85 protein-coding genes, 1 tRNA gene and 2 pseudogenes are annotated in these 98,701 nt (G+C 59.8%); 54 read left to right on the plus strand and 34 right to left on the minus strand.

The annotated features are described in order from the left end of the window. The first annotated feature begins 553 nt into the window (after window positions 1-553). Entirely contained in the window at window positions 554-2,008 is a 1,455-nt protein-coding gene (gene dacB, locus AC19YT_RS14085) for a D-alanyl-D-alanine carboxypeptidase/D-alanyl-D-alanine endopeptidase (protein ID WP_500610470.1), read from the plus strand. Window positions 2,009-2,013: 5 nt separating this feature from the next. Here the strand turns inward: dacB and AC19YT_RS14090 are convergent, their stop codons facing one another. Beyond that, window positions 2,014-2,889 (minus strand): helix-turn-helix domain-containing protein, encoded by an 876-nt coding sequence (locus AC19YT_RS14090; protein WP_500610471.1) that lies wholly within the window; start codon window positions 2,887-2,889, stop codon window positions 2,014-2,016. A gap of 145 nt (window positions 2,890-3,034) precedes the next feature. Here AC19YT_RS14090 and AC19YT_RS14095 point away from each other — a divergent pair, with 145 nt between their 5' ends. Beyond that, window positions 3,035-3,931: a DMT family transporter gene (locus AC19YT_RS14095; RefSeq protein WP_095107902.1), complete on the plus strand. Its 897-nt coding sequence runs from the start codon at window positions 3,035-3,037 to the stop codon at window positions 3,929-3,931. Between the two features lie 76 nt (window positions 3,932-4,007). Beyond that, complete coding sequence (locus tag AC19YT_RS14100) at window positions 4,008-10,271, plus strand: hypothetical protein (protein ID WP_500610472.1); 6,264 nt, start codon at window positions 4,008-4,010, stop codon at window positions 10,269-10,271. Between the two features lie 44 nt (window positions 10,272-10,315). Here the strand turns inward: AC19YT_RS14100 and AC19YT_RS14105 are convergent, their stop codons facing one another. Then, window positions 10,316-11,290 (minus strand): 2-hydroxyacid dehydrogenase, encoded by a 975-nt coding sequence (locus AC19YT_RS14105; protein WP_095107904.1) that lies wholly within the window; start codon window positions 11,288-11,290, stop codon window positions 10,316-10,318. 230 nt (window positions 11,291-11,520) lie between these two features. On the opposite strand from AC19YT_RS14105, the gene AC19YT_RS14110 reads away from it, so the two are divergent. Continuing rightward, complete coding sequence (locus AC19YT_RS14110) at window positions 11,521-12,033, plus strand: disulfide bond formation protein B (RefSeq protein WP_095107905.1); 513 nt, start codon at window positions 11,521-11,523, stop codon at window positions 12,031-12,033. Between the two features lie 187 nt (window positions 12,034-12,220). Beyond that, window positions 12,221-12,784: a hypothetical protein gene (locus AC19YT_RS14115; protein WP_500610473.1), complete on the plus strand. Its 564-nt coding sequence runs from the start codon at window positions 12,221-12,223 to the stop codon at window positions 12,782-12,784. A 568-nt stretch (window positions 12,785-13,352) separates the two neighbouring features. Here the strand turns inward: AC19YT_RS14115 and AC19YT_RS14120 are convergent. Further along, window positions 13,353-13,567, minus strand: a pseudogene (locus AC19YT_RS14120) (hypothetical protein). A gap of 27 nt (window positions 13,568-13,594) precedes the next feature. Here AC19YT_RS14120 and cyoA point away from each other — a divergent pair. From cyoA to AC19YT_RS14150, 6 genes are all read left to right on the plus strand, one after another. Continuing rightward, window positions 13,595-14,548: a ubiquinol oxidase subunit II gene (gene cyoA / locus AC19YT_RS14125; protein ID WP_095107907.1), complete on the plus strand. Its 954-nt coding sequence runs from the start codon at window positions 13,595-13,597 to the stop codon at window positions 14,546-14,548. A 3-nt stretch (window positions 14,549-14,551) separates the two neighbouring features. Next, window positions 14,552-16,570 (plus strand): cytochrome o ubiquinol oxidase subunit I, encoded by a 2,019-nt coding sequence (gene cyoB / locus AC19YT_RS14130; RefSeq protein ID WP_500610474.1) that lies wholly within the window; start codon window positions 14,552-14,554, stop codon window positions 16,568-16,570. A 3-nt stretch (window positions 16,571-16,573) separates the two neighbouring features. Continuing rightward, window positions 16,574-17,200 carry a cytochrome o ubiquinol oxidase subunit III gene (locus AC19YT_RS14135; protein WP_095107909.1) on the plus strand — a complete coding sequence of 209 codons (627 nt, stop codon included), beginning with the start codon at window positions 16,574-16,576 and terminating at the stop codon, window positions 17,198-17,200. Continuing rightward, entirely contained in the window at window positions 17,200-17,535 is a 336-nt protein-coding gene (gene cyoD, locus AC19YT_RS14140) for a cytochrome o ubiquinol oxidase subunit IV (RefSeq protein WP_095107910.1), read from the plus strand. The genes AC19YT_RS14135 and cyoD overlap by 1 nt, the downstream gene beginning before the upstream one ends. 11 nt (window positions 17,536-17,546) lie before the next feature. Beyond that, window positions 17,547-18,434 (plus strand): heme o synthase, encoded by an 888-nt coding sequence (gene cyoE / locus AC19YT_RS14145; protein ID WP_095107911.1) that lies wholly within the window; start codon window positions 17,547-17,549, stop codon window positions 18,432-18,434. Window positions 18,435-18,608: 174 nt separating this feature from the next. Then, the gene (locus AC19YT_RS14150; RefSeq protein ID WP_095107912.1) at window positions 18,609-18,821 is read left to right on the plus strand and encodes a hypothetical protein; all 213 of its coding nucleotides are present in this window, start codon (window positions 18,609-18,611) and stop codon (window positions 18,819-18,821) included. 314 nt (window positions 18,822-19,135) lie between these two features. On the opposite strand, the gene AC19YT_RS14155 is transcribed toward AC19YT_RS14150, so the two are convergent. Together AC19YT_RS14155 and AC19YT_RS14160 are read right to left on the minus strand one after the other, a co-directional pair. After that, window positions 19,136-19,840: a hypothetical protein gene (locus tag AC19YT_RS14155; protein ID WP_095107913.1), complete on the minus strand. Its 705-nt coding sequence runs from the start codon at window positions 19,838-19,840 to the stop codon at window positions 19,136-19,138. Between the two features lie 71 nt (window positions 19,841-19,911). Then, window positions 19,912-20,814, minus strand: a complete 903-nt coding sequence (locus tag AC19YT_RS14160) for a LysR family transcriptional regulator (protein WP_500610475.1) — start codon at window positions 20,812-20,814, stop codon at window positions 19,912-19,914. Between the two features lie 95 nt (window positions 20,815-20,909). On the opposite strand from AC19YT_RS14160, the gene AC19YT_RS14165 reads away from it, so the two are divergent. Next, window positions 20,910-22,091, plus strand: coding sequence for an MFS transporter (locus AC19YT_RS14165; RefSeq protein ID WP_500610476.1), 1,182 nt, complete (start codon window positions 20,910-20,912; stop codon window positions 22,089-22,091). Here the strand turns inward: AC19YT_RS14165 and AC19YT_RS14170 are convergent. Then, window positions 22,057-22,506 (minus strand): allene oxide cyclase barrel-like domain-containing protein, encoded by a 450-nt coding sequence (locus tag AC19YT_RS14170; protein WP_500610477.1) that lies wholly within the window; start codon window positions 22,504-22,506, stop codon window positions 22,057-22,059. The two genes, AC19YT_RS14165 and AC19YT_RS14170, sit on opposite strands and share 35 nt — an antisense overlap. A gap of 254 nt (window positions 22,507-22,760) precedes the next feature. Here AC19YT_RS14170 and AC19YT_RS14175 point away from each other — a divergent pair, with 254 nt between their 5' ends. Further along, a complete protein-coding gene (locus AC19YT_RS14175; RefSeq protein ID WP_500599970.1) occupies window positions 22,761-24,836 on the plus strand; it encodes a c-type cytochrome in 2,076 nt (691 codons plus the stop codon). 387 nt (window positions 24,837-25,223) lie between these two features. On the opposite strand, the gene AC19YT_RS14180 is transcribed toward AC19YT_RS14175, so the two are convergent. The 8 genes from AC19YT_RS14180 to AC19YT_RS14215 all read right to left on the minus strand — a co-directional run bounded on the left by AC19YT_RS14180 (window position 25,224) and on the right by AC19YT_RS14215 (window position 31,242). Further along, window positions 25,224-25,436 (minus strand): hypothetical protein, encoded by a 213-nt coding sequence (locus AC19YT_RS14180; protein WP_177034514.1) that lies wholly within the window; start codon window positions 25,434-25,436, stop codon window positions 25,224-25,226. 77 nt (window positions 25,437-25,513) lie between these two features. After that, a complete protein-coding gene (locus tag AC19YT_RS14185) occupies window positions 25,514-26,752 on the minus strand; it encodes a hypothetical protein (protein WP_500610478.1) in 1,239 nt (412 codons plus the stop codon). A gap of 73 nt (window positions 26,753-26,825) precedes the next feature. Continuing rightward, a complete protein-coding gene (locus AC19YT_RS14190) occupies window positions 26,826-28,211 on the minus strand; it encodes a hypothetical protein (RefSeq protein WP_095107921.1) in 1,386 nt (461 codons plus the stop codon). Between the two features lie 186 nt (window positions 28,212-28,397). Then, complete coding sequence (locus tag AC19YT_RS14195; RefSeq protein ID WP_095107922.1) at window positions 28,398-29,048, minus strand: response regulator; 651 nt, start codon at window positions 29,046-29,048, stop codon at window positions 28,398-28,400. Between the two features lie 189 nt (window positions 29,049-29,237). Further along, on the minus strand, window positions 29,238-29,477 hold the full coding sequence (locus tag AC19YT_RS14200; RefSeq protein WP_218192047.1) for a response regulator transcription factor: 240 nt from the start codon (window positions 29,475-29,477) through the stop codon (window positions 29,238-29,240). After that, window positions 29,470-29,691, minus strand: a complete 222-nt coding sequence (locus AC19YT_RS14205) for a response regulator transcription factor (protein WP_176465073.1) — start codon at window positions 29,689-29,691, stop codon at window positions 29,470-29,472. Before AC19YT_RS14205 ends, AC19YT_RS14200 begins: the two co-directional genes overlap by 8 nt. After that, entirely contained in the window at window positions 29,688-30,701 is a 1,014-nt protein-coding gene (locus AC19YT_RS14210; RefSeq protein WP_095107925.1) for a sensor domain-containing diguanylate cyclase, read from the minus strand. The genes AC19YT_RS14205 and AC19YT_RS14210 overlap by 4 nt, the downstream gene beginning before the upstream one ends. 109 nt (window positions 30,702-30,810) lie before the next feature. Next, window positions 30,811-31,242: an Lrp/AsnC family transcriptional regulator gene (locus AC19YT_RS14215; RefSeq protein WP_095107926.1), complete on the minus strand. Its 432-nt coding sequence runs from the start codon at window positions 31,240-31,242 to the stop codon at window positions 30,811-30,813. Between the two features lie 203 nt (window positions 31,243-31,445). Here AC19YT_RS14215 and AC19YT_RS14220 point away from each other — a divergent pair, with 203 nt between their 5' ends. From AC19YT_RS14220 to AC19YT_RS14235, 4 genes are all read left to right on the plus strand, one after another. Then, the gene (locus AC19YT_RS14220) at window positions 31,446-32,165 is read left to right on the plus strand and encodes a YczE/YyaS/YitT family protein (protein WP_500610479.1); all 720 of its coding nucleotides are present in this window, start codon (window positions 31,446-31,448) and stop codon (window positions 32,163-32,165) included. Window positions 32,166-32,266: 101 nt separating this feature from the next. After that, complete coding sequence (gene amrS / locus AC19YT_RS14225; RefSeq protein WP_095107928.1) at window positions 32,267-33,751, plus strand: AmmeMemoRadiSam system radical SAM enzyme; 1,485 nt, start codon at window positions 32,267-32,269, stop codon at window positions 33,749-33,751. Beyond that, window positions 33,748-34,893, plus strand: a complete 1,146-nt coding sequence (locus AC19YT_RS14230) for a trans-sulfuration enzyme family protein (protein ID WP_095107929.1) — start codon at window positions 33,748-33,750, stop codon at window positions 34,891-34,893. Before amrS ends, AC19YT_RS14230 begins: the two co-directional genes overlap by 4 nt. A 180-nt stretch (window positions 34,894-35,073) precedes the next feature. Further along, window positions 35,074-36,342, plus strand: coding sequence for an aminotransferase-like domain-containing protein (locus tag AC19YT_RS14235; protein ID WP_095107930.1), 1,269 nt, complete (start codon window positions 35,074-35,076; stop codon window positions 36,340-36,342). A gap of 1 nt (window position 36,343) precedes the next feature. On the opposite strand, the gene AC19YT_RS14240 is transcribed toward AC19YT_RS14235, so the two are convergent. From AC19YT_RS14240 to AC19YT_RS14250, 3 genes are all read right to left on the minus strand, one after another. Further along, the gene (locus tag AC19YT_RS14240) at window positions 36,344-36,970 is read right to left on the minus strand and encodes a LysE family translocator (RefSeq protein ID WP_500600376.1); all 627 of its coding nucleotides are present in this window, start codon (window positions 36,968-36,970) and stop codon (window positions 36,344-36,346) included. A gap of 302 nt (window positions 36,971-37,272) precedes the next feature. Continuing rightward, window positions 37,273-37,992 carry an SDR family oxidoreductase gene (locus AC19YT_RS14245; protein WP_095107932.1) on the minus strand — a complete coding sequence of 240 codons (720 nt, stop codon included), beginning with the start codon at window positions 37,990-37,992 and terminating at the stop codon, window positions 37,273-37,275. A gap of 160 nt (window positions 37,993-38,152) precedes the next feature. Then, window positions 38,153-38,473 (minus strand): hypothetical protein, encoded by a 321-nt coding sequence (locus AC19YT_RS14250; RefSeq protein WP_500610480.1) that lies wholly within the window; start codon window positions 38,471-38,473, stop codon window positions 38,153-38,155. Between the two features lie 233 nt (window positions 38,474-38,706). Here AC19YT_RS14250 and AC19YT_RS14255 point away from each other — a divergent pair, with 233 nt between their 5' ends. The 3 genes from AC19YT_RS14255 to AC19YT_RS14265 all read left to right on the plus strand — a co-directional run bounded on the left by AC19YT_RS14255 (window position 38,707) and on the right by AC19YT_RS14265 (window position 42,646). After that, window positions 38,707-40,026 carry a tyrosine-type recombinase/integrase gene (locus AC19YT_RS14255; protein ID WP_096425603.1) on the plus strand — a complete coding sequence of 440 codons (1,320 nt, stop codon included), beginning with the start codon at window positions 38,707-38,709 and terminating at the stop codon, window positions 40,024-40,026. 278 nt (window positions 40,027-40,304) lie between these two features. Beyond that, window positions 40,305-40,676, plus strand: coding sequence for a plasmid mobilization protein (locus tag AC19YT_RS14260; RefSeq protein ID WP_096425604.1), 372 nt, complete (start codon window positions 40,305-40,307; stop codon window positions 40,674-40,676). Beyond that, window positions 40,673-42,646, plus strand: coding sequence for a relaxase/mobilization nuclease domain-containing protein (locus AC19YT_RS14265; protein WP_449100300.1), 1,974 nt, complete (start codon window positions 40,673-40,675; stop codon window positions 42,644-42,646). Before AC19YT_RS14260 ends, AC19YT_RS14265 begins: the two co-directional genes overlap by 4 nt. A gap of 648 nt (window positions 42,647-43,294) precedes the next feature. On the opposite strand, the gene AC19YT_RS14270 is transcribed toward AC19YT_RS14265, so the two are convergent. The 3 genes from AC19YT_RS14270 to AC19YT_RS14280 form a co-directional block, all read right to left on the minus strand. Further along, window positions 43,295-44,875 carry a replication endonuclease gene (locus AC19YT_RS14270; RefSeq protein WP_153367817.1) on the minus strand — a complete coding sequence of 527 codons (1,581 nt, stop codon included), beginning with the start codon at window positions 44,873-44,875 and terminating at the stop codon, window positions 43,295-43,297. A 714-nt stretch (window positions 44,876-45,589) separates the two neighbouring features. Continuing rightward, window positions 45,590-46,228: a hypothetical protein gene (locus AC19YT_RS14275; protein ID WP_048385861.1), complete on the minus strand. Its 639-nt coding sequence runs from the start codon at window positions 46,226-46,228 to the stop codon at window positions 45,590-45,592. Between the two features lie 321 nt (window positions 46,229-46,549). Then, window positions 46,550-46,634: transfer RNA gene (locus AC19YT_RS14280), tRNA-Leu, on the minus strand. A gap of 108 nt (window positions 46,635-46,742) precedes the next feature. Between AC19YT_RS14280 and queA the strand changes: the two genes are divergently transcribed. The 6 genes from queA (at window position 46,743) to AC19YT_RS14310 (ending at window position 52,809) form a co-directional block, all read left to right on the plus strand. After that, the gene (gene queA, locus AC19YT_RS14285; protein ID WP_095107934.1) at window positions 46,743-47,792 is read left to right on the plus strand and encodes a tRNA preQ1(34) S-adenosylmethionine ribosyltransferase-isomerase QueA; all 1,050 of its coding nucleotides are present in this window, start codon (window positions 46,743-46,745) and stop codon (window positions 47,790-47,792) included. A 5-nt stretch (window positions 47,793-47,797) separates the two neighbouring features. Further along, entirely contained in the window at window positions 47,798-48,913 is a 1,116-nt protein-coding gene (tgt, locus tag AC19YT_RS14290) for a tRNA guanosine(34) transglycosylase Tgt (RefSeq protein WP_032803964.1), read from the plus strand. A 44-nt stretch (window positions 48,914-48,957) separates the two neighbouring features. Continuing rightward, window positions 48,958-49,293, plus strand: a complete 336-nt coding sequence (gene yajC, locus AC19YT_RS14295; RefSeq protein WP_007956696.1) for a preprotein translocase subunit YajC — start codon at window positions 48,958-48,960, stop codon at window positions 49,291-49,293. A gap of 63 nt (window positions 49,294-49,356) precedes the next feature. Then, window positions 49,357-51,225 (plus strand): protein translocase subunit SecD, encoded by a 1,869-nt coding sequence (gene secD / locus AC19YT_RS14300; protein WP_095107935.1) that lies wholly within the window; start codon window positions 49,357-49,359, stop codon window positions 51,223-51,225. A gap of 9 nt (window positions 51,226-51,234) precedes the next feature. Further along, a complete protein-coding gene (gene secF, locus AC19YT_RS14305) occupies window positions 51,235-52,149 on the plus strand; it encodes a protein translocase subunit SecF (RefSeq protein WP_095107936.1) in 915 nt (304 codons plus the stop codon). A 117-nt stretch (window positions 52,150-52,266) separates the two neighbouring features. Beyond that, a complete protein-coding gene (locus AC19YT_RS14310; protein ID WP_095107937.1) occupies window positions 52,267-52,809 on the plus strand; it encodes a glycine zipper 2TM domain-containing protein in 543 nt (180 codons plus the stop codon). Window positions 52,810-52,875: 66 nt separating this feature from the next. On the opposite strand, the gene suhB is transcribed toward AC19YT_RS14310, so the two are convergent. Continuing rightward, window positions 52,876-53,691 carry a type III secretion system regulator SuhB gene (gene suhB / locus AC19YT_RS14315; protein WP_095107938.1) on the minus strand — a complete coding sequence of 272 codons (816 nt, stop codon included), beginning with the start codon at window positions 53,689-53,691 and terminating at the stop codon, window positions 52,876-52,878. A 145-nt stretch (window positions 53,692-53,836) separates the two neighbouring features. On the opposite strand from suhB, the gene trmJ reads away from it, so the two are divergent. From trmJ to AC19YT_RS14420, 21 genes are all read left to right on the plus strand, one after another. Next, complete coding sequence (gene trmJ, locus AC19YT_RS14320; protein ID WP_095107939.1) at window positions 53,837-54,607, plus strand: tRNA (cytosine(32)/uridine(32)-2'-O)-methyltransferase TrmJ; 771 nt, start codon at window positions 53,837-53,839, stop codon at window positions 54,605-54,607. A 2-nt stretch (window positions 54,608-54,609) separates the two neighbouring features. Next, window positions 54,610-55,383: a serine O-acetyltransferase gene (gene cysE / locus AC19YT_RS14325; RefSeq protein ID WP_095107940.1), complete on the plus strand. Its 774-nt coding sequence runs from the start codon at window positions 54,610-54,612 to the stop codon at window positions 55,381-55,383. A gap of 204 nt (window positions 55,384-55,587) precedes the next feature. Beyond that, complete coding sequence (iscR, locus tag AC19YT_RS14330; protein ID WP_095107941.1) at window positions 55,588-56,079, plus strand: Fe-S cluster assembly transcriptional regulator IscR; 492 nt, start codon at window positions 55,588-55,590, stop codon at window positions 56,077-56,079. 50 nt (window positions 56,080-56,129) lie between these two features. Next, window positions 56,130-57,344 (plus strand): IscS subfamily cysteine desulfurase, encoded by a 1,215-nt coding sequence (locus AC19YT_RS14335; RefSeq protein ID WP_500610481.1) that lies wholly within the window; start codon window positions 56,130-56,132, stop codon window positions 57,342-57,344. 102 nt (window positions 57,345-57,446) lie between these two features. Continuing rightward, window positions 57,447-57,833, plus strand: a complete 387-nt coding sequence (gene iscU, locus AC19YT_RS14340; protein WP_003443374.1) for a Fe-S cluster assembly scaffold IscU — start codon at window positions 57,447-57,449, stop codon at window positions 57,831-57,833. A 33-nt stretch (window positions 57,834-57,866) separates the two neighbouring features. Then, window positions 57,867-58,190, plus strand: a complete 324-nt coding sequence (gene iscA / locus AC19YT_RS14345; protein ID WP_095107943.1) for an iron-sulfur cluster assembly protein IscA — start codon at window positions 57,867-57,869, stop codon at window positions 58,188-58,190. An 8-nt stretch (window positions 58,191-58,198) separates the two neighbouring features. Next, window positions 58,199-58,720 carry a co-chaperone HscB gene (gene hscB / locus AC19YT_RS14350; RefSeq protein ID WP_500610482.1) on the plus strand — a complete coding sequence of 174 codons (522 nt, stop codon included), beginning with the start codon at window positions 58,199-58,201 and terminating at the stop codon, window positions 58,718-58,720. Between the two features lie 51 nt (window positions 58,721-58,771). After that, window positions 58,772-60,634 (plus strand): Fe-S protein assembly chaperone HscA, encoded by a 1,863-nt coding sequence (hscA, locus tag AC19YT_RS14355; RefSeq protein ID WP_095107945.1) that lies wholly within the window; start codon window positions 58,772-58,774, stop codon window positions 60,632-60,634. 3 nt (window positions 60,635-60,637) lie between these two features. Then, the gene (gene fdx / locus AC19YT_RS14360; protein ID WP_016977666.1) at window positions 60,638-60,979 is read left to right on the plus strand and encodes an ISC system 2Fe-2S type ferredoxin; all 342 of its coding nucleotides are present in this window, start codon (window positions 60,638-60,640) and stop codon (window positions 60,977-60,979) included. Between the two features lie 14 nt (window positions 60,980-60,993). Beyond that, window positions 60,994-61,194 (plus strand): Fe-S cluster assembly protein IscX, encoded by a 201-nt coding sequence (iscX, locus tag AC19YT_RS14365; protein WP_017846180.1) that lies wholly within the window; start codon window positions 60,994-60,996, stop codon window positions 61,192-61,194. Between the two features lie 91 nt (window positions 61,195-61,285). Next, window positions 61,286-61,711, plus strand: a complete 426-nt coding sequence (gene ndk / locus AC19YT_RS14370) for a nucleoside-diphosphate kinase (protein ID WP_017846179.1) — start codon at window positions 61,286-61,288, stop codon at window positions 61,709-61,711. Window positions 61,712-61,739: 28 nt separating this feature from the next. Beyond that, entirely contained in the window at window positions 61,740-62,888 is a 1,149-nt protein-coding gene (rlmN, locus tag AC19YT_RS14375) for a dual-specificity RNA methyltransferase RlmN (protein WP_500610483.1), read from the plus strand. A gap of 12 nt (window positions 62,889-62,900) precedes the next feature. Then, complete coding sequence (gene pilW, locus AC19YT_RS14380; RefSeq protein WP_500610484.1) at window positions 62,901-63,659, plus strand: type IV pilus biogenesis/stability protein PilW; 759 nt, start codon at window positions 62,901-62,903, stop codon at window positions 63,657-63,659. Next, window positions 63,659-64,651 (plus strand): RodZ domain-containing protein, encoded by a 993-nt coding sequence (locus AC19YT_RS14385; RefSeq protein ID WP_500596829.1) that lies wholly within the window; start codon window positions 63,659-63,661, stop codon window positions 64,649-64,651. Before pilW ends, AC19YT_RS14385 begins: the two co-directional genes overlap by 1 nt. 3 nt (window positions 64,652-64,654) lie before the next feature. Continuing rightward, window positions 64,655-65,764: a flavodoxin-dependent (E)-4-hydroxy-3-methylbut-2-enyl-diphosphate synthase gene (ispG, locus tag AC19YT_RS14390; protein ID WP_095107950.1), complete on the plus strand. Its 1,110-nt coding sequence runs from the start codon at window positions 64,655-64,657 to the stop codon at window positions 65,762-65,764. A 22-nt stretch (window positions 65,765-65,786) separates the two neighbouring features. Continuing rightward, window positions 65,787-67,076 carry a histidine--tRNA ligase gene (gene hisS / locus AC19YT_RS14395; protein WP_095107951.1) on the plus strand — a complete coding sequence of 430 codons (1,290 nt, stop codon included), beginning with the start codon at window positions 65,787-65,789 and terminating at the stop codon, window positions 67,074-67,076. 40 nt (window positions 67,077-67,116) lie between these two features. Beyond that, window positions 67,117-67,758, plus strand: coding sequence for a YfgM family protein (locus tag AC19YT_RS14400; RefSeq protein WP_095107952.1), 642 nt, complete (start codon window positions 67,117-67,119; stop codon window positions 67,756-67,758). Further along, a complete protein-coding gene (gene bamB, locus AC19YT_RS14405; protein ID WP_095107953.1) occupies window positions 67,751-68,902 on the plus strand; it encodes an outer membrane protein assembly factor BamB in 1,152 nt (383 codons plus the stop codon). The genes AC19YT_RS14400 and bamB overlap by 8 nt, the downstream gene beginning before the upstream one ends. 135 nt (window positions 68,903-69,037) lie before the next feature. Continuing rightward, window positions 69,038-70,510: a ribosome biogenesis GTPase Der gene (gene der, locus AC19YT_RS14410; RefSeq protein WP_500610485.1), complete on the plus strand. Its 1,473-nt coding sequence runs from the start codon at window positions 69,038-69,040 to the stop codon at window positions 70,508-70,510. Window positions 70,511-70,628: 118 nt separating this feature from the next. Further along, window positions 70,629-71,777: a pyridoxal phosphate-dependent aminotransferase gene (locus AC19YT_RS14415; RefSeq protein ID WP_500596827.1), complete on the plus strand. Its 1,149-nt coding sequence runs from the start codon at window positions 70,629-70,631 to the stop codon at window positions 71,775-71,777. Next, window positions 71,765-72,556 (plus strand): amidohydrolase, encoded by a 792-nt coding sequence (locus tag AC19YT_RS14420; RefSeq protein WP_500596826.1) that lies wholly within the window; start codon window positions 71,765-71,767, stop codon window positions 72,554-72,556. The genes AC19YT_RS14415 and AC19YT_RS14420 overlap by 13 nt, the downstream gene beginning before the upstream one ends. A 173-nt stretch (window positions 72,557-72,729) precedes the next feature. Here AC19YT_RS14420 and leuA read toward each other — a convergent pair whose 3' ends face one another. The 4 genes from leuA to AC19YT_RS14440 form a co-directional block, all read right to left on the minus strand. After that, on the minus strand, window positions 72,730-74,409 hold the full coding sequence (leuA, locus tag AC19YT_RS14425; RefSeq protein WP_095107957.1) for a 2-isopropylmalate synthase: 1,680 nt from the start codon (window positions 74,407-74,409) through the stop codon (window positions 72,730-72,732). Between the two features lie 379 nt (window positions 74,410-74,788). Next, on the minus strand, window positions 74,789-75,610 hold the full coding sequence (locus AC19YT_RS14430) for a peptidoglycan DD-metalloendopeptidase family protein (RefSeq protein WP_500610486.1): 822 nt from the start codon (window positions 75,608-75,610) through the stop codon (window positions 74,789-74,791). 3 nt (window positions 75,611-75,613) lie between these two features. Next, on the minus strand, window positions 75,614-76,993 hold the full coding sequence (gene xseA / locus AC19YT_RS14435; RefSeq protein ID WP_500610487.1) for an exodeoxyribonuclease VII large subunit: 1,380 nt from the start codon (window positions 76,991-76,993) through the stop codon (window positions 75,614-75,616). Window positions 76,994-77,020: 27 nt separating this feature from the next. Then, on the minus strand, window positions 77,021-77,935 hold the full coding sequence (locus AC19YT_RS14440; protein ID WP_500610488.1) for a LysR family transcriptional regulator: 915 nt from the start codon (window positions 77,933-77,935) through the stop codon (window positions 77,021-77,023). 103 nt (window positions 77,936-78,038) lie between these two features. Here AC19YT_RS14440 and AC19YT_RS14445 point away from each other — a divergent pair, with 103 nt between their 5' ends. From AC19YT_RS14445 to guaA, 4 genes are all read left to right on the plus strand, one after another. Next, window positions 78,039-78,806: a sulfite exporter TauE/SafE family protein gene (locus AC19YT_RS14445; RefSeq protein WP_500610493.1), complete on the plus strand. Its 768-nt coding sequence runs from the start codon at window positions 78,039-78,041 to the stop codon at window positions 78,804-78,806. 116 nt (window positions 78,807-78,922) lie between these two features. After that, on the plus strand, window positions 78,923-79,471 hold the full coding sequence (locus tag AC19YT_RS14450) for a sugar ABC transporter ATPase (protein ID WP_095107962.1): 549 nt from the start codon (window positions 78,923-78,925) through the stop codon (window positions 79,469-79,471). Between the two features lie 113 nt (window positions 79,472-79,584). Continuing rightward, window positions 79,585-81,054, plus strand: coding sequence for an IMP dehydrogenase (guaB, locus tag AC19YT_RS14455; RefSeq protein ID WP_095107963.1), 1,470 nt, complete (start codon window positions 79,585-79,587; stop codon window positions 81,052-81,054). Between the two features lie 126 nt (window positions 81,055-81,180). Then, a complete protein-coding gene (guaA, locus tag AC19YT_RS14460; RefSeq protein WP_500610489.1) occupies window positions 81,181-82,758 on the plus strand; it encodes a glutamine-hydrolyzing GMP synthase in 1,578 nt (525 codons plus the stop codon). Window positions 82,759-82,852: 94 nt separating this feature from the next. Here guaA and AC19YT_RS14465 read toward each other — a convergent pair whose 3' ends face one another. Next, complete coding sequence (locus AC19YT_RS14465) at window positions 82,853-85,801, minus strand: membrane-targeted effector domain-containing toxin (RefSeq protein ID WP_500610490.1); 2,949 nt, start codon at window positions 85,799-85,801, stop codon at window positions 82,853-82,855. Window positions 85,802-86,063: 262 nt separating this feature from the next. On the opposite strand from AC19YT_RS14465, the gene AC19YT_RS14470 reads away from it, so the two are divergent. Together AC19YT_RS14470 and tadA are read left to right on the plus strand one after the other, a co-directional pair. Continuing rightward, window positions 86,064-87,440: a multicopper oxidase family protein gene (locus AC19YT_RS14470; RefSeq protein ID WP_095107966.1), complete on the plus strand. Its 1,377-nt coding sequence runs from the start codon at window positions 86,064-86,066 to the stop codon at window positions 87,438-87,440. Further along, window positions 87,440-87,937, plus strand: coding sequence for a tRNA adenosine(34) deaminase TadA (gene tadA / locus AC19YT_RS14475; RefSeq protein WP_095107967.1), 498 nt, complete (start codon window positions 87,440-87,442; stop codon window positions 87,935-87,937). The genes AC19YT_RS14470 and tadA overlap by 1 nt, the downstream gene beginning before the upstream one ends. 158 nt (window positions 87,938-88,095) lie before the next feature. On the opposite strand, the gene cmoB is transcribed toward tadA, so the two are convergent. From cmoB to lon, 5 genes are all read right to left on the minus strand, one after another. After that, window positions 88,096-89,052: a tRNA 5-methoxyuridine(34)/uridine 5-oxyacetic acid(34) synthase CmoB gene (cmoB, locus tag AC19YT_RS14480; protein WP_095107968.1), complete on the minus strand. Its 957-nt coding sequence runs from the start codon at window positions 89,050-89,052 to the stop codon at window positions 88,096-88,098. Next, a complete protein-coding gene (gene cmoA, locus AC19YT_RS14485) occupies window positions 89,049-89,792 on the minus strand; it encodes a carboxy-S-adenosyl-L-methionine synthase CmoA (protein ID WP_095107969.1) in 744 nt (247 codons plus the stop codon). The genes cmoB and cmoA overlap by 4 nt, the downstream gene beginning before the upstream one ends. Window positions 89,793-90,006: 214 nt before the next feature. After that, complete coding sequence (locus AC19YT_RS14490; RefSeq protein ID WP_500596819.1) at window positions 90,007-90,651, minus strand: lysoplasmalogenase; 645 nt, start codon at window positions 90,649-90,651, stop codon at window positions 90,007-90,009. Window positions 90,652-90,653: 2 nt separating this feature from the next. Further along, window positions 90,654-91,046, minus strand: coding sequence for a protease inhibitor I42 family protein (locus AC19YT_RS14495; RefSeq protein ID WP_095107971.1), 393 nt, complete (start codon window positions 91,044-91,046; stop codon window positions 90,654-90,656). Window positions 91,047-91,256: 210 nt separating this feature from the next. Continuing rightward, window positions 91,257-93,674, minus strand: a complete 2,418-nt coding sequence (lon, locus tag AC19YT_RS14500; RefSeq protein ID WP_095107972.1) for an endopeptidase La — start codon at window positions 93,672-93,674, stop codon at window positions 91,257-91,259. A gap of 274 nt (window positions 93,675-93,948) precedes the next feature. Here lon and AC19YT_RS14505 point away from each other — a divergent pair, with 274 nt between their 5' ends. Beyond that, the gene (locus AC19YT_RS14505; RefSeq protein WP_500596816.1) at window positions 93,949-94,248 is read left to right on the plus strand and encodes a hypothetical protein; all 300 of its coding nucleotides are present in this window, start codon (window positions 93,949-93,951) and stop codon (window positions 94,246-94,248) included. A gap of 182 nt (window positions 94,249-94,430) precedes the next feature. On the opposite strand, the gene AC19YT_RS14510 is transcribed toward AC19YT_RS14505, so the two are convergent. The 3 genes and pseudogenes from AC19YT_RS14510 to AC19YT_RS14520 all read right to left on the minus strand — a co-directional run. Beyond that, a complete protein-coding gene (locus tag AC19YT_RS14510; RefSeq protein WP_500610491.1) occupies window positions 94,431-96,833 on the minus strand; it encodes a glucose/quinate/shikimate family membrane-bound PQQ-dependent dehydrogenase in 2,403 nt (800 codons plus the stop codon). A 229-nt stretch (window positions 96,834-97,062) separates the two neighbouring features. Beyond that, window positions 97,063-98,427, minus strand: a complete 1,365-nt coding sequence (locus tag AC19YT_RS14515) for a carbohydrate porin (protein ID WP_500610492.1) — start codon at window positions 98,425-98,427, stop codon at window positions 97,063-97,065. A gap of 155 nt (window positions 98,428-98,582) precedes the next feature. After that, window positions 98,583-98,701: pseudogene (locus AC19YT_RS14520) on the minus strand (IS30 family transposase); the annotation flags it as partial.

Genomic DNA, 98,701 nt, shown 5'->3' on the forward strand with positions numbered 1-98,701 from the left:
TGAGTCAGCTGCCGGTAATGCGTAGTCATCTGCGCTTGAATCCTTCGGTGTGAGAGCCTGGATTCTACCGGTGGCTGGCTCTCTGCCTCTCGTTTCAAGCGTTGCGCTTATTCTATGAATTCAGGCGGGATAAGTGGCTTTCAATAAGGGCTAAGGGTGGCGATGTTCTGCCTGTAGGTAACTTGTTGTTGCGAGATACCAACTAAATAAGTTGTATGGCCCGTTCCAATGCGGGAAATGCTAGTTGAAAGATGGACGCCTAAGTTGTGGGTAGGGCACGGGCGGGGTTTGGAGTGGCTGCGCGCAAACCGATAGGCGGGTGTTTATATGTCTCTATATTGTCCCGAAAAATAAACAAGCACTCATGGCTCAGGCAAGTTCCTGGCGAAGTGGCATCTGATCGGCAGGGTATTGGATAAGGCGTTTATTCTGGCTGATTTGAAAGAATATATGTACGCCACTAGGCGTGGCGCAATAAGTTTGAATACTGTCCTGCCGTGGCACAAGAGTACTTGAGCCACGGGCCAATAATTGAACGGCAAAAAGGACTTTTATGAACTCAATAAAACGCTTCAACCCGCGGTTACTACCTATTTACTTAAGTCTGTTCTTGGTTGCCTGCGTTTGCGTACCCAAGGTCCAGGCTACGACCACTGTGGATAACCTGCTGGCCGACCCGCTGCTCAATGGCGCGCAGGTGTCGTTGACGGTGCGCGATGCGGTCAGCGGTGCGGTGCTTTACCAGCGCAATGGCGATTCGCGGTTGGTGCCGGGGTCTAGCCTCAAGTTGCTGAGCTCGGCGGCGGCGATGCAAGTGCTGGGTGCCGATTACCGTTTTACCACCCAGGTATTGAGCAATGGCCGCCTCGACGGGGCTGTGCTCAGGGGCAACCTGTACCTGCGCGGCGCGGGCGACCCGAGTATCCAGGCCGAGGATTACCGGCAGCTGGCGGCCAGGTTGGCGCGCCAGGGGGTGCGTGAGGTCAGCGGCGACATGGTGTTCGACGACACGGCATTCGATGCCGTGCGCCTGGGCATCGACTGGGCGGTGGATGACGAGGATAAGGCCTACGGTGCGCAGATATCGGCGCTGAGCCTGGCGCCGGACGGGGATTTCGATGCCGGTTCGGTGCTGGTGCACGTCAACGCCGTAGCTCCCGGTGAGCCAGTGCAGGTGCGCATTCACCCGGCCAACCGCTTGCTCACGGTAAACAACCAGGCAACGGTGGGGGAGGCCAACACGATCCGCGTCAGCCGTGAACACGGCAGTAATCGCCTCACGGTCACCGGCACTGTGCCGGTGGGCGAGGCCAGCAAAAAGTGGGTCAGCGTCTGGGAGCCGACGCGGTTGGTGGCGGATGTGTTTCAGGCGGCGCTGGTGGCCGAGGGCATCAAGGTGCGCGGGCGTACGTTCATCGGCGCCGTGACCGCACCCGGCGCCACGGTACTGGTCAGCCATGAGTCGGCGCCGCTGGCGCAGTTGATGCCGGTGCTGCTCAAACTGTCGAATAACGCGATGACTGAAGTGCTGCTCAAGGCGATGGGGCGGCGTACTGCGCAGGCGGGCACGACCGACGCAGGCATTGGCGCGGTGAACGGGTTTTTCTCAGGGCTGGGCCTGGACCCTACGGCGTGGCGCCAGGTGGATGGTTCGGGGCTGTCCCGGCGCAATCAGTTGTCCACCCAGAGCCTGACGCAGGTGTTGCTCAGCGTTCGCCAGCAACCCTGGTTCGACGCCTGGTACGCGGCTCTGCCGATTGCCGGCGAACCGGACCGGTTGGTCGGCGGCACCTTGCGCAATCGCCTGCGCGATACCCCGGCCCAAGGCAACCTGCACGCCAAGACCGGCTCGTTGACGGGAATCTCATCGTTGTCCGGTTATGTGCGCACCGCTGCCGGGCGGCCGCTGGTGTTTGCGATGGTAACGAACAGCTACCTGGCAGGCGCCGCAGCCATTCGCGCCCTGGAAGACCGCGTGGTTCTAGCGTTGATCCAACGGCCTGAGTAAAGCGGCTACCCCGAAAACGCCTGGCGAAACTCACCGGGCGTACCGCCAATGGCCTGGCGGAAGCGGTTGGCGAAGTGGCTGGCGCTGGCAAAACCGCAGGCCAGGGCGATTTCGCCCAGGGGTTGGGCGCTGTGGCGCAACAAGTGGCGGGCGTGGTTGAGGCGCCGGGCCAGGACGTATTGGTGTGGGGCCAGGCCGAAGCTGTGGCGGAACATGCGGGCGAAGTGAAATTCCGACAGTGCGCAACGCGCCGCCAGTTGGCCCAGGCTCAGGGGCTCGGCCAGGTGTTGTTCGATGAAGGCCACCAGGTCGCGGCGTTGGTGTGCGGCCAAGCCACCCTTGACGCGCAGGCCCTGGCGCAGGCCGACCTGGGTCAGCAGGGTGTGGCTGAGCATCTCGTGGGCCAGGCTGCTGGTGAGCAGGCGCTCGCCGGGCTCGTTCCAGTTCAGGCGGATCAGTTGGCGAAAGCGCCGGGCCTGGGCCGGGTCATCGAGGAAGGTGCTTTCGCGCAGCTGCATTTCCCGCGGCTCGCGGTCCAACAGGGTGACGCAACCCAGGGCGAATTGGCGTGGGTCGAAGTACAGGTGGGCGAGGCGGATTTCGCCATTGATGACCCACGCCGATTGATGTTCGGCGGGCAGGATGCAGAGTTTGTCGGGGGCGCCCGTGGTGCCGGGCTGGCCACGGCGGAAGGTGCCGGTGCCGCCGGCGATGTAGCACGACAGGGTGTGGTGGCTTGGGGCCTGGTAGTCCTGGGCGTCGTGATGGTTGCTCCACAGCGCGGCGGCCATGCCGTCACCGAGCTCGGCGCTGTGCTCCAGGCGCGCGTTGGGCGAGCGATGGAGAGCTTGAAAGACGTGCAGGTTTTCCAGGGTGGGCATGGGCGCGGGCATCGATGGCAACAGGTCGCCATCCTACTCCGTCGCCATCACCCTGCCAGCCCACCGGCGACAAAAGCGCAAGTTTATGCAAGCGCCAATGCCAGGTGAGGCTTGAAACTGAAGGCCTTCTTCAGGAGCCCTCGCCATGAACATCACTTTGTACCTGCTGACCGTGCTGATCTGGGGCACCACCTGGATTGCCCTCAAATGGCAGTTGGGTGTGGTAGCCATCGAGGTGTCGATTGTCTACCGCTTTGCCCTGGCGGCCCTGGTGCTGTTTGCCATCCTTTTGCTCAGCCGCCGTTTGCAGCCGATGAACCGGCGCGCCCATTTGATTTGCCTGGCCCAGGGCCTGTGCCTGTTTTGCGTGAACTTCATGTGCTTTCTGTACGCCAGCCAATGGGTGCCCAGCGGTTTGGTGGCGGTGGTGTTTTCCACGGCAACCTTGTGGAACGCCCTCAACGCCCGGGTGTTCTTCGCCCAGAAAGTCGCCCGCAACGTGTTGATGGGCGGTGCGTTGGGCCTGCTGGGCCTGGGCTTTCTGTTCTGGCCGGAACTGGCGGGCCACAGCGCCAGCCCACAAACCGTGCTGGGCCTGGGGTTGGCGCTGCTGGGCACGCTGTGTTTCTCGGCGGGCAACATGCTTTCCAGCCTGCAACAGAAGGCCGGTTTCAAGCCCTTGACCACCAACGCCTGGGGCATGGCCTATGGCGCGGCGATGCTGGCGGCGTATTGCCTGGCCAGTGGCATCGCTTTTGAGGTGGAGTGGACGACGCGCTACCTCGGTTCGTTGCTGTACCTGGTGCTCCCGGGGTCGGTGATCGGCTTTACCGCGTACCTGACGCTGGTCGGGCGCATGGGCCCGGAGCGTGCGGCGTACTGCACGGTGCTGTTCCCAGTGGTGGCACTCAACGTCTCGGCGCTGGTGGAAGGCTACCAATGGACGGCCCCGGCGTTGGTCGGGTTGGTGCTGGTAATGCTGGGCAATGTGCTGGTGTTCCGCAAACCCGCGCCGCTGGCCCCTCGGCGCTCGCTCGCCTGAGGGCGGTATATAAGTAGAGTGGATCGTCCGGCGGGGGGGCTTAGGCTGGCCATTGGTTTTTTAAAAGGACTGACCAATGGCCAACCAAGGCAAAGACGAGGCGTCCAGTCTCGCGACATTCCTGGCCGCGCCGCCGGACCATGAGTGGCTGCTGTCGCAGCAGCAATGGAGCTTGCAGCAGGTAGTGGACGTACTGCATGTGCAATACGAGCAGTTCATGGGCGGCCTTCAGGATGAGGAGCGCAGCCGCTACCTGGCCTTGCAGCGACAAGTGTTGAACGCCCAGCAACGCCTCGAGCAGGGCGCCGCGGATTTCCACAAGGCGTTCGAGGCCGCAGGGTTGGAGCAGTTGCGTGCGGTTTTGCGCGAGATCGCCGGGCGCGACATCGACCCGCAAACCACCTACCTGCACACCCGCTACCTCAAACCTGCCCCCGGCGAGCAGGACGAGGGGCCGTTACGGGCGACCCGGGCCCTGGACCCTCATGCGCAGGCTGAAGACGTCTTTAGCGTCAGCCTGTGGGAGGCGGCCTGTGGCAACTTCGGTTTCGACACCGCGTGGTATCTGCCGAAGATGGGCAGTACCGAGAATGCCAGCTACATCGATGGCGGCCTGAGTGTGGCGGCGTTTATCGACAAGGTGCGCAAGCTGGATCTAGGCGCGCGGCTCAACGAGCAACTGCAACAGACGCTGGAGCAGGGGGAACTCAAGCGCCTGCTGCAGAGCAAAGTGGCGCTCCAGTTTGAGTTCGATCTGCTGGAAGCCCTGCGGACGTCGTCCACCAGCGGCATCGACCGCAGCCGTTACGAGGCCCTGAAGCGGGCAGATCGGGCGCCGACCCAATGGTCGAGCTGCGCCTTGCTGACGATGCGGGTTCCCTATGGCGCGGGCGAACCCCTGACGGTGCCCGAGCCCGGGTTTGCTGGCGTGCAGCAACCCCCTGAACGTGGCCACCCTATCCGCGTGCCGCTGGTGATGTTCAGGGTGGCGGGGGTCAGAGGCGTATTTACCTATTTTCCCAACCGCCCCAATGGTGCCTTGCAGCATGAGGATGAGGTGAAGTGGGCCTGGAACAGCTTCAAGCACCAATTCATCGCCGCCTATCATGGCCATTTCCCCTGGCTGCACGAGCCTTTGTCGTTTCACGATCAGGCTCTGCTGCGCAGTTTCAGTCGCGTCCCGGTAAGGCCCACGGGCCTGAACTGGGTCGCTTCACGCCTCTATGACGTTTTTTCCCGCGCCCTCTACCAGCGCGATATCAACCAACTGACGTATACCCAGGAGCCCACTACCTCGCCCCATGCGGCGTTGTGGGCGTTTGAAACCGGCCGCTTTGCCAGCAATATCAAAGCGATGGCCATCCAGACCTCTGATAGGGATTGGGAGTCGGCCGTCAAGATCATAAAGGTCATCGTCAATGAGTCGCTGGACTGGCTGCTGATCCCCGTGCCTGGCCCGGTGCGCGGTATCAATGGCCTGAGGCAGTTGGCTCTGTTCACTACCTTAGGCTACAGCCTGTACCAAGGCGTGGAGGCCTTGAGCCACGGCGAGGCGGCGGATTTGACCCAGGCGTTCATCGACCTGGCAGACCTGATGTTCAGTGTCAGCCTGGAGCGCAGGCTGGGGAACATGGCCTACCGGCGACACGCGCGGCTGTTTCAACGGCTTAGTGGCCACCATAAGGTCACCCTGAGCGATGGCACCGTGGGGCTCTGGCGCGAAGACATCCAACCCTTCGCCCTCAGCCCCGATCAATTGCCCCAGATCCGGGAGCCCAATGACCAGGGCTTCATCGAGCACGGCGAACAACGCTATGTGCAGGTGGCCCAGGGCGAGCAGACCCTGCTGGCGCAGGTTGTGCCTGTGGGCGATCAGGGCTGGCAACTCAAGCCACGCGCGGGCGGCTCGCCTTTCAGCCCACCGGTACGTTATGACGCGATGAGCCGAACCTGGCGCCTGGCGCTGGATGACAGTGCTCGCCTGAGCGACACCACGTTGCTCGAGCGCATGCTGGGCCTGTCCGGGGTGCCGGTGAATGCCCTGGAGGCGTTGCTCAAGGGCTGCGCAATTTCCCGCGCGCAGCTGGACAGCCTATGGCGTGGCGAGGCCCGGCCCCTGTCGGCGGCAGTGATCGATGGCATCGTGCGCTTGCGGGCCGATCAGCACATCCGCCAGCTCGGTGCGCTGCTCGACACGCTTGAGCCGATACCCGTGCATGCCGCCGACGCCTTGTTGGCACTGTTGCCCCATGTGCCAGGCTGGCCGGCGGACACCGCCCTGGTACGCAAGGACAGCGACGGCGACGTGGTGTGCAGCTACAGCCGCAATGGCGCGCCATTGGCCAGCAGGCAGGTTGTGCTGATCGTGCAAGGGGACCACCGCCTCGATACCTCAGGGCGCAGGGTGCCGGATACCGACCTGCTGGACTGGGTACTGCACGCTGTGCCCGCATTGCACCCAGCGCCGGACCTGGCCGCCGCCGATGCGCTGGCGCAACGGCGCAGCACCGTGGCGTCCGAGTTGCTGGAACTGTTGTCCGTGCGTGGGTTAGAGCTGTTCGAGGCCCTGACGCGATTCGGCACGAGCCTGCGCGCGGGCGCAGCCGCCGCGCGGCCAGGCGTGCGGCAACTGCTGCCCGATAGCCGTGGCGCGCAGGGCAGTACCACACCGACGGTGGTGCGCACACTGGAGGCGCTGCACCCGCAGGTATCCCGGCCCCGGTTGCTGGAGGTGCTGCGCGAGCATCCGTTGCCGAGCCACGAGCAGGAACAGATCGTGCGCTCGCAACTGCTTCCAGAACGCTTGTATTGGGCCCTGCGTCGCGCCCGTGACGACGGCCGACGTGACGCGGCACTGGACGGCATTTTCCACCGCCGCGCCTTTAACCCCGACGCGCTGGCCTGGGCTGAAGGCTTTGCCCGTTTTGTGCTCCGTCATTCCCTGGGGCGCGACCTGGTGGTGGGTGCGCCAGCCCAAAGCAACCCTTACGCCAGCAAGGGCGCGGGGGATCAGACCATCGTATTGCTCACCGATGACGAGGGGCGCGTTGCCGTGTTCGACCACCAACAGAGCCGGCGCGAAGAGGCGATCGGGGGCCCCGACAGCTTCTACCTCGCTCTCCTTGCGCACCTTGGCGCGGCGCAACGCTTGACCCTGGACCTGGCCTCCGACGATCCGGTGCAGAGCCTGCGTCTGCGGGTGGCCCAGGCGATGCTCAGGCACCGTACGACCCAGGGCGCATTCCGGTTACCCACCACCGGGCTGGAACATTACGAGGTCACGAATGTAGACCTGAACAGGCTGCAACCCGACGCCACGGGGCTGTATACCGTGGCCGCTGAACGTTATTTACCCCTGGGTGGCCGTACCTATCAGGTAGCGGCACACGGCCAGCCATTGGCTTGGGAGATTGTGCACCCGCTCAAGGTCGGCGCCGTGGGCCTGCCCTTGGTCCACAACGGCCATGGCGCCTGGCGTCTAGCCGATGAGAACCCCCGGACGTGGGAGGGCCATGAGCCGTTTCGGCGCCTGGGGCATTCGGTGGCGATGTTCGGTGCCGATGCTATCGACGGCATCGCGGCGGTCAGTGGTGTGGGCGAAGACGTCCTGCGCCGGGTTCATGCCAACAGTGAGCCACCACCTGCGTTGTTGTTGGACAGCGTGGCGCGTTTCGAGCGCCATCAGCAGATCGACATCGGGTTGGAGCGGGGGCGTGAGTTTTTCGTGAGCCTGCTGGGTACGCTCGATGCCGATGGGGTGAGCGGCCTTGTCGGCCCATCCGGGCCGGGCCTTGAGCCGCCAGTGGAGGCGCTGCTGACGCGGCGGGAACAGGCCCGGCCACAGTTGGCTGCGCAGTTGTTCCAGGCCTTAAGCCTGCGCGATCACCTGAGCGCCGATCCGCGCGCCCAGTTGATTCAGCGAGCCTTCCCCAGCCTGACGCAGGTGCTTGCCGATGACCTGGTGCGCGGTGCCAACACTGTTGAGCGTGAGCAACTGGCGGCAGGAAAAATTCCTCATGCGTTGGGTGAAGAGGCGCGTTGGCAGGTGCAAACGGTGCGCCTGAACCGCGCCTTTGAAGGGTTGTTCCTACAGGCCGCGCAGTCGGCGGACAGCCATCGGTTGATCCTGCACGCGCTCTCGCGCCTGCCCGGCTGGCCCGTGGACATGCGGGTTGAGGTCTTCGACCCGCAAGGGCGGGTCGATAGCCTGGGCAGCGAGACGGCGACTGTACGCCTGGAGATGAGGAATACCGCTCAGGGCTACCAGGCCCAGACGTTCACGGCCAATGGCAGTAGCACAGGGGCGGCTGATGTATGGTTTTTTACGGCGCTGCTGGCTGGGTTGCCGGCGGCCCAGCGCCAGGCGTTGGTGCCGCAACCGGCCCTCGCCGATGCGCAATGGCGCGAGCAGATCGCCCAGCAGGTGAGCGGCGACAGGGCGCGCGCCCGGGAAGTCCTCGGGATGCGGCCCATCAAGCCCTGGTTTATTGCGCCTCGGCGCGTGGCGGCTGGGCGCATTGGTTATCCCCTGAGTGGGAGGGGCCGCTCCCGAACCGTTGACGGGCAACTGTTGGCGGCCTACCGGGAGCTTTACCCATCGCAGACCGAAGATGAGGCGTGGTTGGACATCGGTGACCTGGGCGATACGACCCATGAGCGGCGCGAGGCCATTGCTCAACTGACGCTGGAGAGGGGCCGCCTGGAGCAGCAATTGCGCGCCTGGGTGGAACTTGCGGCAGGAGGCAACAGGGCCATTGTCGCGCAGCGCCTGCTCCAGTGCTGGCGAAAGGAGGCCAGGCAGGTGGCCGGTGGATACGAGTTGGATCTGAGTGGGTTGGCGTTGGCCGAGCTGCCTGATATCGCTGTGCCGTTGCGTAATGTGAGGGTGCTCAAGCTCGATGACAATGCACTGGAGGATGTGCCGTTTTCGTTCTTGCGGCTGTTTCCCAAGGTGAGAAGCGTGTCGTTACGCAGCAATGGGCTACGTCATTTTGTGCAAAATCTCACGCGCCTGCCCGACTTGATCGGGCTTGACCTTGCGTACAACCAGATCTCGTTTAGCCTCCCAGACGTGCAATACCTGATGGACATGGTCGAGCTCAGGGTGCTGGATCTGGAGGGTAACCCGTTGGAACCGGGGCTGCGTTTGCAGGTGGGTACGTTGAGCCGCCTCGAAGGACTGAACCTGCGCAATACGGGCTTGACTCACTTGCCCTTTGGGATGGCGGGGTTGCGCCGTATTCGGCGGATCGATTTGCGCGATAACCGCATTGGAGAACTGACCCAGTTCGGTCTCGCCCTTCCTCATGCGGTGCTGCGGGCCATGGACCTTGCAGGCAATCCGCTTTCCGATCAGACCTGGGACCTGTTGCGCAGTTATCACGCCGACCCTGACCACCGCGATGCGAACTTCGGCGTGATAAACCGCTATGAGCCCAGGCCGGCCAACCCTGAGCATTGGCTGGCGGACATTCCCGGCAGTGCCCTTGCAGACCGACGGGCACTGTGGAACCGCGTAAAGAGCCAGTCCACTCAGATGAGCGGGTTTTTTGACCTGATCGAGCGGATCGGCTCCCACCCCCATTTCAACGAAGTGTCTTACCGCCCGCTACGTGAAGACCTGGGCCGCTGCGTGTGGGACTTGCTGGAAGGGGCCGACGCCAGTGCGCAATTCGCCCTGAACCTCCATGGCGAGCCCTATGAACCTGGCCTGTCCATCAACCGCTTGGTACTCATCCTGGGCTCCATCGCGTTGAGCACCCAGCCATTCAGGATTGCCACCGGGCGGCGCCCCGAGGCGTTGTGGGATGCCTTGGTGTTGTTTCGCACCGAGGCGCGGCTGGAGGTGTTGAAAAATAATCTACGGGAAACCGGCCTGTACCAGCAGGAACACCTATTGAGCAGCCGGGAACTGGCGTATCAGATAGCCCTGGCCGACCTCTTTGTGATGCCAAGCAGGTTCCGGCAAAGGATGGATCGCAATACCCCGGAACTGAGCACGCAAGACATCGAGAGCATGCGCAGGGTGCTGACCCTGGCGGACGCACGCACCCATATCGAGATCCTGTTATCGGCCGTTCCCGGGCGCAGGGATTTCTGGGAGAACTTGCTGCGAGACCGATTCGAGGGCGCGTTCGCCACTCGGCTCAGGTCCATGCACACGGCGCTGGAGGCACTCGATGAACAGGTCAGCGACGGCACCCTCAATGAACACCAATACCTGTTGCAGGCCAATGTCTTAAAGGTGTCGCTGGAAGAACAGGAGAGAGCGCTGATTGACGAACTGACCCAACGCGAGTGGCTGGCATTTACCGGCAGGGCGCCCGCGCAGCCTGAATGAGCGGCCCTTGGCGCCTGTTGTGGGCGACCAAGGGCTGGCGGCCATCAGCCCTTGAACACCTGAGGGTTGACCAAATCCCGCGGGCGTTCGCCCAGCAGCGCACTGCGCAGGTTGTCCAGGGCGCGGTTGGCCATGGCGTCGCGGGTTTCGTGGGTGGCCGAACCGATGTGGGGCAGGGTCACGGCGTTGCTGAGTGCGAACAGCGGCGAGTCGCTGAGCGGCTCCCGCTCGTACACATCGAGCCCCGCGCCGCGGATGCGGTTGTTCTGCAGGGCCTCGATCAGCGCCGGCTCATCCACCACCGGGCCGCGGGAGATATTGACCAGGATCGCACCAGGTTTCATCAGCGCCAGTTCGCGGTGGCTGATGAGGTGGCGGGTCTTGTCGCTCAACGGCACCACCAGGCAGACGAAATCCGCCTCGCCCAGCAACTGGTCGAGGCTACGGTACTGGGCGCCGAGTTCCTGTTCCAGCGCCGTCTTGCGGCTGTTGCCGCTGTAGATCACCGGCATGTTGAACCCCAGGCGCCCGCGGCGGGCGATGGCGGCGCCGATGTTACCCATGCCCACGATGCCCAGGGTTTTGCCAAACACATCGGTGCCAAACAACGGCGCGCCGACGGTGGCTTGCCATTGCCCGGCCTTGGTCCAGGCATCGAGTTCCGGCACGCGGCGGGCGCTGCTCATCAGCAGGGCGAACGCCAGGTCGGCGGTGCTTTGGGTGAGCACATCGGGGGTGTTGGTGAGCATGATCCCGCGTTCATTGAGGTAGGCCAGGTCGTAGTTGTCGTAGCCCACCGAGACACTGGACACCACTTGCAATTGCTGGGCGTTTTCCAGTTGCGCACGGCCCAGTTTGCGTCCCACGCCGATCAAACCGTGGGCCTGGGGCAGGGCTTCGTTGAACTGCGCGTTGATGTCGCCCTGCTTGGGGTTGGGCACGATCACGTTGAAGTCCTGCTGCAAGCGTTCAACCATTTGCGGGGTGACGCGGCTGAAGGCAAGTACGGTCTTTTTCATCGAAGGAGTGCTCGTCTGGCGGCGGAAAATAGCAAGCACGCTAACATTCCCGGTCGCGGTTAGGCGAGTGCCAGTTGTCCCGGCAGCGGCCGGCGAAGATTAATCCGCCGTTAATGCCTGTGCTGTTAATTGCCCCAGGTTTTAACCTGGGGCGCATGCGCGAACCTTCACGATCCGCGTGTAAACTGGCGGCCATTGAACCGCCGCCAATTTGGGAAAGGATTACGACAATGAGTGAAGAAACACTAAGGTTGGTACGCGAACGCCGTTATCTGGTGTTGCTGGGCATTATCTGCCTGGCACTGATCGGCGGCGCGCTCTATATGCAAGTGGTGCTGGGCGAGGCACCGTGCCCGCTGTGCATCCTGCAACGCTATGCGTTGCTGCTGATCGCGCTGTTTGCGTTTATCGGCGCCGCCATGCCGGGGCGCCGTAGCCTGACGGTCATGGAAGCGCTGGTGGTGTTGAGCGCCCTCGGCGGTGTGGCGGTGGCCGGGCATCACGTATACACCCAGTTCTACCCGGCGGTGAGTTGCGGTATCGATGTGCTGCAGCCGATTGTAGACAGCCTGCCGCTGGCGACGATCTTCCCCCTGGGCTTTCAGGTCGATGGCTTTTGCTCCACGCCTTACCCGCCGATTCTTGGCTTGTCCCTGGCGCAGTGGGCGTTGCTGGCGTTTGTATTGACGGCGGTGCTCGTGCCTTTGCTGATTACCCGTAATCGCAAACACTTGAACTCATAAACGCACTAACTATATAACGCCCCGGCTCTGGATAAGAGTTCGGGGCGTTTTGCTGTGTGGTGGATTTAACTGGATAAGTGAAAGTGGGTGATGACTCCTACATTCACTGTCGGCCATAGGGCGACTATTGTTTTTGCAACTTCTTCTATGCTGATGATTCAACTTACTGCAATAAGGAAATTGCATCATGTATCTCTCGCAAGAAGCCCGTGTATCTGTCACCAAAACCCTTTGGGAAGAAAAAGCCTTTAGCTATTTGATGGTTCTTTATCGTGCAGGCTCGGGGGAAATTACCCAGGCCCCTATTACCTTGGAGAACGGCGGCTTCAGGGTAAGCATCGATGAGTACCCAGATATTAACACCTGTTTGTTTAGCCACCTTGAAGACCTACTCCAAGTACTGGACGAATATGGTTTTACTCAGGTGCCCGGTGCTCTGGATCACATCCAGTACACCGGGCAAAAGTTACCCTCGACCCTGGATGAGCAATTGAGTGAACCGCATATGTTCTTACTGTGCCGGCGCTATGCGTTTCAACTTCAATATGAGTCGGACAGTTATGGCTATCACTCGGCACCTGTGTACTTCGATGGTCACAGTGTTTACGTCGAGCACATCCCCCAGCCTGAAATCTATCAAGTGCGCTTCAAGACGCTGGATGCGCTGCTGACAGCAATGAACCGTTATGGCGAAGCCAGCATCCTGGATTGGAGCTACAAGACCGGTGTACGCCAGCCTGCCTTCGAGTAACCCCATCGGCGTTGTACGCAAAAGTACGTATCAGGGCGACGGTGGCACGCCGACGCCCTGGTATTTTTTCGTCTTGGTGAAAATTGCCATGACAACGCTCAAGAATCGTTGCTGCATACCTGCGACACGTTGTCACACTCGTTATGTGACAAATCATTTCAAAGTGTAGGGCTATTGCAACAATGCGCGGGCAGCCCGCACAGGTGTGGCCGGTTTTTTTTCGCCTTGCGCCGCTCGGGCACCAGGCAGTTCTAACAGGTTTTGCCGTGGCGCTATAGCCCTTTAAAAAAGGGGCATGGCGCGATCTGGTAGGCGATTTTGCGCACAGTGTAACTGTCTGAATCGGGCCCATTAAGCCTACATTTTTCGGGGTTTTTGTTGAGAATGAAATTCGATACGATTATGCGTCGGCGCAATAATCGTTAGAGATTGTTGCTGAATGCGATAAAAATTATTTCTAGATGAGACATGGTTTATAAAACCCGACGTATCTACAATCGCCCGCACTGAATTTGCGGCACTGCTCATCCCTGAGCACACGCATGCGGCCCAGGGGCATTTTTAGGCTTCATAGGGTTTGCAGGTGCCGGCGCCTTCCACATTTCCGCACCAAATGGAATTGGTCTTTAACCAGGCCTTTGACCACGAATTCGAATAAGAACACACCGCTAGCCCAGGATTTGTCGATCAGCGCGTAGCGCGCCGGGCAGGCCCTTATTCAACCGATGAAAAAATGCCAACCCTTGGCAGGGTGAAGTGTTGGCGATCAAAACCCAACTGCATTGCGCAAGCTGCTTTAGAGGTCGTGAGATGAGTAAAACCAGGTACCCCCGATTGTTAGGCTTTTTGCCTCTGCTGGGCATGTTATTGCTCAGCGGTTGCAACATGACCTTGCTCGACCCCAAGGGCCAGGTGGGCCTGGACGAGCGAAACCTGATTATCACCGCGACCCTGCTGATGCTGTTGGTGGTCGTGCCGGTGATCCTGATGACGTTCATCTTCGCCTGGAAATACCGTGCCTCGAACACCCAGGCCACCTACACGCCGAAGTGGAACCACTCCACCAAGATCGAGATCGCGGTCTGGACCGTGCCGATCCTGATTATCGTCGCCCTGGGTTACGTCACTTATAAGTCGACCCACGCCCTGGACCCGTACCGTCCGCTGGAATCGGACGTCAAGCCGATCACCATCGAAGTGGTCGCCATGGACTGGAAGTGGCTGTTCATCTACCCGGAACAAGGCATCGCCACGGTCAACAAGATCGTGTTCCCGGCCCACACCCCGATCAATTTCCGGGTGACGTCCGACACCGTGATGAACTCGTTTTTCATCCCAGGGCTGGGCGGCCAGATCTACGCCATGGCGGGTATGCAGACCAAGCTGCACCTGATGGCCAACCAGAACGCCGAGCTGGACGGGATCTCCGCCAACTACAGCGGTGCGGGTTTCACCGGCATGAAGTTCAAAGCCATCGCCACCACCCAGGAAGAGTTCGACACCTGGGTCAGTGATGTCAAAAAGGCACCTAACCAGCTTGACCAAGCTGAATACGAAGCCCTTTCCAAACCGAGCCAGAACAACCCAGTCGCGCTCTACGCCTCGTTCAAGCCCAACCTGTTCCAGACCATCATCGACAAGTATGAAGGCATGAAACCGGGCAAGCCGATGCACCACGACAAGCAAGACAAGCAAGACAAAGAAGTGGCCCACATGGAAGGGATGGACATGAGTTCGCATTCAGCTGCCGGGGCAGAGGAGTAATCGATGTTTGGTAAATTAAGTCTGGAAGCGATTCCGTTCCACGAGCCGATTGTCATGGTGACCATTGCCATGATCGCGCTCGGCGGTCTGGCGGTGTTCGCGGCAATCACCTACTTCAAGAAGTGGACCTACTTGTGGACCGAGTGGCTGACGTCCGTGGACCACAAGAAAATCGGCGTGATGTACATCATCGTCGCCATGATTATGCTGCTGCGCGGCTTTGCCGACGCCATCATGATGCGCACCCAGTTGGCCATGGCCACCGAGGGCTCGCCGGGCTACCTGCCGCCTGAGCACTACGACCAGATCTTCACCGCCCACGGCGTCATCATGATTATCTTCATGGCGATGCCGTTCTTCACCGGCCTGATGAACCTGGCTGTGCCGCTGCAGATTGGCGCCCGCGACGTGGCGTACCCGTTCCTCAACTCCCTGAGCTTCTGGCTGCTGGTCTCAGGCGTGGTGCTGGTGAACGTGTCCCTGGGTGTCGGCGAATTCGCCAAGACCGGTTGGGTTGCTTACCCGCCGCTGTCGGAAACCGGCTATAGCCCGGGCGTGGGTGTGGACTACTACATCTGGGCCCTACAGCTATCGGGGCTAGGGACGACGCTAACGGGGGTCAACTTCCTGGCCACCGTGCTGAAAATGCGTACCCCCGGCATGAAGCTGATGGACATGCCGATCTTCACCTGGACCTGCACCTGGGCCAACGTCCTGATCGTGGCTTCGTTCCCGATCCTGACCGCTACCCTGGCACTGCTGACCCTTGACCGTTACATGGATTTCCACATTTTCACCAATGAACTGGGTGGAAATCCGATGATGTACGTCAACCTGTTCTGGGCCTGGGGCCACCCCGAGGTGTACATCCTGATCCTGCCGGCGTTCGGCATTTTCTCCGAAGTCATCTCTACCTTCTCCGGCAAGAAACTGTTCGGCCACCACTCGATGATCTACGCCAGCGGCGCGATCTCGATCCTGGGTTTCATGGTCTGGCTGCACCACTTCTTCACCATGGGTTCGGGGGCCAACGTCAACGCCTTCTTCGGCCTGGCGACCATGCTGATTTCCATTCCCACGGGGGTGAAGCTGTTCAACTGGCTGTTCACCATTTACCAAGGCCGGCTGCGCTTCACCAGCCAGGTGCTGTGGACCCTGGGCTTCATGGTGACTTTCGCCATCGGCGGCATGACTGGCGTACTGCTGGCCATCCCCGGCGCGGACTTCGTGCTGCACAACAGCCTGTTCGTGATCGCGCACTTCCATAACGTGATTATCGGCGGCGCGGTATTCGGCTACATCGCAGGCTTTAGCTTCTACTTCCCCAAAGCGTTCGGCTTCAAGCTGCACGAAGGCTGGGGCAAGGCCGCGTTCTGGTTCTGGATCTCGGGCTTCTTCGTCGCGTTCATGCCGCTCTATGCGCTGGGCTTCATGGGCATGACCCGTCGCCTGAACGCCACCACCAACCCGGAGTGGGTGCCGTACCTGTACGTGGCCATGTTCGGCGCCGTGATGATCGCCGTCGGCATCGCCTGCCAGTTGATCCAGCTCTACGTCAGCGTGCGTGACCGCAAGCAGAACCTGTGCGAAGCGGGCGACCCGTGGAATGCCCATACCCTGGAATGGTCCACCTCCTCGCCACCGCCGTTCTACAACTTCGCCGTACTGCCCAAGGCTGATGGCGTCGATCCGTTTACCGAAGCCAAGGAAAACGGCACCGCTTACCAGGTCCCGGCCCGCTACGAGCCGATCCACATGCCGAGCAACACCGCCACGGGCGTGGTGATGGGCGGCCTGTTGACGGTGTTCGGTTTCGCCATGGTCTGGCACATCTGGTGGCTGGCCATCGTTGGCCTGGTCGGCACCGTGGTGTATTTCGCCATCCATGCCGCCCGCGACGACCAGGGCTACATGGTGCCGGTGGAAACGATCGAACGGATCGAAGCCGAGCAGCGCAAGCGTCTGGTAGCGGCCAAGGCCATCCCGGCTAGCCGTGTTGAAACCTCGTTGGAACAGGCTTAAACCATGTCGAACTTAGTGACCAATGTTGGACACGCCCATGGCACGGACCATGGGCACGATGACCACCACCACGACTCGGGCGAGATGACCATTTTCGGTTTCTGGCTCTACCTGATGACCGACTGCATTCTGTTTGCGTCGATCTTCGCGGTGTACGCGGTGTTGGTGAACAACGTCGCCGGTGGCCCGTCGGGCCACGACATCTTCGAGCTGCCGTACGTGCTGGGTGAAACCGCGCTGCTGCTGTTCAGCTCGATCACCTACGGCTTCGCCATGCTGGCGCTGTTCAAGGGCAAGAAAACCCAGGTGTTGGGCTGGTTGGCCATGACCTTCCTTCTGGGCGCGGGCTTTATCGCCATGGAGATCAACGAATTCCACCTGCTGATCGCCGAAGGCTTCGGCCCTAGCCGTTCGGGCTTCCTGTCCGGGTTCTTCACCCTGGTCGGCACCCACGGCCTGCACGTGACCAGCGGCCTGATCTGGATGGCGATCATGATGTACCAGGTGCAGAAAAACGGCCTGACCGCGACCAACAAGACCCGCCTGAGCTGCCTGAGCCTGTTCTGGCACTTCCTGGACGTGGTGTGGATCTGCGTCTTCACCGTTGTTTACCTGATGGGGACTCTGTAATGGCTAATGCCCACTCCCACGACAGCCACGACGCCGGCCACGGCAGCGTCAAGTCCTACGCCATCGGCTTCATCCTGTCGGTGATCCTGACCGTCATTCCCTTTGGCCTGGTGATGTACCCCTCGCTGCCCAAAGCCATGACCCTGTGGATCATCCTGGCGTTCGCGGTCATTCAAGTGCTGGTACACCTGGTGTACTTCCTGCACCTGGATCGCTCCCAGGCCCAGCGCAACAACGTGATTGCGTTTGTCTTCGCGGCGCTGGTGATCGTCCTGCTGGTTGGCCTCTCGTTGTGGATCATGTTCAGCATCCACACCGTGATGATGGCGCACTGAGGAAAATCCGGATGTCCTTAAAGCACTTTATCCAAATCACCAAGCCGGGGATCATTTTCGGTAACGTGCTTTCTGTGGCAGGCGGGTTCTTCCTGGCCTCCAAAGGGCATGTCGATCTGGCCATCTTCCTGGCCGCCATGATCGGCACTTCCCTGGTGGTTGCCTCCGGTTGCGTGTTCAACAACTGCATCGACCGCGACATCGACCTGAAGATGGAGCGCACCAAGAACCGTGCGCTGGTCCAGGGCCTCATCTCCCTGAAACTGGCGCTGATCTACGCGACCGTCCTCGGCGTCGCCGGCGTGGCGCTGCTGTACTGGGTGGCCAATCCGTTGGCGGCGTTGTTCGCCGTTATCGGCTTTGTCATCTACGTCGGCTTCTACAGCCTGTACCTCAAGCGCAAGTCGGTGCACGGCACGCTGGTGGGCAGCCTGTCGGGGGCGATGCCGCCGGTGATCGGTTACGTCGCGGTCAGCAACAGCTTCGACATGGCGGCCCTGACCCTGCTGGTGATGTTCAGCCTGTGGCAGATGCCGCACTCGTACGCCATCGCGATCTTCCGCTTCAACGACTACCTGGCGGCGTCCATCCCGGTGCTGCCGGTCAAGCGCGGCATACGCGTGGCCAAAAAACACATCCTGCTCTACATCCTGGCCTTCCTCGTGGCGACCTTGATGCTGACCTTCAGTGGTTACGCGGGCATGAGTTACCTGGCCGTCGCGGCCGCCATGGGCATGTACTGGCTGTACATGGCCTGGAGCGGCTACAAAGCGGTGGACGACAGCGTCTGGGCCCGCAAGCTGTTCGTGTTCTCCATCTTCACCATCACTGCCCTGAGCGTGATGATGTCCCTGGACTTCCAGGTGCCCCACGAGTTGCTGCTGACTTACGCACCTTGAACTGACAGCGCTGTGTAAAAAGCCCCGCCTTCGAGAGAAGCGCGGGGTTTTTTATTGTTTTTTTCGCTGCGGTACATATCTACAGCATCCGCTTGTTTTGATCGGTCGATAGTCACCCCACGCCTCCACGGACGAGGCGCAGGAAGATTCATTCATTAATGCAAGGAAGCAATCATGCAAGACCTGATGGAAACCGAAACCCTGCTGAACACCGTTATCGGCCAGCCTTACTCCGAACCCCTGCGCGCTCAACTCGAAGCGCGCACTGGCCGCCCGGTGCGGCCAGTGGGGGCGGGGTTCTATAACCCGCACGATCTGGGCCCGCACCGCATTCGTCTGAATTTGCGTGAAGACCGCATGATCGAGTCCTACAGCTTTGGGGAATAAATACAGCGCTATTGAGTGACTGCCCAAGGCTGTTATGTGGGCCTTGTTCCTGAACCTGGCGTTTAAAGTAAACCGCCAGGTTCAGGCACAAAAAGGAGCACCAGCCATACAACAAAAAACCTCTATAACCCGCCCAGACATGTGGCGAGTGTCTTTGAAAGTTTTATTTTTATTGTTTGGAGCAGGTTTTACCCTCGCCAGGAAGTGGCAGCCTAAGCGCTATAAGAAAGATTACCGAGTACACCCTCGGCCAAGGAACTGACAGGGCCTTCAGCCACCCCACACCGCTCAAGGCCCTTTTTCTCGGGTGCGAATCAGGCCTGGGCGATGCTGTAGCCGTCGAATGCGGTTTGCTGTTGCAGGGCGGTGATGATGCTTTTGCGGGTCAGGGGGTGTTCGGCGCCTGAGTTATCCACAAAGGTTTCGCTTTGCAGCTCTGCTTCGTCGCCTTCGCCGACGAAGGTGAAGCCGAGGAACTCCAGGGCTTGGCGGTCGAGGTTGAGTTTGGCGCGCGGGTTGCGCAGGGGCAGGGTGACGCTGATGCCGTCCTTGCTGATGCTGAACACTTCGGCTTCTTTCTTGGCGCGGGCGGTTTTGCTCTTGCCGGCGCTGGGGTTGCTGATGGCCTGGTGGGTTTGGTTCAGCACTTTGAGGGCCAGGCCGTAGACGATTTCCTGGAACGCCGGGTCGTCCTTGTAGGTGGACAGAATGCGGCTGATGGGGAATTGGCTGCTGAGGTTTTCCAGGGCGGCGATGTCGGCGGCTTCGGCGTCCTTGAGTTGTTTGAGTTCGCCCATCAGTTCGTAGGCTTTGTCGTCGTCGAAGCTATCGTGGGCCTGGCGGATGGCCGCGCGCAGTTGGCGGATCTGTTCGCTTTCCTTGGTGGACTGGAAGGCGTCGAGCACCATTTCGCTGATGTTTTTCGCCTGGGGCACGTGCTGCGAAAGGTGGATGGCATTTTCGTATTCCACCCGGGACGACGGGGTGGCTACGGCTTCGGCGGTACGGGTATCAGGCATTGAAAAATTCACTACTTCATTAAACAAGGGGATGAGGCGGCGGGCATTCTCATGGTGCCCAGGCGATGGCGTCAAGGCGGACTGCCCACCAACTCCCTGACGATAGCGATAAACCCATCTACCACTTTGCTGCGCCCCTGTCGGCGGGTGTGTAGCAGCAAGCTGGCGCGGGCCTGGCGGTTTTCGACGGGGCGGTAGGTGACGCCGGCCAGGGCCAGGGCGACGGTGCAGCGCGGCACCAGGGCCACACCTTGGCCGGCGGCGACGAGGGCGATGATCGAGGTGATCTGGCGCCCCGATGCGCCGGGCACCAGGCGCACCCCGGCGTCGTGGTAGAGGTGGTCCTGGATCTGGTTGAGGCCCGAGCCGTAGTCATCCGGGAAGCGGATCAACGGCCGCTCGCTCAACTGCGCCAGGCTCACTTCGGCCAGGGCCGCCAACGGGTCGGCGCTGGGGATTGCGGCAATCAGCTCTTCGTCGGCCAGGGCCAGGGTGTCGAGCCCGTCGTGCCCGCTGCCGGGGTGCAAACGGCTGAAGCCGATGTCGATGCGGCCGTCGACAATCTGCGGCCATTGGCTGGCCGAAGCGCCTTCGATCAGGCTCAACTCGACCTCAGGGAAGCGCTGTCCAAACACCCGGATCGCCTCGCTGAACAGGCTCGACAAGGCAATCGAACTGGCAAAACCCAGGGTCAGTTGCCCGGCGCAACCGCTGGCCAGTTTGCCGGCGATGGCCTGGGCCAATTCCATTTGCTCCAGCACGGCGCGGGCGTAGGGCAAAAAGGCCTGGCCTTCGCTGGTCAGGCTCACCGCGCGGCTGCTGCGTTGGAACAGGCGAAACCCCAGCTCGGCCTCCAGGGCGGAAATCTGCCGGGTCAGCGGCGGCTGGGCCAGGTGCAGGCGCAGGGCGGCGCGGCCGAAATGCAGCTCTTGGGCAACCATCAAAAAGTAACGCAGGCGACGTAGATCGAGCATGTGCGGCCTTAGGTATCGATCGGTGGGAATTCGGTATTGGCCCGGCCAAGGCCCGGCACTCTATAACGGATGCCTGTGGTCCGACGAGTGAGATGATGAACCGCTTTCTACCCGCGCCGCGCATCGCCCTGTTTCTGTGTGGCTGTGCGGCGTTTCTCAATTTGTACGCCACCCAGGGCATCCTCCCGGTGTTTGCCGCGCAGTTCGCGCTGAGCCCCCGCGAGGCCAGTTGGAGCATCGGCGTGACCACCCTGGCGGTGGCGTTGATGGCGCCTTTTGTCAGCCGCTTGACCGGGGTGTTCGAGCGGCGCCGGGTGATGGTGTTTTGCGCACTGCTGCTGGCCGAGCCGGCCTTGCTGATTGCTCAGGCCCAGGGCTTTGCCGAGTTGCTGTTGTGGCGTTTTGCCCAGGGCCTGCTGATTCCCGTGTTGTTTGCCACCAGCGTGGCCTACATCGGCGAGCGCTGGCGCGGTGCCACGGTGACTGAAGTCACCAGCCTGTACGTGGCTGGCACCGTGCTGGGCGGGTTCGGCGGGCGGTTCGTCACAGGGCTGGTGACCGAGTGGCTGGGCTGGCGCGAAGCTTTTGTGGTGCTGGCCGCGCTGACGCTGTTGATTGGCCTGGGCATTCACATGCTGCTACCGGCCGGCCCGCCCGGGGTGGCCGCCGCGGCCACGGGGCGTGGGCTGGCCGCACGGGAGCTGCGCAGCAGACCGTTGTTGGCGGCTTATGGGGTGGGCTTTTGCGTGTTGTTTTCCCAGGTGGCGATGTTCACCTACGCCGGCTTGCATTTGGGGCAGGCGCCGTATTCCTTGGGGCCGGCGGCGCTGGGCACGATCTACCTGGTGTTTTTGCTGGCGCTGGTGGTAGTCCCGGTGGCGGGGCGCCTGGGCAAGTCCTGGCCTCAGGTGCGCTTGCTCGGCGTGGCGTGCGGGTTGGGGGTCGCCGGTTCCCTGCTGACCTTGCTGGCGCCGTTGCCCCTGATGGTGGCGGGGCTGGCGTTGAGTTCCACTGGGGTGTTCCTCGCCCAAGCGGCGGCGAACGCCTTCACCACCGCCACCGCCCGGCACAACAAGGCCGGTGCGGTGGGTTGGTATTTGAGTGCGTACTACCTGGGCGGCAGCCTGGGCGCGGTGTTGCCCGCGCTGCTGTGGCAGCGCTGGGGTTGGCCGGGGTGCGTGGCGCTGATAATGGCCTTCCAGTTGGGCGCCTGGCTGCTGGCCCGTTGGGGCTGGCGGCCGGTCAACGGGAGCGGCGGACCTCCAGGATCTGGGTAAAGGTGCCGTCGCCATTGGGCTGGGAACTCATCTGCCCATAGAAGCCCCGGTACTTGCCCGTGGCACCGATCACCGCCACCACCGATTTGCCTTGCTCCGCTTCCTGGCCGGCCACCACAAAGGCGCCGTCCTTGAGGGTCAGGGTCCATTGGCATTGGCTGTACACGCCAGGCTGGGTGGCCAGGCAATAACCGCTGTTGGTGCCGATGTCCTGGCGTTGCTCGTTCATCAGGGGTTGGTCAAACACAAACAGGTCGCCCTGGGATGGGCCGGGCGGCGCCAGGTCGACCGGGCCTTTGGTGCCGCGGTTGCCGTCGGCGAGGGTGGTCAGGCGCAGGGTTTCGCGCTCGGCGGCGAGGGTGGGCAGGCTGGCCACAGCCAGCAGGGAAACGAGGATGCAGTGATGGATATTCATTGGCGCGCTCCATGGGCCAGGGGTGGAGTGGTGGAGCCTAGCCCAGGCTCGGCGTATTCATACAGCCGTGAAAGGGGCGTGATATGTCAGTTTTATTCCCCTGGCCTGATTCATATCAAAAGGCCGCTATGCAAAAACCTATACAACGATGGTGGGGCGCACACCGCCCCGACCGTATGCCTGACAAGCCAATAAAAATGATTGCAGATCCGCTGAGGGGACCACCCCAGGCGGATTGATAAAGGAATAGTGCGATGGCTTTTTCTCTCTCCCGCCTGGCGATGCTTGGCGCGACCTTGTTGTTTTTGAACCCCCTCCTGGCCAGTGAGCCCGCCCCGGCAACCGAGCCTGCCAGCCAAACCCTGGAACCGACCCTGGAAGACGCCGACTCGATCATCGAGCGCGGCAAATACGTGGCCCAACTGGGCGACTGCATCGCCTGCCACACCGACAAAAAAGGCGCCGAGATGGCCGGTGGCCTGGAACTGAAAACCCCCATGGGGACCATCTACTCCAGCAACATCACCCCCGACCAGGACACCGGCATCGGCCGCTACACCTTTGAGCAATTCGACCGTGCCATGCGCGAAGGCGTCTCGCCAGCGGGCTACAACCTGTACCCGGCCATGCCCTATCCGTCCTACGCGAAGATGAGCGACGACGATATGCGCGCCCTCTACGTCTACCTGCTGCAAGGCGTGGAACCGGTGAACAAGGCCAACAAGGAAGCGGACATGAGCTTCCCGTTCAACCAGCGCTGGGGCTTGGCGTTGTGGAACTTCATGTTTGTCGACAACCAGCCTTTCGTTCCGGACCCAACCAAGGACGAGGTGTGGAACCGTGGTGCTTACCTGGTGCAGGGCCTGGGCCACTGCGGCTCGTGCCACACCCCGCGCGGCCTCGCGTTCCAGGAAAAAGCCATGAGCGACGCCGGCAGCAGCGGCAAGCACTACCTGGCCGGCGAGACCGTGGAACACTGGCGGGCCTTGAGCCTGCGTGGCCTGTGGACCGTGGAAGACACCGTGCAATTGCTCAAGACCGGGCAAAACCGCTTTGCCACCGTCTCGGGCAACATGGCCGATGTGATCCAGCACAGTTCCCAGCACTTCACCGACGCCGACCTCACCGCCGTGGCCACCTACCTCAAGGCGCTGCCACCGGGCAAGGACGACCTGCCGATGCCGAGCGTGCCGCTGCAACCGGCCAAGGCCCCGGACAACCAGTTCACCAGCCGTGGCGGCCTGGCCTATACGCAGTTCTGCGGTGACTGCCACCGCCCCGACGGCGGCGGCGTGAAAGCCATGTTCCCGGCCCTGGCCGGCAACCCGAGCATTTCCTCGGCCAACCCCACCTCGCTGTTGCACATCACCCTCACCGGGTGGCAGACCGCCGAGACTGTGGCCCACCCACGGGTCTACACCATGCCCGGGTTCGCGCGCCTGTCGGACCAGGAAATCGCCGAAATCCTCAGCTTCGTGCGCAGCAGTTGGGGCAACACCGGCTCGGCCATCAGCGCCGCCCAGGTGAAGAAGATGCGCGCCAACCTCAACCCGAAGAACACCGACTCCTCGGCCTTCGAGACCCCGCGCCTGGCCGACCTGCTCTCGGCGCCCAACGCCGAGCAAGTGGTACGCGGCATGCGCTTGCACCTGCAAACCAAGGAACTGCTGCCGGACAACGTCGGCAACTCCTTGAACTGCACCAGTTGCCACCTCAACGCCGGCACCGTGGCCGATGGCTCGCCGTTTGTCGGCGTGTCGGCGTTCTTCCCGGGCTACGCGCCGCGCGCCGGCAAGGAAGTGACCTTGGAAGAACGCATCAACGGCTGCTTCCGCCGCTCCATGCACGGCAAGCCGTTGCCGGTGCAATCGGCCGACATGCAGGCGATGGTCGCCTACTTCGACTGGATGAAGCGCGAGACCAAACCCGAAGACAAAGTCGCCGGGCGCGGCGTGGGTAAGATCGACCCCAACATCAAGCCCGACCCGCAAAACGGCAAGGTGGTGTACGCCAAGCAATGCGCGGTGTGCCACGGCGACGACGGCCAAGGCCTCAAACGCGAAGACGGCACCCTCATCTACCCACCGCTGTGGGGCGACGAGTCGTTCAATATCGGCGCCGGCATGGCCCGCACCTACACGGCTGCGGCCTTCGTCAAACGCAACATGCCCATTGGCTTCCACGAAAAATTCCCGTTGGGCCAGGGCGGCTTGTCGGACCAGGAAGCGGTAGACGTGGCCGAGTACTTCTCCCACCAACCGCGCCCGGACTTCCCGGACAAGGTCAAGGATTGGCCTAAGGGCGGCAAACCGGTGGATGCGCGGTACTAAGGCCGCACAAAGCGCTACGGCCCATGTGAATGGGTAATGCCGCTGTGAATAACGAGGAGGCCCAAGGCCTCCTCGTTTTTTTCGGGTCAACCGTACTTGATCGTGTTCTTGGACTCGTCAGGCTCTGGTTGGTTTGATCTGTAGCTATTGGCGCGGACGTTCCATAACCCTATCTCCAAGGGGTACTGCGTCGCCAGCCAGATCTTGACGGACGTTATCATGGCCGCGTTATGCACATGTTTATTGCACTCCCAATACACCTTTACTTCTTTGCCGGTGCCCATGTTTTCAAACTTTTCCACACAATACTTACCCATGGCTTTGTCTCGTTGGTGAGTTCGTAAAGTTGATTAAGCGAGGGCGCCATAGGCGCCCTGCGCGATAGCGTCATGGTTTGTACAGCACAGCACTTTCATCACCGCTTTGCAGATGGGTTCGCCGGGAACCTTCTTTCTTCCACACGCCGCCATATTGCGCGTTGAGCCAGTTGGCGATGGTCACTTCAGGGGAACCGGCAAACTTGAGTTTGTCGTTCCAGTAAACCTGCTGCACTGCTTGGGTGGCTTGGTTGGTGAACTTTTGCTGGTTATAGGTAGGCATGATCTTGCCCCTCGCTTATTGAGTTTAAAGTTGCACTTATTTACTTGCAGTCGCGCCTCAACTTTCATCTGTGATATTCATCGCAGCCCTCCTTGCTTATCGGTGGATAGAATCGTGGTTGGCCGCGCCGGTTGGCTGACGACGCCCAGCAGCACGGGCACGTTGGAGTCCTGGGCGTCGAAGTGGATGTCCACTTGCCCGCTGCTGCCGCTGGCGTCGGGTGGCAGTTGCACGGTGGTGCTGGCCTGGACGCTGAAGGGGCCGATGCGGGTGACGGTGTCGGCCAGTTGTTCGGCTTGGGCCGGGTTGCTGGCGCGCAGGGTCAGTTGCGGGCCAAGGCCCACCAAGGCATGGCTGGGCAACAGGCCGAGGGCACCGTTGGCGCTGAAAAAATCGGGGGCGTCGCTCGGCGCGCTGTAGTGGCTGGCGTCGAGGAACGCGGGGTTGAACCACCCGCCGGGGGTGAGGGCGAAGCTGCCGAATTGCGCCAGGGCCATGCTCAGGCTCACCGAGGTGCCCGCTGTGCTCGCGTTGCTTGCCAAGCCGCGTAGCGCCGGTTGCGCTGGGGTGGCGATGCTCAGGCCAATGAATGCGGGCCAGCCGCCCGGTGGTTGGGCGCGCAGGTTGCCGCTGGCAATCGGCGCCAGCGGCACGGTGGCGCCGGTCAGCAGCACGCGGGCCGGGCTGGCGCGCAGCAGCGGTGGGGCGTTCCAGGTTTTCCACGCCTGGGCCCATTGCGCCAGGCTGAACGTGGGGCAGCGGGCGGTGCCGGTGGCGATGCTGACTGGCATGTTCAGCGAGGTGGGGTCTTGCTGTGACGCCAGCCAGCAGAGGTTGAGGGCGCCGACAACCTGCGGCGCGGTGCTGGCCAGGCTTTGGGTCAAGTCTTGATGGGCTTGCGCCAGGGCGCTGGCAGGTGAGGGCGTTCTGGCGGCCCGTAGTGTGGCGGACGGCGGGTTGCGCAAGGCCATCAGCAATTGCCGATAGCGCTGGAAATCGGGGGCCGCGGGTGGCAGTGCGGCGGGCCGGTTGCTCAGTGGCGTGGTAGCGGCAGGTGCAGGTGCGGCCTGCAGCAGGTAGCTGAGGTAAAGCCAGTAGGCGCCGAACCAGTCGCCGTGGGGCGAGTAGCTGCCGGTAGGGGCGGGGAGGGCGTTGCCCAGTTGGTAGATGCTCCAGTTGCAGCGGCCGATGTCGGCGCTGCCCAAGTCACTGAAGGTGTTGATGCCGGCCAGCGACAGCACTGAGGTGCTCGCCACGTCGGCCCAACCGGCCAGCGTCTGCCCATACAACTGCCATATCGAAGGGTCGTTTGCCACGGTCCGTACTCCCTGTGCGGTGGCCTGGAGCGGTTCGCCCCCCGCGTGTGCGAGAGGCGAATCGGGGGAGGGCTTACTCGTCGTCGCCGCCGGTATCCTGGCTACCGCCGAGCCGCTGGCTGACTACACCCAGCAGCACCGGCAGGGTGCTCTTGACCGGGCCGATGGTGACCGAGGCAGTGGCATCGTCGTAGTGGATGTCCTGTTTGGTGCCGTTGGCCGAGCCTGAGAGTTTGCCGAGGCGGAACGGGCCGATACCGATGGAGGTGGTGGCCTGGGCCTGCCAGGTGCTCTTGACGTTGCTGTAGTCGCTGGCGCTCATTTTCAGGGTCACGGTGGGCTCGAACCCGACCACCACCTGGGTGGCCAGGCCCGACAGCGCGCCGTCATCGCCGAAGAAGTCCGGTGCGCCAGGCTTGAGCTTGGTGGTGTTCAACGCCACCAGGGCACTGTTCCACCAGGCGCCGGGGGCAATCGGAAAGCTGCCGAAACCGGTGAAATCCACGGTCAGCGAGAAGTCGCTGCTGCTGGTGTTGATGCTGGTTTTGCCGCCGCTGGTGGAGCCGCCCAGGGAGAAGTTGAAGAAGTCGCCGAAGAGCGTCGCCTTGGCCGAAGCGCTCCAGCCGGATTTGTCCAGGCTGTAGTCCTCGGTGCTGGAGGTGATGCTGATGGAGGCGCCGGCATCGTTCTGGCCCGCGACACTGGCGGCTTGCCACTCAGGGTATTTGCTACCGAAAGCTTGCAGGCTATAGGCGGGCAAGAACGAAGAAACCAGGGCGGAGGGGGCCGCAGGCGTGTCGCCGCCAATCACCACGGGCTGGCTGCCGGGCGGGGAGACGCTGCCGGAGGTCACCGCCATGTTGAATTTGTTCTGGGTCAGTACGTTCTGGGCGTAGTTGTACCCCACGTTGGTGCGTGCGTTTTGCAGCGAGGCGTAGTTGGGGCCGTAGACCTGAATCATCAACTGTTCGTAGGCACCGGAGGCCCCTATCAAGTCGTTGTTGGCGGTCAGGTAGCTGGGGTAGTTGGTCGGCAGCCAGTCCTTGAACGCAGGCAGATCGGGCATGACCCCTTTGGCAGCGTTATAGGCGGTAATGGCCTGCATCAGGATGGCGTTGAAGGCCTTTTGCGCATTGTTGAGCTTGGTGGTCGCGAGGTTGACCTGGCTGTCCAGGTTGGGGTTGACCTTGGCGCCCGGATCGATCCAATCCAGAAACGCAGCGTAGGCCGACACCAGGCTGCTACCGGCCGAATAAGACGGGCTGTTGGCCGGCACCACATCGCCCAGGCCATGGATGTAGTAGTTCTGGATGGTGGGGTCGGCGTTGCCCAGGTCCACGTTCAGGGTGGTGGAGCCGGCGCTGAAGCGCTGCCCCTCGCCCAGGCCGGCCGGCAGTGCTGCTGCCTGAACCGCGCCCAGCCATTTTGCCCACAGGTCTTGCGTGTCTACGTCAGCCATTTTGTAGTGCTCCAGATCGGATGGAAGAACCGAGCATCGCGGCACCCGCCGCGACCTCCGAAGGCGATTGCTCGCCTGGAACCTATGCTGGGTTTTTCCCGCAGCGCTGACAGCGTGGGCAATGCTGATTCGGCGCCGCCAAAAGCCTGATTCGCGCCTCGGTACAAATGCCCAGGGCTGTACGCCTCACAGCCAGCCCTCGCGCAGGGCAAAACGCGTCAGTTGGGCGATGCCCTTGATTTCAAGCTTGCTCATGATGTGTTCGCGGTGGGTGCTCACGGTTTTGCTGCTGATGTGCATGCGTTCGGCAATCGCGCGGGTGGTGAGGCCTTCGACCAGCAATTGGAGGATTTGCCGCTCCCGGGGGCTGAGGTTGGCCCCGGGTGCGGCACCTTGCTGGGCCTTGGCCAAGCGCTGGCTGAGGACCATTTCAGTGGCAATCTCCGGCGACAGGTAGGCGCGGCCCTGGGCCACGGTGCGCACGGCTTTGACCAGTTCTTCGACAGCGCAATCCTTGAGCAGGTAGCCCAGGGCGCCGGCGTCCAACGCGGCGCTGATACGCCACTGCTCGCGGTGGGCCGAGACGCACAAAAAACGCAGCCCGGGGTGGCGTTGGTGGGCGCGCAGAAGGGTGTCGATGCCGTTGAGCAGGGGCATTTCCAGGTCGAGGATGACCAGGCCGGGCTGGGCCTGGGCCAGCAGCGCCAGGGCTTCCAGGCCATTGGCGGCCAGGCCCGTGACCTGCATGTCAGGCTCGCGGCCCAGCAGCACGGCCAGGCCTTGGCGAAACAGCCGATGGTCGTCCACCAGCAGGATGTCGAGGGGGGCGTCAGGCATCAGGCACCTCCCGGGCGGTCAGGAGGGTTAAGCGTTTTTTATGCGGGATGCAGAGGGGTTGCCGTGACATTCCTTGTCTCCGTGTTGGGGAGCGGGGGGGGCTCGTGCAAACTGCCCGAGGGTTTTGCCCGACCATCATTGGAGGTCGCCCGTGGCAGCGGCAATACCACCGATGGCGTAGGAGGAATTTCAGTTTGTTGCGGGATAGATCCATTTTTGTTGTAGGCAATAGAGAACAAGCTGCCCGATGCTGCTGATGGCCAGTTTGCGGTAGAGGTTCTCGCGGTGTTTGCGCACGGTGAGGTCGCTGATGCCGAGCAACTGGCCGATTTCCTTGCTGGTCAGGCCTTGGCAGATGTGCAGGGCGACTTCCCGCTCGCGGCGCGAAAGCCCTGGGTGACGCGGGCTTGGGGTGACGGCCTCAGCCACACGCTCGACGAAAATCCCGTTCTACGGCGAGGGCGTTGAGTTGGGCGACATGGTGCAGGCCGTACTTGGCCATGATGTTGCTGCGGTGTTTGCGCGCGGTCAGGGGGCTGATGTGCAGATGCCGGGCAATCGCCCGGCAATCGAGCCCCTGGCCGATTAGCCGCAGGACTTCCATCTCCCTGGGTGTCAGCGGCGCCGTGGGCGGGCGGGTCAATCCGAGATCATGTTTTTGCCCGCCGCCTTGGAGCGATACAACGCCTGGTCGGCGCGGCCCACCAGGTCGGCCTGCTGTTCACCTTCGCGGCGCTCGACCACGCCGAAACTCAAGGTCACTTTGAAATCCCCCATGGCGGGCAAGGCTAGCAAGGCGTGGCGGATAGTCTGCGCCATGGCCATCGCCGCGTCCAAGCCCGTGCCGGGCAAAACCACCATGAACTCATCGCCGCCCCAGCGCGCCAGCAGATCGGTGTCGCGCACGCAGCCCTGGATGCTTTGCACCACGCGGATCAGCGCCGCGTCGCCGAGGGCATGGCCGTGTTGGTCGTTGATCGGTTTGAAGTCGTCCACGTCCATGGTTATCAGGGCCAGCGGCTGGCGAAAACGCTGGGCGCGCTCGCATTCCTGCTGCAGGACTTTTTCCAGGCGATAGCGGTTGGCGATTGAAGTCAGGGCGTCGCTTTCGGCCAATCGGCGGTTCTGTTCCAGCTGCGCCTGCAACTGCTGGTTGACCTGCGACAGCTCACGGGTGCGTTCCTCGACCAGGGTTTCCAGGGATTGATTGCGCAGCTCCAGTTGGGCGAGTTGGCGTTTGCGGTCTTCGATATTGCGGTGCGCGCCGATCATGCGCGCCACTGAACCATCGGCGTTGCGCGCCACCACATGGCCGCGGTCTTCGATCCAGAGGTAATCACCCTCGCGGGTGCGGCAGCGGTACTCGATGCGATAACGCGGGGTGCGCTGGTGCAGGTAATCGTCGAAATGGGCCATGACGCGGGGGTAGTCGTCTGGGTGGATCACGCTTTCCCAGGTCAGCACCGTGTTTTCTAGGGCGTGGGGCGCGTAGCCGAGCATCTCGTACCACCCGGGGTTGCGGTACACGTAGCCGGTGTTGGCGTTCCAATCCCAGATCCCGTCACTGACCAGGTCCATCAGGGTATGCAACGTGGTCTGGTCCAATTCTTCGGGCCGGCCCGGGGCCGGTCCGGTGGAGGGTGCATTGCCCATTTTCGCTCTCCATGCCGGCCGGCCGTGAAATGGCCGGCTCCTATAGCCCCACAGGATAGTTCAAAACTTTCGTCGGTCCGTGGCGCTATAAACCCGGCCCGGCGGCGGGTCAGGGCACCAGCTTGCGGCGCTCGATAGGCACCGACAGCACGATGCTGGTGCGGGTTTCGCCGTAGGCATTGATCTTGGCGATGATCTCTTCGATGTCGGCCATCGACTTGGCGTAGATGCGGATCAGGTAGGAATCGTTACCGGTGACATGCAGGCACTCGACCACCTCGGGGATGTCGTTGAGGGTGGCGATCAGTTTGGCTTTGGCGGGCTTGAAAGTGGTCATGCCCACCACGGCGGAAATGCCAAAGCCCAGTTTGGTGGGGTCGACCTGGGCGCTGTAGCCCTTGATGACGCCCGCGTCTTCAAGCTTGCGCAAGCGGTCGGTGGTGGCGGGGATGGAAAGGCCGGCGTGTTTGGACAGCTCGGTGATGGAAATACGCCCGGACTCTTGCACCATGGTGAGGATTTTTATGTCTATACGGTCCATGTAAGGTTCTCCCGAAAAAACTATAGTTTTTAATGAAAATATCCGATTTTTCGTTAAAAAATAATGCAGCAAAATAAAATCAAGTGCTAGTCTATTTTTAGTCCGGGCAAAAAAATAGAAGTCAAACCGGCTATCCCATAGTTTAAACACTCTTGCGTTGCACGCTGCTTAATTTATTATTCTCCGCCAAGGATGGTGCTTGTATGGAATATGATAAATCGTCACGCAAAAAAAATACCTATCCGCTGTTTTCCGACTATGTAAGGCTGCAAGTTCATAGCTTGCGACATTTCAAGACTGACCAGTTTTTGATGTATCTGGCCGGTGTGGCTATTTTCTCGCTGGGCGCGAAGTTATTTATTGTCAGTCAGTTGGGTACTGACCCGTTGGATGTTCTGATTATCTCTATCGACCAACTTGTCAAACTTGGCATGGGCGCCTGTTCAGCCTTGGTGTCATTGTTTTTCCTGACGTGGTGGATGCTCTGGAACAGGAAGTACCCGCCCATCAGCCCCTTCATCACCACCACCCTGACGGGCCTGTTGATCGACCTGTGGTCGTTCCTGGGCCTGGGGGAATACCTTACGGTGCGCATGAGTGAATACGCGATGCTGGCGGTGGGGCTGGTGTTATGTGCCTATGCGTCGGCGCTGATAATCATGAGCGGTATCGGTATACGCATCATGGACTTGGTGGTGTTGACCATGGTCGCTAAATGGCGCTGGTCCTTTACCAAGGCCAAAATGATTATCGAAATTGGCATTTTTTCTACGGGTTGGTTATTGGGCGGGCCCTTTGGTGTGGGCACTATTGCGTTCTTGTTGGTGATCGGCCCGCTGATTCAACCGTTCATGAATATCAATGCCCGGCGCTTTTCCCTCAAGAACTATGGCTTGGCCAGCGTAACTTCCGCTTATCCCTAATAACGAGAGGCTGCCGCCACTTTGGCGGCGGAACGCTCTCGCCTCGAAGATTTGCCCCGTGATGTTGAACAATAAACTTCCGTGATGATGAGGAACTCGAGATGGAACTTAATAAAGGTAAGAACTGGACCCTGGACAGCACCCCCGCCATGTTGGAAGAGATACTTCCGGGCGGGGCGGTGAAGTGCCACTTGTCACCGCGCAATTGTGTGATCCAGGAAGGCAAGGTCGGTTTCTGCAAAGTGCGCGGCAACCGCGGCGGCCGCTTGGTGACCTTGAACTACGGCAAGGGTGTACACAGCACGGAAGAAACCATCGAGACCGAGGCGGTGTTCCACTTTGCTCCTGGCGAACGAATCCTGTCCTTGGGCAATATCGGCTGCATGCTCAACTGCGGTTACTGCCACAACTGGAAGACCTCCCAGGCCAAGTACGTGACCGACAAGGACGTGTACTACTACACCCCCGAACAAGTGGTGGAAACCGCGCTCCAGCACGGTATCCGGGTGATTTCCTGGACTTACAACGACCCTGTGGTGTGGCACGAATTCATTCTCGATACCGCCAAGTTGGCTAAGGAAGCAGGCCTGATAAACCTGTACAAGTCGGCGTTTTTTATCAGCGAAGAAGCCATCGACGAACTGCTGCCGGTGATCGATATCTTCTCGATTTCCCTCAAGTCCATTTCCCCCGAGTACTACCGCAAAGTCACCACCGGGTGGGTCGAGCCGGTGTTGGCGGGAATCAAGAAAGTCTACGACGCCGGCAAGTACGTAGAAGTCAGCACCTTGATGGTCACCGATATCAGTGACGACGAAGACACCGCCCGCAAGATCAGCCAGTGGGTGCTGGATGAATTGGGCCCGAACGTGCCCCTGCACTTTGTGCGCTTCCACCCCGACTACAAAATGAGCAACAGCATCCGTACCCCCGTGGATCGCCTGCTCAAGGCGCGGGACATCGCCCGGGGCATGGGGGTTGAGCACGTGTACCTGGGCAACGTGAACGACGTCGATGGCACCAACACCAGTTGCAACAAGTGCAACGCACTGCTGGTGACCCGCTATGGTCTGAACGCCGAGATCCTGGGCCTGGACAGCCATGGGTGCTGCACGTCCTGCGGGCATGACGCGCACTTTCGCATGCTTGAGGCGCCGAAGGCGAACAAGGTGGTGGAGCTGCGCGAAGAGGCGCTGACGAGCTACGAAAAACGCAAATTCGAGTGGCACGGCGATATCGTTTCCCTGCACGCCCAACTGCTCAATACCCAGGATTTCGAGCAAACGGTCTACCTGCGGCGCAACTACAACGACGGCCAGAGCAGTGCCTGGAAAACCCTCACCTTGCGGCCCCACGAAAGCTACCGCTTCATCATCGCCAAGGCACGGGTCGATGAAACCGGGCCGGAAGTCTGGCTGCCGCAAGGGGTCAATTCCAACTTGCACGAAGTGTTCGACCGCGCGCATTTCCCCACCGAGTCCATTGAGGAAATCGGTATTTCGCAAAACGACATCACGCCCACCATCGGTTATGAGGGCAAGCAGAACATGTATGAGCAAGTCATCAAAATGGTGCACAAGGCATGAGTATTTCCACTGAGATCCTTCATATGCGGGTCGACGACCGGGATGCGCTGCCTTCCGTCACGCCCATTTATCAATGCAGTGCCTTCAGTGCGGACTCGGCGTTTTTCTATTCGCGCAAGGCCAACCCCAACGTGACGGAACTGGAGCAAGTGGTGGCGGCCCTGGAGGGCAGTGAATATGCCCTGGCCTACGCCACGGGGATGAGCGCCATCTACATGGTGCTGGAGTTGCTCAAGCCCGGCGGCTCGCTGGTTATTAACAAGTACATCTACGGTTGCTCCTACAAGTTGTTCCAGCGCTATGCCGCGCGCATCGGTGCGCAACTGACCGTGCTGGACCTGACCACTGCCAGTGGCCTGGAAACGTTGCCGGCAAACGTGGACATGGTGGTGTTTGAAACGCCCACCAATCCCTTCCTCAAGGACATCGACATCCAGGCCGTCAGCACGGCGGTCAAGCGCATCAACCCCGAGGCGCTGGTGGTGGTGGACAACACCTGGGCCACGCCGATCTTCCAGAAGCCGCTGCACTTTGGCGCCGATATTTCGTTGTACAGCGCCACCAAGTACTTCTCCGGCCATAGCGATGTGATGGGTGGGTTGGTGCTGGTGGACAACGAGGCGCTTCACGCGCGGCTGCTGGAGGGGCGCTTCTATTCCGGTTCGATCCTGACGCCCAATAGTGCGTGGCTGCTACGCCGCAGCATGCAGACCTTCAACTTGCGCATGGAAAAGCACAGCGCGACAACGGTCAGCATGCTCAGCTACCTGCAAACCCTGCCCTTTGTCGAACACGTCTACTACCCGCGCATCGATGGCCAGCAACTGACCGGATATGGCGGCATCGTGTTCGTCGATATCCGCCCCGACCTGGTGCCCTTCTACAAAACCTTCACCGGCGCCCTCAAGTGGTTTGGCACCGGCACGGGCATGGCCTGCGTGACGTCGATGGTGGCGCAACCGTTCAGCGGCAGCCACGCCTCAATGAGCGAGCAGGAAAAGGCCGACATGGGTATTGGCAAGGGGCTGGTGCGCTTGTGCTTTGGACTGGAGGCTGTGGAAGACCTCAAGCAGGATTTGCTGCAAGCCTTCCAAACAACGGAAAAACGGGTTGCGCAGGAGGGAGTACTTAACCCGGCTTAGTACGTTGCCGACCCATGAAATCACAACCCGTGTGGGAGCGAGCCTGCTCGCGATAGCGTCCTTGCAGCCAGGGCCGTCATCGCGAGTAGGGCCGCCCCCACCCAAAAGTAAACCCACACGCAGTGCCTTGAATGGTCGGTATCGACTCTGGGGCTCGTCGTTTTTTTGGAGAGCGCCAGATTGACCCATTCATTCCACCCTTCGGTGTTCGATGACCCGACCCTCAACGTCATCCATCTGCTCAATACCCTCTCCAGCGAAAACCCGGAGGCCATTTCCCTGGCCTCCGGCCGCCCCGACGACGAGTACTGCGACCCGTCGCTGATCCATAAGGGGCTGGCGCGCTTTACCCAATACCTGGCCGACACGGACCAATCCCTGGCGACCACGCTGTGCCAGTACGGCAAAACCGGCGGGATCATCAACCCCATCCTGGCCCGCTACTTGTACAAGGATGAGGACATCAGCGTTGAAAATGCCGACAACATTGTGGTGTGCCTGGGGTTTCAGGAAGCGGCGACGCTGACCCTGTTGTCGGTGTTCGATGACGGTGGCGTGTTACTGGTGCCCGACCCGGTGTTTTGCGGCATTACCGGCATCGCCAAGTTGCTGGGCATCAGGGTCGTACCGGTGGCCATGGACATCTTCCTAGACCCGACAGCCCTGCGCCTGCTGGCCCGGGCGATCGAGTCGGCGGGAGACAAGATAAAGGCTTTGTATGTGATCCCCGACTTCAGCAACCCCACCTCCGATTGCCTGGGGCTGGCAGAGCGAAAGGAGCTGCTGGCGCTGGCCGAGGAGCTCGATTTTTTCATCCTCGAAGACAATGCCTATAGCTACTTCAGGTATGAGGGCAGCAAGGTCCCCGCACTCAAGGCCCTTGAGAGCCGCCGCGTGTTCTACCTGGGCTCTTTTGCCAAGTCGATTTTCCCAGGGTTACGCATGGGCTATGTGGTCGCGCCCGAGGGGGAGGGCGTGAAGCCGTTCAGCACCCAGCTCTGCAAGGCCAAGAGCCTGGTCACGGTCAACACGCCGGCGCTGTGCCAAGCAGTGGTGGCGGGGCTGTTGATTGAACATCAGTATTCCTTGAAGGCCCTGAACCAGCCTCGGGTGTTGGCCTACCAGCAAAAAAGAAACACCATGATCGATTGCCTGGAACATGAGTTTCCCTACAGCCTGGGTGTTGAACAACGCGTGACCTGGAACCGCCCGGCGGGCGGTTTTTTCATCAACGTGCAATTACCGTTCGCCTTTGGCTACCTGCAAATGTGCGAGTGTGCCAACCAGTTCAAGGTCATCGTGTTTCCCACGTCGCTGTTCTCGCTGATGAACGGGGCGAGCACCCAGGTGCGCTTGTCATTCAGCAATGCTTCTTTGGAGCAGATTGAGCGGGCGGTCAGCCGCTTGCGCGCCTATGTGGACTTCAAGCAGGGCAACCGCCGCGGGTGATCTAGGCGGCTGCGGTGGCCAGCATCACGCCCGTCACTACTTGATAGGCGCCCAGGGCGGTGATGGTCGAGCCGGACAGGTAGTTAATCAACTTGAGCCGCGAGGCCTGGATGCGGCTCTTGAACACCGACGAGAAACCGCTCAGGCCCAGCCACCATGCCGCGGAGCCGAGGAAGATGCCCGTCACCATCGATGCCACCGAGTGCTGGCTGTTGACCATGCCATCACTCATCGCCGCGAAAATGGCAATGAACGAAAGGATGGTCATGGGGTTGGAGAGGGTCAGGAACAACGTGCTCGAATACGCCTTGAACATGTTGGCGCGCTCGCCCGGCAGCACGGTGGCGGCGGTTTTGGAACGGATGATCTGGTAACCGATATAGGCCAGGAACAACCCGCCGAAAATGCACAGCCAAGGCTTCCAACTGATAAGCGTGGCGATGATGGCGGTGATGCCCAAGGCGCCGATGAAACCGTAGATCGAGTCGGCGGTTGCCGCACCCAGCCCCGTGGCGAAACCGGCGCGCCAGCCCTGGCTCAGGCTGCGCTGGATGCACAGCAGGCCAATGGGGCCGACCGGAGCTGCGATGCAAAGCCCGATGACCATGGATTTGAAGAAGATGAGCATGAAAATACCTCCCGGATTGATAGCTAAAGGTTAGGCGGGGAGGCATGGGGGCTGAATTGTGTTTTTAATGTTTATTGGTTTGCTATGGATAAATTTCCATTAATTAGGTCCAAATAACCTTCATTAATAATGTGAATGCAGTAGTCGACTTTAATCGGTGCTTTTTGGCCGGCGACCCTGTTGTTTTTCCTCCGCCCTCAGGGCTGCTTTGAGGAAGCAATCGAGACCGATTGGCCTGCTTGCCGGCGTTTGCACAGGCGTGGGGCGAACCTGGCTGGCGTCAGGTTCGCGACTTCATGGGGTCAGAAGCGTTCGTCGAGCATCGCGGGCAAGGTCAGCTCCCGCACGAAACTGGCCGAGGACAGGCTCAAGACCATGCGCACCACCTGCACCACGTCATGCACCGGGATCAGCTGGCCATCACCGCGCTGCTCGGCCACAGCGCGCGGTGTGCTCAACGGGTCTTGGGTATTGAGGTAGCCCAGGTTCAGGCATGTCACGCCAAGGCGTTGCTCCCGGTAGCCTTCGCGCAAGGCGTCGGCCATGCCGCGCAGGGCGAACTTGGACGCGGTGAAAGTGACCTCCGGGCGCCCGCTCTGGGGCAGGCCAGAGGTGGAGCCAGTGAAGATCACCCGTGGGTTGGGGCTTTTGAGCAGGCTCGGCAGCAAGCGTTTGATAAGCAGGATGGGCGCGGTGATGTTGCAACCGACAATGGCCTCCAGTTGCTCGTCGCGGTCTTGCAGAAAGTCGTAGGCCTCATCAAAGGCCTGGTCTTCCCAAATTCCCAGGTTGTAGATCAGCGTATCCAGGCCTTCCTCGGCCACCGCGTGTTCGATGGCCCGCACTGCGTGCGCCGGCTCAGCCAAATCCGCTTCGATCCAGCGCAACTGCACACCCGCTTTACTCGCCAGGTCTTGCGGGCGCGTACGTGAGACACCGATCAGCGTGTCTCCCGCCTCACCAAGCCCCTCTACCAGAGCCCTGCCCAATCCTTTGCTCGCGCCTACTACCAAGGTTTTCATCGATTGATTCCTGAACCGACAGATTTTTGAAGCAGCGGATGCAAGCAGATGAGGGGAGTGATGGCAATTGGCTTGATGTTTCTGGATGTTGTATCGACCACCCGAACACGGCGAGGCGCGCCTGCGGCTCAGCGCCCAGCAGCTGTGTATTAAAGGCCTGTCACAGGATGTCGTTGAGGTAACCCTTGAGTTCCATCAGCGGCGCATTGAGCGCTTCCAGGGTCTGTGCGCTATGAACTTCGGCGCGTAGCCTTTGCAGCTCACGCCCCATGACACCGCCCAACGCGCCGCACGCCAAGCCCAGGCACTCGCCCAATTTGAATTGAATGGCCCCAACGTCCGCTTGACGCACCAACAAGCCGAACACCTCGCGCTGATAGCGATCCATGGCCGGGTCGTCCCGCAGGATTGGACTGGAGCCTTCCACCTCATACGCCAACTTGAGTGAATAAAGCGCTACGGTCTCCAGCGTCGCTTCCATGGTGCAAAGTCCTCCGCATGCCTGCGTGGCCCTTAACGGCCACTTTTTTACAGGCAAAAAAAAGACCTTGAATTTCAAGGTCTTTTTAATGTTTGGTGCCCCGAGGGAGACTCGAACTCCCTCAAAAACATCATAAGATCCAGCAATGCCGCGAGTTTAAAGGCTTTCAGTGGCTTTGGGTAGAAATTTTGGATAGAATTTTGGGTAGAAATGACTAGCCAAGGGCTGCTGCTATGACCGATTTTTTAGTCTTGAAATCTGGCACCTACCACGTCCGTCTTGACGTTCCAGAGGCTGCACGGGAAGCCTTCGCCGGGCGTAAGGTTCTGACTAAAAGTCTCAAAACCGGCAACCGCTCGGAAGCCCATGTTCTTAAATTAAGATGGTTACATCAATGGAAAGCCGAAATTGAAAAAGCCCGTAACGGTGAAATCGGTAATTTTCGTGATGATGTTCTTCAAATAGTTGAAAAGCATCAACGGGCAATAAATCTTGATAAAGTTCAAGGAAAACCCGCCACCAATGAAACAAAAATGGGTTTTGAAGTCATCCAGTATGCACATGACAAAAAGCTGAGCATCGACCTTGTTAATGAGGCAATTGATATAGCGGCAGGTCGCTCAGACTACTCTCCAAAAACACCATTTTTCAAAAGTCGCCTTGATGCGTTCTTTAACTATGAATTAAATCAACGGAAAGTTGATTTGAATACCGTGGATAGACATATTAAGAGAATTAAAGCACTTGATGCGTTTTTAAAGTCCGAAAACCTTCTTTTGGACTATGAAGCAGTTGCGTCATTCTTGATTTCAAAAAATCTCGAACCGAAAACCAAGAAACAATATTTGTTTTCCTTCAATGCCTTCTATAATTTCTTGATTAAAAAAGAACCACCATTCAAAGAACGTTACCCAATCAATCCTTTCAAAAATCATGAATTGAGCCAAGTTAGGCGTGGGACACTCAAAGAAGATGAAAGACGTGCTTTTACGGCGGACGAGGTTGATACCCTACATAGTAAGGCAGTTGAAAAAGGAAAGCGTCAATTAGCAGATTTGATTGAGATAGCGGCCTACACGGGAGCACGGATTGAAGAAATTTGTCGTTTGAAAACATCGTCAGTTGTTAAAGAGGATGGTGTGGATTGTTTTCATATTACAGAAGGTAAAACACAAGCATCCGTTCGTTTTGTGCCAATCCATCCGGTTCTCATGAAAACAGTGAAACGGCTTGTCAATTCATCGGACGATGGTTATCTATTGAAAACAAGCAAAGGCGGGAAGTATGAAACTAAATCGAAAGGTTTAGGCAATCAATTTTCAATTTTCAAAACAGATTTAGGATTTGACAAGAAATGTGTTTTCCATAGCATACGGAAAACCGTAATTACTACATTAGAACGTGCTGACGTTAAGAACCTTATCATTATCTCGTTGGTTGGTCACAAGGCTGACGGATTGCTACGAATGACTTTTGATAGGTATTCCGAAGGCCCGACCCCAGCATCAAAAATGGATGCTGTTAGATACCTGCAATATAAATTTTCAGTCTAGTTTGTCATTGTCGCTGTCAATTATAAGGCTACCATTTAAGGTGGCCTTTTTAATGCTTGCTATACGTTGCTATACGCTCTCATTCTTTGTTATCTGGCTTATTGAAAGCTATACAACTTGAAAACATTTTAATATATGTTATCTTGATATTAGTAGTTTGAATTCTTTATATGCGAGCAATGTAAATGTATAGCACCTCACTTCGTTCGTTGCTTACATTTACGCTCGATTTTTCGCACTACGTTTGAAAAATTAAAATCAACAACCATGAGGAATGTATGAATGATAATAAAAAACCAAGACAGATGAATGTAAGAATATCCGAAAGTGATTACGAAAAGATTGAGCACGAAAGAAAAATTATACACAAAAGCCAGTCCGGCTTTATTTCCCACATTATCAATAATGGCATCAATTCAATTATTGAAATCACCAATCCTGAGCTTAGACAAGACATTGATAAAATTGAAAGGTTTCTGGGCGGATATGGAAACAACCTAAATCAAATAGCTAAAAGCCTGAATGCTAATGAGGCACCCCCTTTTGATATTCTAAAAAGGCTAACTGAACTCGACCAAAATATAACTATACTTACTAAAAAGCTGGACAAATTAAAAAAGGAGACATTAAGAAACGTAGGTAAGTCATGATACGTGAAAGGCTAAGCACTCAAAAATCTAAATCAGCGATTTACAAAACAGCCAAATACTTCAATAAAGAGGAAGGCTGCGTTTTATTCGAGTCAAATATTTACACGCCTTTGAATGCTTCAAAGAAAGAGATTGCGAAAGCAATATCACAATCAATTGAAAGCGATGTTACTGACAGCAAGAAAGGTAGAAAGCAATCAGTTAGAACCCAGCACGATGTTGTTAGCTTTCATACGAATGACAATATTACACCAGAGCAAGCCCGAGATATTGCAAAAGAACTTTATGAAGCCACGCACAAACTTTCAAACAGAAAGTATTCGTTAGGCGTTCACATTGATACAGATGAGGTTCATGTTCATATTGTATGGGCAATAAAAGACTTTGATGGTAAATGCTACAACGTCAGCAACGACTATCGCAATATAGAAAGAGAGTGCGAACATCTAGAAAAGAAACACAACTTGATTGCTCCCAAAAATAGAATATCAAGAGACATTGATACCTTGAACAATAATTCAAAATATAAAGACAAAACAGCGGAGCAAAAGAAAGACTTAATAAACAAAAAATACGCCGACAAAAAACCATCATCAAATGAACGCATGCTTGAAATACGCGGGATTATTTCTAATAAAGAAGAAATGAAGACTGACTTAAAAATTTTACTGCAACAGTCTAGCTCTCCGAGTGACTTCATAAACAAAATCGCAGATAACGGATACAACGTTATCTATAATGGGAAAACTTCCTTTTCCATTCAACATAAAGACCAGATATTCAAAGCATCCGAGCTTGGCCTATCTTACAAAACACTTAAAGCGAAACTAGGTGATGACAGTGGCTTTGAGCAGACTTTGAAAAATAAGCACAACGTTAAGAAATACGAAGATTGTTTTATTGCTTCCAATGAAGCAGCACCTGACTACATGAAAAAGATTAAACCGAACTCAGTGCTTGCCACCAAGTTCAAGTTTATTCAGCATAGTGACAAGGTTGAATATTTCTATAATTCAGCCAGCAGCAAGAAATCATTCGAGTATTACAAAGACCCGTCAAAAGTTTCATTTCATGACTTATCAAGACAGTCAGCAAAGGCTGGCATTCAAAGGCTTGTTGCTGACGCCAAACCACCAAAATCATTCACAGTGAATGGCCCTGATTTCTTTAAGAAAAATATATGGCTTGAATTTCAGTTAATGGGATTGGAAGCCAAAGGGTTCAAGCTTGAAGGTTACAAACCTACACCAGCAGACCTTGAAGAATTGAAGAAAATCCAAGAGCAATACGCTTCTATGAACAAGAAGCCAGAACCTAAACCACAACCAGCACCAGAAGCCCCTACGGCGGCCGTAGAGCCACCTAAGCCACCTAAGCCAGTTGAGCCAGTCATTGCTCCACCTGTTCAAACCACACCAGCGAAGCCAGTAGAACCAACAAAGCAGGTTGAACAAGAACAGGTTGCAGCCACCAATGACGACTTGATAGATGAGTTGATGAGCGAGTTTGAAACCCCCAACCATATACCAGTCGCACAAGCTCCTAAGGAAGCCATAGAACCGTCAAAATCAGCCGAGCCTGTCGTAGACGAGCTTTACACACCTATGGCACCAGAGCTGCTTCCAGAGCCTGAAAGCGATAAGGTTGAAGGTGACTATTCAACATATTCTAATGATGAACTCGTGGAAGCATTTGAAGGTATACAGAAAAAGCTTGAAAAAACACTATTTACTGGAAACAGTAAAAGCGACATTGCGGGCCATAGATACATGGACAAACAAAATCTTATCTATGAGAGAAAAGGTGAAATTAAACGCCAATATAATTTAAGACAGGATTTTTATAAGATGTTTGATGAAATTAGTGAAAGAGACCCAACGGCAGCAAAACAGCTTGAACAAGCTTTTAAAGCACATATGGCAAACAAAAGAGCGGTAGCGTTTGACTTAAAACCACAGTTAAAAAAATAGCCCTATCAGGGCTTTTATTTGTCTTGGCTTTGAAAGTTTCGAATCCCCACTTGTAGCGTTACATCTTTATTGAACCCGTTAACCCGGCTTACATTCAAATACTCTTTCATGCAGTCATTTAAAAAACGAGACAAGGGAAACTTGTGTTCTTTTGCGACCAATTTGAATTGATTGAGTATTTCAGCGTTCAGTACAATTGTACAAGGCTTTAAGCTTGATTTTGTCTTTTTCATGGTGCCCCTTTTTATTTATATATATTTATTAGAGCACAAATTAAAGCGTAGTCAAATAAATACATATTTTTGATGACAAAATTCGGGCACGAAAAAACCAGCATTAGCTGGCTGATAGTCTATCCGACCGATTACATCTTCAAGCAGTTATCCCAATACTCATACGGAACCTTACTTTGGTCTACTAACGCTTTGAACTCGCCATCCACGGTATCATAAAATAAATCGCATTCACTATTGTTGTGTATACTTCTAATGTTTTCATACATACCATCGATGCCCAACTTTTTAATGAATTTTAAAACTTCTTTTTTTCCGCTAGCCACTCTTATTAATTTCATATTGATTATTATCCCATGTCCTAGCTTCAATATAACATGGCATTCTAGCAAATCAATAGATAAGTATGTATTTATTAGATGGCCGCACTATCAAGCGATGATGCATCGATAATCTTGCAAGTGGATTTAATATCAATCACTTCGTTCGTTTCCAAATCAATTATGTATTTACCTATTAGGCTTTTGCTAAATACATCACCCAGCAAATCATTTTTCATAATTTGAATTTCATTAAAAACCCTCCTTATTTTAAGCTTTCCATTAACAAACATAGAGAAGCCTATAAAGTCGTTTCTTTCAACAAACATGAACGCCTTATCAAGAGCTTCATTTTTTCCCTTCAAGAATGATTTTCTTTTAAGTTCTCGCCATAATGAAAGCGTGTTTTTAACGCCGAACATTGCGTATCGACGAACAGACCATAAAGCTTGAACAGCCCTAACTTTTTTATGATTTGAGATTTCTAGCTTGTCAATATTTAAAACGCCGTCTTTCAGTTCAAAGTCCATGTTAAACGACTTAGTTAGATACTTCATCACGTATGATGTTGCCTTGCTTTTCTTTGTGTCTATATCTTCTATTCTTACGGCGTTTTCCGAGTGTCTAAAATGCTTATTAATCAAGATTACTAGTTCATCATAATGCTTCCTATTAACATACATTAAAGCGTGCTTGTGAAAGCACTGGTCTTTGTGTGGCTCGACAGCCCAGAAACCATTCATCTCAATCTTATGTCTATGAATGTCTTTTCTAAAAGCATTCCATAAGCCTTTCAAGTAATCATTGCTATCCTTTGGGGTTGAACCGTCCCAAGAACTGGCACCTTTCGACGGCTTTGGGTGAAATCTTGCCGGAGCGGTGAAAGTGATAAATAGAGGCTTATAGTCAAGTCGTTTGGCGTAGGTGTCCAACGATGAAACTTGAACATATATCTCAGCAAATCTTTGTTTTTCAGTGCTCACTACTTTTGATAGTGGGACTTTCTTATGGTCTGCATAAACAACGTATTTGCTCAATATATATTCATATTGTTTTTGTTCTGCGGCGTCTCTATCTCGAACAACTTCATCACTACAAATCTCAAATGTTCGACCTGAACCAATCAACCCTGAGTGCAGCTTCATAAGTTCGTTTCTTTGTTTTTGTATTCTTTTTATTTGTGATTTAAGTTTTCTTTCATCGGCAATATTGATGAGCTTGTCTTTTATAGTTGACCCTTTAATATCCTTTATTTTGATACCATAACCAATATCCCAATCATTTTTTATGCGTGAAAAAATACTCTCGCCGGATTCATCGTTTTTAAGGTTTCTCTGCTTTATTATCAGTTGCTCTTGAATTCTCTCGAAAACAAACGCGATATTTTTTACAATTTCGTTCAAGTCGCCGTTAAGAACGTATTTATTTTGTATTTTCCAGCATTTATATTCGCCGCAATTGGCAACCCAGTTGAACTTATCCTTAATGCTTTTTATTTCCTTGGCTAATCTTGAACATTTTCTTTTTGATGAGTTATTTAGCTTATTTTCAAAATACTCTTTTGAAGTCATCTTTTTTTCGATGGCTCGCTCAAAAAAATACTGCCTTTCACATTCTGCAAAGAAAAATTCAGGGGTGAGATTTTTAAGGGTTATGCGTTGTGGAATAAATATCATGCAAGCTTTTATTGTTCATTACTAATACAAATAGCATGCCGAGCATGATTGTCAAATAAATACATAGTTTCTAACGTCAACATTGAAAAGAGTTGATTTTTTTGAAAGTTAAAAACGTCCAAGAAAACCCATAAAATCAGCTTGCGACACTTATTTAAGAGTTATCCAAGAAAAGCTAAAGTCAAAAGCATCTGGTAATTGCGAACTGTGTTCGCATGATAAGAGCCAAAGGCAGGTTGGCTAGTAAAATTTATGAAAATTAAAACAGATGGAACCGCCGTTTTTTGAGGGGGATTTAACGCTTGTGTATAACAATACGAGAAATTCAAATACGTCATAATTTGCCAATTTCCGTAAGTTGGCAAAAAATAACGTTGGAGGATATTTTTGGATTTTTTACTGTTTTGTTGAGTTTTAATTATTTGACATGGTCAGGTTTTGGCTTGAAATCAATATAAAACCTTGTCAATAGTAAATCGAAAATATATTTAGGGTGGAACCTTATTTGTTGATTTAGGGTTCAATCGTGTGCTTGGGATTTTAAAAATTAATGTACTATCAATTCCATTCATCTGGTCATTTTTCACGCTTGAACAAGTTCAACCGCTCCAAACAACCTTGCCGGGTTATTGATGAATGCATTTATTGGTATATGGCTTAATACACTCTACTAAAATAGGTGCTTAGCCCTTCTCCAATGGTATCGGGAATGGTTCAACGTTTCTGCAAGCTGCCCTCGAAGCTGCATGACGCACCATGGAATGTCATACAGTTAATCTCAGAGAGTTCTACTAATCTTCCCTTAAAGGAAAAATCGATACGGCAGCCTGTCTCCGCATCCCGAAAAGTCTTGAACTCCCCCTGTAGAGGGATCTCGCCACTGACTTCACCGCTACAAACTGGTCCCTCACCTGCTTCTGACTCGACCGTCAAGGAAAATTGATAACTACTAGGACCTCTTCTAATACTAAGTTCGCCTTGCCCTTCCAGCTGGCCCGCCCAATTCCCCTCGATACCGTTATCATTTACAGGGTTCCCCTGAGCAGTGAGAGTTGACTTCGATGCTTCATTGGTTCGCACTGCTGGCTGACTGGTGTAACTGGCTTGAATTTGCTTTTTTAGTTCACTGTTAGATTGTTCTTTTGAGAACGACCCGCCTAGCATTTGCTGTATTCCCATGAAGGCTAAAAAGCCTCCCCCTAATGCACACGCTATTCTTTTTAGGAGAAGTCCCGCAGCATCTGTCCGATACCGTTCGGCCTTAGATACGCAGTAGGGAAATACCCACCAAACAATTGGGGCGACCAATGCGGCAGCGATCAGAGCAATAATTGTGATAATTAAATTTGCCATCAGAACTCCATGTAGAGAGAAAAATATCAATATTATTTCGGCTGCGAGCGGAATTTCTTTAGGAAGTGTGGGTTACATCAGCAGGTGGGTAGATGCAACCGTTCAAAATGACCTTGATGAATACATAAGGTTTTTTGGGGTATTGGCTAAAAATCTGTTGACTTTCGTGATTTTGTGATTGGTTTGATTGAGCGGTGGGTGCTGATGGAAGCCGCATTTTCCGGGGAAAAGGGTAGAGAATGGATAGATTTTTTGGATAGAAAAAGGGGTAGAAATTTCTTTCTACCCCTTCTCTAAGTCCTTGATTTACAAGGAAAATTATGGTGCCCCGAGGGAGACTCGAACTCCCACTCCTTTCGAAAACGGATTTTGAATCCGCCGCGTCTACCAATTCCGCCATCAGGGCTCAATGGCGGCGAAGTATAGAGAGGTGAATACCGTTGGTCAATCAGGTTTCGTGGTCTATTTTCGCTATTTCCGCTAGACTTCCCGGCCCTGCTAGACGAACCCCATCATGCGCGTTGCTGACTTTACTTTCGAACTCCCTGATTCGCTGATTGCCCGCCACCCTTTGGCCGAGCGTCATGCCAGTCGCCTGTTGACCCTGGACGGGGTCAGCGGCGCCCTTGCACACCGTCAATTCACTGATTTGCTTGAGCATTTGCGCCCGGGCGATTTGATGGTGTTCAACAATACCCGGGTGATTCCGGCGCGGTTGTTTGGCCAGAAAGCGTCCGGCGGCAAGTTGGAAATTCTGGTGGAGCGGGTGCTGGACAGCCATCGCGTGCTGGCCCATGTGCGGTCGAGCAAGTCGCCTAAGCCGGGGTCGCAGATTCTCATCGATGGCGGTGGCGAGGCGCAGATGCTGGCGCGTCACGATGCGCTGTTCGAGTTGGCGTTTGCCGAAGAAGTGCTGCCGTTGCTCGACCGCGTCGGGCACATGCCCTTGCCTCCTTATATAGACCGCCCGGACGAGGACGCTGACCGCGAGCGTTATCAGACGGTGTATTCCGAGCGCCTGGGGGCGGTGGCAGCGCCGACGGCGGGGCTGCATTTCGATCAGGCGCTGCTGGCGGCGATTGCGGCCAAGGGCGTAGAGACTGCGTTCGTGACCCTGCACGTGGGGGCGGGGACTTTTCAGCCGGTGCGTGTCGAGCGCCTTGAAGACCACCACATGCACAGTGAGTGGTTGGAAGTCGGCCAGGACGTAGTGGATGCGGTGGCGGCGTGCCGTGCCCGTGGTGGCCGGGTGGTGGCGGTGGGTACCACCAGCGTGCGTTCCCTGGAGAGCGCGGCCCGTGACGGTGTGCTCAAGCCGTTCAGTGGCGACACCGATATCTTTATCTTCCCTGGGCGGCCGTTCCATGTGGTCGATGCCCTGGTGACCAATTTCCATTTGCCCGAATCCACGCTCTTGATGCTGGTTTCGGCGTTCGCCGGTTACCCCGAGACCATGGCTGCCTATGCGGCGGCGGTCGAGCAGGGGTACCGCTTTTTCAGCTACGGTGATGCGATGTTCATCACCCGTAATCCGGCGCCGCGCGGCCCAGAGGAAACCGTATGAGTCGTATGTCATTTGAACTGTTGGCCACCGACGGCAAGGCCCGTCGCGGTCGCCTGACCTTCCCGCGTGGCACTGTCGAGACCCCGGCGTTCATGCCGGTGGGCACCTATGGCACGGTCAAGGGCATGCTGCCGCGGGACATCGTCGCCACGGGCGCCGAGATCATCCTGGGCAACACCTTCCACCTGTGGTTGCGCCCGGGCACGGAAGTCATCAAGAAGCACGGTGACCTGCACGATTTCATGAAGTGGCAAGGCCCGATCCTCACCGATTCCGGTGGTTTCCAGGTGTTCAGCCTGGGCGCCATGCGCAAGATCAAGGAGGAGGGCGTGACCTTCGCTTCACCGGTGGACGGCGCCAAGGTGTTCATGGGGCCTGAAGAGTCGATGCAGGTCCAGCGTGACCTGGGCTCAGACATCGTGATGATTTTCGACGAATGCACGCCGTACCCGGCCGATGAAGACGTGGCGCGGATCTCCATGGAACTGTCGCTGCGCTGGGCGCAGCGCTCGAAGAATGCCCATGGCGACAACACGGCGGCGCTGTTCGGTATCGTCCAGGGCGGCATGCACGAAAGCTTGCGCAAGCGCTCGCTTGAGGGCCTGGACAAGATCGGCTTTGACGGCCTGGCCATTGGCGGGCTGTCGGTGGGCGAGCCCAAGCACGAGATGATAAAGGTGCTGGACTACCTACCGGGGCTGATGCCAGCTGACAAACCTCGTTACCTTATGGGTGTTGGCAAGCCGGAAGATCTGGTTGAGGGTGTGCGCCGCGGTGTGGACATGTTCGATTGCGTGATGCCAACCCGCAATGCCCGCAATGGGCATCTGTTTATCGATACCGGCGTGCTGAAGATCCGTAACGCGTTCCATCGCCATGATGATTCGCCACTGGATCCGACCTGCGATTGCTATACCTGCCAGAACTTCTCCCGTGCCTATCTGCATCATCTGGACAAGTGCGGCGAAATGCTGGGCAGCATGTTGAATACGATCCACAATTTGCGCCATTACCAAGTGCTTATGGCTGGTTTGCGCGAGGCTATTCAACAGGGTACATTGGCCGCCTTTGTCGATGCCTTCTATGCCAAACGCGGGCTTCCCGTGCCGCCGCTGGACTGAGTTTCCAACCTTTCAAGACACTAATTTTGCAACTGGAGTGCTAAATGAGCTTTTTTATCTCTAATGCCATGGCTGACGCCGCTGCACCGGCTGCCGCCCCTATGGGTGGTGGCTTTGAATGGATCTTCCTGGTCGGTTTCCTGGTCATCTTCTACCTGATGATCTGGCGTCCACAGGCCAAGCGCGCCAAAGAGCAGAAGAACCTGCTGAGCAGCTTGCAGAAGGGTGATGAAGTTGTGACCACTGGCGGTATCGCCGGCAAGATCACCAAAGTTGCGGATGACTTCGTAGTACTGGAAGTTTCCGATACCGTGGAAATGAAGTTCCAGAAAGGCGCTATTGCCGCCACGCTGCCTAAAGGCACGCTCAAAGCGATCTAAGTTTCAACTTCTACTCAATCGACGGGGCGCGCAAGGCGCCCCGCTTCATAAGCGGGCGGCGTGATGCTGAACAAATACCCTCTGTGGAAATACATACTGATCCTGGCGGTGCTGGCGATCGGTATTATTTATTCCGCTCCCAATTTATATCCTGACGATCCGGCCATTCAGGTCAGCGGTGCGAGCACTGCGCTGAAGGTCAACCAGGCTGATCTGGATCGCGCGAGCAAGGCCCTGGCCGATGCCGGGATCACGGTCAAGGCTTCTTCGCTGGCCGAAAGCGGCAAGGGCGGGCTGATCCGCCTGACCAAGCAAGAGGATCAACTTCCGGCCAAGGATGTGGTGCGCAAGGCGTTGGGCGATGACTACGTAGTCGCGCTGAACCTGGCCCAAACCACGCCCCAGTGGCTGCGCAACCTCGGTGCGCACCCGATGAAGCTGGGCCTGGACTTGTCCGGTGGCGTGCACTTCCTGCTGGAAGTGGACATGGACAAAGCCCTGGATGCTCGTCTGAAAGTCTACGAAGGCGACGTCAAGAGCCTGCTGCGCAAAGAGCGCCTGCGTTATCGCAGCCTGCCGCAACTCGATGGCGCCATCCAGCTGGGCTTCGCTGACGAAGCGACCCGCGAACAGGCCCGTGCCCTGATCCGTAAGAGCTTCACTGATTTCGACATCGTTCCGGCCGACCTCAACGGTCAGGCGGTGCTGCGTCTGGCGATGACCCCGGCCAAGCTGGCGGAAATCCGCGAATACTCCATCAAACAGAACTTGACCACGGTACGTAACCGCGTCAATGAGCTGGGTGTTGCCGAACCTATCGTTCAGCGCCAGGGCGCCAACCGTATCGTGGTTGAGCTGCCGGGTGTGCAGGACACCGCTGAAGCCAAGCGTATCCTGGGCAAGACGGCCAACCTTGAGTTCCGCCTGGCCGCCGAGCCGGGTGCGTCGAAGGCTACTTCCGAGTCCTTTGAATTCCGCGAGGGCAATCGTCCTCCAGCGTTGATCGAGCGCGGCCTCATCATCACTGGCGATCAGGTGACTGACGCCAAGGCGGGTTTCGGTGAGCAGGGCACGCCGGAAGTGAATATCCGCCTCGATGGCCATGGCGGTGAACTGATGAGCCGCGCCACGCGCAGCAACGTCGGGCGCAGCATGGCGGTGATCTTCATCGAACAGCGTCCGGTCACCACTTACACCAAGCAAATGGTCAACGGCGTCGAGAAAGACGTGCCGGTGCAGACCTTCAAGGAAGAGAAACGCATCATCAGCCTGGCGACCATCCAGTCGCCGCTGGGTGCGCAGTTCCGCATTACCGGCCTCAACGGCCAGGGCGAATCCTCCGAGCTCGCGCTGTTGTTGCGTGCGGGTGGTCTGGCGGCGCCGATGTACTTCGCTGAAGAGCGCACCATCGGCCCGAGCCTGGGTGCTGACAACATCACCAAGGGTATCGACGCCTCGCTGTGGGGCATGTTGTTCGTGTCGCTGTTCATCATTGCCATCTACCGCTTCTTCGGCATCATTGCCACGGTCGCGCTGGCGGTGAACATGGTGCTGCTGCTGGCCCTGATGTCGCTGCTGGGGGCAACCCTGACCCTGCCGGGTATCGCCGGTATCGTGCTGACCATGGGTATGGCGGTGGACGCCAACGTTCTGATCTTCTCGCGGATCCGTGAGGAAATCGCGGCCGGGATGACGGTGCAGCGGGCAATCAACGAAGGCTTCGGCCGGGCATTCACTGCGATCCTGGACTCCAACCTGACTACCTTGTTGGTCGGCGGGATCCTCTTTGCCATGGGCACCGGCCCGGTCAAAGGCTTTGCGGTGACCATGTCCCTCGGGATCTTTACCTCGATGTTCACGGCCATCATGGTGACCCGCGCGATGGTCAACCTGATCTTCGGCGGTCGTGACTTCAAGAAGTTGTGGATTTAAGGGGCTGCCATGTTACGTACTATCAACTTCATGGGCGTTCGCAACGTTGCGTTCGGCGTCACTGTGGTCCTTACCGTTCTGGCGTTGTTCAGCTGGTTCCATAAGGGCTTGAACTATGGCTTGGACTTTACCGGCGGCACGCTGATCGAGCTGACCTACGAGCGTCCGGCGGACGTGATGAAGGTTCGCTCCCAATTGGTTGCCGCAGGTTACGAAGATGCGGTGGTGCAGAGCTTTGGCGCCACCACCGACCTGCTGGTGCGCATGCCGGGCGAAGACCCGCAACTGGGTCACCAGGTGGCCGAGGCGCTGCAGAAAGTGGGCGGTGACAACCCGGCCCAGGTCAAGCGCGTCGAGTTCGTCGGCCCGCAGGTTGGTGAAGAGCTGCGCGACCAGGGCGGCCTCGGCATGCTGATGGCATTGGGCGGCATCCTGATCTACCTGGCGTTCCGCTTTCAGTGGAAATTCGCGGTCGGCGCCATTGTGTCGTTGATCCACGACGTCATTGTGACCGTGGGGATCCTGGCGTTCTTCCAGATCACCTTCGACCTGACGGTGCTGGCGGCGGTGTTGGCGATTATCGGCTACTCGCTCAACGACACCATCGTGGTATTCGACCGGGTGCGGGAGAACTTCCGGGTGCTGCGCAAGGCGAGCCTGATCGAGAACATCAACATCTCGACCACGCAAACCCTGCTGCGCACCATGGCCACCTCCATCTCCACCTTGCTGGCGATCGTGGCCTTGCTGGTGTTTGGTGGCGATAACCTGTGGGGCTTCTCCATCGCCTTGTTCGTGGGTGTGTTGGCGGGTACCTACTCGTCGATCTATATCGCCAACGTGGTGTTGATCTGGCTGAACCTGAGCTCCGAGGACTTGATCCCCGTAGCCAATACCGAGAAGGAAGTGGACGAGCGCCCGTAGGCATCGTCTCCCCTGGCGGTACGTAAAAGGCGCGAGTGTTGAACTCGCGCCTTTTTTTATGCTCCAAGGCTGGGAGAAGCGCGGGCATGTCCCGCTTGTGATGGTCAGGAGGTTCATGTGAACAAGTCGTTGCTGGTTGGTGCGGTATTGGGTGCTGTCGGTGTGACTGCCGGGGGTGCTGTTGCCACCTACAGCCTGGTAAATAGCGGCCCTGAGTATGCGCAAGTATTGGCGGTGGAGCCGGTCAAGACCCAGATCAAGACCCCTCGCGAGGTTTGCAAGGACGTCACGGTCACCCGTCAGGCCCCGGTCAAGGATCAACACCAGATTGCCGGCACGGTGCTGGGTGCGGTAGCGGGTGGCTTGCTGGGCAATCAGATCGGTGGCGGTAATGGCAAGAAGATAGCCACGGTTGCAGGTGCGGTCGGCGGCGGCTATGCCGGCAACAAGGTTCAGGAAGGTATGCAGAACCGTGATACCTACACCACCACCCAGACGCGCTGCAACACGGTCAACGACATCAGCGACAAGGTCGTGGGCTACGATGTGCGCTATTCATTGGATGGCAAGGAAGGCAAGGTGCGGATGGATCGCGATCCGGGCAACCAGATTCCGGTCAATAAGGAAGGCCAGTTGATCCTGGGGCAGAACGAGCAGTAAAGGCTGCCAGCCTTAAAAAGGTCAAAAAAAAGCACCCCGAAAGGTGCTTTTTTTATGCCCGCTCGCTTAGCGCTTGAGCGATGGCGGCAGGTGCGGCTGGATGGCCGTCAGGACTGCTTTGAAGCATTTGGTGTTGCCGGCGACGACGTGGCCTTTTTCAAGGAAGTCGTGGCCGCCAGTGAAGTCGCTCACCAAGCCGCCCGCTTCCTGGATCAGCAGGGCACCGGCAGCCATGTCCCACTCGGACAGGCCCGACTCCCAGAAGGCGTCGTAGCGGCCAGCAGCGACGTAGGCCAGGTCCAGGCTTGCGGCGCCAGCGCGGCGGATGCCGGCGGTCTGGCCGACCAGGCTGCGGAACATACCCAGGTAGTTGTCGAGGTTGTCCATCTGGTCATCGCGGAACGGGAAGCCCGTGCCCAGCAGGGCACCGTCCAGGCTGGTACGGCCGCTGACACGCAGGCGACGACCGTTGAGCTGGGCGCCACGGCCACGGCTGGCGGTGAATTCTTCCTGGCGTACCGGGTCCAGGACCACTGCGTGTTCTAGGCGACCGCGGTATTTGCAGGCGATGCTCACGGCGAAATGGGGAACGCCGCGCAGGAAATTGGTGGTGCCGTCCAGTGGGTCGATGATCCACAGGTAGTCTTCACCTTCGCCGCTGCCGGCGTGCATGCCGGTTTCTTCGCCGAGGATGGCGTGGGTTGGATAAGCCTTGCGCAACGCGTCGATGATCTTCTGCTCGGCAGCGCGATCAACTTCGGACACATAGTCCTTGGCGTCTTTTTCGTCGACCTTGATGGTATCCAGGCGCTCGATGGAGCGGAAAATCAATTCACTGGCGCTGCGGGCGGCGCGCAGCGCGATATTCAGCATGGGCTGCATGGATGTGTCACCTAAGGTTGTTAAAGAAAGCCGAGCATTCTAGCAGAAAGTTCGTGTAGATGAAGGCCGACGTTCGCTTTCGTGGCATAACCTTAGTCTGTTCTGTAATATTTGCCCCCTTTCCCCTTGTCCGAGAGCGCCTCCCTTGCTGCAGAACATTCGTGTGGTCTTGGTCAATACCAGTCATCCCGGGAACATCGGCGGGGTGGCGCGCGCCATGAAAAATATGGGGCTGACGCGCCTGGTGCTGGTGGAGCCGCGTTTGTTTCCGCACCACGAGGCCGACGCCCGAGCGTCCGGCGCCAACGACATCCTGGCCAATGCGCAAGTGGTCGCCACCCTGGAAGATGCTTTGGTGGGCTGCAACCTGGTGCTGGGCACCAGTGCGCGTGACCGCCGTATCCCCTGGCCGTTGCTCGACCCGCGCGAGTGCGGTGCCAAGGTCGTGGAAGAGGCGGGCGAGGGTGCTGAAATCGCTCTGGTGTTCGGTCGCGAAGATTCCGGCCTGACCAACGAGGAGCTGCAGCGATGTCATTACCATGTGCATATCCCCTCCGACCCTGAGTTCAGTTCGCTGAACCTGGGGGCGGCGGTGCAGGTGTTGAGCTATGAGGTGCGCATGGCTTGGCTGGCGGCACAAGGCCAGCCGAGCAAGGTCGAGAAGGATGAAGTGGCGTCCACCAAAAGCGGTGAATTGGCGACCATGGATGAGCTGGAGCGCTTTTACGAGCACCTGGAGCAGACCCTGGTAGCCATTGAGTTCCTCGACCCTGAAAAGCCACGGCACTTGATGGCACGCCTGCGCCGCTTGTACGGGCGCAGCTCGGTCAGCCGAGCGGAAATGAACATATTGCGTGGCATCCTCACGGAAACCCAGAAAGCGGCCCGTGGCGAGCTTCTAAAGCGGAAGGATTAAAGATGTTCGAGCGTTTGCGTGAAGATATCCAGAGTGTTTTTCATCGCGACCCGGCGGCGCGTAACGCTTTTGAGGTGCTGACCTGCTACCCCGGCATGCACGCAATCTGGATCCATCGCCTGGCCGGCCTGCTCTGGCGTTCGGGCTGGAAGTGGTTGGCGCGGCTGGTGTCCAACTTCGGTCGCTGGCTGACTGGAATTGAGATCCATCCGGGGGCCAAGGTCGGGCGTCGGTTCTTTATCGATCACGGCATGGGCATTGTGATTGGCGAGACGGCTGAAATCGGCGACGACGTGACTCTCTACCAGGGTGTGACCCTTGGCGGTACTAGTTGGAACAAGGGTAAGCGCCACCCGACCCTGGAAGACGGCGTGGTCGTGGGTGCGGGCGCCAAGGTGCTCGGGCCGTTCACCGTGGGGGCTGGGGCGAAAGTTGGCTCCAACGCCGTGGTGACCAAGGCTGTACCGGCCGGGGCGACGGTGGTTGGGATTCCTGGGCGCATCATTATCAAGTCTGATGCCGAGCAGGACGCCAAGCGTAAGGCCATGGCCGAGAAGCTCGGCTTCGATGCTTATGGGGTCAGTGAGGACATGCCGGACCCGGTGGCGCGGGCGATTGGGCAACTGCTCGATCACCTGCAAGCGGTAGATGGGCGCCTGGAGGGTATGTGTGGCGCCCTGACCGAACTGGGCAGCAGCTACTGCGCCAAGGACCTACCGGTGCTGCGCGACGAGGACTTCGCCGAGGTCAAGGGGCGGGAAGATCAGGCCGGCTGAGGTGTTGGTGCCGCGACTTCCGGTCGCGGCACCGGCAGTTGACGTGCCTGCTTGTCGGGCGTGTGCCATTACCCGGCAGACCCTGCTATCATTCGCGCGCTCTTTTTGCGGGTAATCCTGACTAAAGTACTAGGTCTTATAGTTGACTTAAATACTCGGGAATTGCATACTCGCCCTCATTCCGAAACTCCGTGGTACTTGTCCATGCGACTGACTACAAAAGGCCGATACGCCGTGACCGCCATGCTCGACTTGGCGTTACACGCGCAGCATGGCCCGGTGTCCCTGGCCGATATCTCCGAGCGCCAAGGCATTTCCCTGTCCTACCTCGAACAGCTTTTCGCCAAGTTGCGCCGTAGCAACCTGGTGTCCAGTGTGCGCGGCCCGGGTGGTGGCTACCAGCTATCACGTGATATGCAGGGCATCCAAGTAGCCCAGGTAATCGACGCAGTCAACGAATCGGTCGATGCCACCAAATGCCAGGGGCTGGGCGATTGCCATGCCGGCGATACCTGCCTGACCCACCATTTGTGGTGCGACTTGAGTTTGCAGATCCATGAATTTCTGAGTGGTATCAGCTTGGCCGATCTTGTGACTCGCCGTGAGGTGCAAGAAGTGGCCCAGCGTCAGGACCAGCGCCGCTGCAACAGCAAGGTGCCGCGTCTGGACAAGATTGAAGCGTCCGCCGTCGAATGACAGCCAAAGAGCTAGCGGCACGCCAGCCAGCCTGATTTAGGAGAAAGTCCATGAAATTGCCGATTTACCTTGATTACTCCGCAACCACCCCGGTCGATCCGCGTGTTGCGCAAAAGATGAGTGAGTGCCTGCTGGTCGACGGAAACTTCGGTAACCCGGCGTCCCGCTCCCACGTGTTCGGCTGGAAAGCCGAAGAGGCCGTGGAAAATGCTCGTCGCCAGGTCGCCGATCTGGTCAACGCCGACCCGCGTGAAATCGTCTGGACCTCGGGTGCCACCGAGTCCGACAACCTGGCAATCAAGGGCGTCGCGCACTTCTATGCCACCAAGGGCAAGCACCTGATTACCACCAAGATTGAGCACAAGGCCGTCCTGGACACCATGCGCCAACTGGAGCGTGAAGGCTTCGAAGTCACCTACATCGAGCCTCGCGAAGACGGCATCGTGACCCCGCAAATGATCGCCGCAGAGCTGCGCGACGACACCATTCTGGTTTCGGTGATTCACGTCAACAACGAAATCGGTACCATCAACGACATCGCGGCTATTGGCGAACTGACCCGTTCCAAAGGTGTGCTGCTGCACGTCGATGCGGCACAGTCCACCGGCAAGGTTGAAATCGACCTGGCCAAGCTCAAAGTCGACCTGATGTCGTTCTCTGCCCACAAAACCTACGGCCCCAAAGGCATTGGGGCGCTCTACGTGAGCCGCAAACCGCGTGTTCGCCTCGAGGCGACCATGCACGGCGGCGGTCACGAGCGCGGCATGCGTTCGGGCACCCTGGCGACGCACCAGATCGTGGGCATGGGTGAGGCGTTCCGCGTGGCCAAGGAAGACATGGCCGCCGAAAACGTACGCATCAAGGCGCTGAGCGACCGTTTCTTCAAACAGGTCGAAGGCCTGGAAGAGCTGTACGTCAACGGCAGCTTGACCGCGCGCGTTCCGCACAACCTGAACCTGAGCTTCAACTACGTGGAAGGCGAGTCGCTCATCATGGCGCTCAAGGACCTCGCGGTTTCCTCCGGTTCGGCCTGTACCTCGGCGTCCCTGGAGCCTTCCTACGTGCTGCGCGCCCTGGGCCGCAACGACGAGTTGGCACACAGCTCGATCCGCTTCACCTTCGGCCGTTTCACCACCGAAGAAGAAATCGACTACGCCGCGCAGAAAGTCTGCGAGGCCGTTACCAAGCTGCGCGCCCTGTCGCCGCTGTGGGACATGTACAAAGACGGTGTCGATATCTCCAAGATCGAGTGGGCGGCACACTAAATAAAGAAGCCGCCACATACAGGTTCTGTAACAACGTGGCGATCAACGCTGGCGTTTTTACCGGGCCTCAAGAGCGGCCCTGATGAGTGAGGATTAAGAATCATGGCTTACAGCGAAAAGGTCATCGACCACTACGAGAACCCGCGCAACGTCGGCAAGATGGACGCCGAAGACCCTGATGTCGGTACCGGCATGGTCGGCGCGCCCGCCTGCGGCGACGTGATGCGCCTGCAAATCAAGGTCAACGAGCAAGGCATCATCGAAGACGCCAAGTTCAAGACCTACGGTTGCGGTTCGGCCATCGCCTCCAGCTCCCTGGCGACCGAGTGGATGAAAGGCAAGACTCTGGATGAAGCAGAGACCATCAAGAACACTCAGTTGGCTGAAGAACTGGCCCTGCCGCCGGTCAAGATTCACTGCTCCGTACTCGCCGAGGACGCCATCAAGGCCGCCGTTCGCGATTACAAGCAGAAGAAAGGCTTGATCTGAGATCCCCCACAGCTTGAGTCGTAAGGAATTCCGATGGCTATCAGCATGACAGAAGCGGCTGCTCAACACGTGCGACGCTCCCTCAACGGGCGCGGCAAGGGTGATGGGATTCGCCTGGGTGTCCGCACCACAGGCTGTTCCGGCCTTGCCTACGTGCTGGAGTTTGTCGACGAAGTGAACAGCGACGATCAGGTGTTCGAGAGTCATGGCGAGAAAGTGATTATCGATCCCAAGAGCCTGACGTACCTCGACGGTACTGAGCTGGATTTCGTCAAGGAAGGGTTGAACGAAGGCTTCAAGTTCAACAATCCCAATGTTCGCGGTGAATGTGGCTGCGGCGAAAGCTTCAATATCTGAGGCATTTTGTGGGTACTCCTTGTCATTTCGCCTTATTCGAGTTGCAGCCGAGTTTTCGCCTGGACCTCGACCAGTTGGCCACGCGCTACCGTGAATTGGCGCGCGGCGTCCACCCCGACCGCTTTGCCGAGGCCACCGAGCGCGAGCAGCGGCTGGCGCTGGAACAGTCCGCCAGCCTCAATGAGGCCTACCAGACGCTCAAGAGCCCTCCCAAGCGTGCGCGCTATCTGCTCGCCATGGGCGGTGGGGAGTTGCCGCTGGAGGTCACGGTGCACGATCCAGAGTTTCTTCTGCAGCAGATGCAATGGCGCGAAGAACTTGAAGATCTGCAGGGCAGCGCCGACCTGGCCGGAGTCGCTACGTTCAAGCGTCGCCTCAAGGTGGCGCAGGACGAACTGAACGAAAGCTTCGCTGCCTGTTGGGATGATGCGGCGCAACGCGAGCAGGCCGAACGCCTGATGCGGCGCATGCAGTTCCTCGACAAGCTCACCTACGAAGTGCGCCAACTAGAAGAGCGCCTCGACGATTAACCCAGTGCTGCCCAAGTTGCACGCCTGATAGACAGATAAGACCTGATTACCATGGCCCTACTGCAGATCGCCGAACCCGGCCAAAGTCCTCAACCGCACCAGCGTCGCCTGGCTGTGGGGATTGACTTGGGCACCACCAACTCCCTGGTCGCTGCGGTGCGCAGCGGCCTGAGCGAGCCCCTGGCCGACGCCGATGGCCAGGTCATCCTGCCGTCCGCGGTGCGTTATCACGCCGATCGCGTCGAGGTGGGTGAGTCTGCCCGGCTGGCTGCCGCCGCCGATCCGCTCAACACCGTGCTGTCGGTCAAGCGCCTGATGGGGCGCGGCCTTGGCGACGTCAAGCAACTGGGCGATCAACTGCCTTACCGCTTTGTCGGCGGCGAATCCCATATGCCGTTCATCGATACCGTGCAGGGGCCGAAAAGCCCGGTGCAGGTGTCGGCCGAGATCCTCAAGGTTTTACGCCAGCGCGCTGAAAACACCTTGGGCGGGGACTTGGTGGGTGCGGTGATTACCGTCCCAGCCTACTTCGACGACGCTCAACGCCAGGCCACCAAGGACGCGGCGAAACTTGCCGGCCTGAATGTGCTGCGCCTGCTCAACGAACCGACAGCCGCTGCCGTGGCCTATGGTCTGGACCAGCACGCCGAAGGCTTGGTCGCCATTTACGACCTGGGTGGCGGCACCTTCGATATCTCGATTCTGCGTCTGACCGGCGGGGTCTTCGAGGTCTTGGCCACCGGTGGCGACAGCGCCCTGGGCGGTGATGATTTCGACCATGCCCTGGCCGGTTGGATCATCGAGGGCGCTGGCTTGTCCGCCGACCTGGACCCGGGTGCGCAGCGTAACCTGCTGCAAACCGCGTGTGCCGCCAAGGAAGCCTTGACCCAGGCTGCTTCGGTTGAAGTGGTCTACGGTACGTGGTCGGCTCAGTTGACCCGTGATGCCTTCGATGCGCTGATCGAACCCATGGTCGCCCGCAGCCTCAAGGCCTGCCGTCGCGCCGTGCGTGATTCCGGCGTCGAGCTTGAAGACGTGGCCGCCGTGGTCATGGTCGGCGGCTCGACCCGCGTGCCCCGTGTGCGCGATGCAGTGGCCGAAGCCTTCGGTCGCCAGCCGTTGACCGAGATCGACCCGGATCAGGTCGTGGCCATTGGCGCCGCGATCCAGGCCGATACCCTGGCAGGCAACAAGCGCGACGGTGGCGAATTGCTGCTGCTTGACGTGATTCCGCTGTCCTTGGGCCTGGAAACCATGGGCGGGTTGATGGAGAAGGTGATCCCGCGCAACACCACTATCCCTGTCGCCCGCGCCCAGGATTTCACCACCTACAAGGATGGCCAGTCGGCCATGATGATTCATGTGCTACAAGGCGAGCGCGAGCTGATTAGCGACTGCCGCTCCCTGGCGCGCTTTGAGTTGCGCGGCATTCCGGCCATGGTGGCGGGTGCGGCGAAGATCCGCGTGACCTTCCAGGTCGACGCCGACGGCCTGCTCAGCGTGGCCGCCCGTGAACTGGGCTCGGGTGTCGAGGCGAGCATCCAGGTCAAGCCGTCCTACGGCCTGACGGACGGCGAAATCGCCCGCATGCTCAAGGATTCGTTCCAGTACGCCAGTGACGACAAGAACGCCCGGGTGCTGCGTGAGCAGCAAGTCGATGCCCAGCGCCTTCTCGAGGCTGTGCAGGGCGCGCTTGAGGCAGACGGTGAGCGCCTGCTGGATGCTGAAGAACGCTTGGTCATCGACCTGCAGATGCAGGAACTGGCCGAATTGATGAAAGGCACCGATGGTTATGCCATCGAACAACAGACCAAGCGCCTTTCACAAGTAACCGATGCCTTTGCCGCCCGTCGTATGAACCAGACGGTGAAAGCCGTCCTGGCGGGACGCAACCTGAATGAAATTGAGGAATAACTGATGCCGCAGGTCATTTTTCTGCCACACGCCGAGCATTGCCCGGACGGTATGGTCGTGGAGGCTGAGACCGGCAAGTCCATTCTCGAAGTTGCCCACGACAACCACATTGAGATCGAGAGTGCTTGTGGTGGCGTTAACGCCTGTACCACGTGTCACTGCATTATCCGCGAAGGTTTCAATAGCCTTGAAGAGGCCGATGAGCTGGAAGAGGACTATCTTGATAGGGCCTGGGGCCTGGAACCGACGTCGCGCCTGAGCTGTCAGGCCAAGGTGGGGACAGAAGACCTTACCGTCGAAATTCCGAAGTATTCGCTCAACCATGCGGCCGAAGCGCCGCACTGATTCAAGGAAGTGTCATGAGTCTTAAATGGGTTGATGTGCAAGAGATCGCTATCCTGTTGGCAGACGGCAACCCGGATATGGATCCCTATTCTCTGAATTTTGTTGCTTTGCGTGACATGGTCATGGCCTTGCCAGGCTTTGATGATGAGCGCGATCGCGGTGGCGAAAAGGTTCTGGAAGCTATCCAGACTGCCTGGAAAGAAGAGCAGGACTGACGCCTCCCTTACGCAGTTAGGCAATACCCAAGAACCCGCGTATAATTCGCGGGTTTAATTTTTCGTAAATTACCGTTTCTGGAGTTACACCATGGCTGTTCAACGTACTTTCTCCATCATCAAGCCTGACGCTGTTGCAAAAAACGTCATCGGCGAGATCACCACTCGTTTCGAAAAAGCCGGCCTGAAGGTTGTAGCTTCGAAACTCAAGCAACTGTCCAAGGCTGAAGCTGAAGGCTTCTACGCTGAGCACAGCGCTCGTGGCTTCTTCGGCGACCTGGTTGCCTTCATGATCTCCGGCCCTGTTGTTGTTCAGGTTCTGGAAGGCGAAAACGCTATCGCTCTGAACCGTGAGCTGATGGGTGCCACCAACCCTAAAGAAGCAGCTGCAGGCACTATCCGCGCTGATTTCGCTGACTCCATCGACGCCAACGCTGTGCACGGTTCGGACTCCGAAGCCGCTGCTGCTCGCGAAATTTCGTACTTTTTCGCAGCTACTGAAGTAACCACTCGCTAAGCATTGGCTTAAGAGTGAAGGTGAATCCATGAAGACAACGACTGCAAAAACCAACCTGCTGGGCCTGACCCAGCCGGAAATGGAAAAATTCTTCGACTCAATCGGGGAGAAGCGTTTCCGTGCCAGTCAGGTAATGAAATGGATTCACCACCTTGGCGTCGATGATTTCGACGCCATGACGAACGTCAGCAAAGCCCTGCGCGACAAGCTCAAGGCCATTGCCGAAGTTCGCGGTCCGGAAGTGGTCAGCGAGGATATCTCCAGCGACGGCACCCGCAAGTGGGTGGTGCGCGTGGCGTCCGGCAGCTGCGTCGAGACCGTCTACATCCCCCAGGGCAAGCGCGGCACCTTGTGCGTTTCGTCCCAGGCAGGCTGTGCCCTGGATTGCAGTTTCTGCTCCACCGGCAAGCAAGGTTTCAACAGCAACCTCACCGCCGCCGAAGTTATCGGCCAGGTGTGGATTGCCAACAAATCGTTCGGCAGCATTCCCGCCACCGTCGATCGCGCCATCACCAACGTGGTGATGATGGGCATGGGCGAGCCCCTGCTGAACTTTGACAACGTCGTCGCGGCCATGCACTTGATGATGGATGACCTGGGCTACGGCATTTCCAAGCGCCGCGTGACCCTGTCTACCTCCGGTGTGGTGCCGATGATCGATGAGCTGTCCAAGCACATCGACGTCTCCCTGGCGTTGTCCCTGCACGCACCGAACGACGCATTGCGTAACCAATTGGTGCCGATCAACAAAAAGTATCCGCTTAAGATGCTGCTCGAGTCGTGCCAGCGCTACATGTCGTCCCTGGGCGAAAAGCGCGTGCTGACCATCGAATACACCTTGCTCAAAGACATCAACGACAAGGTTGAACATGCGGTGGAGATGATCGAGTTGCTCAAGGATGTGCCTTGCAAGATCAACCTGATTCCCTTCAATCCGTTTCCCCATTCCGGTTACGAGCGGCCCAGCAATAACGCCATTCGTCGCTTCCAGGATCAACTGCATCACGCCGGCTTCAACGTCACCGTGCGCACCACCCGTGGTGAGGACATCGACGCAGCCTGTGGCCAGTTGGTCGGGCAGGTGCTGGACCGCACCCGCCGCAGCGAACGTTACATTGCCGTGCGCGAACTGAGCGCAGACGGCGATACGGCGCAAAACGCTGTGAACCGCCCCTGAGAGAGGATCTCCATGCCTGTGCGCCTCGCGCTGCTTTTGCTGTTTGCCAGCCTGTTGGCCGGTTGTGTGCTGTTCGGTGAAACCCACCCAATGGCAACGAGCAAGGGCCGCGATGAGGCGCGTGCTGCCTATGTCCAGCTTGGCCTGGGCTATTTGCAGCAGGGCCTGAGCGAGCAAGCGAAGGCACCGCTGACCAAGGCGTTGGAGCTGAACGCCAACGATGCCGACGCCAACGCGGCCCTTGCGCTGGTGTTCCAGTCGGAAATGGAGCCCGAGCTGGCAGAAGGCTATTTTCGCAAGGCATTGGCTGCCCGCCCCGACGAACCGCGTATCCTGAACAACTACGGCAGTTTTCTTTTTGAACAAAAGCGTTACCCGGACGCTTACCAGTACTTTGAGCGGGCCGCTGCCGATACTCTCTACTCCGAGCGTTCGCGGGTTTTCGAGAACCTGGGGGTGACGGCGTCGGTGATGGGCCAGCGTGATGTGGCCCGTCAGCAACTGGAAAAAGCCTTGCGCCTGAACCGGCAACAGCCGCGCGCCTTGCTGGAAATGGCTGAGTTGTCTTTCGAAGATAGGCAATATGTCCCCGCGCGGGACTATTACGATCGTTTTAGCCTGCTCAGCGCGCAAAATGCACGTAGTCTATTGCTCGGTCTGAAATTGGCCGATGTGTTTGAGGACCGCGACAAGGCCATGCGTATTGGCCAGCAACTAGAACGACTCTATCCCGGTACGCCGGAATATCAGCAATACCTGTCGGAGCAATGATGAAAGCGGCGCATCCCGAAGTTGTAGCAGCGACTCGTGTCAATCCCGGTGAGACTTTGCGCCAGGCTCGCGAAAGCAATGGCTGGTCGTTGGCCGAAGTGGCGTTGAAGCTCAACCTCACGATCAGTTCATTGACCAACCTGGAAAACGGCGCCTTCGACAAATTGCCGGGGCATACCTTCGCCCGCGGTTATATCCGCGCCTATGCCAAGTTGCTGGAGATGGACCAGGCAGTGTTGGTGCAGGCGTTCGATCAGTACACCGGCACCGATTCCCAAGGCAGCAGCGTGCACAGCCTGGGCCGGATCGAGGAGCCTGTGCGGGTTTCCCACACTATTTTGCGCATTGTCAGCCTACTGTTGTTGATTGCGGTGGTCGGTGGTGGCTTTATCTGGTGGCAAGACCAGACGTCGCTGCGCACCAAGGACCTGATCGGCCTCAACCAAGAACACGTTGAAGTCGAGGGCGCCGATGGCACCACGCAGATTCATCCCCTCGACGAGCCGGAAGACCAGGCTGTCGTAGAAGGCCAGAGCGAGGGCGAAACCGCCCTGGCCCTGCCTGATGCATCAACCACTGGCGAAGCTGCGGCCGAAGCCAGCGCGCCCACAGCACCTGTGGTGGCTGCGGCCACTGCGGTCACCCCGCCAGCGCCAGTAGTGAACGCGCCGGCTACCCCTGCAGCTCCCGTTGTCAGCGCCCCGGCGCCCGCGGCTCTGGCTCCGACTGTGGCTCAAGCCCCTGCGGCGGGTGATGGCCAGGTGCAACTGCACTTCACCGCCGACTGCTGGGCACAAGTGACCGATGGCAGCGGCAAGGTTCTGGTCAGTGCCCTTAAGCGCAAGGGCGAGACTGTCGATGTCAGCGGCAAGCCACCATTTTCCGTGCGCCTGGGTTATGCCCGAGGCGCACAAGTCAGCTACAACGGGCGAGCGGTCGATCTCGCGCCGTTCACGAGTGGCGAGACTGCTCGCCTGAAGTTGGGTCAATAAGTCATGCACGGCGAATCTCCAATCAAACGTCGCGAATCCCGCAAAATCTGGGTCGGCTCGGTTCCCGTGGGTGGCGATGCGCCTATCGCGGTTCAGAGTATGACCAACAGCGACACCAACGATGTGGCCGCCACCGTGGCCCAGATCAATCGTCTGGAAGCGGCAGGCGTGGATATCGTGCGAGTGTCCGTGCCGGACATGGACGCAGCCGAGGCCTTCGGGCGGATCAAGCAACTGGTCAAGGTGCCCTTGGTTGCCGATATTCACTTCGACTACAAGATCGCCTTGCGTGTCGCCGAGTTGGGCGTGGATTGCCTGCGAATCAACCCGGGCAATATCGGTCGCGAAGACCGAGTGCGTGCCGTGGTCGATGCGGCTCGCGACCGCGGAATTCCGATCCGGATCGGCGTCAACGCCGGTTCCCTGGAAAAAGACCTGCAGAAGAAATACGGCGAGCCGACCCCGGCTGCTTTGGTCGAGTCGGCGCTGCGCCATGTCGAACACCTGGAACGCCTGAATTTCCAGGACTTCAAGGTCAGTGTGAAGGCCTCCGACGTGTTCATGGCCGTTGAAGCCTACCGCCTCTTGGCCAAGGAAATCGTCCAACCGTTGCACCTGGGGATCACCGAGGCCGGCGGTTTGCGTTCAGGCACAGTGAAATCTGCCGTGGGCCTCGGTATGCTGCTGGCCGAAGGGATTGGCGATACTATCCGCATCTCGTTGGCGGCTGATCCGGTCGAGGAAGTGAAAGTCGGCTACGACATTCTCAAATCCCTGCATTTACGCTCCCGTGGCATCAACTTCATTGCCTGCCCGAGTTGCTCGCGGCAGAACTTCGACGTGGTGAAAACCATGAACGAACTGGAAGTCCGCCTCGAAGACCTGCTGGTACCACTGGACGTCGCGGTGATTGGCTGCGTGGTCAACGGCCCCGGTGAAGCCAAGGAAGCCCACGTGGGCCTGACTGGCGGTACGCCGAACCTGATTTACATCGACGGCAAGCCGTCGCAGAAGCTGACGAATGACAATCTGGTGGATCAACTCGAAAGATTGATCCGCCAGAAAGCGGCCGAAAAGGTCGAGGCTGACGCTGCGGTCATTGCGCGCGGCTGATCGAACGAACTAAGGAATTTTTGTGAGCAAGTCTCTGCAAGCCATTCGTGGCATGAACGACATCCTGCCCGAACAGACGCCGTTGTGGCGTTACTTTGAAGGTACGGTCGCGCGCCTGCTGGATAACTACGGTTATAAGCAGATCCGCATGCCGATCGTCGAGTTCACCGAGCTGTTCAAACGCTCCATCGGTGAAGTGACCGACATCGTCGAAAAAGAGATGTACACCTTCGATGACCGCAACGGCGACTCCCTAACCCTGCGCCCCGAAGGCACTGCTGCCTGCGTGCGCGCAGTGCTGGAACACGGCATTACCGGCGGTGGCCAGGTGCAGAAGCTCTGGTACATCGGCCCGATGTTCCGCCACGAACGCCCGCAGAAAGGCCGCTATCGCCAGTTTCACCAGATAGGCGTCGAAGTGTTCAACCTCGACGGCCCGGACATCGATGCTGAGCTGATCGTGCTGACTTGGCGCCTGTGGGGCGAGCTGGGTATCCGTGATGCGGTCAAGCTTGAACTCAACAGCTTGGGCACCAGCGAGTCCCGCGGGCGCTATCGCGAAGCGCTGGTGGCGTATCTCTCGCAGCACCTGGACCAGCTTGACGAAGACAGCCAGCGTCGCCTGAAGACCAACCCGTTGCGGGTGCTGGATACCAAGAACGCCGATACCCAAGCGGTTCTGGTCGATGCGCCGAAAATGGCCGATTACCTGGACGATGAATCGCGCATCCACTTTGAAGGGCTCAAGGCGCGCCTGGATGCGGCGGGCATTCCCTACGTGATTAATCCCAAACTGGTGCGCGGGCTCGATTACTACAGCAAGACCGTTTTTGAATGGGTGACCGATAAGCTCGGCGCCCAAGGCACCGTGTGCGCCGGTGGCCGCTACGATGGCCTCGTCGAGCAGATGGGCGGCAAACCTACTTCCGGCGTCGGTTTCGCCATGGGCATCGAGCGTCTGGTACTGATGCTTGAGGCACTGGAGCAAGTTCCAGAAGAGTTGTCGCGCCAGGTTGATGTTTACCTCTGCGCCTTCGGCGAGGCCGCCGAACTGGCTGCTCTGGCCTTGAGCGAGCGAGTGCGTGACCAGTTGCCCCACCTGCGCCTGCAGGTCAATGCCGGTGCCGGCAGCTTCAAGAGCCAGTTCAAGAAAGCCGACAAGAGCGGTGCGTTGTACGCACTGATCCTGGGTGACGATGAGCTGGCGCAGCAAGTGGTAGGTTTCAAACCCCTGCGTGGCCAGGGTGAACAACAAAGCGTCGCCTGGGATGCACTTGCTGCGCACCTGGCCACCTGCGTCGTGCAGGGTTGAAGCTGTCAAACAGCCGATTTAGCGAATAAGGAGTATTGGGGTGTCGAGTAGCGAAGATGAACAGCTAGCGGAATTCAAAGACTGGTGGCAGCGGAACGGCAAACCCTTGGTCACTGGCGGCCTGTTGGCGCTGGTTATCGTGTTCGGCTGGCAGGCCTGGCAGAAGTACCAGAGCAATCAGTCGCAAGGCGCCTCGATTCTCTATCAGCAACTGCTGGAAACCACGCTGACGCCCGACGGCAAGCCTGACCCGGCCCGTGTCGCGGACCTGGCGGGCAAGTTGAACAAAGAGTTCGGCGGCACCGCTTATGCCCAGTACGGCAGCCTGTTCGTGGCCAAGGTCGCGGTCGATACCGGCAAGCTGGACGACGCTGCGGCCCAGCTCAAGGCAATTGCCGACAAACCGGTCAACCCGACTCTGGGCGAAGTGGCGCGTCAGCGTCTGGCCCAGGTGTTGGCGGCACAGAACAAGGCTGATGAGGCCCTCAAGTTGCTGGAAGGAGATGCGGACAAGGCGTTCCTGGCCACTCGCGAAGAACTCAAAGGTGACCTGCTGGTCCAGTTGGGTCGCGCCGACGAAGCCCATGCCGCGTATGAAAAAGCCAAGGCTGCGCTGTCTGATGAAGCAGCGGTCGGTGGCCTACAAATCAAGCTGGACGACTTGGCCAAAGGGGATGCGTGACGTGATTCGTTGGAAACATGCAGCATTGCTGGCCCTGGCCATTCTGGCCGCGGGTTGCAGCAGCAACAGCAAAAAAGAATTGCCTCCGGCAGAGCTGGTCGACTTCAAAGAAGAAGTGGTCCTGCAAAAGCAATGGAGCCGTTCGGTCGGTGACGGCCAGGGCGAAACCTACAACATGCTGGTGCCCGCGATCGACGGTGACACCCTCTACGCCGCCGATGTGACAGGTGTGGTGATGTCGCTCGATCGTATGACTGGCGACGTCAAGTGGAAGCAGGATCTCGATCTGCCCGTCTCCGGCGCCGTCGGCGTGGGTTATGGCCTGGTCATGATCGGCACGCTCAAGGGTGAAGTGGTTGCCCTGGATTCCAGCAACGGCGAAGAGAAATGGCGCGCACGCGTGACCAGTGAAGTGCTTGCGCCGCCCGCCACCAACGGTGACGTGGTGGTGGTGCAGACCCAGGACGATCGCCTGATCGGCCTGGATGCTGCCACTGGCAACCAGCGCTGGCTCTATGACAGCACCCCGGCGGTACTGACCCTGCGCGGCACCAGTGCCCCGATCGTCACCAATCGCCTAGCCGTCGCCGGCCTCTCCACCGGTAAAGTGGTGGCCCTGGATACCCAGAACGGCGTGCCGGTCTGGGAGCAACGGGTAGCCATTCCACAAGGTCGTTCGGAACTGGATCGCGTGGTCGATATTGATGGTGGTCTGCTGTTGTCTGGCGGCACCCTGTATATCGCCAGCTACCAGGGCCGTGTTGCGGCGCTGGACCTGGAAAGCGGTCGTCCGCTCTGGCAGCGGGATGCTTCCAGCTACGCCGGTGTGGCCCAGGGCTTTGGCAGCGTCTACGTGAGCCTGGCTTCGGGCACCGTCGAAGGCGTGGACGAGCGTTCTACCACCGCGTTGTGGACCAACGATTCCCTGGCACGCCGCCAGTTGTCGGCACCGGAAGTGTTTTCCAGCTACGTGGCCGTCGGTGACCTGGAAGGTTACCTGCACCTGTTGAGCCAGGTGGATGGCCGCTTCGTCGGCCGTGAGCGTATCGACAGCGATGGCCTGCGTGCCCGTCCGCTGGTGGTAGGCGACATGATTTATGTGTATGGCAACAGTGGCAAACTGGAAGCCCTGACCATCAAGTAATGACTATGCTTGGGGTCTGACCCCAAGCGGCCCCGTTCTCACGGGGTTTGCAGCGCCTCCGGGCGCTGCCCCGAGCACCAGCCGCTGCCTCGCAGCGGCTTTTGTATTTTCGCAAATAACGAAGTGGAGAGCCGCATGGTTCCCGTAATCGCCCTGGTGGGCCGCCCGAACGTCGGCAAGTCCACCCTGTTCAACCGCCTGACCAGGACTCGCGACGCCATTGTCGGCGACTTGTCCGGTCTGACCCGTGATCGCCAATACGGTGAGGCAAAGTGGCAAGGGCGCTCCTACATTTTGATCGATACCGGCGGTATTTCCGGTGACGAGCATGGCATGGACGAAAAGATGGCCGAGCAGTCGCTGCTGGCCATCGAAGAAGCCGATGTCGTCCTCTTTCTGGTCGATGCCCGCGCCGGTTTCACCGCTGCCGACCAGATGATCGCCGAGCACCTGCGCAAGCGAAACAAGCGTTCCTACGTGGTCGCCAACAAGGTCGACAACATCGACCCTGAAATGGCCCGCGCCGAGTTCGCCCCGTTGGGCATGGGCCACGCGATCCCGATCGCCGGTGCCCACGGCCGCGGCATCACGCAGATGCTGGAAATCGCCCTGAGCGACTTCCCCAAAGACGATGACGAAGCGCCTGAAGACGGCGAAGAGGAAATCGTCGAAGAAGGCCAGGAAGCCAAGCGCATTCCCGGTCCGAGCGAAAAAGACGGGATCAAGATTGCCATCATCGGCCGCCCGAACGTCGGCAAGTCGACCCTGGTCAACCGCATGCTCGGTGAAGACCGGGTTATCGTCTACGACCAGCCCGGCACCACCCGCGACAGTATCTATATTCCCTTTGAGCGTAACGAAGAGAAGTACACGCTGATCGACACCGCTGGTGTGCGCAAACGCGGCAAGATCCACGAGGAAGTTGAAAAGTTCTCCGTGGTCAAGACCCTGCAAGCGATCAAAGACGCCAACGTGGTGATCTTCGTCATGGATGCCCGCGAAGGTGTGGTTGACCACGACCTCAACCTGCTGGGCTTTGCCCTGGAAGCGGGTCGGGCGCTGGTGATCGCGATCAACAAGTGGGACGGCATGACCCCCGGCGAGCGTGATTTCGTCAAGGTCGAGTTGCAACGTCGCCTGTTTTTCGTTGATTTTGCCGACATTCACTTCATCTCGGCCCTGCACGGTACGGGCGTGGGCAACCTCTACGCTTCGGTGCAGAACTCGTTCAAGTCGGCGGTCACCCGCTGGCCGACGAATCGCCTGACCCAGATTCTCGCAGACGCCGTGGGCGAGCATGCGCCGCCGATGGTCAACAACCGTCGGATCAAGCTGCGGTACGCCCACTTGGGCGGTGCCAACCCGCCGATTATCGTGATCCACGGTAACCAGATCGAGAAGGTGCCCAAGTCCTATGTGCGCTACCTGGAGAACACCTATCGCCGGGTACTGAAACTGGTCGGTACGCCGATCCGTATTGAGTTCAAGGGCGGTGAGAACCCGTACGAAGGCAACAAAAACACGCTCACCGACCGCCAGGTCAACAAGAAGCGTCGTTTGATGACCCACCACAAGAAGGCCGACAAGAAGCGCCGCGACAAGCGCTGATTCATCGGGCCGGTTGAAGAAGGGCGCTTTATGCGCCCTTTTTTTATGGGCGTTGGATGGGCTATCCTCCGGGGCTCCCGCGCCGCCGTAGAGCCGGGTGTTGAGCAGGGAATCACCCATGATCGCCAGTAAGCTGCCGAATGTCGGCACCACTATCTTCACCCGCATGTCGCAGCTCGCGATGGAAACCGGCGCACTGAACCTGTCCCAGGGCTTTCCCGATTTCGACGGCCCGCAGGCCCTACGGGATGCGCTCAGTTGGCATGTTGCCAACGGCCACAACCAGTACTCGCCCATGACCGGCCTGCCGGCACTGCGCCAGCAAGTGGCTGCGAAGATCCAGCGCAGCTACGGCGTGCGGGTCAATGCGGACATGGAAGTCACCATCACCCCCGGCGCCACCCAGGGCATCTTCTGCGCCATCCAGGCGGTTATCCACAGCGGCGATGAAGTTATCGTTTTCGACCCTGCCTACGACAGCTACGAGCCATCGGTAGAACTGGCCGGCGGGCGTTGCGTGCATGTGCAATTGGACAGCCAGACCTTCACCATCGATTTCAACAAGCTCGCCCAGGCGCTGAGCCCGCGCACGCGGATGATTATTCTCAACTCCCCGCATAACCCCAGCGGCGCGTTGATCTCCCGGGCCGAGCTGGACCAGTTGGCGCAACTGATCCGTGACCGCGACATTTACCTGATTAGCGACGAAGTTTACGAGCACCTGGTGTTCGACGGCGTGGCCCACGCCAGTGTGCTGGCCCACGAAGAGCTGTATCAGCGCGCCTTTGTGGTCAGTTCGTTCGGCAAGACCTACCACGTAACCGGTTGGAAAACCGGTTACGTGGTGGCGCCTCCGGCCCTGAGCGCCGAGCTGCGCAAAGTGCACCAGTACGTGAGTTTCTGCGGCGTGACGCCGTTGCAGTACGCCCTGGCCGATTTCATGGCCGAGCACCCGGAGCACATCGATGAGCTGCCGGGGTTCTATCAGGCCAAGCGCGATTTGTTCTGCGATCTGCTCGCGCCTTCGCGCTTGAGCTTTACCCGGGTCACCGGCACCTACTTCCAGTTGGTGGATTACTCGCAGATCCGCCCCGACCTCAACGATGTCGAGATGGCGCTGTGGCTCACCCGTGAGCATGGTGTGGCGACCATCCCGGTGTCGGTGTTCTACCAGAACCCACCACAAGAGCAGCGCCTGGTGCGCTTGTGCTTCGCTAAACGGGAGGAGACGCTGCGTCAGGCAGCGCAAAAACTATGTGGGATTTGACTGCTTTTCCGAACCTGAACATCGCCCTGGTGCAGACCACGCTGGCCTGGCACGACCGTCAGGCCAACCACGATCACTTCGAGTTGCTGCTGGAACAGGCACGTGGCGCGGACTTGATAATCCTGCCGGAGATGTTCACCACGGGGTTTTCCATGGAGTCCGAAACCCTGGCCGAGCCCGAGAACGGCCCCACCAGCCAATGGCTGCGGGGCCAGGCGAAAAAGTACGACGCGGTGGTGACCGGCAGCCTGATTGTGCAACTGGCCGATGGCAGCCATCGCAACCGCTTGCTGTGGGCGCGCCCGGATGGCGAAGTGCTGCACTACGACAAGCGTCACCTGTTCCGCATGGCCGGCGAACATAAGCACTTCAGCCCAGGCGAGCGGCAGGTGCGGTTCGAGCTCAAAGGGTGGCGCATTCGGCCGCTGATTTGCTACGACCTGCGTTTCCCCGTGTGGAGCCGCGACCCCCACGACACCGACCTGCTGCTCTACACCGCCAACTGGCCAGGCGCGCGGCGCCAGCACTGGAACCGCTTGCTGCCCGCGCGGGCCATTGAAAACCTGTGCTACGTCGCGGCGGTCAATCGGGTTGGCACCGACGGCAAGGGCTTTGCCTACACCGGGGATAGCCAGGTTCTGGATTTCCAGGGCGAAAGCCTGTTGAGTGCGGGAGAGGCGGACGGGGTGTTCCTGGTGTGCCTGGATGCGGCAGAGCTGGCGGCTTATCGCACGAGGTTCCCGGCGAACCTGGATGCGGACGGTTTTCAGTTTGCCTGAGGGGGCGGCGTTACCTGCAAGATTGCTATCGCGGGCGAGCCCGCTCCCACAAGGATTTGTATTGTTTGCCACTCCCTTTGTGGGGGCCTGCCCGCGATAAGGCAGTACAAAATCCCAACCAATAAAAAGGCCCCTGGGCGCTCATCCAGGGGCCTTTTGTATTGCGCAGGGCCTTACGCCGCTTTCGCCTGCGGCTGGCTGAGGGAGCGGTTCAGCGCGCTGAACAGGGCCTTGAAGCTGGCGGTGGTGATGTTTTCGTCGATACCCACGCCGTGGACCGCACGCTCACCATTGACCCGCAGTTCGATGTACGCCGCGGCCTTGGCGTTGGTGCCGGCGCCGATGGCGTGTTCGTTGTAGTCCATGATCTCCACCGGGATCGGCAAACCGGCCACCAAGGCTTCCAGGGCACCGTTACCCTTGCCGCGCCAGTGCAGGTTGGTTTCGCCCTGGCCTTTGCTGGAGACTTCCACCTCGACCGCGCTATGACCGTTCTCTTCCTGCAAGCGATGGCTGACCAGCGCATACGGGGTGTTGGCTTGCAGGTACTCGCTGTGGAGCAGGCTGTGGATCTGCTGGGCGGTCATCTCCAGGCCCAGGCGATCGGTTTCACGCTGCACGACTTGGCTGAACTCGATCTGCATGCGGCGTGGCAGGTTGATGCCGTATTCCTGTTCCAGCAAGTAAGCGATGCCGCCCTTGCCCGACTGGCTGTTGACGCGGATCACCGCCTCGTAGCTGCGGCCGATGTCGGCGGGGTCGATCGGCAGGTACGGCACTTCCCACAGGGTGTCGGGTTGTTGCTGGCTGAAGCCTTTGCGGATGGCGTCCTGGTGCGAGCCGGAGAACGCGGTGTGGACCAGGTCGCCCACGTAGGGGTGGCGCGGGTGCACCGGGATCTGGTTGCACTCTTCCACGACCTTGCGGATGCCGTCGATGTCGGAGAAGTCCAGCTCAGGGTCCACGCCCTGGGTGTAGAGGTTCAGCGCGACGGTCACCAGGTCGACGTTGCCGGTGCGCTCGCCGTTGCCGAACAGGCAGCCTTCGACACGGTCGGCGCCGGCCATCAGGCCCAGTTCGGTGGCGGCAACGCCTGTGCCACGGTCGTTATGGGTGTGCAGGCTGATGAGCACGCTGTCACGGCGGTTGATATGGCGGCCGAACCATTCGATCTGGTCGGCGTAGATGTTCGGCGTGGCGCACTCAACCGTGGCCGGCAGGTTGAGGATCATCTTGTGCTCGGGCGTTGGGTTCCACACCTCGATCACCGCGTCGCAGACTTCCTTGGAGAACTCCAGCTCCGTGGCGCTGAAGGTTTCTGGCGAGTACTCGAAGGTCCACTGGGTTTCAGGTTGCATGGCTGCGTACTTGACGAACAGCTTGGCGGCGTTCACGGCGATGGCCTTGACGCCTTCCTTGTCCTGGTTGAAGACGATTTTGCGGAAGGATGGGCTGGTGGCGTTGTACAGGTGGACGATGGCTTTTTTCGCCCCGCGCAGGGATTCGAAGGTGCGCTCGATAAGGTCTTCACGGCCCTGGGTGAGCACCTGGATGGTGGTGTCGTCCGGGATGTGGCCGTCTTCGATGAGGGTGCGTACGAAGTCGAAGTCGGTTTGCGAAGCGGCCGGGAAGGAGGCTTCGATTTCTTTCACGCCGACGGCGACCAGGGTTTTCCAGAAACGCAGTTTTTTCACTGCATCCATCGGCTCGATCAGCGACTGGTTGCCGTCGCGCAAATCGGAGCTGCACCAGATCGGCGCGCTAGTGATGGTTTTCGACGGCCAGGTGCGGTCCGGGATGTCGATGGTCGGGAAGGCGCGGTATTTCGAGGACGGGTCTTTGAGCATGGTCATCGGGGTAATCCTTATTGTTCGGCCGAAAAGAGGCGGCCTGCCGGTAATGCGTTTACGAGAGATGAGGCGAGGGGCGAGGCACCGCGATTCACCCTGGCAGTCGTGCGCTGACGAGGCACAGGCTGCGGTGTTGGCGACGCTGAATGAGGGTGTGAGAGGTTTTCATGCGTTCAACCCTAACCGCGCCGGGGGGACGATGGCAAGCGGCCGGGAAAAATTGAGATAAGTTCTGCTAATTCTCTAATTGGCGAGATTTTATGGCTTATAAGTGAGGGATTATTAGCTTTGTTTGCGCGAGGCTATCGGCTTGCGCAATTGGGGCGGCTGGGCTGATGCCATCGCGGGCGAGCCCGCTCCCACAGGGATGGCGGCGATGAACTCAGGGCTGGAACGCACCAATGAAAATCGCCGGGTCGACCCGCGCGTCGTTGAGGCTGACGTTCCAGTGCATATGGGGCCCGGTGGCGCGGCCCGTGGCGCCGACCTTGCCCACCACCGCGCCACGCGCCAATTGCTGGCCGGGCTTCACGTCGATTTTCGACATGTGGCAGAACATGCTGATAAAGCCCTGGCCGTGGTCGACAAACACGGTGTTGCCATTGAAGAAGTAGTTGCCGACCAGGATCACCTTGCCGCCGGCCGGGGTCTTGATGGGCGTGCCGGCGGGGACGGCGAAATCCAGCCCGGCGTGGGGGTTGCGCTCTTCGCCATTGAAGAAGCGGCGCACGCCGAACTTGCTCGACAGCGGGCCGTTGACCGGTTTGTCCAGCAGTAGGTTGCTTGGCAGGTTGGGGCTGAAGGTGCGGTAGGCCTTGAGCTGCACCGCCAGTTCGCCTTCGATGCGCTTGAGCTGCGCCGGGTCGGGGTTGACCTGGCTTTTGTTCTTCAGGGTGATGCGCTGCTCGGGGTACTTCTTGAAGCCGACGATGAACGGCAGGTTACGCCCGCCCGCCGTGATCTGGTGATTGCCAGGCTGGACGGTCAGAGGGATGCCGACAATGGCCAGCCAGTTCTCTTGTTCCTTGACCACCAGCACCGGTTTGCCTTGATAGCTCGCCTTGGGCGCTTGCGCCGCCGCGCCGAGGTCCACCACCGCCACGCCGCCGGGCACCGGTTTGTTGAGCAAACGGGTGATGTAGCTGTCGGCGTGGGCGTTGAGGGTCAGGCACAGCAGCAACAGGGTGCAGAAAAAACGCGGCATCGATCAGTCCAGTAAAGAGAGGGTGACAGGGGTCAGGTGGTTGTCTTCGACGCGCACCAGCAGTTCGCCTTCGCCGAGCCGGGCCTTGAGGCGCTGGCCGTTGTGGGTTTGCGCGGCGTTGCGGATGGCGTTGCCCCGTTCGTCGAGCAAAATGCTGTAGCCACGGCCCAGGGTGGCCAGTGGGCTGACCACGTGCAGGGTTTGCACCTGGCTTTGCAGCTGCAGGCGCCGGCGTTTGAGGCCTTCACCCATGGCTCGTGGCAGACGCTCGGCGAGGCTGGCCAGGCGTTGGCGCAGCAAGGCCAGTTGCCGCCCGGGGTGCTGCCCGGCGAGGCGGGTTTCGAGGCGGATCAGGCGTTCGCGGCGGGTGGTGAGGCTGCGCTCGAAGGCGCGGCGCAGGCGCATGTCCAGGTCGTCCAGGCGTTGCGCTTGCTGGCGCAGGCGTTCGCCCGGATGGCGCAGGCGCCGGGCCATGCCTTCCAGGCGCAAGCGGTCGTGGCTCAGGCGATTGCGCATCAGCAGCACCAAGCGGCGGTGCAGGCTTTCGACCTGGCGCACCAGGTTGCTGGCATCCGGGGCCAGCAGTTCAGCGGCGGCCGAAGGGGTCGGCGCGCGCACGTCGGCGACGAAGTCGCTGATGGATACGTCGGTTTCATGGCCCACCGCGCTGACGATCGGCGTCACGCAGGCATCCACCGCCCGCGCCACGGCCTCTTCGTTGAAGCACCAGAGGTCTTCCAGCGAGCCGCCGCCACGGGCCAGGATCAGCGCATCGAAGCCACGGGCGTCGGCCAGTTGCAGGGCGCGGACGATCTGCGCGGTGGCTTCGCGGCCCTGCACGGCGGTGGGGATCAGGGTCAGCCGAACCTGGGGCGCACGGCGGCGGAACACGCTGATGATGTCGCGGATCACCGCGCCGGTGGGCGAACTGATGATGCCGATCCGCTGCGGATGGGCCGGCAGTGGCACTTTGCGCTCGGCGCTGAACAGGCCTTCGGCGCTGAGCTTCTCTTTCAGGGCATCGAAGGCCAGGCGCAACGCGCCGTCGCCGGCCGGCTCCACGGTGTCGAGGATCAACTGGTAGTCGCCACGGCCCTCGAACAACGAGACTTTGCCGCGCACTTTCACCGCCAGGCCATCCTTCAGCGCCTGGCGCACCCGCGCCGCGTTCTGGCGGAACAGCGCGCAGCGCACCTGGGCGCCGCTGTCCTTGAGGGTGAAATACACATGGCCAGACGCCGGGCGGGCGAGGTTGGAGATTTCGCCTTCGACCCAGATGTTGCTGAACACATCTTCGAGCAGCACCCGCGCGCGGCCGTTGAGTTGGCTGACGGTCAGGACTTCGCGGTCCAGGCCGAGTCTTGCAAAGGGATCTTTAATCATGGGGCGCAGTGTAAAGGCATAACGCGATCAATCTCCACGGCTGTGGGCAAATCCCTGGGTAAAGTGCCGGGCGAACTGTTCCACCAGCGGCGTGGGCGCTTGCCGGCACGCCAGGGCGATGGTGCTGTGGCAATCCGGGTCGGCCAGGGGCAGAAAGTGCAGGTTGGCGGGGGCGATGTCTTGCATCGATTCGGGCAGCAGGGCGATGCCGAACCCGGCCTGGATCAATTGCAACTGGGTGGTCTTGCGCGATACCACTCGCGCGGCCTTGGGGAAAAATCCTGCGCGCATGCACAGTTCCGCCGACAGGTAGCTCAAGCCCCCGCGCTGTGGGTGGGGCAGGGAGATGAAGGGCTGGTCCTTGAGTTGCGTCAAGTCCACGCCTTGGGCGGGCACTTGCCGGGCCAGCGCATGGCCTGGCGGCACCGCCAGCAGCAGGCGCTCGCTATATAAAGGCAGCACGCGCACGCCTTCGCGCTGGCGCAGCACAGGCAGGCGTAGCAGGCCGATGTCCAGGCGCCCCTCGGCCAACTCCTGCAATTGGGCTTCGGAGGACAGCTTGACGATGTCCATGGACACGCCGGGGTATTGCGCCAGATAAGCGCTGATGCCTTGGAGCAGGCGCCCGCACATGGGCACGGTGCTGGAGTGGCTCAAGCGCAGGGTGCCGCGCTGGCCATTGCCGACCTGGGTGGCCAGTTCGCTGGCCGCCTCAAGTTCGTTGAGCAGGCTGCGGGCGCGGGGGTAAAACGCCTCACCGGCCGCTGTGAGCCGCGGTTGTCGCGCGGTGCGCTCGAACAGCGGCGTTTGCAATTGGCTTTCCAGTTCTTTGATCTGCCGGCTCAGGGCCGATTGGGCGACGAACAGGCGCTCGGCGGCGGCGCTGAAACTGCCGCATTCGGCGATATCGACGAAGTAACGCAACTGGCGGGTGGAAATCACGAGTCATGCCTTTTTGAGATGGGTGGCGGGCAAGGATGATATTAGTCGCAATGCTCGTTGCTGGCTAAAGTCAGGCGCTAACCAAACAGGAGGCAGGCAAGTGATGAGCGTGATGGGGTTGTTGGAGTCATGGCCGTGGGGCGGGGTGGATTGGCTGGTGATCGGCCTGGGCATTGCACTGGCCTACATCGTGTTCGGCATCGCCGGGTTTGGCACGGCGCTGGTGGCCGGGCCGATCCTGATCCTGTTCATGCCGCTGTCGAAAATCGTGCCCCTGCTGGTGCTGCTGGATTTTGTCGCCGCGTTCGGTAACCTGCTGCCGTCGCGCAAGGACGTGGCCCGGGCGGAATTGCTGCGCTTGCTGCCGTGCATGGTGGTGGGGTGCGCCCTGGGGGTGACCTTTTTGCTCAACCTCAAATCGGACATCTTGCTGTTGTTGATGGGGCTGTTTATCAGCGCCTATGCGATCTACAGCCTGGCGGTGAAAGTGCGCGCCAGCCAGCTCGCGGCCGGGTGGGCAGTGCCGATGGGCACGGTGGGCGGGTTGTTTGGCGCACTGTTTGGCAGCGGCGGGTTCCTGTATGCGATCTACCTCAATGCACGCTTGCCCAAGGATGCGGCGCGGGCCACCCAGAGTGCGCTGATTAGCTGCAGCACCCTGGTGCGCCTGAGCCTGTTCCTGCTGGCCGGGGTTTATGCCGAACTGCCGTTGCTGATACTGGCAGCCTGCTTGCTGCCCGCCATGGCCTTGGGCCTGTGGATCGGCCGGCGCCTGAGCATGAAACTATCGCGCGAGGCCTTCGTGCGCTTGGTGACCTGGCTGGTGCTGGCCAGTGGCATTGCGCTGATCGGCCGCTATCTGAGCGCTTGACCTGCGGGGCTCAAGGATTAAGCTGCTGGCCTTTTAGCGCGCCATCGCGGGCAAAGCGCCACACTCTGTAGGTGCGGGCTCGCCCGCGATAGCGCCAGCAGCCCCGCAGGCCCGCCATGAATTCGCAAAGCATTCTCGTCCCGAAAATCTCCACCCTGCCGGTCCACGAACCCCGTGCGCGGGCGGTTGTGCGCTGGCTGGTGCGCAAGAACATTATTAAAGAAGAACTCTCGACCTGCGGGCGCACGGGCAATCGCATGGCCTACGCCATTGCCGACGGCGCCCGGGCGGTGGTGCTGCACCCCGAGGCGCTACCCTTCGGCGAGCCGATCAATGGCCTGGAAATCGTCACCAAGCGCTGCATCTACACGCCGGCCAAGGGTTTTCTAGAAGAGGCCGGTTGCCCCGAGTGCCGTCAGGAAGTGGGCGAGGTGTTGTTCGACAGCCTGGAAGACTGGATGCCGGGGCGCACCGATAACTTCATCTGCCCTTTGTGCGGCCATGAAGATGACATCAACGGCTTTCTGTTTTTACAGGAGTGCGGTTTTTCCAACCTGGGGTTTATCTTCAACAACTGGGCCGAGGCGGGCTTCAAGCCGAGTTTCATCGACGAGTTCGCCGACTGGCTGGATCAGAAGATCAGTTGGGTGAAAGTGGAGTTGTGAGCTTTTTGCCCCATCCATCCGCATGGCCAACATAGTCAGAGTTTTATCTTTCGCAGCCAGGGGTGTCTGAGTATAATGGCGCGCTTCCATTTTCCCGCTCGGGAGCCCCCGCGATGCTGCGTATCAGCCAAGAAGCTCTGACATTCGACGACATTCTCCTCGTGCCCGGTTATTCCGAGGTACTCCCTAACGAAGTCAGTCTCAAGACCCGCCTTACCCGTGGCATCGAGCTGAATATCCCCCTGGTTTCCGCTGCCATGGACACCGTCACTGAAGCCCGTTTGGCCATCGCCATGGCTCAGGAAGGTGGGATCGGCATCATCCACAAGAACATGACCATCGAGCAGCAAGCGGCTGAAGTGCGCAAGGTCAAGCGCTACGAAGCCGGCGTGGTCAAGGACCCGATCACCATCGAGGCCGACGCCACCGTACGCGAACTGTTCGAACTGACTCGCCTGCACAACATCTCCGGTGTTCCAGTGCTGCACAACGGCGACCTGGTTGGCATCGTCACTTCCCGTGACGTGCGTTTCGAGAACCGTCTGGAAGCCTCCGTTCGTGAAGTGATGACGCCTAAAGAGCGCCTGGTCACCGTGCGCGAAGGCGCCGACAAGGACGAAGCCCGCGAATTGCTGCACAAGCACCGCATCGAGCGCGTGCTGATCGTCGACGACAAGTTCGCCCTCAAAGGCATGATGACCGTCAACGACATCGAAAAAGCCAAGGCCTACCCGCTGGCCAGCAAGGACGACCAAGGTCGTCTGCGCGTGGGCGCGGCGGTCGGCACCGGCAAAGACACCGGCGACCGTGTGTCGGCGCTGGTCGCTGCCGGTGTGGACGTGGTGGTGGTCGACACCGCCCACGGTCACTCCAAAGGCGTGATCGACCGCGTGCGTTGGGTCAAACAGAACTTCCCTGAAGTGCAAGTGATCGGCGGCAACATCGCCACCGGCGCTGCCGCCAAGGCCCTGGCCGAAGCGGGCGCGGATGCGGTCAAGGTCGGTATCGGCCCAGGCTCGATCTGCACCACCCGTATCGTCGCCGGTGTCGGCGTGCCACAAATCAGCGCCATCGCCAATGTCGCCGCTGCCCTTGAAGGCACCGGCGTGCCATTGATCGCCGACGGCGGCATCCGCTTCTCCGGTGACCTGTCCAAGGCCATCGTGGCCGGTGCGTCCTGCGTGATGATGGGCTCGATGTTCGCCGGTACCGAAGAGGCCCCGGGCGAGATCGAACTGTTCCAGGGCCGTTCGTACAAGGCGTATCGCGGCATGGGCTCGCTGGGTGCCATGTCCCAGGCCCAGGGTTCGTCCGACCGTTACTTCCAGGATTCCTCGGCCGGTGCCGAGAAGCTAGTGCCTGAAGGCATCGAAGGTCGCGTGCCGTACAAGGGTTCCCTGACCGCCATCATCCATCAACTGATGGGCGGCCTGCGTTCTTCGATGGGTTACACCGGCAGCGCCGATATCGAAGAGATGCGCACCAAGCCTGAGTTCGTGCGCATCACCGGCGCCGGCATGGCTGAATCCCACGTCCACGACGTGCAGATCACCAAGGAAGCACCGAACTATCGAGTCGGCTGACGCCGACAGCTAAAAGCCACAAGTTATGAGCTGCAAGCGGTGCTGCGTCAGCGCAGTCACCGCAAGGCTTCCGATTACTTGCAGCTTGCAGCTTGAAGCTTGCAACTGCTCTTCAGAGTTTCTTTCATGTCCCTCGACATTCACGCCCACCGCATCCTGATCCTCGACTTCGGTTCCCAGTACACCCAACTGATCGCCCGCCGCGTGCGCGAGATCGGCGTGTACTGCGAGCTGCACCCGTTCGACATGGACGATGACGCGATCCGCGAATTCGCTCCCAAAGGCGTCATCCTCGCCGGTGGCCCCGAGTCCGTGCACGAAGCCAACAGCCCGCGCTGCCCGCAAGCGGTGTTCGACCTGGGCGTGCCGGTTTTCGGTATCTGCTACGGCATGCAGACCATGGCCGAGCAACTGGGCGGCAAGGTCGAAGGCTCCGAGTTGCGCGAGTTCGGCTACGCCCGTGTCGATGTGGTCGGCAAGAGCCGCCTGCTCGATGGCATCGAAGACCATGTGGACGCCGATGGCCTGTTCGGCCTCGACGTGTGGATGAGCCACGGCGACAAGGTCACCAAGATGCCCCAGGAGTTCCATATCCTGGCCAGCACCCCGAGCTGCCCGATTGCCGGCATGTTCAACGATGACCTGCGCTACTACGGCGTGCAGTTCCACCCGGAAGTGACCCACACCAAGCAGGGCGGCCGCATCCTGTCGCGCTTCATCCTCGACATCTGCGAGTGCGAAGCACTGTGGACCCCCTCGAAGATCGCCGAAGACGCCATCGCCCAAGTGCGCGCCCAGGTCGGCACCGACAACGTGCTGCTGGGCCTGTCCGGCGGTGTCGATTCCTCGGTCGTTGCTGCGCTGCTGCACAAGGCCATCGGCGACCAGTTGACCTGCGTCTTCGTCGACAACGGCCTGCTGCGCCTGCACGAAGGCGAGCAAGTGATGGCTATGTTCGCCGAGAACATGGGCGTCAAGGTGATCCGCGCCAACGCCGAAGAGCAGTTCCTCAACAACCTGGCCGGCGAGTCGGACCCGGAGAAGAAGCGCAAGATCATTGGCCGCACCTTCATCGACGTGTTCGATGCCCAGTCCAACAAACTGGACAACATCAAGTACCTGGCCCAGGGCACCATCTACCCGGACGTGATCGAGTCGGCGGGCGCGAAAAGCGGCAAGGCCCACGTCATCAAGTCCCACCACAACGTCGGTGGCCTGCCGGAAGAGATGAACCTAAAACTGGTCGAGCCCCTGCGCGAGCTGTTCAAGGACGAAGTCCGCCGCCTGGGCCTGGAGTTGGGCCTGCCCTACGACATGGTCTACCGCCACCCGTTCCCGGGCCCGGGCCTGGGTGTGCGCATCCTCGGTGAAGTGAAGAAGGAATACGCCGACCTGCTGCGTCGCGCCGACCACATCTTCATCGAAGAGCTGCGCAAGGCCGACTGGTACCACAAGGTCAGCCAGGCTTTCGTGGTATTCCAACCGGTGAAATCGGTGGGCGTGGTCGGTGATGGCCGTCGCTACGCTTGGGTCGTGGCCCTGCGTGCGGTGGAAACCATCGACTTCATGACCGCACGCTGGGCGCACCTGCCCTATGAACTGCTGGAAACCGTCAGCGGCCGCATCATCAATGAAATCGAAGGCATCTCCCGCGTCACCTACGACGTGTCGAGCAAGCCGCCGGCGACCATTGAGTGGGAATGATCGTGAACAAGCCCTGAGGGCTGGCACGCTGTACACCCAATGACCGGGGGAGCCTTGCGCTCCCCCGGTTTTTTTTCGGCTCGGGAAAGCGGTGTCAGCCGACCTGGCTCATGCCCATTTCGTTGAGGGCTTGGAGCAAGGCCTCTAGGCTGTCGAAGGGCTTGCCGCTGACCTTGGGCCAGTTGGGGCGTTCTAGGCTGTAATGGTCGCCCTGGACCCGGATTTCGGTGCGCACGATAGATTTGTCACCGCTGCGGTGGACGAGTTCAAGGCGTTCCGGGCTGCGCACCAGGGTGTAGTTGCCGGGGCGTTCAAGCAGGATGCTCAGGTCTTTGACCTTTGGGAGGGGGTTGCCGGGCACTTCGACTTGCAGGCACAGGTCATTCTTCAGATAGCCCGGTGGCGTATCGAATGACGCCGGATAGGTGATGCCTTCGTCCACAAAGATGCCCTTGGACGTACCGATGTTCACATCGTCGATGCGCAGGCCGATACCTTCCATCAGTTCGCTGACGCCGGCCACACCCTTGAACGTGTTGGCGTGGCTGTTGCCCATCAGCGCCACCCAGCGGTGTGGGCCGTTGACGGCCTGGTCGGCGCGGATCACGGTATGGGCGTAGTAGTTCATCATCTTCTGCCGGGCCGTGGGGTCGTTCAGCGATTGCCCAGCTCCATCGCTCGGTCGCATGCCCTTGAGGCGGTAACTGGCGAGACAGTCGATGGCCTGGATGCGAACCTTCTCTGCACGCGCAGCCTTGACCAGATTGAGGAAACCGTACTTGGCCTTGGGGTTCAACATGAAGCCGTCGTCCAGGTTCCTGAGATAGGTTTCCAGGTCGCGGCTCATGGTGCCTTTGCGCAAGAACGTGTCTAGGTCGGCCTGATGAAAGTCCGACAGCAGATGTTCCATATAGAGGGTTTTGACGCCGCTTTTGGCTAGGGTTCTCATGTTTTTTATCAGGAACCGCTTGCTGCCGATTTCGCCGTGGGACTCACCGATCACCAGGGCCGGGGAGTCTTTGAGCAGCGAGCGGATAATGATTTTGTCGCTGGCTCCTGACTCCAGGGGCGTGATGAACGGGCGCGGCGGCAATTCGGGTTTCTGGTAAAACGCCCGGGCCTCGTTATAGAGGCGCGTTCTCACGGCCTTGAATTGTTGTTGCGCCGTGTCGGTGCCGTCCAGCATAACCTCAATGTCACGGATCGGTCGGCGGCCCTCGGCGGTGTCCTGAAGTTCGCCGCGAAAGGCTTCGGGCATGTCGTAGGCTGCGCGTGCCGCAATAGCCTCGCTGTCATTGAACCCGCCCTTGAGGCCCAGTTTTTCCAGTAGCACCCAGTCACCCGAGGCCGAGAGCCGTACCGGCAACGATGAGGCGAACTGGTTGGGGCGGGTTGGGTCGACGATCGCCCATTCGCCCGCGCCCTTGCTGTCGGGGAAGAACGTTACATAGTAGGGCAGGCCGTCCAGTTCAATGGCGTAGGGTGGGTTTGACTCCAGCCGATAGATGCCCTGGAATTTGCCTGGCTCGCTTTCTGGCACCAACCCGTCGAGTAGCTCATTGCTTTGGTAGCTGGCGGGTATGTTGTTGCCTTGGGTGGAACTGGGCGCCGTGGGGGTAATGTCCCCGGGTAGCCCTTGGGTTTCTTCGACGTCGAGCTCATCCTCCGGGTCGATGCCTTCGGGCTCTAGCTCGGAGATTTCAGTTACCTCAGTGCCCGCCGCTTCGATCTCGGCCCCAACTTCCGCCAGTTTGCCGGTACCTTTGAGGAACGGTGCATTGAACAGGGTGTCGAGGCCGCTGAGGACCGCGCCAATCACCCCGGCCTTGCGTTCGGCTGCCGTTTTGCCATTGACGGCTTGGTCGACGTTCAGGCCCAGGTTGGCCAGGCTGGCGCCAATCGCGGGTAATGCCACCGGCCAGCCCAACGCTGCCAGGGGGCCAAAGACCTTGGCTCCAGCGGTGAGGTAGCCAATCCAGAGCTTTTTGCGCAGGTCCCCGTTGGAGGTCAGCGAGGTCGCCGCTTCGGCGTACATCGTTGCCCGGGCCTGCTCACTGAGCCACTGGAACGCGTCGCCTTTGATGACCAGGTTTTTGCGGTTTAGCAGGTGATGGTCGGATTTGCCCCAGGTCTGGGTGAGGCGATTCATCAGGTCCGTGAGGTTGTCCTTGACTGCCTCGCGGTCGTCCAGCGCGAAGTGAGCCATGACCACGGCGCGGGCATGGTCGTTGTCCAGTTGCCCCAAGGCCCACCAATGCAGGTCGCCAGGGTGCTCGAACACACGAAAGGCCTGGGCTTCGCCGGGCACATAGACGACCTGCCGGCCCGTCGGCAGCACGATGCGCAGGATATCGGTAGCGACATGGCCGTCGATATCCAGGGCGCATACTTGCGCGCCATCGAGCGGCCCGGTGCTGCCTCGCAGGGCCTGTAGGTCGATGGGCCAGCTCAGGGGGCCAGCCACCGCTTGCACTACCGTTTGGAAGTCGTCTTCGCTGAGCTGGCGGGCTTGGCGGCTTTGCAGGGCCTTGCTGAGGAAGTTGCACTTGGCCAGCAACCGGAAATCGTCCGCGCGTGTCCCCCAGAAACTCTGGAGTTTGTCGGTGTACAGCGCGCTGAAGTCGATCTCCCAGAAATCCTTGAGCACCTCGTTGCCGTGCAGGCGCACTTCATTGGTTTCGTTGAAGTTCTCCACCTCTGGCCCGGCGCTGTAGAAGCCGCCGTACAAGTCCAGCAGGTCGGCGTTGTCCTGGTCGGTGGCACGAAAGCGCTGGACCACCAGTTGGGTCAGGGTCAGTGACTCGTAGGGTTTTTCATAGGTGTGCTCCCAGCCGGTGAAGGTCTTGGTGCTGCTCTGGCTAGTCTTGAAGCGGTGGTAGTAGACGTGGTCGGGGTCCAGGTCTGGCAGGCCATATTTGCGCAGCAAGGTGGTGGCCACTTCGCGAGCGGTATCGAGCAGGCCTGGGCAGGTACCCACCACCTGTTCAGCGATGGTCTTGAGGGTGGCGAGATCGGCGGCGTTGGGTTGTTGCGAGTCGTTCATGGTTAATCATCCTTGATACATGAGGCTCAAGAATTCCACGGCGCCCCGTTAGGCTCGCGATACATAGTTACCGCACAAAGCGGATGTGCTCGCGAAAAAGTAACCGCATATGTGTGCCTGCGGAGCGCCGGGCGGCCACGACCTTTGTGGTTGCTCCCTGTGACCCTTCGCCGCCCGCCCTTACGGTTTGCCAGTTGCGGGTGTATCGTATTCGCCTTTTGCGGGCGCCAGCCTGCTGCGCATACGTGAGGTAGTTGAGCCAATGTCCTTTACCCGTCGACAGATCCTCGGTGGCCTGGCCGGTCTTGCAGTGGTTGGGGTGGGGGCCGGTGGGGCATCGCGCTACTGGCTGGGGAAAATGGCCGATGCCGACGCGGGCCACGACTACGAACTGATCGCCGCGCCGCTGGACGTGGAACTGGTGGCCGGGCACACCACCCAGGCCTGGGCCTTTGGCCCGTCGGCGCCGGGCACCGAGTTGCGGGTACGCCAGGGCGAATGGCTGCGGGTGCGCTTCATCAACCATCTGCCAGTGGCCACCACCATCCACTGGCACGGCATCCGCCTGCCGCTGGAGATGGATGGCGTGCCCTACATTTCCCAACTACCGGTGCTGCCGGGGGAGTACTTCGACTACAAGTTCCGCGTGCCGGACGCCGGCAGCTATTGGTATCACCCCCATGTGAACAGCAGCGAAGAGTTGGGCCGCGGGCTGGTGGGGCCGCTGATCGTCGAAGAGCGCGAGCCCACCGGGTTCGCCCACGAACGCACCCTGAGCCTCAAGAGCTGGCACGTCGATGAGCAGGGCGAGTACCTGCCCTTCAGCATCCCCCGCGAGGCGGCCCGCGGGGGCACGGCGGGGCGGCTGCACACCATCAATGGCGTGGCCGGGGCGGTGATCGACCTGCCGGCCGGGCAGATCACCCGCGTGCGCCTGCTCAACCTGGACAACACCCTGACCTATCGCATCAACATCCCCGGCGTGGAGGCGCAGATCTACGCCCTGGACGGCAACCCCATCGAGCCGCGCCCCTTGGGCAAGGAATACTGGCTGGGGCCGGGCATGCGCATCTGCCTGGGGATCAAGGCGCCGGCGGCGGGGCAGGAGCTATCCCTGCGCAACGGCCCGGTGCGCCTAGGCACCCTGCGCGCGGTGGCCAGCACTGACGCCCCCGGCCCATGGCCCGCGGCGTTGCCGGCCAACCCCATCGCCGAGCCGGACCTGGCAACTGCCGAGAAGCTCAACTTCAATTTCGAGTGGGTCGGCTCCGTCTCGGTGGACGTGGACAACGGCCGCCCGCCAAGCCTGTGGCAGATCAACGGCAAGGCCTGGGACATTACCGACAAAACCTGCGCCGACCGCCCCATCGCCACGCTCAAGAAGGGCCAGAGCTATATTTTTGAATTGAAGAACATGACCCAGTACCAGCACCCGATCCACTTGCACGGCATGAGTTTCAAAGTCATCGCCTCCAACCGCAAGAAGATCACCCCGTACTTCACCGACACCTACCTGCTGGGCAAGAACGAACGCGCCCGCGTGGCGCTGGTGGCGGATAACCCGGGGGTGTGGATGTTCCATTGCCATGTGATCGACCACATGGAAACCGGCCTGATGGCCGCCATCGAGGTGAAGTAATGCGCCAGTTTCGCCCGGCCCCGATCATCGACCGCAGCCGCGACCGCGACTTCATGCGCGAGGCCCTGGCCCTGGCGGCCCAAGGCGCGGCCCTGGGCGAAGTGCCAGTGGGCGCGGTGTTGGTGCAGGGTGGTGAAATCATCGGCCGCGGCTTCAATTGCCCCATCAGCGGCAGCGACCCCAGCGCCCACGCCGAGATGGTCGCCATCCGCAACGCCGCCCAAGCGGCCAGCAACTATCGTCTGCCCGGCAGCACCCTGTACGTCACCTTGGAACCGTGCAGCATGTGCGCCGGCCTGATCGTGCACGCGCGCATCGCCCGGGTGGTCTACGGCGCCCTGGAACCCAAGGCTGGCATCGTGCAGAGCCAGGGGCAGTTCTTCAGCCAGGATTTCCTCAACCACCGCGTCCTGTTCGAGGGGGGCGTGCTGGCCGAGGAATGCGGTGCGGTACTGAGCCAGTTCTTCAAGGCCCGCCGGGCGAAGCCAGAGCTCTAGGGCGCTGAAACACCCCGGCCGCTTGCCAGCGATGGCGGTGGGGCTGGGGGCGAGGGGCAGGCAGGTGGAGGGTTAGCGAGCAGGCTCGCTCCCACGAAAGTCTGCTCTTAACAACGGCTCAATCCCACAAAGGCCCTAACCCGCCAGGTGAGTGCGGTTTATTTGCGGGCGACGATCACGGCGCGCCTCGGCGCGGGCAGGCCTTCGATGGTTTTGCTGTGGTCGTCGGGGTCGAGGAAGTCGCTCAGGGACTGGTACTTCATCCACTCGGTGCTGCGCTGTTCTTCGACGGTGGTCAAGCTCACGTCCACGCAGCGCACGTCGCTGAACCCGGCGCGGCGCAGCCAGCGTTCCAGGGCGGGCACCGAAGGCAGGAACCACACGTTACGCATCTGCGCGTAGCGGTCTTCGGGCACCAGCACTTGCTGCTCGTCGCCTTCGACCACGAGGGTTTCGAGCACCAGTTCGCCACCCTTGACCAAACAGTCCTTGAGCGCCAGCAAGTGCTCGATGGGCGAGCGCCGGTGGTAGAACACCCCCATGGAAAACACCGTGTCGAAGCCTTCCAGGTTGGCCGGCAGGTCTTCAAAGGGAAACGGCAGGTGCCAGGCGTTGGGTGCGCCCAAGTAGCGCTGCACGGCTTGGAACTGGCAGAAGAACAGCCAGTTGGGATCGACGCCGATCACGCTGTCGGCCCCGGCGCCGAGCATGCGCCACATGTAGTAGCCGTTACCGCAGCCGACATCGAGGATGCGTTTGCCCACGAGGTCCAGGTGCGGGGCCACCCGCGACCACTTCCAGTCCGAGCGCCATTCGGTGTCCACGTGCACGCCGAACAGGTTGAACGGCCCCTTGCGCCACGGGCTCAGGCCCATCAGCGCGGTGCGCATCTGCACGCGGGTGGCGTCGTCGCACGCGACATCCAGGGTCAGGCCATGGAGCAGGTCGATTTCGCTGGGCTGGACCTTGGGCAAGGCGTCCAGGGCGCTTTGCCAGCGCTCCAGGTCGCCGTGGCCTTTTTCCATCTTGCTATCGAGTTGCGCTTGCAGGGTGTTGGCCCAGTCGGCCAGTGGGGTGCCGGCCAGGCGGCGGGCAAGGGGAGACAGATCGATCATGGCAGGGCAATCAACGAGGCAAAGTTAAGACACTGGAACCACGGCACGACGTTCGAGAACCCCGCCGCCAACAGGCGCTCGCGGTGTTCTTCGAGGCTGTCGGGCTTCATGACGTTTTCGATGGCGCTACGTTTCTGGGCGATTTCCAGGTCGCTGTAGCCGTTGGCGCGCTTGAAGGCCACGTGCAGGTCGGTGAGCAGCGCCTGTTCCTGGGCGTCGTTGAAGCGCAGTTTTTCCGAGAGAATCAGCGCCCCGCCCGGCAACAGCGATTGGCGGATACGCCCCAGCAGTGCCAGGCGTTGCTCGGGGGCGATGAATTGCAGGGTGAAATTGAGCGCCACCACCGAGGCCGGCTGAAATTGCAGTGCGAGGATATCGCCCTCGATCACCTCCACCGGCAACAGTTCCTGGAACATCGAGTCCTGGCCATTGAGGTACTCGCGGCAGCGCTCGACCATGGCAGGCGAGTTATCCACCGCAATCACCCGGCAACCCTCGCTGCGCACATGGCGGCGCAGCGCCTGGGTCACCGCGCCCAGGGACGAGCCCAGGTCATAGAGCACGCTGCCCGGTTGGGCGAATTGCGCGGCGAGCACGCCCAGGTTCTCGACGATGGTCGGGTAACCGGGCACCGAGCGCTTAATCATGTCGGGGAACACCCGCACCACGTCCTCGTTGAAGGCGAAGTCCGGCACCTGGGGCAGGGGCTGGGCGAAAAGGCGATCGGGTTCTTTGCTCACGGCGGTTCCAGCGGCTGGGGTGGAAAAGGCCGGCATTTTAGCCAAGTTGGCGGGGCGATGCGCGGGTTGTCTGATAAACCGCTTCCGGCCTGTGTGGACGCGGCCCCTGTGGCATCAGGCGGTTATGGGTGCGGGCCGGCCCGCGATACCGCCGGTACGGCCAGGGCCATCGCGAGCAGGCTCGCTCCCACCACAGCAACCTCCCCAGGGAGGCTTAGGGTTTTGCCGCCTTACCCTGGCTGAACGTCGACGCCGCAATGCCCCATTGCCCCAGCCAATAGCTGAGGATTATCAGGTAGGGCGCGGCGTCGAAGGCGACGACGAAGCGGCTGATGCCGATCACGCTGTCGGAGAACACGAAGACCACCGCGCCCACCGCCGCCAGCACCGCCGAGCGTTGCGGCACGTCGCTGCCCAGGCGGGCGAGGGCGCGCCAGAGCATGGCGCTGATGGCCAGGCCGTAGACGATCACCGGCACCAGCAATGGGCCCAGGTCATGGGCGATGAGGATTCCCAGCAGCACGGCGCCAGCCACCGCTGCCACGAGCAACGCAGGCAGCGCGGGCCGGCGGCAATCGCTCAGGTAGGCCTTGAGGTACGCCAGGTGCGCGACCAGAAACGCTCCCAGGCCAAACACGAACAAATCGCCGGGCCAGGCGAGCAGCAGATCCCCGACCAGCGAAAAAATCAGGCCCAGGCTGATCCAGCGTCGGTAGTCGCTGGGCGGGGCGTCGTGCAACCAGCCCAGCAGCGCCAGCACCGGCAACGGCTTGACCACCAGGCACAACAAGGTGGCCTGGACGCTGACGCCATAGATGAAAGTCACGGCGCCCATCAACGCGAGAATCAGCCAGCCCATGCTCAATTGACCTTGATCGCGCAGTCGAACGCTTTCACCGGCGGGACTTCCGGCGCCCAGGGTTGGGAGTAGGTCAACAACAAGCGGCCGGTGCCTGGGGCGAAGGCCTGGAAGCGCCACGTGGATTGCCCGGCGCTGCCCACCAGGCCGGCGTCTTCGGGGTTGCTGTAAACCTCCGGGCTCAAGGCGCGCAACACGCCGCCGGCCGAGTCCTGGATGGCCCAGCGATAGCCGGTGGTGGGGTTGCTGGGCAGGGTGAGGATCAGGTTTTGCCCCTGATTGAGGGTCAGCGGGCAGTCGCTGGATTTTTCCACAGTGACGTTCTGTTTCGGCGAGGTGGCGCACGCGGCCAACAGGGCGAGGCTCAACGGCAGCAATAGGCGGGTAGGGGACATGGGTCGGGAAGCTCCGGTCATACACGACGAACGGCGAGCATAACCGAAGATGAGACAAGGTGTGACGGGGTGTGCGGGCATGCTGCCTCATTCCCCCTGTGCTCGCGATGGCGGTCGTGAGGGCGCCATCGCTGGCAAGCCAGGCTCCCACACAACCACGCAGCGCCGCCCGGCCCGCTTGCGCATTTGGCCGGGAGCAAGCGCGCAGCGTTAGAACAGCACCTTCGCCACATCCGCAAAGTGCTTGGCGAAGTGCACGGTCATGCCTTCCTTGAGGTAGTCGGGTAGTTCCTCGAAGTTACCGCGGTTGGGCTCGGGCAGGATCAGTTCGAAGATTTTCTGCCGGCGTGCGGCGATGACTTTCTCCCGGACGCCGCCAATGGGCAGCACATGGCCAGTGAGGGTCAGCTCGCCGGTCATGGCCACGCCTTTTTTCGGCACCTGGTCGCGTGCCAGCGAAAGCAGGGCACTGGCCATGGTCACCCCGGCGCTGGGGCCGTCCTTGGGCGTGGCACCTTCGGGCACGTGCAGGTGCACGAAGGCTTCGTCGAAGAACTGGCTGTCGCCGCCGAACTGCTTGAGGTGGGAGCTGACGTAGCTGTAGGCGATCTCGGCCGACTCCTTCATCACATCGCCCAGTTGCCCGGTGAGCTTGAAGCCGCGGTTGAGGGTGTGGATGCGCGTGGCTTCGATCGGCAGGGTGGCGCCGCCCATGCTGGTCCAGGCCAGGCCGGTGATGACGCCGATGCCGCTGAGCACCTGCTCGTTGCGAAACACCGGGGTGCCGAGGGAGGCTTGCAGGTCTTTGGGCCCCAGTTTGATGACGGCGGTGGGCGTGTCGATCAGTTTCACCACAGCCTTGCGCACCAGTTTGCCCAGTTGTTTTTCCAGTTGGCGCACGCCGGCTTCGCGGGCGTAGCCGTCGATCACGCTACGCAGGGCGCTGTCGCTGATGCTCAGGCTGGTCTTGGCCACGCCGGCCTTTTCCAGTTGCTTGGGCCACAGGTGGCGTTTGGCGATGGCGATTTTTTCTTCGGTGATGTAGCCCGACAGGCGAATCACTTCCATGCGGTCCAGCAGCGGGCCGGGGATCGAGTCCAGGGTGTTGGCGGTGCACACGAACAGCACTTTGGACAGGTCCAGGCGCAGGTCCAGGTAGTGGTCGAGAAATTCCACGTTCTGTTCCGGGTCCAGGGTTTCCAAAAGCGCCGAGGCCGGGTCGCCCTGGTAGCTCTGGCCCATCTTGTCGATCTCGTCGAGCATGATGACCGGGTTCATCACCTCCACTTCCTTGAGGGCCTGCACCAGTTTGCCGGGTTGGGCGCCGATGTAGGTGCGCCGGTGGCCCTTGATCTCGGCCTCGTCGCGCATGCCGCCGACGCTGAAGCGGTAGAACGGCCGCCCCAGGGATTCGGCGATGGATTTGCCTACGCTGGTCTTGCCCACGCCGGGCGGCCCCACCAGCAGCACGATGGAGCCGCTGACCTCACCCTTGTAGGCGCCGACGGCGAGGAATTCGAGAATGCGTTCCTTGATGTCGTCCAGCCCGGCGTGGTGGCGGTCGAGCACTTTGCGCGCGTGCTTGAGGTCCAGTTTGTCGGCGCCGTACACGCCCCACGGCAGGGCGGTGGCCCAATCCAGGTAATTGCGGGTCACGGCGTATTCCGGCGAGCCGGTTTCCAGGATCGACAGCTTGTTCATTTCTTCGCTGATGCGCTTTTGCGCCTGGGCCGGCAGGGTTTTGCCGGTAAGCCGCTGCTCGAACTGCTCGAGGTCGGCGCTGCGGTCGTCTTTGGTCAGGCCCAGTTCCTGCTGGATCACCTTGAGCTGTTCCTTGAGGAAGAACTCACGCTGGTGTTCGCCGATCTTGCGGTTCACCTCGGCGGAGATTTCCTTTTGCAGGCGCGCGACTTCCACTTCCTTGCGCAGCATCGGCAGGACTTTTTCCATGCGCTTGAGCATGGGCACGCAGTCGAGTACCTGCTGCAACTCGTTGCCGGTGGCCGAGGTGAGGGCGGCGGCGAAGTCGGTCAGGGGCGAAGGGTCGTTGGGGCTGAAGCGGTTGAGGTAGTTCTTCAACTCTTCGCTGTATAGCGGGTTGAGGGGCAGCAGCTCTTTGATCGCGTTAATCAGCGCCATGCCGTAGGCCTTGACCTCGTCGGTCGGCTCGCTGGGCTGGTGCGGGTATTCCACTTCCACCAGGTACGGCGGGCGGTGGTGCTTGAGCCAGGTGCGGATGCGCACGCGGGTCAGGCCCTGGGCGACGAATTGCAGCTTGCCGTCTTCGCGGCTGGCGTGGTGCACCTTGACCAGCGTGCCGTACAGCGGCAGGCGCGAGGTGTCGAAATGGCGTGGGTCTTCGGGCGGGGTGTCCATGTAGAACAGCGCCAGGCAGTGGTGTTCGGACTCGGCCACCAGGTCCAGCGTCTCGGCCCAGGGTTCTTCGTTGACGATCACCGGCAGCACTTGCGCGGGGAAGAACGGGCGGTTGTGGATCGGGATGATGTAGACCTTGTCCGGCAGGTTCTGCCCCGGCAGGGCCAGGCCACGGCCCTGGGTATCGTGTTCGATGTGCTCGGAATCGGCGTAATGGTCGGTGTCTTCGGGGTGTTCTTGCTGGTCGGTCATGAGGCACCTGCGCAATGGGGTATGGGTCTTAGATGGGGCACATGGCCAGGGGTTTCAATGGCGGGGCAATCAGTTGGCGCGCACGGGCGCCCTCGCGGCGCGGCAGTTGCTGAAAAGGCGACTATTTTTATAGGTAGCCGCCGTTTTGCTGGCCGTAGCGGCGTGATGGTTCTTGGCCGGGTCCATGTGTATTGGCGGGGCTCCACCCCGGTAGGCAGCAGTCGTTGGCAAGGGTCGGGACACTGTTGATTCCCCTACGCAGGAGCAAGTAAACATGGACACCAGCAAATGCCTTCTCATCACCGAGACCGACTCCAACGCGGATGGCGTCTCTGAAATCATCATCGAGTTCGTGACTCGGGAACGGGGCTTTGAAAACGACGATGCGGTCGACCGGATCACCGACGCCTATGCCGTGCGGGTGACCAAATCCACGCCGGGCGGGGCCTTTGACCGGGTCTACAACAACAGCGACCTCGACGGCGACCAGGATGTGGACGGCGACGACAAGCGCTTGCTGCTCGACCTCGCCACCGCGGTCGAACGGTTCAACCTCAATGACTCGTCCAAATAGGAAACCGCGCAGCCAACCCCCGCAGCGGCCCAAACCGTAGTAGCAGCCGTTGTTGGCGTCCGGCCGCTGGATGCGCTGGCGTTCGAGGCCTGGGTGGCGCAATCGCGGGTGCAGGCCTGAGGCACGGGCAAAAAAAACGGCGGCCTGAGGGCCGCCGTTTTTTCACTGCCGGGTTTTGACGCTTAGTCCGCCAATTTGTACGCAATTACATAGTCGCCCTGCTTAGTGCCCAGGGAGCCGTGGCCGCCGGCGACGACCAGCACATATTGCTTGCCGTCCTTGCCGGTGTAGGTCATGGGCGTGGTCTGGGCGCCTGCGGGCAGGCGGCCTTGCCACAGTTGCTTGCCGTTTTTCACGTCATAGGCGCGCAGGTATTGGTCCAGGGTTCCGCTGAGGAAGGCCACGCCACCGGCGGTGGTGAAGGTGCCGCCCAGGCTCGGGACGCCCATGGTCAGGGGGATGGGCACCGGCGCGCTGTCGCGCACGGTGCCGTTTTTGTGCATCCAGATGGTTGTGTGGGTGGTCAAATCAACCGCCGCCACGTAACCCCAGGCTGGCGCCTGGCACGGCAGGCCCATGGGCGACAGCAGCGCTTCGAGCACCACGCCATAGGGCGCGCCTTTGTTCGGTTGCACGCCTTCGGTCTCGCTGACGCGTGGGCCTTGGGCGGCGATCTCCGAGGCCGGAATCAGCTTGGAGCGGAACGCCATGTAGCTGGGGTTGACGAAGGCGATCTGGCGTACCGGGTCGACTGAAATACCGCCCCAGTCGAACACACCGAAGTTACCCGGGTAGACGATCGAGCCTTGCAGTGAGGGCGGGGTGAACGGGCCGTCGTAGCGCAGGGACTTGAAGTCGATGCGGCACAGCAGCTGGTCGAACGGCGTCACGCCCCACATGTCACGCTCCTTGAGGGGCGGTGGCATGAAGTTCAACTCGGACTTGGGCTGGGTCGGCGAAGTGTGGTCGCCTGCCACCGCGCCTTGCGGCACCGGCACTTCGTGGATCGGCACGATGGCTTCGCCGGTGCGTCGGTCCAGCACGTAGATGCTGCCCTGCTTGGTCGAGGCCAGCACGGCGGGTTTGACGCCGTCGGCGGTTTTCAGGTCCATCAGGGTGGGTTGGCCGCCCACGTCCATGTCCCACAGGTCATGGTGAGTGAACTGCATGTACCAGCGCACCTTGCCGGTATCGATGTCCAGGGCGGTCAGGCCGGCGGCGTATTTTTCCGACTCGGGGGTGCGGTCGCCGCCGTACTGGTCGGGGGTCTGGTTGCCCATGGGCAGGTAGAGCATGCCGAGCTTTTCATCGACCGCGAACATCGACCACATGTTGGGCGAGTTGCGGGTGTAGGTTTTGCCCTCGGCCAGCGGCGTGGTGTCGTCGGGGTTGCCGCTGTCCCAGTTCCACACCCGTTTGCCGGTGTGCACGTCGAAAGCGCGGATCACGCCGCTGGGCTCGTCGGTGGAGACGTTGTCGGTGACATGGCCGCCGATCACCACCAGGTTTTTCGTCACCGCCGGTGGCGAGGTGGAGTAGTAGCCACCGGCCGTGAAGCCGCCGATGTTGGCGCGCAGGTCGACTTGGCCCTTGTCGCCGAAGTCTTCGCACATCTTGCCGGTGTCGGCGTTGAGGGCGATCAGGCGGGTGTCGGCGGTGGGCAGGAAGATCCGGCGCGGGCAGGCGTTGGCCGTGGCCGCTGGGCTTTGCTCGGTGCTACTGGCGGCGTAGGCGGCGTCATCGTGGTACGCCACGCCACGGCAGGTCATGTGGGCCCAGCCCTTGAAGTTCGCCGCGTTCTGCGTCGAGAGCTTGGGGTCGAAGCGCCAGATTTCCTTGCCGGTGTCCGGGTCCAGGGCGATCACCTGGCTGTGGGGCGTGCACACGTAGAGCATGCCGTTGACCTTGAGCGGGGTGTTTTCCGCGGTGGTTTCGCCCGGGTCGTTCGGCCCGGGCAAGTCGCCGGTGCGATAGGTCCAGGCCGGCACCAGTTTGCTCACGTTCTGCGCGGTGATCTGGGCCAGGGGCGAATAACGGTCACCGTGGGCGCTGCGCCCATAGGAGTTCCAGTCGCCATCAGCCTGGGCCGGGGCGGTGTTGGCCATGCCGGGCACGCTGTCGCGGTCCAGTTCGCCCTTGATTTCACCGGGGTTCGTGAACTGGCTGGCCAGCGCCGCGGCGCCAGCGATGACAACCGCCGCGCCGAGGGCGCCAGTGCCCATGCCTGACGGTTGGCCACGCAGCAGCGGCCGGCGCAGCCAGGGCAGCAGCAGGACGATACCGATGGCGAAGAACATCGCCAGGCGTGGCACCAGTTGCCACCAGTCCAGGCCCACTTCCCACAGGGCCCACACGGTGCTGGCGAACAGCACTAACGCGTACAGGCCCAGCGCTGCGCGGCGGGCCGCCAGCAGCAGGGCGCCAGTGGCAATCAGGCCGATACCGGCCAAGACGTAATACAGGGAGCCGCCGAGCAGGCTCAGCTTGATCCCCCCGGCCAGCAAGGCCAGGCCCATTAGCGCAAGCACGATACCGAGCAGGCTCGGCAGCAGGCGGCTGCGACTCAAAGCACCATCAGTGCCCATAGTGTGGTTCTCCGTGACGTTGAGAGTGGTCCCGCGCTGGTTCACTGTAGATGACGATCAGGCGCGGGCTTGGTTCAGATAAGTAAGTAGGGGCTTTGAGCCCTGGGCCTTCCTCGGTGGCAGGGTGCGCTCCAGTGGGAGCGAGCCCTGCTCGCGATGGCGGCTTTGCATGCGGCCGATCTAGCGCTATCGCGGGCAAGCCCGCTCCCACAGGTTTCTCTGGCGTGGGTCAGAACGACGACTGAATTTTGACCCCGCCGATCAACGCGTCATCGACGCGGCTGACCCCGCCGGGGTGGCGGATGTATTGCAGGTTGGGGCGCACGGTCAGCCAGTTGGCCAGGTGGATGCCGTAATAGAGTTCGGCGCTGTACTCGGTGTCCTGGGGCGGCAGGTAGCGGGCGTCGTCGTAGTCGGCCACTACGCGGGCGCGGTTCTGCGCTTGGGCGTTCTTGCGGTACGCCGGGTTGACGTGCACCCGGGCCAGGGCGAAGCCGATGTCGTCTTTGGTGCGGGCGTCGAACAGGCCTTTGTAAACCACGCCAGCCTGCACGTAGTTATCGATGGCGTTGGTTTTCTTGTCGTGCAGCGTCGCGTTGGCGAACACATTCAAGCCCCGGGACCGGTCGCTGGCGCGGCTGGTCAGTTGCTGCTGCGCGCCGAGCCAGAAGCCGTGCTTGCTGGAGGCGCTGCGGTAGCTTTCACCGCTCAGGGCCGCGGGTTGGCCGTGGCTGTCTTGGTACACATCGCGGGCATTGGCGTTGCTGTAGTAGTAACCGGCGCGGTACTCGCCCGGCAGGCTGTTGAGCGCCGGCGTCCACACCAACTCCACCGGCAGCACCGCGCCCTGGGTGCCGCTGCCGCTGAGCTTGAAGCCGTTGCCGCGGTCCAGGTTGGAAGGGTTTTGCTCATAGGCGCCGACCTGGGCGTAGAGCTGGGGAGTGAGGTGGTATTTGACCCGCAGCGCCCACTGGCTGACCGGCCAGTTGTACCAAATATCACCGGCCCAGTTGCCCACTTGCGAGCCGCAGAACGCCAGGTTCTGGAAGTCGCAGGGGAAGCTGTTGAAGTCTTCGCCTTGGCCAAAGCGGCCGGCCTTGATGTCGAGTGTCTGGTCGAAGAATTTCTGCTGGTACCACATCTGTGTCAGCCGCCAGGTCTGGCCACGGCCCCAGACTTCCTGGGCCGAGGTGAAACCGCCGACCCGTGGGTCGTTGATGCGGTCGTTGCTGATGTTGTCGCCGTGGCGCTCGGTGAGGGTCAGTTGGAACTCGGCATGGTCCCAACCCAGAATCTTGTCCAGGTCCAGGTGGCTGCCAAAGCCGAACTGGCCGCTGTAGCGGGTGGTGCGGTGGTGGTCGTAGCCGCCGTGCAGGTTGCTGCCCGTCTCGCCGGTGTAGTCGATCTTGAAGTCGTAACCCTGCTCAGACAGCGCTGTCCGGGTGCCGCCCCAATCACCCAGCATCCAGCTCGAATCGCGCTCCAGCGCGGGCGTGGCGTGGGCGCAGAGGGCGAACCCCATGGCGCCGAGGCCGCCGAGCAGGCGCAGGGAATGGGTGGGAAAGGCGCAACGCAAAGGGTGTAAAGCAGGCATAGAAATGAGGTCTTGGTGAAGTGCGGGGGGCGGATGCAAGCCGCGGCCATTGGCAAAAAACGCGCCGTGACGGGCCTGTCGGGCGAAAGTGAATCGTTTCAGCGTGTGACAGAAAGGATAAAGGGCCTTCTCCCCAAGAGAAAGCCCTCCTGAATTCAACACATAAGTGCAACGCTCACCCCTGTATGCACTTCGTACGGCGTCTTCCAGCCCAAGCGCTTGCGCGGGCGTAGATTGATCCTCGCTACTGTCCGATTGACGGCTTCGACGGTCA

The sequence above is a fragment of the Pseudomonas sp. MF08875 genome, from assembly GCF_059862525.1.

Coding starts and splice junctions, on each gene's coding strand:
- cyoD (WP_095107910.1), top strand. CDS start 17,200: ATGGCTAATGCCCACTCCCACGACAGCCACGACGCCGGCCACGGCAGC.
- amrS (WP_095107928.1), top strand. CDS start 32,267: ATGGAACTTAATAAAGGTAAGAACTGGACCCTGGACAGCACCCCCGCC.
- tgt (WP_032803964.1), top strand. CDS start 47,798: ATGTCATTTGAACTGTTGGCCACCGACGGCAAGGCCCGTCGCGGTCGC.
- ispG (WP_095107950.1), top strand. CDS start 64,655: ATGCACGGCGAATCTCCAATCAAACGTCGCGAATCCCGCAAAATCTGG.
- AC19YT_RS14175 (WP_500599970.1), top strand. CDS start 22,761: ATGGCTTTTTCTCTCTCCCGCCTGGCGATGCTTGGCGCGACCTTGTTG.
- AC19YT_RS14445 (WP_500610493.1), top strand. CDS start 78,039: ATGAGCGTGATGGGGTTGTTGGAGTCATGGCCGTGGGGCGGGGTGGAT.
- AC19YT_RS14180 (WP_177034514.1), bottom strand. CDS start 25,436: ATGCCTACCTATAACCAGCAAAAGTTCACCAACCAAGCCACCCAAGCA.
- cyoB (WP_500610474.1), top strand. CDS start 14,552: ATGTTTGGTAAATTAAGTCTGGAAGCGATTCCGTTCCACGAGCCGATT.
- AC19YT_RS14470 (WP_095107966.1), top strand. CDS start 86,064: ATGTCCTTTACCCGTCGACAGATCCTCGGTGGCCTGGCCGGTCTTGCA.
- AC19YT_RS14510 (WP_500610491.1), bottom strand. CDS start 96,833: ATGGGCACTGATGGTGCTTTGAGTCGCAGCCGCCTGCTGCCGAGCCTG.
- tadA (WP_095107967.1), top strand. CDS start 87,440: ATGCGCCAGTTTCGCCCGGCCCCGATCATCGACCGCAGCCGCGACCGC.
- iscR (WP_095107941.1), top strand. CDS start 55,588: ATGCGACTGACTACAAAAGGCCGATACGCCGTGACCGCCATGCTCGAC.
- AC19YT_RS14415 (WP_500596827.1), top strand. CDS start 70,629: ATGATCGCCAGTAAGCTGCCGAATGTCGGCACCACTATCTTCACCCGC.
- AC19YT_RS14270 (WP_153367817.1), bottom strand. CDS start 44,875: ATGATATTTATTCCACAACGCATAACCCTTAAAAATCTCACCCCTGAA.
- AC19YT_RS14245 (WP_095107932.1), bottom strand. CDS start 37,992: ATGAAAACCTTGGTAGTAGGCGCGAGCAAAGGATTGGGCAGGGCTCTG.
- fdx (WP_016977666.1), top strand. CDS start 60,638: ATGCCGCAGGTCATTTTTCTGCCACACGCCGAGCATTGCCCGGACGGT.
- iscX (WP_017846180.1), top strand. CDS start 60,994: ATGAGTCTTAAATGGGTTGATGTGCAAGAGATCGCTATCCTGTTGGCA.
- AC19YT_RS14495 (WP_095107971.1), bottom strand. CDS start 91,046: ATGTCCCCTACCCGCCTATTGCTGCCGTTGAGCCTCGCCCTGTTGGCC.
- AC19YT_RS14215 (WP_095107926.1), bottom strand. CDS start 31,242: ATGGACCGTATAGACATAAAAATCCTCACCATGGTGCAAGAGTCCGGG.
- AC19YT_RS14095 (WP_095107902.1), top strand. CDS start 3,035: ATGAACATCACTTTGTACCTGCTGACCGTGCTGATCTGGGGCACCACC.
- cyoE (WP_095107911.1), top strand. CDS start 17,547: ATGTCCTTAAAGCACTTTATCCAAATCACCAAGCCGGGGATCATTTTC.
- AC19YT_RS14105 (WP_095107904.1), bottom strand. CDS start 11,290: ATGAAAAAGACCGTACTTGCCTTCAGCCGCGTCACCCCGCAAATGGTT.
- iscU (WP_003443374.1), top strand. CDS start 57,447: ATGGCTTACAGCGAAAAGGTCATCGACCACTACGAGAACCCGCGCAAC.
- AC19YT_RS14465 (WP_500610490.1), bottom strand. CDS start 85,801: ATGAACGACTCGCAACAACCCAACGCCGCCGATCTCGCCACCCTCAAG.
- AC19YT_RS14490 (WP_500596819.1), bottom strand. CDS start 90,651: ATGGGCTGGCTGATTCTCGCGTTGATGGGCGCCGTGACTTTCATCTAT.
- AC19YT_RS14505 (WP_500596816.1), top strand. CDS start 93,949: ATGGACACCAGCAAATGCCTTCTCATCACCGAGACCGACTCCAACGCG.
- secF (WP_095107936.1), top strand. CDS start 51,235: ATGTTACGTACTATCAACTTCATGGGCGTTCGCAACGTTGCGTTCGGC.
- ndk (WP_017846179.1), top strand. CDS start 61,286: ATGGCTGTTCAACGTACTTTCTCCATCATCAAGCCTGACGCTGTTGCA.
- AC19YT_RS14210 (WP_095107925.1), bottom strand. CDS start 30,701: ATGGGCAATGCACCCTCCACCGGACCGGCCCCGGGCCGGCCCGAAGAA.
- AC19YT_RS14255 (WP_096425603.1), top strand. CDS start 38,707: ATGACCGATTTTTTAGTCTTGAAATCTGGCACCTACCACGTCCGTCTT.
- AC19YT_RS14155 (WP_095107913.1), bottom strand. CDS start 19,840: ATGCCTGATACCCGTACCGCCGAAGCCGTAGCCACCCCGTCGTCCCGG.
- AC19YT_RS14385 (WP_500596829.1), top strand. CDS start 63,659: ATGAAAGCGGCGCATCCCGAAGTTGTAGCAGCGACTCGTGTCAATCCC.
- yajC (WP_007956696.1), top strand. CDS start 48,958: ATGAGCTTTTTTATCTCTAATGCCATGGCTGACGCCGCTGCACCGGCT.
- AC19YT_RS14090 (WP_500610471.1), bottom strand. CDS start 2,889: ATGCCCACCCTGGAAAACCTGCACGTCTTTCAAGCTCTCCATCGCTCG.
- AC19YT_RS14165 (WP_500610476.1), top strand. CDS start 20,910: ATGAACCGCTTTCTACCCGCGCCGCGCATCGCCCTGTTTCTGTGTGGC.
- AC19YT_RS14260 (WP_096425604.1), top strand. CDS start 40,305: ATGAATGATAATAAAAAACCAAGACAGATGAATGTAAGAATATCCGAA.
- AC19YT_RS14160 (WP_500610475.1), bottom strand. CDS start 20,814: ATGCTCGATCTACGTCGCCTGCGTTACTTTTTGATGGTTGCCCAAGAG.
- rlmN (WP_500610483.1), top strand. CDS start 61,740: ATGAAGACAACGACTGCAAAAACCAACCTGCTGGGCCTGACCCAGCCG.
- AC19YT_RS14135 (WP_095107909.1), top strand. CDS start 16,574: ATGTCGAACTTAGTGACCAATGTTGGACACGCCCATGGCACGGACCAT.
- guaB (WP_095107963.1), top strand. CDS start 79,585: ATGCTGCGTATCAGCCAAGAAGCTCTGACATTCGACGACATTCTCCTC.
- AC19YT_RS14220 (WP_500610479.1), top strand. CDS start 31,446: ATGGAATATGATAAATCGTCACGCAAAAAAAATACCTATCCGCTGTTT.
- leuA (WP_095107957.1), bottom strand. CDS start 74,409: ATGACCATGCTCAAAGACCCGTCCTCGAAATACCGCGCCTTCCCGACC.
- cmoB (WP_095107968.1), bottom strand. CDS start 89,052: ATGATCGATCTGTCTCCCCTTGCCCGCCGCCTGGCCGGCACCCCACTG.
- suhB (WP_095107938.1), bottom strand. CDS start 53,691: ATGCAGCCCATGCTGAATATCGCGCTGCGCGCCGCCCGCAGCGCCAGT.
- AC19YT_RS14190 (WP_095107921.1), bottom strand. CDS start 28,211: ATGGCTGACGTAGACACGCAAGACCTGTGGGCAAAATGGCTGGGCGCG.
- AC19YT_RS14110 (WP_095107905.1), top strand. CDS start 11,521: ATGAGTGAAGAAACACTAAGGTTGGTACGCGAACGCCGTTATCTGGTG.
- iscA (WP_095107943.1), top strand. CDS start 57,867: ATGGCTATCAGCATGACAGAAGCGGCTGCTCAACACGTGCGACGCTCC.
- AC19YT_RS14250 (WP_500610480.1), bottom strand. CDS start 38,473: ATGGAAGCGACGCTGGAGACCGTAGCGCTTTATTCACTCAAGTTGGCG.
- dacB (WP_500610470.1), top strand. CDS start 554: ATGAACTCAATAAAACGCTTCAACCCGCGGTTACTACCTATTTACTTA.
- AC19YT_RS14100 (WP_500610472.1), top strand. CDS start 4,008: ATGGCCAACCAAGGCAAAGACGAGGCGTCCAGTCTCGCGACATTCCTG.
- AC19YT_RS14420 (WP_500596826.1), top strand. CDS start 71,765: ATGTGGGATTTGACTGCTTTTCCGAACCTGAACATCGCCCTGGTGCAG.
- guaA (WP_500610489.1), top strand. CDS start 81,181: ATGTCCCTCGACATTCACGCCCACCGCATCCTGATCCTCGACTTCGGT.
- queA (WP_095107934.1), top strand. CDS start 46,743: ATGCGCGTTGCTGACTTTACTTTCGAACTCCCTGATTCGCTGATTGCC.
- AC19YT_RS14115 (WP_500610473.1), top strand. CDS start 12,221: ATGTATCTCTCGCAAGAAGCCCGTGTATCTGTCACCAAAACCCTTTGG.
- cyoA (WP_095107907.1), top strand. CDS start 13,595: ATGAGTAAAACCAGGTACCCCCGATTGTTAGGCTTTTTGCCTCTGCTG.
- der (WP_500610485.1), top strand. CDS start 69,038: ATGGTTCCCGTAATCGCCCTGGTGGGCCGCCCGAACGTCGGCAAGTCC.
- AC19YT_RS14240 (WP_500600376.1), bottom strand. CDS start 36,970: ATGCTCATCTTCTTCAAATCCATGGTCATCGGGCTTTGCATCGCAGCT.
- secD (WP_095107935.1), top strand. CDS start 49,357: ATGCTGAACAAATACCCTCTGTGGAAATACATACTGATCCTGGCGGTG.
- hscA (WP_095107945.1), top strand. CDS start 58,772: ATGGCCCTACTGCAGATCGCCGAACCCGGCCAAAGTCCTCAACCGCAC.
- cysE (WP_095107940.1), top strand. CDS start 54,610: ATGTTCGAGCGTTTGCGTGAAGATATCCAGAGTGTTTTTCATCGCGAC.
- lon (WP_095107972.1), bottom strand. CDS start 93,674: ATGACCGACCAGCAAGAACACCCCGAAGACACCGACCATTACGCCGAT.
- AC19YT_RS14230 (WP_095107929.1), top strand. CDS start 33,748: ATGAGTATTTCCACTGAGATCCTTCATATGCGGGTCGACGACCGGGAT.
- AC19YT_RS14430 (WP_500610486.1), bottom strand. CDS start 75,610: ATGCCGCGTTTTTTCTGCACCCTGTTGCTGCTGTGCCTGACCCTCAAC.
- AC19YT_RS14515 (WP_500610492.1), bottom strand. CDS start 98,427: ATGCCTGCTTTACACCCTTTGCGTTGCGCCTTTCCCACCCATTCCCTG.
- AC19YT_RS14170 (WP_500610477.1), bottom strand. CDS start 22,506: ATGAATATCCATCACTGCATCCTCGTTTCCCTGCTGGCTGTGGCCAGC.
- AC19YT_RS14195 (WP_095107922.1), bottom strand. CDS start 29,048: ATGCCTGACGCCCCCCTCGACATCCTGCTGGTGGACGACCATCGGCTG.
- AC19YT_RS14275 (WP_048385861.1), bottom strand. CDS start 46,228: ATGGCAAATTTAATTATCACAATTATTGCTCTGATCGCTGCCGCATTG.
- pilW (WP_500610484.1), top strand. CDS start 62,901: ATGCCTGTGCGCCTCGCGCTGCTTTTGCTGTTTGCCAGCCTGTTGGCC.
- AC19YT_RS14450 (WP_095107962.1), top strand. CDS start 78,923: ATGAATTCGCAAAGCATTCTCGTCCCGAAAATCTCCACCCTGCCGGTC.
- AC19YT_RS14265 (WP_449100300.1), top strand. CDS start 40,673: ATGATACGTGAAAGGCTAAGCACTCAAAAATCTAAATCAGCGATTTAC.
- AC19YT_RS14335 (WP_500610481.1), top strand. CDS start 56,130: ATGAAATTGCCGATTTACCTTGATTACTCCGCAACCACCCCGGTCGAT.
- AC19YT_RS14150 (WP_095107912.1), top strand. CDS start 18,609: ATGCAAGACCTGATGGAAACCGAAACCCTGCTGAACACCGTTATCGGC.
- xseA (WP_500610487.1), bottom strand. CDS start 76,993: ATGATTAAAGATCCCTTTGCAAGACTCGGCCTGGACCGCGAAGTCCTG.
- bamB (WP_095107953.1), top strand. CDS start 67,751: ATGCGTGACGTGATTCGTTGGAAACATGCAGCATTGCTGGCCCTGGCC.